A 115,343-nucleotide genomic window follows, 5' to 3' on the forward strand; every position below is an offset into this window, starting at 1 on the left:
CTCGCATCTGGCGTTGACGGCGGCCGGACTGTGGCCGCGCAGCGCCTTGCTCGGCCTGAACTGGACGACGCTGCCGGAAAGCGCAGGCAGGCAGATCGCGCTCACCATCGACGACGGCCCGGACCCTGAAGTCACGCCGCGCGTGCTGGACCTGCTCGATCGCTACGATGCCCGCGCGACCTTCTTCTGCATCGGCGAGGCGGCTCGCCGCCATCCGCATTGCGTCGAAGCCATCGTCGCTCGCGGCCATGCGGTGGAGAACCACAGTCAGCGGCATCGTCATAACTTTTCCTTGCTGGGTCCGGCCGCATTGGCGCGCGAGATCGCCGCGGCGCAACAGACGCTCACCGAGATCGGCGGCGTGCGGCCGCTGTTTTTTCGCGCTCCGGCCGGCCTGCGCAATCCGTTTCTCGAACCGGTGCTGTGCCGGCTCGGGCTGCATCTGGCGAGCTGGACCCGGCGCGGCTTCGACACCCGCACCCGCGATGCCGCCGTGGTGACGCAGCGCCTGCTGCGCGGCCTCGCGCCGCGCGACATCCTGCTCGTGCACGACGGCCATCCGGCCCGCGACGCGCGCCATCGGCCAGTGGTGCTCGACGTGCTGCCGGCCGTACTCGACGCGGCCGCTGCCGCCCAGTTGCGCTGCACCACGTTGCGCGCGGCGATTGCGCCGGAGCTCGAAAGCGAGGTTCGCGGATGACGGTGCGCGCACGCCTTTTGCTACCATGGATAGATAGACTGTGGCGCTATCGCATCGAGCGCGTCAGCCCGCGCTGCGCTAGTCCACTGAACCGTAACAGGACTGAATCGTTGTGAAACCTCTTGTGCTCACGCACTTTACCGCCACGAGCTGTATCGGCCGCGGGCTCGACGCCACGCTCGAGGCGTTGCGCGCACAACGCAGCGGCCTCGCGCCGTGCGGCTTCGAACGCGCGACGCTCGACACGTGGATCGGCGAAGTGGATGACGTCGATGCCGAGCCGGTGTGCGCCGATCTGCACGACTTCGACTGCCGCAACAACCGGCTCGCGCAACTGGGCCTCGCGCAGGATGGCTTTGCCGAGGCGGTTGCCGCGACGGCGCGGCGTCATGGTGCGCAGCGCGTCGGCGTGTTCATCGGCACCAGCACTGCGGGCATTCTCGAAACCGAAAATGCCTACCGCCGACGCGATCCGCAAAGCGGCGCCCTGCCCGCCGGTTTCCACTACGCCGGGACACATAACCCCTATTCGTCGGCGGCGTTCGTGCGCGCCTTCTTCGGGCTGCAAGGACCGGCGTTCGTGATCTCCTCGGCCTGTTCTTCGGGCGCCAAGGTGTTCGCCTCGGCGCGCCGCATGCTGGCCGCTGGATTGATCGATGCCGCCGTGGTGGGCGGCGTCGATTCGCTTTGCCTCACCACGCTGTACGGCTTCAACTCGCTCGAGCTGCTGTCTCCCGCGCCCTGCAAACCGTTCGATACCCACCGCAGCGGTATTTCCATCGGCGAGGCGGCGGCGTTCGCGCTGCTCGAACGTGCGCCGGAGGCGAACGAGGCACCCTCGCCCGATGGGGCGATCCTGCTCGTCGGCATCGGCGAATCGAGCGACGCCTACCATATGTCGTCGCCGCATCCGGAAGGACTCGGTGCGCGCCTCGCGATGGAGCAGGCGCTCGCGAGCAGCGGCATCGACGCAGACGGAATCGACTACATCAACCTGCACGGCACGGCCACGCCGAGCAACGACGCCGCGGAAAGCTGCGCGGTCCAGGCCTTGTTCGACGCCACGCCGTGCAGCTCGACCAAGGGCGCAACCGGTCATACGCTTGGAGCCGCCGGGGCGCTCGAAGCCGTGATCGCCGCGCTCAGCTTGCGCGAGCAATGGCTGCCCGCCGGCATCAACACCACCGAAGCCGATCCGGCGCTCGGACTGAATTATCAGTTGACGGGTGGCCCCGCCAGGCTACGCACCATCCTCAGCAATTCGTTCGGTTTTGGCGGCACGAATTGCAGCCTGCTGTTCGCGCGTGCCGACCGCGCACTTCACGGAGGCGCGTCCCTATGATCGCCCTGCGTGCCTTTATCGAAAGCGTCGGCTTGCTCGGGCCTGGCCTGAACAACTGGGCCGAGGCGCAAGACCTGCTCGCCGGACGTGCGCCCTATGTGGCCGCGCGCGCCGTCGTTCCCGCGCCGGCCAGTCTGCCCGCCGCCGAGCGGCGCCGCACCGGCACGGGCGTCAAACTCGCGCTCGCGGTCGGTCATGAGGCGGTGGCGGCGAGCGGCCGCGATGCCGCGTCGCTCGCCACGGTGTTCGCCGCCTCGGGCGGCGACGGTCAGAACTGCCACGTCATCTGCGAGACGCTCGCGGGCGAAGACCGTGCGCTTTCGCCGACGCGATTTCACAACTCGGTTCATAACGCGCCGGCCGGCTACTGGAGCATCGCCACGCGGGCGATGGCGCCGTCCAACGTATTGAGCGCGTATGACGGCAGCTTTGCCGCGGGTCTGCTGGAAGCGCTCTGCCAGGTGGCGGTCGACGGCGTGCCCACCCTGCTGATCGCCTTCGATACCGACTACCCCGCGCCGATGCGCGAAGTGCGGCCGATCCCCGATGCCTTCGGCGTGGCGCTGGTGCTCGCGCCGACGCAAAGCGCGCACACGCTCGCGCGCATCGACGCCCGGCTCACCGACACGCCCGCGACCGTGCTCGCCGCGTCGGAGTTCGAAGCATTGCGGCTCGGCAATCCGGCTGCCCGCGCGCTGCCGTTGCTCGACGCGCTGGCGGCACACCACACGTCGAACGTGGTGCTCGACTATCTGCAGGACGTTCAGTTGCAACTCGACATTACGATGTCCGATGCAATGTCGAACCACTCGGGCGAATCCGCATCATGACGTCCAGCTTTCCGCTCTCGCCGCCGCTCGACCATGCGTGGATCGCCGCGCATATTCCGCATAGCGGCTCGATGTGCCTGCTCGACCAGGTGGTCGAATGGGATGCCGAGCATATCCGCTGCACGGCCACCAGTCATCGGGATCCGCACAATCCGCTGCGTGCGCAGGGACGTCTCGCGGCAGTGTGCGGCATCGAGTACGCCGCGCAGGCGATGGCCGTACACGGCGCGTTGCTCGGGGCTTCCCAGGACCGGCCGCGCGCGGGTTTTCTCGCCAGCGTGCGCGATGTCGAGGCGCAAGTCGCACGGCTCGACACGCTGGGCGGCCCGTTAAACGTCGAAGCCGAGCGTCTGAGCGGCAACGACAACAACATCCTCTACCGCTTTGCCTTGCGGTGTGACGAGCGTCTGCTGCTGACCGGCCGCGCCACCGTCATGCTCGATGCGAGCGGCGCTACCCTAACGGCCGCGCGTGCCTTGAGCCCCGGCCCTCACTTTGGATCTGTGTCATGAAGAAGTTCAGGCTGTCGCTCGTCACGCTGACGCTCGCCGCGCTTACGCCGCTGGCCCATGCGGACTTCGCCGAGGGGGCTCATCAGTTCAAAACCGATGTGAAGACCGCCGGCAAGGAAACGGGACACGCGATCGGCAATGCCGGCCATGCGGTTGCGCACGGCGCGAAGACGGCCGGTCATGCGGTGGCGCATGGCGCCAGGAGCGCGGGCCATGCGATTGCGAACGGCACGCGCAATGGCTACCACGCCACCAAGCGCTGGGTGAAGGAAAAGACGTAAGCGCCCCGTGCGCCTCAGCGCATATTCCCCGTATGTCCCAGCGAATAGCGCCCCGGTTGCGGCCACACCGTCAACCCGTGCGGCTCCATGCCGACCGGAATCGAATGCACGGCGCCTGTGGTGGTATCGATGGCGTACACCACGTCGTCGAAGCGGCCCGATAGCCACAGCACCTTGCCGTCCGCGCTGACGTTGCCCATGTCGGGACTGCCGCCGCCTGGAATCGGCCAGGTGACCAGCACCTTGCGCGTCGCGAAGTCGAGCACCGAGATGCTGCCCTTGCCATGCTTCGGCCCATGCACGCGATTCGAGCCGCGGTTCGAGATGTACAGCTTCGTGCCGTCGCGGCTCGGATACAGCCCATGCGTGCCGACGCCGGTCGGAATAAAGCCGATCTTCGTGAAGCTGTCGCCGTCCACCACGAACACGCCGTCGGCCATCATGTCGGCCACATAGAACACCTTGCCGTCCGGTGAAATGCGGATGTCCTGCGGCATGCCCTTCGCTTCGAGCTGCAGATAGCCCACCACCTTGCGGTTCACCAGATCGATCTTCGCCAGCTTGCCGCCGAACTCGCAGGTGAAGAGTGCGTATTTGCCGTCGATCGAAAAGTCCGCGTGGTTGATGCCCTTGCATTCCGGCACGTCGAGGTTCGACTTGAGCGCCATCGTATGGGCGTCGCGAAAGTCGAGCCGCGCACGGGCTTCGGCGACCACGATCGCTTCCTTGCCGTCGGGCGTGAAATACATGTTGTACGGGTCGTCGACCATCACCGCCTTGCCCGGCTTGCCGGTCTTCGGATCGATCGGCGTCAGGCTGCCGTCGGGCCGGCCCTCGGCGTTATTGGCCACCCACAGCGTCTGCAGATCCCAGGACGGCACGACGTGCTGCGGGCTCAGTCCCACCGGAAAGCGGTCGACCACCTTGAGCGTGGTTGGGTCGATCACGTAGACGTCGTTCGAGCGCAGGTTCGGCACATAGACCCGTTGCAAGGCGCCCGCCACCGCCGGGCTCATATGGTTGACGCCTGCTTCGCCGTACAGGTTGCTCGCGTTGACCACCGGCGGCATGCCTGGAACGGTCGTCACGGACGAGGCCGCGCGGGCCGGGTCCGTGATGATCGATAGACCCGCCAGAATCACGCCAACAGACGATGCGAGCCGCAGCCAGCGAGCGGAACGGTAAGCCATAGCGAAGACCTCCATGAGTGGATGACGCAGACGCAAACGGCGTGAGGCAAACGGCTTGGGGACGAGCGGCTGGCGGCGAGCGAGGCCATGCCGCATCGGCTCAGCGCCCTGCCGTGTCTTTCCTGATGGCGTCGACGGTTCTCGACACGATCGCATCGATTCCTAGCTGGCCGAGTTCCGCCGTCGCCCGACGCGGATCGCCGCCGTACACACCGTCTGCCGGCCCAAGCTTAGGACCACTGCGCAAGCGCTCGACGCGCACCATTTGCGGCGCGACCGCGAGCAGCAGCGCGGTATCCGCGAGTCCGGCGTGGGTGCCGATTTCGTCATCGTGAAAGCCATGCTGGCGCAGGATTTCCGAGTACCCGTCCGAACTGGTGCCGTAGTACTCCGGCGGCACGAAGGCCCGCGCCGGCGTGCCGGCCCATGACTTGTTCAACTGGGCGACGACACGCTTGACGTCGTTCTGATAGCCGCCATGGTCGCCGAGAAACACGATGTTCCTGAAGCCGTGCACCGCGAAGCTATTGGCCGCGGAGGCCAGCAGCTTTTCGAACACATCGTCGGGGATCGTGATGGTGCCGGGAAACTTCATGTGCGACGTCGGCGGCGCGTAGCCGCCCTCGGGCACGTAGGCGATGATCGGCGCCACAAGCGCATTGCCGAGCTGCTGGGCGATGCGCTGCGACAGCACGGCGACGCGCGCGTTGTGCTTGCCGAGCGCCACGTCGGGACCGCTCTGTTCGGTGCCGCCGATGGGAATGATGATGGTGGTCTTGCCCGCCACCACTTCGTCGCGCACTTCCGTCCAGGTCAGGTTTTCGAGGAATACGGTTTTCGGCGTTTGCGCGAAAGCGCTTTGTGTGGCGATCAGCAAGACGATCGACGCAACGACCGACGTAAATGAGCGCCGCGATGAAAAACGCATGACAGGTCCCATCCCGGAAGATTGACGACGCTGTGAGTATATCCGCCGCGTCCGCGCATGGAGATGCAATTGCTGGGTCGCCGAGGCACGGCAATGAGGCGCCTCGCCACGGGTTTTCCCTGGGCAATTTGCGGCCTCAAATCTTTCTTTTAGCTTTCTTTATTCTTTCGATTGCTGTTAAATGGCGTTCATCTTTAACGCCTGGAGACCTGTTTATGTCGCACTTCATGCAAAGCGCGTTGACCCTCGGGGGGTGCATCGGCGCATTCACGTTGATCGTCGCCATGATCGAGATGTTGTCGTGACGAGCTAGCGCGGGCACCTGAGCGCGAGCATCGTTCCCGGCAGATGAACATACTGCGTCACGACCATCGTGCTCGTTAAGCCGCGCTCGCCACCTTCAGCGCGTTGCATCGCGCCACGCGCTGAAGGCCATCGCAAGGATCAAAACAAAACTTAAAGCTCAAGGCTCAAGGCTCAAAGCACCGCCTCATACCGGCGACGGATTGCGTTCCGCAAACCCTTCCTGATGCCAATACGGATACGCGGGCCGCACTGCGCTCGCGGCATCGAGCTTCGCCATCTGCTCGGGCGTGAGATTCCAGCCCACCGCGCCGAGATTCTGCCGCAACTGTTCTTCATTGCGCGCGCCGATCAGCACGGTGGACACCGTAGGACGTTGCAGCAACCAGTTCAGCGCGATCTGCGGCACGGTCTTGCCGGTTTCGGCGGCGACTTCGTCGATCGCGTCGAGCACGCGGAACAGATACTCGTCCGGCACCGGCGGCCCCATGTCGGCGGTCTTGTGCAAGCGGCTCTTCTCCGGCAACGGTTGACCGCGTTTGAGCTTGCCGGTCAGACGCCCCCAGCCGAGCGGACTCCACACCACCGCCCCCACGCCCTGATCGAGACCGAGCGGCATCAACTCCCATTCGTAGTCGCGGCCCACCAGCGAGTAATACGCCTGGTTGGCGACATAGCGCGGATAGCCGTAGCGGTCCGCCACATCCTGCGACTTCTGCAGATGCCAGCCGGAAAAATTCGACACGCCGGTATAGCGGATCTTGCCGGCGCGCACGAGGTCGTCGAGCGTCGACAGCACTTCGGCCACGGGCGTTCTGGCATCGAAACCGTGCAACTGGAACAGGTCGATATAGTCGGTTTGCAGCCGCTTCAATGCGGCATCGACCGCCTGAATCAGGTGAAAGCGCGACGAGCCCACATTATTCGGCTCGTCGTTGAAACGGAAGGTGGCCTTGGTCGAGAGGATGACCTTGTCGCGCTTGCCCTTGATGGCCTCGCCGAGTACGGCTTCCGAGGAACCGCTCGAGTAGATGTCGGCGCTGTCGAACATCGAGACGCCCGCATCGAGGCAGATATCGATCAGGCGGCGCGCTTCGGCCACATCGGTGGCGCCCCACGCCTCGAAGAATTCGCCCTTGCCGCCGAAGGTCCCCGTGCCGAAACTGAGTACCGGGACCTTGAAACCGGACGCGCCCAAATATCTGTATTCCATTGAACATCCTCCATAAGGTTGCCACTGCGCAACGGGGCTTCAGTCTACGCGCGTCTTCGGGATCCTGTCGGCAGACGGGCAAGCCTCGGCCGCGCTGTAAAAAATGCCAGGCGGCGGCCAACTTTACCTGCCGGCTGCGTCATGCGGGGTGATGGCTTCGGCATCAGCCGCGGGGCGCCGGCCAGCGTTACTCGCAGCTCACCAGCGCATGCAGTTCGTCGATATTGAACGGCTTGGCGAGAATCGCCACGCCGATATGTCTGGCGCGTTCCAGTTCGTCGGCATAGCCGGTCATGAGGACGATCTTCTGCTTCGGCCAGGAGAGGCGCACCCGTTCGGCCAGATCGACACCGCTCAGCTTGCCGGGCATCTGCACGTCGGACAGCACCAGTTCGAAGGTCTCGCCGGCGCTCAACACATCGAGCGCGCGGTCGGCGGTGGCCTCGTGATGCACCTCGCAGCCGAAAGTCTCCAGCACCGCCGCGATGCCGGCGGCGACGTCCTCGTTGTCTTCCACCAGCAGCACCATGCCCTGCGAGGCCGAGCGCGCGTCGAGCGCCGCTTCGTCGACCACGCCCGCCACCGCCCTCGGCTCGCGGTAGCGCGGCAAATACAGGCGCACGGTCGTGCCGCTGCCCGGCACGCTGTCGATCTTCGCGGTGCCGCCCGACTGCTCGCACAGGGCAAGCACCTGGGCGAGCCCAAGGCCGGTGCCCGAGCCCTGCAGCTTGGTCGTGAAAAGCGGCTCGAAGGCGCGGCGCGCCACCGCTTCGGACATGCCCTCGCCGTCATCGGAACAGGAGATCAGCACGTATTCGCCGTCCGGCAACAGCGTGTCGCTCGATACCAGCCGGGTGTTCTGGCAACGAATCACGAAGCGGCCGCCGCGCGGCATGGCATCGCGCGCGTTGACCGCGAGGTTCATGAGAGCGAATTCGAGTTCCGTGGGATCGGCCAGCACGCGCCAGCTATCCACCACGACGCTGACGCTGACCTGCACCTTGTCGCCCACGGCCGCGTCGATCAAGGTGCCCGCGCCGGGCAGCCACTTCGCCAGATCGATCGGCTCCTGCTTGAGCGGCTGTTTCCTCGCCACGCTCAACAGGCGCCGCGTCAACGCTTCCGCGGTGGCGGTGGCGCGCTCCACCGCCATGACCTCGGGCTCGACGTGATTGAAGTGCTTGTGACGCGCCAGTTGCATGTTGGCCGAGACGACCATCAGCAGATTGTTGAAGTCGTGCGCGATATTGGCGACCAGATTGCCGAGCGCGCCCATGCGCTGCAACTGACGGGTCGACGCCTCCGCGGACAGACGCATCGCCACTTCGCCCTGCCAGCGCTCCCAGGCGAGACGCTCGGTCTCGAGCTGGCGCAGCGAGAAGAACACCAGCAGCCAGACGGCGATGCACGGCAGCACCGTGATCGCGGCAATCAGCACGAAGTGGCGCCACCACTGCTGGAAAATCGCGTTGGTGGCGTACGCGCTCATCACATAGAGCGGATAGTCGCCGACCCGCCTGAAGGCCAGCAGCCGCTCCACGCCGTCGACGCTCGAGGTCATGCGGACATGGCCGAACAGTTCCTTGTCGCGCAGTGCGTTTGTGAACGGCGTATGCGCGAGCGGTTCCGTACCCGGCGGCCAGCCTGGATAGCGCACCAGCAACTGGCCGTCCTGGCGGTACAGGCCGAGCGCGAGCGACGGGTCGCCGCCCGTCAGGTCAGCGTAAAAGCGCGAGAAATAATCGCTGCGCAAGGCAATCGAGACCACGCCGAGAAAGCGGCCGTCCGCCGCCGAGCGGCCGAGCGTCGTGTTGAAGACATCGGTCTGCGAGACCGGCCCGTACATCGGCAGGGAAAAGTAAGCTTCGGGACGGATGGCTTTGGCTCTGACGAAATCGTCGCGCGTGGCGTTCGAGATGGCCGGCACCGGATAGGCCCGGCTGTTGACCAGCAGCTTGCCGTCCGCGCCGAACACCGCGATGGCGGCGACCTGCGGAAAGTCGCCGCCGATCACCCGCAGCCGCTGATGCAGCTCGGCCTCGTGGGCGCGGATGGCGGCGTCGTCATCGCCGCCGAGCAGTTCGAGGATGCGGGCGCTGATCTGCTGGTTGAGGTCCAGCACCTTGACTGCCTGTTCGTCGGTCACGCGGGCGAGGCGGTCGATCATGTCGTCCGAGTCGGCGATGCGGCGCTGATAGTCGAGGTAACCGTAGCCCACCAGGCAGGCGAGCGGAAACAGGATCGACGCGGCCAGCACCACCAGCAGGATGCGCCGCGTCGCAGCAAAGTTGCGCAACGGCAGCGGTAAGTCCACGACGGCGCGCTCCGCGTGTTGCACGTGACGATCTCCTGCCAGGGTAGATGGATTCAGTGTAGGCCGCTCCGGATCATCTGCACGCGACGTGCCTGATCGGCGCGGCGGGCCGGTTTCGGTTTCGCCTGACTGTACGACAGGCCGCGCATCTGCACAAACAGATGGCGTGAACGGCCGGTTCAATGGCGTGGCGCTGCGAGGCTAAAGCGGCTTTGGTCCGTGATTGCCCTGGGTTGGGCTGGGGTTGGGCTGGGGTTGGCCTGTCGTTCGGGGTTCCACGACCCACTCGCCAGATTGCCCGGCACTACGATCGCTATCGCACGGGGGCGCGGGGCACGCTTGCCTGAAAGCGGGCTCAGGCGGCGAGGTCGTCGACTGCGCGCTCGGGTTCCGCCGGCGTCGGATTCTGGACCTGAGCCGGCGCGGCGATCCTGCAGCACGCGTTCAGCATGTCGCGCATCGAGGTGGCGTAGCAGTCTGCGCCGATGGCCTCCTGCAGGTCTTCGCTCCACGTTTCCGGTTGCCCTTGCGGCCACAGGCCGACAATGATCGCCGCATGCGGCAGGCGCTGCCGCATGCGCTTGACGAGGTAGCGCAAATGCGAAGGAATGCCTTCGATGCGCAGATAGAACAGGCACACGATCGTCACCGACGTTGTATCGAGCGTGTCGATCGCCGTGCGCGAAACCGCTTCGTGCGGCAGCGAGCGGCCATCCAGAGCGTGCTTGCCAAGCAATTGCAGAAACACATTGGTGGCCAGTTGATCGAGCGGGCCGCGTCCGGCAATGCACAGCACGTGATGTCCCGCTCGATTGAGCGCGGCGCGTTCATAGGCGCGTTGATCGTCGGTGCGCTGCGCTGCTTCGTCCGCCGTGGGCGATACCGCGTTCACGCCAGGCGTATCCACGCCGGGCATATCCGCGCCGGGCGGCTCCACGGCGGCCCAGTTGTCCTCCGGTTTTTCAGTCGCCGGGTCATGGTCGGGGTAAGCGTCGAGCCCTTCGATCAGGTCGTTCGTGGCGGACTCGATCCGTGCGAGCTGCGTCGCGGTCACGCTGCCGCGTTGCACATCGTTGGCGGCCAGTTGCAAGCCCTTGAGCGCGACCTCGTCGTAATACGCGCATAACGAACGCTCGCGCAGCAGGATCTCGGCTTGCGCGAGCGCTTCGTCGGGGTCGCCCGCCAGCGCGCGCTGGTAGAAGTTTTCGATAGGCGTGAGCGCGGGCTGGTCGCCCAGCAGCACGTCGAGAAACTCGAGCCGCCGCACATGGCGGCCCAGCACCAGCAGGCATAGCGTGAGCGGCGTCGAAAGGATCAGGCCGATCGGCCCCCAGATCCAGCTCCAGAAGATCGCGGCCACCACCACCGAAAACGGCGAAAGCCCCGTGCTATGCCCGTAAAGCAGCGGCTCGACCACCTGCCCGACCACCAGTTCCACGCTGACGAAGAGCGCCAGCGATCCGATCGCCATCGACCATCCGGGGCTCACCGCTGCCGCCAGCGCGGTGGCGAGCAGCGCCGAAATCCAGATGCCGACATAGGGCACGAGCCGCAGCAGCGCGGCCATGATGCCCCACAGGATGGGACTCGGCACACCGACGATGTACAGGCCGATGCCGATCACCACGCCCACGCCGGCATTCACGCCAAGCTGCGAAACGAAATAGCGGCTCAGGCGCCGCGCGGCCTCGTCCATCACCGTGGTGGTGCGATGCAGGTCGCGCGAGCCGAACAGGCGAATCGCCCGGTCGCGCAGATCGTCGCGTTGCAGCAGGATGACGATGGTGACGACGAACACAATAAACGCGGTTTCGAGCGGACTGACGGCGGGCGACAGGAAGCGCCGCGCCAGTTCGAACGGCGTGGGCACCGGCTCGCGTACGATCACCGGCATGGCGTCGGGGACGCTCGCCTCGGACGATGGCGCGACCTCGCTGTGCGAGGTCGAAGGCGACGCCGCGGCCGGCGGCTGCGGCTCGATGGTCACGCGCTGCAATGCCTGGCCGGCGACGCCCATCAAGCGGTCGAGCTTGCCGACGGTGAGATTGTGCGCGGTGTCGAACTTGCGCTCGATGGTGGCCTGATAACGCGGACCGTTGGTGACGAGTTCGGTGAGCTGCGTGCCGATCACGCTGCCGAGCAGCACGATGACCGAGACCGACAACAGCACCGCGGCGAACACCGAAGCGACGTGCCCGAAGCGGATGCGCAGCAGAAAATCCGCCAGCGGCGCGACCAGAAAACTGAGCATGATCGCGAGCGTAATCGGAATCAGGACGTCGCGCGCGAAGTAAAGCGCGGCCACCGCCAGCACGCCGACCGCGAGCGTGATCAGCCCCTCGACGCCCAGCGCGGCACTTGGCGCGGCGATGCGCGTCGCGGTTCGCGTCAGGCGTGGATCGTCGAAGTCTTTCATGGAGGGCGTGAGTCCGGTTGCGTTCGATGGCCTGCGGTGGGCGTCGCCGTCCAGATCAAGGTGTAGGGCGAGGCGCCAAGGCGCGACGCCCGCCGTACAGCTAGCTCTTATGCGTGGGCGTAGGGATCACGCCGTGCTTCGACGTGTCCTCGTCCGGCGACTCCTTTTCCACCTCGGCGCGAGCCTGTTCCCAGTATTCGTCCGGCGTGCCCCGTGGATCGGTAGCCTGCTCCCACAGGTAATACGCGCGGGTGCGAATCCTTTCTTCACGGCTTACCGGTTCGAGTTCCTGATACTGCTCCTGCTGCTGGTCCATGCTGGCCTCCTGGTGGGGTGTGTGACTCGGGTTCAGCAAGCCCTGTACCTGGCGCAGGCCTCAAGCCGCCTTGTCGGCGTCGTCCGTGGTCAGTTGCTGCTCGAGCCCGTCCAGCACCCGTTGAGTGGCGCGGCTCGGGGCATCGAGTGCGAACAGCAGCAGCGAGCGGCCGGTCACCTGGTAGGACTCGCCGGCCGAATAGGCCGGTAATTCATCGCGCACCGGCATGTTGGTATCGAGCAGCAAGGTCCATTTATCGCCTTCGGGGATGTCCGGCAGCGTGAAGTTCACCAGATCGTGGTGCGCGTTGAGGACCAGCAGCAAGGTCGCATCCGAGGCCGGACGGCGGATGCCGCTCGCCTGCGCGCGGCCGTCGATCACGAGGCCGAAGCAGCGCATCGCCGCATCGTCCCATTGCTCCTGCGAGAGATCCTCGCCGGTCGGCGACAGCCAGCGCGTATCGGTCACCTCCAGTTCCGCGTTGTATTCGCCGGTCAAAAAGCGTCCGCGTCGCAACACCGGCAAGCGATGCCGCAGTGTGGTGAGGTTCTTGACGAACTCGGTGAGCGCGCGCCCTTCGTCGTCGATGGCTTCCCAGTCGAGCCAGCTGATCTCGTTGTCCTGACAATAGGCGTTGTTGTTGCCCCGCTGGGTACGGCCGAATTCGTCGCCGGCGAGGATCATCGGCGTGCCTTGCGAGAGCAGCAACGTGGCGAGCAGATTGCGCTTCTGACGCTCGCGCTGCTGGCGGATGTCCGCGTCGTCGGTCGGACCTTCGACGCCGAAATTCCACGACTTGTTGTCGGAGTGGCCGTCGTTGTTGTCCTCGCCATTGGCCTCGTTGTGCTTGTCGTTGTACGACACCAGGTCGTGGGTCGTGAAGCCGTCGTGGGCGGCGACGAAATTCACGCTCGCCCATGGACGCCGGCCGCGCCGGTCGAATTTGTCGCCGGAGCCGGTGAGGCGTTTGGCGAGATCCGGCACCATGCCCTCGTCGCCCTTCCAGAACGCCCGGGTCGTGTCGCGAAAGCGGTCGTTCCACTCGGCCCAGCCGGGCGGAAAACCGCCCACCTGATAACCGCCGGGACCGCAGTCCCACGGTTCGGCCACGAGGCGCACGCTCGAGAGCACCGGATCCTGCCGGCAACTGTCGAGGAACCCGCCGCCCTCGTCGAAGCCGTGCGTTTCGCGGCCAAGAATGGTGGCGAGATCGAAGCGGAAACCGTCGACCTTCATTTCGCTCACCCAGTAGCGCAGGCTGTCGGTCACCATCTGCAGCACGCGCGGATGCGAGAGGTTCAGCGTGTTGCCCGTGCCCGTGTCGTTGATGTAATAGCGCGGCTCGTCCGGCATCAGACGATAGTACGAAGCGTTGTCGATACCCTTGAACGACAGCGTCGGTCCGCGTTCGTTGCCCTCGGCGGTGTGGTTGTAGACCACGTCGAGAATCACTTCGAGATTGGCGTTGTGAAAGCGGTCGACCATCGCCTTGAACTCTTCCACCGATGCATTGGCCCCCGCGAAAAAACGCGGATCCGCGGCGAAGAAACCGATCGTGTTGTAGCCCCAGTAGTTCGTCAGACCTTTGTCGAGCAGGTAGCTGTCGTTGACGAACATCTGGATCGGCAGCAGTTCGACGGTGGTGACGCCCAGCCCCTTGATGTAGTCGATCACCGGCTGCTGGCCGAGACCGGCGAAGGTGCCGCGCAGGTTGTCGGGCACCTCGGGATGGCGCATGGTGAAGCCGCGCACATGGGTCTCGTAGAAAATCACCCGCTCCCATGGCAGCGCGTTGCGCTCGGGATGACTCCACGAGAAGTTCGCGTCGACCACCTTGCACTTCGGCACGAAGGGGGCGCTGTCGCGTTCGTCGAAGGACAGATCGCCGTCCTCGTGATCCAGCGTGTAGCCGAAGATTTCCGGCGCCCACTTGAGTTCGCCGATATGCGCTTTCGCATACGGGTCGAGCAGCAGCTTGTTCGGATTGAAGCGATGCCCTTCCTCGGGCGCATAAGGTCCATGGACGCGATAGCCGTAGATCGCCCCCGGCTTCAGATCCGGCACGAACACATGCCAGACCTCATCGGTATATTCGGGCAGTTCGATGCGCTCGATTTCCTCGTTGCCGGTGGCGTCGAACAGGCACAGTTCGACCTTGGTGGCATGCGCCGAAAACAGCGCGAAATTGACGCCGACGCCGTTCCACGTCGCGCCCAGCGGGAAAGGACCGCCCTCGGCGATGCGGGCGGCGTAGCGCGCGTGAGAAGCTAGGGGGGCCTCGCGTGACATGGTTTTTCCTTGGACGGTCGAATGGGTTTGCACCGGAAAGCGGTGCGAGAGGCTTGGAGAAGCAAGTTGCGGTCCCGACGCTGGACTGACGTCGACCACCCGCACACGGCGACGCGCTCCCCGCAGTGGATGCAACGTATTCCTCAGACCAGGCATACGCCCTGCTACCCCGCCTGCGATGCCATTTTCACCACGCGGCCCGCTCCGCTCTCTCACCCCATGACGATCAAAGCCTCGCTTCTCGCGGCCCTCTGCACAGCCTGCCTGACTTCAGCCTGCGTGCATCTCGGCCCCACTCATCTGAAAGCCGACCAGGTGGACTACGCGAGAGCACTGGGCGATGCGAAGAAACGCGAGATTCTCGCGGCGATCGTCGGGCTGCGCTACGGCGACGCGCCGGCCTTCCTCTCGGTGAGTTCGATCATCGCGGCCTACCAGTTCGATGCAACGGCCGGCGCGACCGGCAATCTCGGCTCCGGCAGCGAACCGAACTACGCGCTCGCGACCGGCAGCGTGTCCTATTCGAACCACCCCACCTTCACGTTCACGCCGACCACCGGCGAAGCCTTCGCCTCCGCGTATATCCGGCCGCTCGCGCCCGAACTGGTGTTGCCGCTTGCCGAAGGCGGCGTCCCGATCGACCTGTTGTTGCGCATCACCGCGCAATCGATCGGCGGCCTGCAGAACGGCAGCGCGCTCGGCGGCGACAATGCCGCCGGCGCGCCGGGTTTCTTCGAACTGCTGCAGGCGCTCAGACGCCTGCAGATGGCGGGCGAGATGAATGTGGAATCGCGTCAGGAGAACGGCAAGAGCAGCGTCTATCTGGCGATGGGCGCGGCCACCAGCGGCGTGTCGCCGCAAATCGTCGCGGATCTCGCCCGCGTGCGCCAACTGCTGAATCTCGCGCCGAATACGCGCACCTATCAGATCGTCTATGGACCGTCGTCGCAAGCGGGAGACCGGATTCCGATGGTGACCCGCTCGGTGCTCGGCATCCTGACCGATCTCGGCGCGCAGGTGCAGGTGCCGCAGGAACAGATCGACAGCGGCTCGACCAAGCCGACGGTGGGCCTGATCGGCGGCGAAACGCGGCCCACCATCATCGTGCATTCGGGTATCAAGCCGCCTGCCGATGCCTATGTGCTGATCGACTATGGCGCCGCGGCCTATTGGGTCGAGCGCAACGACTTCGATTCGAAATACGCCTTCACGGTCGTGCAAAACCTGATGGCGCTGGCTGAGGCCGATACCAGCAGCAAGGCGCCGGTCGTGACGATTCCGGCGAACTAGCGACGCACAGCCAAAGCCGCACGCAAAAAAATTCAGGCGGCCCGCAACGGCGCCGCCTGACTGTCTTCGCCGCTATCGCCCGGCGCTACTTCTTCTGCACGCGCGCAATCTGCTGCTTGGCTGCGTCGTAGACATGCTCCGGCGTAAAGCCGAACTTGCGCTTCAGTTCGCTCAACGGCGCGGACGCACCGAACGTATGCATCACCACTTTCGCGCCGAGACGCCCCACGTAGCGGTCCCAACCGAGTTCCGCGGCCTGTTCGACGCAGACCCGCGCATCTACGTCGGGCGGCAGCACGGCATCCTTGTAGGCCTCGTCCTGGGCCTCGAAGATGTCCCATGCCGGCATCGACACCACGCGTGCGGCAATGCCCTCGCTCTTCAGCTTCTCATAGACGTCCACGCAAATCGACACTTCGCTGCCGGTGGCGAGCAGCAGCACCTGCGGCGTCTTGCCGTCGGCCGCATCGGCCAGTACGTAGGCGCCTTTGCGCACCCCTGCGGCCGAGCCGTACTTGCTGCGGTCGAAGGTGGGCAGCGGCTGGCGCGTGAGCACGATGCACGACGGATGACGCGGCCTCGACAAGGCGACACGCCACGTCTCCACCACCTCGTTGGCGTCCGCGGGACGCAGCACGGTCAGCCCCGGCACGCCACGCAGCGAGGCCAGTTGTTCGATCGGCTGGTGGGTCGGGCCGTCCTCGCCGACGCCGATCGAATCGTGCGTGAACACGTAGATGGCGGGCACTTCCATGATGGCCGACAAGCGGATCGGCGGCTTCATGTAGTCGCTGAAAATCAGGAACGTCGAACCGTAGGGACGCAGATTCGACAGCGCCAGCCCATTCACCACCGCGCCCATCGCATGCTCGCGAATGCCGAAGTGCAGATTGCGGCCGCCGTAGCTCTCGTGCTCGAAACTGCCCGCGTCTTCGAACTTCAGATTGGTCTTGGTGGAGGGCGACAGATCGGCCGAGCCGCCGAGCAGCCAGGGCACGCGCTGGGCAATCGCGTTCAACACCTTGCCCGACGAGTCGCGCGAGGCGACACCCTTGGCGTCCGCCTCGAAGGTCGGCAGGTCCGCGTCCCAGCCGTCCGGCAGTTCATGCGCTTCGATCCGGGCGAACTCGCGTGCGAGGTCAGGATGCTTTTGCCGGTAGGCGTCGAGCTTCGCCAGCCAGTCGTTGCGCGCGGCTTTGCCGCGTGCGCCGATGCCGTCGGCAAAGCGTGCCATCACGCCGTCCGGGACGTAGAACTTCTTGTCTTCGGGCCAGCCGTAAAAGCGCTTGGCGGCGGCGATTTCTTCATCGCCGAGCGGCTCGCCGTGCGCCGCCGAAGTGTCCTGCTTCTTCGGCGCGCCCCAGCCGATGATGCTGTTCACCACGATCAGCGTCGGCTTGTCGGTCACGCTTTTCGCTTCGGTGAAGGCCGCTTCCAGCGCGGCGCCGTCGTTCGCATCCCTGACATGGATGGTGTGCCAATGGTAGCCGTGAAACCGCGCTTCCACATCGTCGCTATAGGCGAGGTCCGTGTGCCCTTCGATCGTCACGCGATTGCTGTCGTAGATCCACGTGAGGTTCGACAACTCCAGATGGCCGGCCAGCGAGGCCGCTTCGTGCGAGATACCTTCCATCATGTCGCCGTCGCCGCACAGCGCATAGACGCGGTAATCGAACAGCGGCGCATCCGGCTGATTGAATCGCGCCTCGTACCAGCGCGCCGCCATCGCCATGCCGACGCTGTTGCCGAGCCCCTGGCCAAGCGGCCCGGTGGTAGTTTCGACGCCGGTCGTCATGCGGTATTCGGGGTGCCCCGGGGTCTTGCTGTCGAGCTGGCGGAACTGCTTGATGTCGTCCAGCGATACGGCAGGTCCGGCGGTCGGCTTGCCGTGCTCGTCGACGGCCTTCACGCCGGCCAGATGCAGGAGCGAATACAGCAGCATCGACGCATGCCCCACCGACAGCACGAAGCGGTCGCGATTGGGCCACAGCGGCTCGTCGGGGTCGTAGCGCAGATGGTTCTGCCACAGATGATAGGCAACCGGGGCCAGCGCCATCGGCGTGCCGGGGTGGCCCGAATTCGCCTTTTGCACGGCATCCATCGAAAGCGTACGGATCGTGTCGATACACAGCTTATCGAGGGAAGGATTGTTTTGCATGGGAAGCTCCTGTTCGACGGGTGGCAGCGTTCGTCGTGACACGCCGCGATTGAACATGCTTGCGGAAACGGTTCGCGAAGGGCGGTCCGTTTGTGACCTGGTGTGACCTGGTGACCGGATATGACTGATGCGGACGGCCGGTTGCGAACGACCGGTTTGGACGATCCGTGCGGCCGACCGTCCGATCATGCGCCGTTACGCGGCAATAGCCAACTGGTTGGCGTGCAATGACTTGCCATGTGGGACGCAACAATGCCCGCGAGCCCCGGCTTTCAAAGCTTGCGGCCGGCCTGCCGAGGCGCACCGCGCCTGCATGGCGGCCCGCTCCACCTCGCTGTACACGGTGGAGTCCGGAGGTTTGCTGCAGCTTCCTCAACCCCGCATAAAACGCGCCTGCCCCGCGAGCGCCGCGGTTGCGGCAAAATCCCCCTGCGCCTTGTAAAAAAGAACACGCCATCAAGGCTCCGGCGCAGCCCGGTCCGCCGCGACAATCGCCCGGCCGTACTCCACTGCGGCGTGGCGAGCTTGGTCCGCGCTATCGTAAGGACCGATCTGCGGCGCACCCTCGAACGGAAACAGAATCCGCCGGTCGGCTTTGCGGATGACCTTTAGTCCACCTATATATCGGCCGTCGCCGGTGCTGTGGTAACTCGCGAAGATCTCGAATTCGTCATCGGCCACGTCGGCTTTGTGTCGCGCCATTCTGCTCGCTTCCCTGGGTTGAGGCTCTCTTCGCGGCGTCCGGTTGCGCCTGGCGTACGCTCGGCGGGCCGCTTCGCGCGTAGGAGCGTTTCACGAGCGGCGAGCAACCCGCGTTCCTGGGCAAGCGGAGGCTCTGCGGCAGTCTCAACCCACCGCGCCCACGACGATGCGCGCCGCTGCCGCAACCACGTCGTCGCGCGCCTTGGCATCCTGCCCGGGCTGCGTGTGATAAATGCCGAGGATGAGCGGCGGCCGCGACGGCGGCCAGATGACGGCGAGGTCGTTGGCCGTGCCGTAGTCGCCGGTGCCGGTCTTGTCGCCCATGGTCCAGCCGGCAGGCAGCGCGGCGCCGATCCGCTTCGAGCCCATCTGGTTGCCGCGCAGCCAGTCCAGTAACTGCGTGCGCTGTGCGATCGGCAAGGTATCGCCGAGCGTCAGGGTATGCAGGCTGCGCACCATCGAAGCGGGCGTTGCGGTATCGCGTGGATCGCCGGGTACCGCGTCGTTCAGCGACGTCTCCAGACGGTCGAGACGGAATACGTCATTGCCGATCAAGCGTGCATACGCCGTGACGGCATCCGTGCCGCCGAGCAGCTTGATCAGCAGATTGGCGGCCGTGTTGTCGCTGTGCTGGATCGCCGCGGCGCAGAGTTCGGCGACGGTCATGCCGTCGCCGATGTGTTCGGCGGTCACCGCCGAGTAATGCACCACGTCGCTTTGCGCGTAGTGAATGCGTTGCTGCATGAACCCGGCGGCCTGCGTGCTGCGGGCGAGGATCGCGCCGCTCAGGATCACCTTGAAGGTGCTGCAAAACGGGAAGCGCTCGTCGGCGCGGTGGCCGATCCATGTACCGTTGGCCGTATTCAGCGCCGACACGCCGAGGCGTCCGCCGGCGGTCTGTTCGAGCTTCGCGAGCTGGCCTTCGGCAGAACGCGCCTCTGACGTATCGGCAGCGCGTGCTTTGAAAGCGAGCGCGAAGGGAAGCGTCGCGGCGAACCGCAACAACGAACGGCGGTTTTCGAAAGAGGTCATCGGTCTCATCTCGTCGTGAGGAACGGCTGAAGGGCCTGAAGGGCCGGACGACTGAACGCAGGCGTCCCGGGGAGACGCGACTATCGTCCCTTTGCGAGCCCATGACAAACGAGGATAATTTGGCTCAGGGTAAAGAAAATCTATTGGCTAACCTCCTATGCGTCCTCATCTCCCCCTCAATGCCTTGCGTGCCTTCGAGTCGTCGGCGCGTCATCTGAGCTTTACGCGCGCGGCGCTCGAACTGAGCGTGACGCAGGCCGCCGTCAGCCAGCAGGTTCGCATGCTCGAAGAGCGGCTGGGCACCGCCCTCTTCAAGCGGCTGCCGCGCGGCCTCGGCATTACCGACGAAGGCCGCGCGCTGCTGCCCGTCCTCAGCGACGCATTCGGGCGCATCGAAAACGTCCTCAAGCAATTCGAAGGCGGCCATTTTCATGAGGTGCTGACGGTCGGCGTCGTCGGGACGTTTGCGGTCGGCTGGCTGATGCCGCGCCTCAAATCGTTCCGCGAGGCGCATCCGTTCGTCGAACTGCGGCTCTTGACCCATAACAATCTGGTGGATCCGGCCGCGGAAGGGCTGGACTTCGCCATTCGTTTCGGCGAGGGCACCTGGCCCGCCACCCACAACGAATTGTTGCTCGATGCGCCGCTCTCGGTGCTGTGCGCGCCGGAGATCGCCAGGCAACTCGCCGGGCCCGCGGATCTCGCAAGGCAGACCTTATTGCGCTCGTATCGCGCCGACGAATGGAACCTCTGGCTCGCCGCCGCCGGACTCGAACCGTGGACCGTCAATGGCCCGGTGTTCGACTCGTCGCGCCTGATGGTGGAAGCCGCCGTGCAAGGCGCCGGCGTGGCGCTGGCGCCGCCGCGCATGTTCGTGCGAGAACTGCAGGCCGGCATGCTGGTGTGCCCATTCGACAGCCAGGTAAGCACGGGCAGTTACTGGCTCACGCGGCTGAAATCGCGGCAGATGGCGCCGGCCATGGCGCTGTTCCGCAACTGGATTCTCGCGGAAGCGGGCGGCATGCCGCTTGCTGCGGAAGAGCGATCCGCGGGAGTCCGGGCGTTCACCTGAACCACGCCCGCGCCGGTCCTCATACTCATGTCCGAATCCGGCCAGACCCCGGGCGGTTCTTCCTCTAGAGTCCAGGCATCCCCTCGACCTGAAGAAGTGTCCACCGCCCGCCATGAACTTTCTCGAACTCGTTCTGCTCGCCGCCATCTGGGGCGCATCGTTTCTCTTCATGCGGATTGCAGCGCCTGAATTCGGTCCGATTCCGCTGATGGCGCTGCGGGTCGGCATCGCCATGCTGGTGATGCTGCCGGTGCTGCGTTCGCCTGCCGCGCGGCAGCAGTTGCGCACGCATCGATGGCCGCTGTTCGTCGTCGGCGTGACGAATTCGGCCGTGCCCTTCTGTTTGCTGGCTTATGCCGCGCTCTCGGTGAACGCCGGGATGGACTCGGTCCTCAATGCAACCACACCGTTGTGGGCCGCGCTGATTGCCGCAGCCGGTTTTCAGGTCGCGCTCGGCCGCCAGCAGATATTCGGTCTGCTAACCGGTTTTGCTGGCGTGGTGGTGCTGGTGTGGGATTCGCTGGGCGCGGGTTCGGCGGGCGTGCCGCTCGCGATCGCGGCCGCCCTGCTCGCGGCGCTCTTTTACGGCTTCGCCGTCAACTACTCGAAACGCCGTCTGGCCGGCGTGAAGCCGCAGGTCGTTGCGTTCGGCAGCCAGTGTTTCGCCGCGTTGGTGTTGTGGCCGCTCGCGGCGACCTGCTGGCCGCGCCACGCTATCGGTGCGTCGATATGGGCCTGTGTCGTCGCGCTCGGGGTGCTCTGCACCGCAGTCGCTTATCTGCTGTTCTTCAGGTTGATCGAGCGCGCCGGTTCCACCTATGCCGCGTCCGTGACGTTTCTGATTCCGGTTTTCGGCGTGGTGTGGGGCGCGGCCTTGCTTGGCGAAACGGTCACGCCGTCGATGCTCGCCGGTTGTCTGATCGTGTTGGTGGGCACCGTGATCGCGAGCGGCAGATTCAGTGGAATGAGGATACGCGGCGCGTGAAGCGGGCACGCTCTTTCGCACTCCGCACAAACGGCTAACGGCAAGCCAATCGAACAGGCATCGTGACGAGGCGGCACCCTCGCGCCACGCCCCTCGCCGTATCGCCTAAAATCACGCCATCGCCATCCCATCACCGGCCACCTTGAACGCGGCCGTCAGTTCGCTCAACTGCTGCGCCTGGTCCGCCAGCGAACTCGCGGTCGCCGCACTCTCTTCGACCAGCGCCGCGTTGTGCTGCGTGACCTCGTCCATCTGCGTCACGGCAAGGCTCACCTGCTTGATGCCTTCGCTCTGCTCCTGCGAGGCGGCCGCAATCTCGCCGACGATCCGCGCCACCCGCGCAATCGCCGCTTCGACCTCCTGCATCGTGCCGCCCGTCTCGTTGACGAGCCCCGCGCCGTTCTCGACGCGCGAGGTCGATTCCACGATCAGCGCGCCGATTTCCTTGGCCGCGGCCGCGGACCGCTGCGCGAGGCTGCGCACTTCGCCCGCCACCACCGCGAAGCCACGGCCCTCTTCCCCGGCGCGGGCCGCTTCGACCGCCGCGTTCAAGGCGAGGATGTTGGTCTGGAATGCGATCGCTTCGATGGCCGTGATGATGCCGGTCATCTTCGACGAGCCCGCGTGAATCGCCCGCATCGTCTCGACCATGCTGCCGACCGAATCGCGTCCACGCGCCGCCATCTCCGAAGCGCGCAAGGCCAGTTCGCTCGCATGACGGGCGTTTTCCGCGTTCAGTTGCACGGTGGCGGTGAGTTGCTCCATCGCCGACGCGGTTTCTTCCAGCGAGGCGGCCTGCTCTTCCGTGCGTTGCGACAGATCGAGATTGCCGGCGGCGATCTGCTGGGTCGACGAAGCGATCGAATGCGAGCCGGCCCGCACCGTCGTCACCGTGGCGCCGAGTTTCGCCTGCATGGCGGCGAGGCCGCGCAACAGGGTCGCCATTTCGTCGTTGGAACGGATCGGCACGTGGGTGGTGAGTTCGCCTCGCGCGATGGCGTCGAACTGGCGCAGCGCGTCGTGCAACGGCGACATGATGGCGCGGCGCAAGGTGCGCCAACTGATGAAGGCCACCGTCAGGCCCACTGCAAGGCTGGCGAGGCACGCCGCCAGCAGCGTATGAAAGCGCGCGGCCGAGCGCTCGTTCGCTTCCTCGGCCTGCTGGTTCAGATACTGTTCGAGCGCGCCCTGGCTCGTGTTCATCGCGGTGTAGAGGCCGATCAGATGATTGGCGCGCGTCTCGTCCATCCAGCTCGTGTCGCCGCTGCGGATCGCGCCGATCAGCTTGTCGATGGCGTCGCGCCGCACGGCGGTGCGCTTCGCATCGAGATCGTCGGTGAGCTGTTGCAGTGGCGGCGTCTTCGGCAGATCGCGGAAGGTGTTCCACCACTTGTCCGAATCGGCGAGCAGCGTGCTCGCGCGGTCGAGTTGCGCGTTCAGTTGCGGCGAATGCGGGTTGCTCATCGCCCAGTCGAGCCCGAAGCGGGCCCGCGACATCGCCGTGCCCGACTTGCCGAGCGCCACCACCGAAGCGAAATGCACCGCATACGCGTCGCGCTGCGCGGCGTTGCTTTGCGCCATACCGACGATGCCGAGCACACCCGTGCCGATCAGCAGCGCGCCCAGAAACGCGATGGTGATCGCGATCCGCAGGTTGATGGTCAGATGCTTGGTCATCATGGTCGGTGGTCTTCCCCGGCTCTGGACGCGCGGCCTCCGCGTACGTCCAGGCGGCATCGTCGCCGCTTGTTTTGGTCGTTTTGTTCCTTATATGGAACAATGTATCGTATTTGGAAAGTATAACGACTCGCCGGGCGCTGCAAAAACAATTTTGAGAATGTGTGGCGTGCGTTTGACGGCGCCGCAAGCGTCAGAACGCGCTGCGATACGCATACAGCCCCGGCAAGCCGCCCGTCATGACGAACAGCACGCGTTGGCCGGTGCGATACACGCCGGTTTCGAGGGCGTGCAAGAGGCCGGCAAACGCCTTACCGCCGTACACGGGGTCGAGCAGGAGGCCTTCGGTCGAAGCCAGCAGACGGACTGCGTGAAGCATGCCGTCGGTGGGGATGCCATAGCCTTCGCCGAGGTGGCCGCCGTCGACGACGACCGCTTCACTGGCGATGCTGAGCGCCGGGTCGATCAGCCGGACGGTCTGATTGGCCTTGTCGAGCGTCGCGGCACGCGCGGCCCCGGCCTCGCCGTAGACCCCGTACCCGACGATCGGGGGCGTGGCCCGGCCGAGCGCGGCCATCCCCGCGACCAGTCCCGCATGCATGCCGCCGCTGCCGTTCGGTCCGACGATGGCGTCGAACGACACGTCCAACGCGTCCGCTTGCGCGACGATCTCCGCGGCGCAATTCGCATAGCCGAGACAGCCCACCGGACTCGATCCGCCTAACGGGCAGACATACACATTGCGGCCTTGCGCGCGCAACTCAGCGGCGCGTGCTTCGGCGAACGCCAATGCATTGGCGCTGCCCGGCAGATCGTGCACATGGGCGCCGAACAGGCTATCGAGCAGGATGTTGCCGTTCTCCAGGTAATCGGCGTCATGCCGCGGCACGAGGCGCGTCAACACCAGTTCGCACTGCAGGCCGGCGCGCGCCGCGGCGGCGGCCGTCAGCCGCGCGTGATTCGACTGACGTGCGCCCACGGTGATGATCGTATCGGCGCCGCGCGCCAGCGCCTCGCCGACCAGGAATTCGAGCTTGCGCAGCTTGTTGCCGCCACCGCCGAGGCCGTTCAGGTCGTCGCGTTTGACGAACACATCGGCGCCGCCGAGCTGTTTCGAGAGACGCGCGAGATGCTGGATGGGCGTGGGTCCTTCGAGCAGGGAGAAGCGGGGAAAGCGGTCAAGCTGAAGAGTGGGAGCGGTCGACATCGTGGGGATCCGTGTGGAAAAAACGTGGCGCAAAACATCATAGTCGAGACTCCCGCCATACGCGCAGGCGGGCGGCGAGCCGGCCATTTTTGCCGCGGCGGTGAAACCCTGCCCGCGTCGGTCTGTCGAACTGGCCGTTCGGCATGGCAGGCGCCCGGAGAGGCGCTCAAGCCGTTTGCGAATCGTAAGCACACGCCTGTCGAAACAACCACGGGCGTGCATGGATAACATTCACCGCTACGGGAGCTGGAATCGCCATGGGCCAAATCATTGAGAAACGCTATTTTCTGGGCACGGTGCGGGTCGTCTGTCTGACTCTGCTCGTCGCTGCACTGGCGGTGATCGCCATCGACGTCGCCGAAATCTCGGTCGACGCGCGCAGCGCCCCGGTGTCGCTCGATCCCGGCGTCGCCGCCACCGACGTACTCGCCCGCATTCCCGGCGCCGAAAACGCCAACGACCTCCTGTCGAGCCAGCCCGACTCCGGTGTGCAGGTGCCCAACGCCGCCGGCTTCGTGATTCCGCCAGCGTTGCAGGCCGCCTTGCTGAGCGACGATGCCAGCCAGCCGGTCCTCAACAGTTGGCTCGGCAATGTGCCGGTGGCCGCCCGCCAGGGGTTTCTCGACGAACTGTCGACGGTGGTGGCGCGCGCCACGCAGCATGCCGCGTCATGGGAATGGGATAACCGCCAGCGTTATGTGGCCGCCGCGATGACCGAATACGCGCGCCTGAAGCTCAACCGTATCGGCGCAGCGCAAAACGAAGAAGCGAGTCTCGCCGGGCGCGACCAGCGTTATCTGATCTCTGCGGCCGCGCTGGTGGCGTTGATCGGCGTCCTGACGTTGCTGTTGATCCTGCTGGCCATCGAGCGCAATACCCGGCCGCGGGTGGCAACCGCCGGCACATGATGCGCGGCCACTACGCGCACTTCAGCTACGACGCGCATTCTTCGCGCCTTATGCACCTTGCGCGCCTGGTGCACCGTGCGCGCCACTAACCCTACTCCCCGATCCACGACCCGCGCAGGTCGCTATCGTGCAAGAGCTGCAGCAGCGTGCCCGCCGGCCGGCTGAGCCGTTTTGCGGCCAGCGCGATGAACTCCACATCCGGCAAGGTGGGCAGGCTGGCATTGTTGACGGGCGGCGCCAGCCCGCGCGCGGTCAGATAGTGCGGTCGCACGGTGATGCCGAGACCGCCGCGCGCCGCCGCAATGCAGCCCGAGTGGCTGCTGCTCGTGCACACCACCTGCCAGCTAAAGCCCGCCTCGGCGAGCGCATCGAGCACCACTGCGCGCGTCACGCTGGGCTCGGCCACGAGGATCAGCGGCAGCGGCTGGCTCATGTCCACCAGCGTGCCGGTACGGGCCAGCCACTCCAGCCGCCCGGTGAATAGCGGCACGCCGCGCCGGTCGCCCAGCCGCCGCTTGCCGACCAGCAGGTCGATCGAACCCGCGTCCAGCAGCTCATAGAGCCTGCCCGTCATGCCGATGGTGATTTCCAGCTCCACATCCGGATGCGCGTTGCGAAACGCCGCGAGCACGGTGGGCAGCGGACCGAGCGCAATGTCGTCCGAGGATCCGAGGCGCACGCGGCCCTTCAGGCGCGGCGCGCGAAACTGCGATTCCGCCCGCGAGAGGGCCTGCAGGATCACGCTGGCATGCGCGAGCATGGCCTCGCCGTCAGGCGTCATGGCCAGCGAATGGGTGTCGCGCACCAACAGCCGCCGGCCGATTTCCTGTTCCAGACGGCGAATGTGCTCGCTCACGCTGGACTGCGTGAGGCCGAGTTGCCGCCCCGCTTCCGTGAAGCTGTGACAGGCGGCCACGGCGGCGAAAGTCTTGAGCCAGATGGGATTGAGCATGCGGCATTGTTATCGGCAATAGCGATAACAGTCAATGTCCTTAGTGGGGTTCCCGATTGATGCATATGTCAATATCATGGCGACATACCCCACTATTGCGTCGCATCGGCCCTCATTGCCGGGGGCGCGCCGCTCGCCCAAAAGTTCACATGAGTAAGGATTCAAGCCAGACTGCGTTGCTCTGGATCGTCGCTGCCGGCTTTTTCATGCAGTCGCTCGACACCACGATCGTCAACACCGCGCTGCCCTCCATCGCCCACAGCCTGCACGAAAAGCCGCTGGCCATGCAGCCGGTGATCGTCGCCTACACGCTGACCATGGCGATGCTGACGCCCGCCTCCGGCTGGCTCGCCGACCGCTTCGGCACGCGCCGGGTCTATTTCGCCGCCATCCTGATCTTCGTGCTCGGCTCGCTCTGCTGCTCGAGCGCCCATACGCTGGGACAACTGGTGATGGCGCGGGTGCTGCAAGGCGTCGGCGGTTCGATGCTGTTGCCGATTGGACGCCTTGCCGTGTTACGCAGCGTGACTGGCGAGCAATATGTGTCGGCGCTCGCGTTCATTTCGGTCGCGGGCCAGGTGGGGCCGATTGTCGGACCGACGCTCGGCGGCTGGTTCGTCGAGGCCATTTCCTGGCATTGGATTTTCCTGATCAACGTGCCCATCGGGGCAGTCGGCCTGTTCGCGGTGAATCGCTATCTGCCGCGCAGTACGTCATCCGCCGCGCCGCCCTTCGATTTCGCCGGCTGCGCCCTGCTCTCGCTGTGCATGATCGCGTTCTCGCTGGCGGTGGAAACGCCGGTGCAAACGCACCGCGCCGCCTGGGCCACCGGTCTGTTCGTGCTCGGTCTGGTTGCCGCGCTCGCCTATGTGCCGTATGCGAAGCGCCGCGCCAATCCGCTGTTCAAGCTCAAACTGTTTAGCGAACCTAACTTCAGCGTCGGCCTGATCGGCAATCTGGTGTGCCGCATCGGTTCGAGTGCGGTGCCCTTCCTGCTGCCGCTTCTGATGCAACTGGAACTCGGCTATACGCCGCTGCATTCCGGCATGATGATGCTGCCCGCCGCACTGGCCGGCACCGTCGCCAAGCGCTGGATCGCGCCGCTCATCCGGCGTTACGGTTACGACACTTTCCTGCTGGTGAATACCGTGATCGTCGGCTCGGCGATCGTTGCGTTCGCACTGATCTCGCGCGGCACGCCGCTCGTCGTCGAAATCGCGGTGCTGGCCGTGTTCGGCGCGGCCAACTCGATGCAGTTCGCGGCGATGAACAGCGTCACGCTGAAGGGCCTCTCGCACGAAGACGCGGGCAGCGGCAATAGCCTGTTTTCGATGGTGCAGATGCTGGCGATGGGGCTCGGCGTATCGATCGGCGGCGGGCTGGTGAACCTGTTCTCCGCGCAGCTCGGCTCGCCCGCCATGGGCTTCCGCTTGAGCTTCGTGTGCGTCGGAGTGATCACGCTGGTGTCGGCGCTGGTGTTCCGGCGGCTCGAAGACGCAGCCGTTGTGCCCGCAACGGTCGGTCGCGCGGCGCCCAGCGCGGGGCGTTGATCTAGCCGGCCGCCGCGTTCGCTCCCGAACGCGTGCGCTCGACGGTGCGCGTTCCCGGCATGCGCGCGAGGATCTGAACGGTCGCGAACGCGAGTATCAATCCGCCGAAGACATCCACCAGATAGTGCCCGCCTTGCGTCGGCGTGGAGATCACCATCGCCACGTCGAGCGCCGCAATGATCGGGAACAGGACACGGACGCGCCTCACCGAGTACACGAAAAACACGCCCAGTGCGGTGTGAAACGACGGGAACGAAACGAGTCCCTGAATCTTCGTCAGATCGAACTGCCGCAGTGTGCCGTTACGCAGCCGCTCGAAGTCCGACACGGTCGCCAGCAGCTTCGGATCCGCGACGTTGAAGTGCACATAGGCGCTCGTCGCCGGGAACGGCGTGGACACCAGCAACAGCAGGATGCTCGACAGGATCAGCAGCATGACGAAGTCCGCGAGCGCCTCGTCGCGGCCAAGCAGGCCCAGGATTGCCGGAATGCCGATCAACTGCCAGCCGCCGCTGTCATAAGCGAACGACAGCACGCGCTGCACAGCGGCGTGCTCGCGGGTCCAACGATAAACGCCGAGCCAGTCGAAGCCGAGCGCCTGATCGAAACGGATCAGGCTTGCGTCGATCACCGGCGCATTGACGGTGACGCACAGATAAGACAGGACGCCCGCCACCGCCATAAAGCACAGCAACAACACCAGCCACACCAGCATGCGCGCCGCCTCGGGGTAGCGAAACTTTTGCGTCGCGAGGCGGTAGCGCGGGATCTTCGCGAAGCCGGCGAGACCTGCGGCGACGCCTAGCAGCATGCCGATGGTTTTCGCCGCTGTGACGAGACTGCTCTCCTGCACCGAATAGCCGCCCACGTGGAGCCAGACGAGGTCGATCGCGAGCAGCACGCTCAGCATCGCCGAGCACAGCGCATAGCGCTTCCAGAGCAATGCCGGGGAGCGTGCGCTGCGCTCGTCAGGGACAAGAGGTTTCGACAGGGTCTCGAGCATCTCTATCGTTTTACGTTGGAATCGCGATATTGTTTTCGTTCGAAGCCGGCCGTTGCCGCGCGGTTGGCTCACGGCAGCGCGCTGCGCTTGACGGCGAGCTGACCGCGAGCGGCTTGTGCCAGGGCAAGCATACTTTACAACGGCAAGCGGGTGGGAAGCTTGAGACGAGGCCGACGCGCCGCATGACACGCGGTGTGTGGCGAGCGAGCGCCAGTGCTATTGCTGGTGAAAGCGAATGACCGGATGCCGGCGCGATGCCGGCATCCGCCGGTCGATCAACGAATATGATCGCCGAACAGCCCCAGCAGGCCAATGATGATCAGATAAAGCGCCACGATGTAGTTAAGCAGGCGCGGCACGACGAGGATCAGAATGCCGGCGATCAGCGCCGCGAGCGGGCCCACGTTCGTCACGATATGCATGTTTTGTTCTCCAGGATCGAAAGCGGAAAAGGCCGCGCGGCGGCGGGCCGGCGAACCGGCTCGTCCCGCCGCAGATGCAGCGCATCCGTTCGCGCAGCGGCGAACGTTGCCTCTGTGTCAGCAATCCGCGTGCCTGCTCCCTGGTGCCGGCGCAATCGTGCCGCACCCAGACTCAATCCGGCAGACGAACGCCCGAAAGCCGCTCGCAGGCGTCGAGCAAACGTTCCTGCACCGACGCGTCATGCACGACCGGATGCGGCTCGCGCGGCTTCATGTGATAGAAATACTCGCCGCTCACTTTCGCCGCGGGTTCGTCGCTCACGGCGAGCCACACCTGGGTTTTCGGTGCGGCGTCCAGATCGTCGGGCGCTTCGGCTCCGCCCATCTTGGTGGCCACCCAGCCTGGTTCGAGCGCAGTCGACAGCACCTGCGGCCAGCGGCGCGCCACCGCGAATGCGAGCAGGGCGTCGTGCAGCTTCGAATCCGAGTAGGCCTGGGTGCCTTGCCACGGGCGCTTCTCCCAGGTGAGGTCCTGCAGCGTGGCGTCGCCCTGCCGGTGCAGCCCGGAACTCAGATAAACCAGCCGCTGGGGCTTGTCGATCAACGCGGTGAGGAGGTATGGCGCGAGCGTATTGACGGCGAACACATGCGCCAAGCCGTCGACGGTTGCGATGCGGCGCGGCTCGCGGTAGCCCACCGCTGCGTTGTGAATGACGGCGTCGAAGCGGCCGAATCGGTTGACCTGATCGGCAAGCGCGACCGTTTGCGCGATGCTCGACAGATCGCCGTGCAGCGCCTCCTTTGCGCCCGGCGCGGCTTTTAGCGCAGCCTGCGCGCGGGTTTCGTTGCGGCCGTGCAGCACGACTTCGTGTCCGGCGTCGATCAGCAAACGGGCTGCCATCTGGCCGAGGCCGTCCGCGGAGCCGGTAATGAAAATGCGTGACATGATGCCTTCCTTGACGAATCGAACGGATGAAGAGGAATTCTGCGCCTGCGTTGAACCGAACCGTGAGGCGCAACGACGTCCAGCTTAGCGGCCGGCGCACCGTTGAGCGAGAGCCGGCGGATCATCTCGGCCATGACAGCCTGTCATGAACCAGGTATTGCAAATGCCGCTGCGGCAAGGCATTTCGCGTTAGCATCACCCCCACCCCATCCATGACACAGGAGCATGACCATGCCATTCGACGAACGCATACTGAACGGCATGGGCGTCCTCACGGCGATCGTCGACAGCGGCAGTTTCGCCGCCGCGGGCAATGCGCTCGACATGTCGCAGTCCGGCGTGAGCCGCTCGATCGCTCGCCTCGAAGCGCGGCTCGGCATCCGTCTGTTCGATCGCACGACGCGCTCGGTCACGCTCACCGACGAAGGCCGGCGTTTCTACGAACAGATCGTGCCGCTGCTGGGCGGACTCGAGGAAGCGGCGGCCTCGGCGGCACACGGCGCCACAGCGGTCCGCGGGCGGCTGCGCGTGACCATCGATCCGTTCTTCTCGCGCCTCGTGCTTGGACCGCGCCTCGGCGCCTTCATGGACCTGCATCCCGATCTGCAACTCGAACTGGTGACGCGCGACGCGCTCGGCGATATGGTCGCCGACGGCTTCGATCTGGCAATCCGTTTCGGCGAGCCGCGCGCCTCCACGCTGATCGCACGCAAGTTGCTCGACACCCGCATCCTGACTGTCGCCGCGCCGTCGTATCTGAAGAAATACGGGCATCCGGTCGCGCCTGCCGACCTCGAAAGCGGCCGCCACGTCTGCATCAAGTTTCGCGACCCGGAAACGGGTTCGCCCTTTACCTGGGAGTTTCACCGCGGACGCAAACGCGTGGTGATCACGCCGCCGGGCCGGCTGACCGTCAACGACGTCGGCACCCTGCACAGCGCCTGCACGGCGGGTCAAGGGATCGCGCAGATTCTCGGCCTCGGCGCCGAGGCGCTGCTCGCCCAGGGCAAGGTCAAGGAACTGTTCCCCGACTGGGGCGACGAGCGCTATCCGCTGTACGCGCTGTACCCGTCACGGCATCACCCGCCCGCCAAGGTGCGGGCGTTCTTCGAATTCATCGTGTCGCTGACCGGAGCCACTGCATAAGCGCCGCCCATCTGCTAACCTGACCGTTCCACGACTACAGCGTCCCAAGGCGCGACTCTCATGCCTAATCGGCTTTATGCGCGGCTTTATGCGCCGCTTCATACCCGGCTTGTTGCACGGCCCGGCGCGCGGCGTACTCCACAGCCCGCCGCGCTCAGGCTCACCACCCGTGCGGCACTGGCCGCGCTGCTTTCGCTGCCTTGCCTCGCCTTCGCGCAAGTGCAGGCCGTCACGAATCAGCCCGTCAACCTGATGGCCGGACCCGGCGACGACTATCCCGTGGTCACCGGTCTCGCGCCCAATCAGCCGGTCGAGGTGATGGGCTGCGTCAGCGGCTACGAATGGTGCGACGTCGCGCTCGACGACCTGCGCGGCTGGGTCTACGGCGGCGCACTCACCTATGCGTACGAAGGCAACTACGTGCCGCTGCTCAGTTACGGCGCGGTGATCGGCTTGCCGGTCGTCGTGTTCTCGATCGACTCCTACTGGGACAACTATTATCACGGCAGGCCGTGGTACGGCGACCGCGACCGCTGGCGCCACGGCGGGCCGCCGGGCTATCCGGGCGGGCATCCCAATCAGCCTCCGCCGTACCAGGGGCATCCGTATGGCGCGCCGGGCCAGCCGCACCCGAACCAGGGCGCGCCCTATCCGCCGCCAATGCAAGGGCAAGGACAGCCGGTCTATCGCCCCAACGCCGGACCGGTGCCTGTGCCGCACGGCGGACCCGCGCCGCAACAGGCGCCGCAACAGGCGCCGCAGCAGCAATACGGCGGCCGACCGCCGGCCCAGCCGCAGCCGCGTCCGCAACCTCAGCCCCAGGCCCAGCCACAGGGGCGCGGGCAGCCCAATGAGGGACGCCGGGAACCGCCGCAGTCGCAGTAACGTCGCAGCGCGATGCCCAACGCTGCCCCCCAACGATCTCATGGCACGGAGCCCACCTTGACCGACGAACTCAATCCCTCCCAAACGCCCGCCCCGGCCGACCTCGATCCTGACCTGCAGGCCGTCGCGCAAGAAGTGTTCGATCTCGCGCGGCGCGGCGATGCAGCCACACTGGCGGCAGTCATCAAAAAAGGCGTGCCGCCCAACCTGCGCAATGAGAAAGGCGACAGCCTGCTGATGCTGGCGAGCTATCACGGCCATGCCGAGGCCGTGCGCACGCTCGCCGAGCTCGGCGCCGATGCGAACCTGCGCAACGACAACGGCCAGAGCCCGATTGCCGGCGCGGCGTTCAAGGGCTTCAAGGAAGTGGTCGAAACACTGCTGGCTGCGGGCGCGGATGTCGAAGGGGCCTCGCCCGATGGCCGTACCGCGTTGATGATTGCCGCGATGTTCAACCGTACGGAGATTGTCGACCTGCTGATCGCCCATGGCGCCAATCCGCAGGCGCGCGACGCGTCAGGCGTCACGCCGCTCGATGCCGCCAACCGCATGGGCGCGCCCGATACGCCGGCGCAACTCGCCAAGGCGCGTTCCTGATTCAGGGGTCCAGGGCTGTATCCAGACCCGGGGCGAAGACCGGCTCGTGGTCCCGCTCCGCTGCCGCCGGGTCCGGCGCACGATCCGCCAGATGCGCGGCCCACGCCCGCAGCGTATCGCCGAAGCCGCCCCGCGCCCGGCTCGCGCGCCGCGCACTCGTCGTGACGCGCGGCGCCGCGCTCCATGCGATCTGCGCGCCGGTCGCCAGCAACTGCTCCACCAACGCGACATCCTCGCTGCAGGCAAGCGGCGCGAAGCCGCCGGCGCGCCGATAAGCCTCAGCCGACACGCCAAGATTCGCACCGTGCACATGCCGGTGACCGTCCGCGTCCCGATACGTGCGCCGGAAATAGTCGCGCAGGTCTGGCGAATGCGCCGTCCAGTCGTCGACGCAGATCGAGCCGCACACCGCATCCGCCCCGAGCGACAACTGCGCCGCGAGCCAGCCGGGCGAGACGCGGCTGTCGGCATCGGTAAACGCCAGCCAGCGGGCGCCGGCATCGAGCAAGCGCTGCGCACCGGCGGCACGCGCGACGCCGACATTTCGCGCCTGCAACGCGAGGGTTTCGACACCGCCGTGCCGGGCGATTTCGGCGGTGCGGTCCGTGCAGTCGTCGAGGACCACGACCGTGCGGACCGCCTCGCCCACCAGCGCCGGATCGCATGCGGCTGCGCGGATTGCCGCGAGACAATGGGCGAGCAGCGCCTCTTCATTGTGTGCGGGGATGACGACGCCGATCATGCGAGCCCCTCTTGCTCCGCCACCGAGCGCGAATCATGCGACCACACGTCGAGCAGCACGTCCGGCTCTTCGTGACACACGAGCCGCGTGAGTCCGCAGCGTGCGTCGAGCAAGGCATGCACGCTAGCCGCCGATTGCGGCGCGGCATCGAATGGCCGCCGCCAGTGACAGGCCAGCAAGGTGCCATCGGGCGTGAGCGAGGTTTTGATACGTTCGGCCAGTTGTTCCAGTTCGGCTGTGGCGAGGTAATAGGCGAGTTCGCTGATCACGATCAGGTCGAAGGCGCCGTCGGGCCAGTCGTGCGGCACGCTGCGGCGTTCGACGCGCACCTGGGGCAGTGCCGCCACGCGTTCCGTGGCGAGGTGCACTGCTGTTTCGTTCAGATCGGCCGCGAGCAGGCTGTCGCAGCGTTCGGCAAGCTGCGCCGAAAGCTCGCCGTTGCCGCAACCCGGCTCGAAGGCGCGCCGGTAGCGCTCGCGCGGCAACAAGGCCAGCGTCAGCAGGCGCTTGCGACGCTCGTACCAGCGGTTGCGAAAGCCCCACGGGTCGTCGCAGGCTTCGTAGAGTGCGTCGAAGTAGCTGTCGGAAGCAATCATGTCGGACTCCTTGTTATCCAGCTTGCGGTCTATCGCTGTATGGCTGAGGACGCACCCTGCACGTCCGGCACGTCTTGCATGCCGCTCGCAGCTATGCGACCCGTCTTAAAGCGCCCACGGATCGCCGCCGTCGCCGCGCTGTTCCAGCGAGCGTTCGCCGAGCGCGGCGAGGTCGCGCTCCGCGTGGCTTTGTCTGAGGAACACCGGCAGGTCGGCCATCGCCCGCGCAAACCGTTCGTTGCGGCACAGCGGCGCCGCGCCGAGCGCCCGGCCCGCGTGGTCCATCACCGTAGTGGCCGCCGCTTCCACCACGAGCCGCGCGCGCAAGGCTGCGCTCATGAGTTCGTCGGCGGGATGCGCGTCGATCTGCGCCGCCGTGGCGCGCAGCACCGCCGCCGCTCCTGCCAGCGCGACCTCGACCGCACCCATATGCGCAAGACGATGCGCGTCCGGGCGAGCGGCCACCGCCCCGGCCATCATGCCGGCGACGCCCGCCGCCGCGCCGTACCAGCACGCGGCAATGCCCGCGCCGCCCTGCCAGAAGCCGGCCCGTCGCACGTAGCCGTGCGGTGCGCCGAGCTGACGCGCCGGCGTCTCGTTGAACGTGACGTCGCCGCTCGCCGTGGCGCGCATGCCGACCGCGTGCCAGTGGCAAGTGGAGATCGAGATGGAGGGTTGATCCAGGGCGAGCGCGGCCAGCACCGGTTGGTCGCCGAGCCACGCCGTCACCAGCGCGTGGCTCACGGCATGCGCGCCGGAGCACCACGCTTTGGTGCCCGTCAGCCGCAGTTGACCGTCCGCGAGCGGCGTGGCCAGCACGCGTGCGCCAGGGGCTTCGGCAGCCCAGACGCCCCAGCGGCTGCCGGCAGGCAGCGCGGGCACGCCCAGTTCAGCGAGGATCGCGAGCGCATCCGTATGGCCTTCGAACAGCTTGACGAGACCGAGATCGCGGGCGGCTACCGACGCCAGCGCGCGCCATCGTGCGAGCGTTTCGCCGCTGCCCGGCAAAGGCACGCGATCGTATCCTGCGTCGACCATCTGCCCCAGCATCGCGCCGAGCGCGGCGGGATCCGACGTATCGAAGGACGCGCGCGCCAGGAATGCTTCGAGCACATGCAGTGGATTTTTTACAGAGTCCTGATGATTTTCGGCGATGACGTCATCGTCAGGCGTGGCGTCATGGGTACGTCGCCTTGCCTCGTGATCGGCTGCACGAATACGGGTATCGAGCATCTGGCCTCCCTTGACCGCTTCGACTGGACTGCGCGGCCGTTGGGGAACCGCAGCGCTTGCCGGGTCTCCGCAAGCGACGTGCCCCGCCCTGCATTCCACTCACCCAACGCGGCGCGAGCGAAGCTCGCATAATGGAGAACTACGTTTGCCGGACGTTCTTTCCCCCACCGGGCGACGCCGCATGAAGGAGATTCGAGCTCGATGAAACACGTCCTTTCCAATGACGAGGCATTGCAACGCGCGGTCATGGCCGAGTTAAGCGCGGCTGGCATGCCGGCGGGCCGCGTCGGCGCTACCGCGCAGGCCGGTATCGTGACGCTGCTGGGCCACGTGCAGCACGCCGACGAGAAGCATCGCGCCGAGGCTGCCACGTTGCGGCTCAAGGAAGTCAAAGCGGTGGTCGTGGCGGTGGAGATTCGCGCCGCGGGCACGGCCAGGCTGCGCGATGACGAGATCGCCGCGCAAGCGCTGACGCGCCTTGCCTGGGACGCGTGGGTGCCGCAGGACGCGCTCAAGGTCAAGGTGGAACACGGGTGGATCACGCTGGTCGGTCAGCTTGACCGGGGCGAGCAGAAGGCGGCCGCGCTAGAGGATGTCAGCCGTCTGTTCGGCGTGGCGGGCGTATCCGACCACACCACCCTCAAGGCCGGCGGCGCTGCCCAAGGGCGACACGGCAAGCGCGTCTGAGCACCGTCGCGCCCCGGTGTGGGGATACGCCACAGCACGGGCACGCAGGTCCTAGCCCGCCGCTTGCCCCATCAACGTCCGGCAATGGCGCGCAATCTGCCGCTCTTCTTCGGTGTGCAGCACGCGCACCTTGCCGGCGGGATCGTCGGCCTTCAGCCCCATGAACTCGAGACCCGCGCAGACACGCCGCCGCACTTCGGCGCTGTGTTCGCCAATGCCTCCCGCAAACACCAGCAGATCGATGCCGCCCAGCAGGGCTGCATAGGCGCCCACATATTTACGCACCGCCGTCGCAAACGCGTCGATCGCCAGTTCGGCATCCTGATCGCCTGCCGCGCTGCGTTTCTCGAGCGCCTGCATGTCGCCCTCGCCCGCAGTAAAGCCGGCAAGGCCGCTCTCGCGATTCAGCAACGTTTCGAGCCGCTCCGCGCTGGGCTGCTCGGTACGCATCAGGTACAGCAGCACGCCGGGGTCGAGATCGCCGCTGCGGGTGGCCATGGGTAGGCCGCCGGTCGGCGTGAGCCCCATCGAGGTATCGATGGAACGTCCATCGCGCAGCGCACACACGCTCGAGCCATTGCCCAGATGCGCAAACACGGCGCGGGCGGGCACCTCCTTGCCGAGACGCCGCACCAATGATTCGTACGACAAACCATGAAAACCATAGCGAATCACACCGGACTCCGCATAGCGGCGCGGCAACGCAAGCTGCGTAGCGACCGGCGGCATCGTGCGATGGAAGGCCGTATCGAAACAGACGTAATGCCGGGCGTCGCCGAAAATCTGCGTGGCCTGATCGATCAGCGCCAGCGCCGGGGGAATATGCAGCGGCGCAAAATGCACCGCGTCGCGCAGATGCTGCATGACCTCGGGCGTGAGAAGCTGATGCTCGCGCAGATGTGGCCCGCCATGCACCACCCGATGCCCGACCGCGGCCGGCCGGGTATGGCCGCGCTCCGCCAGCACGCCGGCGAGCTTCTGCAAGGCGTCGGTTTGCGACTCCAGCACATGGTCCGCCTGAAGCAGAACGGTGCCGTCCGCAGCCTGAATCTTCAGACTACCGTCCGGCCGGCCAATGCCCTCGGCGCTGCCTTTCAGCAAAAGCGATTCGTCATCCTGAACGGCTTCGTCCGCTTCGTGAGAAGCCGCTACGCCGCCGCCCGCCGCAGCGGCATGGCCCGCCTTGAAGAGGCCGAACTTGAGCGACGACGAGCCGCTGTTCAGCACGAGGATCGTCGCCGGATTCGTCTGCGTCTGCGTCATCGCCCTACCCCGTCCAGGTCCAGTTGCGGATCTCTTCCCTGTCGATCCCCTCGGCATGCGCATACGCGACATGCTCGATGATCTGGTCGCGCAGCCACTCCTTGGCGTGGTCGCCGACGCCGCGCAGGCCCGGCACGCGGTCGATCGCGTCGATAGCCAGCGAAAAGCGATCCACCTGGTTGATGATGGCCAGTTCGAGCGGCGTGTTGATATTGCCCTTCTCGTGATAGCCGTGCACGTGCAGGTTGTCGTGATTGGCGCGGCGGTAGGTGAGCTTGTGCACCAGCGACGAGTACGAGTGGAAGTTGAAGATGACCGGCTTGTCGCGCGTGAACAGCGAATCGAAATCGCGGTCCGACAGGCCGTGCGGATGCTCGGTATCGGGCATCAACCGGAACAGGTCGACCACGTTGACGAAGCGGATCTTCAGGCTGGGAAACTTCTCCCGCAGAATCTGCACCGCCGCCAGCGATTCCATGGTCGGGATGTCGCCCGCGCAGGCCATCACCACGTCCGGCTCGGCGCCCTGATCGGTGGAGGCCCAGTCCCAGATGCCGATGCCCTTCGTGCAATGCGTGACCGCCGCGGCCATGTCGAGGTACTGCAAATGCGGCTGCTTGTCGGCGACGATCACGTTGACGTAATCGCGCGAACGCAGGCAATGGTCGGCCACGCTCAAGAGGCAATTGGCGTCGGGCGGCAGATAGATGCGCACCACGTTCGGGCTTTTGTTGGTGACGACGTCGAGAAAGCCCGGGTCCTGGTGCGTAAAGCCGTTGTGATCCTGACGCCAGACCAGCGACGTAATCAGCAGGTTGATGGACGGCACCGGTTGCCGCCATCTCAACTCGAGCTTCGCCTTTTCCAGCCATTTGGCGTGCTGGTTGAACATCGAGTCGATTACGTGCACGAATGCTTCATAGGTGGCGAATAGCCCATGCCGTCCCGTCAGCACGTAGCCCTCGAACCATCCTTCGAGCGTGTGCTCGCTGAGCATTTCCATGACGCGGCCGTCCACCGACAGCTCGCCGCCGTCCTCGTCGCTGGGCTCGAAGTCGGCCAGCCAGGTTTTCTCCGAAGCCTCGTAGATCGCCGTCAGCCGGTTGCTGGCCGTCTCGTCCGGCCCGAACACGCGAAAGTCGCTCATATTGCGCCGCATGACTTCGCAGAGAAACTTGCCGAGCACATCCGTGGGCGACACATAGGTCGAACCGGGCGCGCCGGCGTCGACACCGTACTCGCGAAACTCGGGCATATCGAGCGCCTTGCACAGCAGCCCGCCGTTCGCATGCGGATTGGCGCTGATGCGGCGCGAGCCGCTGGGCGCGAGTTCGCGCAGCTCGGCCACCAGCCGGCCGTGTTCGTCGAACAGGTCTTCCGGACGATAGCGCCGCAGCCAGCCTTCGAGCACTTTCAGGTTTTTCTCGTTGGTGGCGGGATCGGGAATCGGCACCTGGTGCGCACGCCACGAACCCTCCACGCGGTGTCCGTCCACTTCCTTCGGACCGGTCCAGCCCTTGGGCGAGCGCAGCACGATCATCGGCCAGCGCGGCCGTTCGGCACGGCCGCTTGCGCGCGCCTGCTGCTGGATGGCGCGGATTTCGCCGATGCAGTGTTCGAGCGTGGCGGCCATCTTCTGATGCATCGCTTCCGGTTCGTCGCCTTCGACGAAATACGGTTTGTGTCCGTAGCCCGTCAGCAACGCTTCCAGTTCCTCATGCGGAATACGCGCGAGGATGGTCGGATTGGCGATCTTGTAGCCGTTCAGATGCAGCACTGGCAACACGGCGCCGTCGCGGATCGGATTGAGGAATTTGTTCGAATGCCATGAAGTGGCGAGCGGTCCTGTTTCCGCCTCGCCGTCGCCCACCATCACGGTGACGATCAGGTCCGGGTTGTCGAACGCTGCGCCGTAGCCGTGCGAGAGGCTGTAGCCGAGTTCGCCGCCTTCGTGAATCGAACCGGGCGTCTCGGGCGTGCAATGCGAGCCGATCCCGCCAGGAAACGAAAACTGGCGGAAAAAGCGCCGCATGCCGGCTTCGTCTTCGCTGCGGTCCGGATAGATCTCCGAGTAATGGCCTTCAAGATAGCTGCTCGCCAGCGTGGCCGGCGCGCCATGGCCAGGACCGGCGATATACACGACGTTCAGGTCGAGTTTGCGGATCAGGCGGTTCAGGTGAACCAGCAGGAAGCTCTGACCGGGATCCGAGCCCCAGTGCCCGAGCAGGCGCCGTTTGATGTGTTCCGGCTTGAGCGGTTCGCGCAAAAGCGGATTGTCGCGCAGGTAGATCATGCCGGCCGCGAGGTAATTGCACGCGTTCCAGTAGCGGTCCATCTTGCGCAACGTTTCGGCATCCAGCACCGGGTTCTGGGTGTTGATCTCGGCCATCGGGTCACTCCATGGTATGGACTGCCTGTTCACGTGGGGTGTGCATCAGAGCATTCCACTGTCCGTCCGGGGTGTGACAAGCGTGCGACGGCAAGGTTCGCAGCGGGCGAGACTTAGGCGGAAAACACCGCGAGATCCATGCTGGCCAGATCGCCGATATGCTCGATCGTGATGTCGGCCGGCGGATAGGCGACGAGATTGGCCGTGTCCAGCGCGTAATGCCCCTGGCGTGGAAAGACGGTAATCAGCCGCTCTTTCCAGCTCTGTTTCATCGCGGCGAGGATCCGCAGCTTGTCGTCGATCATCACGTAGCGGCGAGCCGGATAGCGTTGCACGACTTCGTCCAGCATCTGCTCCTTGTGGATGTAGATCAGCACGCGCCCTTCCACGGCGTCCCAGAGTCCCGACTGCTTGATCTTGCGGGGCTGGAACACCACGTCGCCGTCGGACAGGATCACCGTCGGGCCAAGCGTGCGCAGCCGCGCGAGCGCCGCCAGCGCGTTGGGGTACAGGCGGCTCGGGAACGGATAGTCGATCAGGAACGACGACATCAGCATCAGCCGGGTGTCGCACTGACGCTCCAGCCGGTAGCGTTGCAAGGCTCCGAGGTAGTCGGCGTAACCCAGTTCGCTACGCAGCGTTTCGAAGATTTCCCAGTACCGGTCGCTGCTCGCCCCGAACTCTTCGTTCAGATGGGCGCGCAGATCCGCGACCACGGCATCGTTGTTCAGCAACGTGTTGTCGACATCGAGCAGGAATACGACTTCTTCAGGCGCGCTCATACGGTAAGTTCCTCCACAGGCAAGAGTGATGAGTACGTCCGCCGTGCGCGGTTCGCGCCGTCGGGCGGCCATACCGTGGGCTTGGGCGAAGCGGTTTAGCCGGTATTGATCATACGCGCGCTGAGACGCAGGTGTCGCTGAAGTCGACGGCGGCGGCGCCGGACTGGTGGCGTCTCGTGGAACTGCCTGATTCGTCGCTTGCCCGTCAAGTGTTCAGTTATCCGAACTTAGCTGATCCCGAGCGATGCCGTTGCGAATCCGCTTGATGGTGAACGATATGCGGTGGAGTCGACGCCATGACGGCGTTCGACGCGCGGCGACAAAAAGATGCGCGCTCCCGGGACCTGCATGGGCGCGCGCAATTCACTTGCTACACGGCGGCATCAATCGGACCGGGGAATCCATGGTTTGACGCCTCCGCCACTTCAGGTTACCCGCATCGGCAGCAGACTGAAAGCGATAAAACGACGTCAACTCCATTTCATTGCCATCCACGGAAATGAAAGCCGCAATTGTTCGGAATAAATTAAATGGTGGCGGTCCGATTAAGCGGTATTTAATACCTGATGTCGGCAGCGGACTCTATTTTGTCGTACGGGCGGCACGGCTGCGAACCTCGGCCGACCCGCTGCATCAGGCAAAAAAAAGCCCGCTCTGATGCACGGGCCCAAACGTTCGGTGGAGAACGTTCCAGAAAGCGGCTTAAATTTAACCTGAAAAAAATCAATGACCAAGCACAATTGCTTTCCTGCATTCGGCTTACCAAATAATCAATTCGTCCCTTTATGCAATGAGTGAGTCAGGGGACAAACGGCTTAGCTGACATCCGGGGTCCGGCGTCGACCCGCACGCCCGAATCGCGCAGCACATTCAGGCTGTGCCCGGCGCCTAACGCGTAGACGACGGCGCCCAGATGGTCATGACGCATCATTGAGTCGCCCAGGTCTTATTGCAGGATGCTATTCGAACTCAAATCAGCGTCTTGTCGAATATTTACCGAGTCATTTTCGTTTCATTGACATTTCGCAGCGTGCGAATCCGGCGGGACAAGCCGGTCTCCGTATTCGTCCGCATTGCGAACGCACGCGGCGTCGTGCGAAATTGCCGCCAACGCAACGGGCCACATGCCCGGCGGTCAACCTTCCAGAATGTCTAAAACAAGAGGCGTACATGTCCACTCAGAAGGCGGCTGAAATCGCTGCCCGGTTTGACCGGTTGCCCCCCTCACGCACCGTCTGGATCATGGTGATCCTGATCTCGCTGGGCGGCGTGTTCGAGTTCTACGACCTGTTCTTCACCGGCTACGTCGCACCCGGCATGGTCGAATCGGGGCTGTTCAAGCCCGAGTCGCTGGGCTTTTTTGCAGCGCTGCAGCCGCTCGCGGTGGCCGGCTTCGGTACCTTTGTGTTTGCCACCTTCGCGGGCCTGTGGATCGGCACGGTGGCGTTCGGCTTCGTGGCGGACCGCTTCGGGCGGCGCGTCGTGTTCACGTGGTCGCTGATCTGGTACATGGTCTGCACGATCATCATGGCCTTCCAGACCTCGGGCTTCGCGCTCGATATCTGGCGCCTTGTCGCGGGCATCGGTATCGGCGTCGAGCTGGTCACCATCGACACCTATATCTCCGAGCTGATCCCGAGCGGCGAGCGTGGCCGTGCGTATGCGGTCAACCAGTTCATCACCTTCTCGGTGGTGCCGGTCGTCGCGTTCCTTGCCTACGCGTTAAAGGGCACCCAGCCGCTCGGTCTCGAATACTGGCGGGTGGTGATCCTGATCGGCTCGGTGGGCGCGGTGATCGTCTGGATCCTGCGCCGCAAGATTCCGGAGAGCCCGCGCTGGCTCGCGCGGCACGGCCGCATCGAGGAAGCCGAGCGCATCGTCGCCGATATCGAACGCCGGGTCGCCGCCGAGAAAGGCGTGGTCTTGCCGGCCCCGCAGCCGGTCTCGCCCGAACAGGCGGGCACCGGTTCGTACAAGGAGATTTTCGGGCCGCGCTACCGGACCCGCACGATCATCCTGTCGATCTTCAACATGGCTCAGGTGATCGGCTTCTACGGCTTCGCCGCCTGGGTGCCGACGCTCCTGATCCATCGTGGCATCCACGTGACGGCGAGCCTCGGGTATGCCTTCGTGATTGCCATTGCCAATCCGTTCGGGCCGCTGCTGGGCGTGTGGTTCGCCGACAAGCTGGAGCGCAAGACGCAGATTTGCGGCGGACTGATTACGATGGCCGTGGTCATCGCGGTGTTCTCCCAGGCGTCCGCGCCGTGGTTGCTGATCGTGCTGGGGGTGCTGTTCACACTGGCCGCGAACATCATGTCCTATGCCTATCACGGCTACCAGGCCGAGCTGTTTCCGACCCGGGTGCGGGCCCGGGCAATCGGCTTTGTCTATTCGTGGAGCCGGATCTCCGCCGCGTTTGCGGGACTGGCGATCGGCATTCTGTTGCATGGCTACGGCGTGCCGGGGGTGGCGGCGTTCATCGGGGTGTCGATGCTGGTCGGCATTAGCATGATCCTGCTCGGACCGTCGACACGCGGACTGTCGCTCGAAACCATCAGCCATTGATCCAGACGCCGGCGCCTGAACGGGGCAGCGGTTTGTCGCTGCAGCCCCTCGGGCGAATGGCGATCCACGCGCGCAAAAAAAGAAAGGCCCGGCGACGGGCCGGGCCTGCAAAGGTTACCCCGCTGCAAAGGCAAGGGGCAACTGGACGTGGCAAACAGGGTACTGCGAGGGTACTGCGGACTGCGGGTACTGAGGATGCCGTTGGGCGCTGCGTCCAGCGCCCGGCGGATAGCGTTCAATGTATCCGCTCCGTCTTAAAGGGACCTTAAGCTCGCGCGCCGTATTGCCTGACATCCTGCCGCCCTTGCCCTTGCCGATCAACCTGCGGCAAGCGACGATGCGATGCATAATCCCTGCGAGGCCACCACCACAACCAACGGACGCGCGGCGATGACGGAACGTGAAAGCGGAGCAGCAAACGCGGTGCCCCGGAGCGAGACCGCGGCGAGCACAGGGCACGCGTCGAGCGGGTCCAGGCCGTCCCCGGCATCGCGCCGAACCTTGTGGGTCATCGTCCTGACGCTGCCGGTTACGATCGTGGCACTCGCCATCGCGCTGGAGCTTTTCGGCCTGTTGTTGCGGCTCGGTTGACGTCTTGCAACGGTGATCGTCAGATCACGGTTCGCGTAACAGCGGAGCGCGCCGCTGCGGGGATGCGCGCGCTAGTCGCCGAAGCCCAGTTCGGCGTCGATCTGCTGGCCGAGCGCCAGCACCGCGCCGAAGCCGGACGACACGATCGCGTTCTGGCCGAAGGTCAGCGCGCCATCGAGCCGCGCATTGCCACGGTAGGTGCTCATCGTATCGAGCGGTTCGTTCGGCCAGTGCGGATCGGGCGCGCCGCTTGCCTGGTCGATGGTGGGAATCGGACAGCGCGCGCACGGCTTGACGAGGTGCAACTGCGCCGTTTCGTCGCCCACCCAGATGGTGAGACTTTCCACATAGTCTTCGTCGTACGCCTCGAGACCGGTGAACACCAGGTTGGGCCGGAAACGGTTCATCGGAATCGGCGGCGCGCCTTTGGCCGTCAGCCGCCGGTTCAGATCGGCCAGCGAGGCCTCGCCGGCCACCAGCAAGGGGAACCCGTCCGCGAACTGGGTGATCGCCGCGAGATCGCCCGTCCACACCGGATCGACCACGCGCCGCACCGCCGGGTCGAAGCGCACCAGCCGCGCCGGCACGCCGAGGAACGCGGAAAACCAGGCCTCGGTCTGCGGACCGGTGTCGAAGGCCGACATGGTGTCGCGCCACACCCGCGTCTCGATCAGCGCGGGCCGCTCGAGCGCCGTCACGGCGAGCGGCGTGCGCAGCTCAGGCATGCCGGGCGCGGTGACGATCAGTTCGCCCTGGCCCAGCGCGACGCGGATGAGCGCGAGGCGCGCATGGCTGCGCTGCGTCAACATGAGCCCGCTCGGGTCGACCACCATCCAGTTACGGTCGTATTCCAGACCGGTGTCAAGCAACCGCGCTTCGTGCAATGCGATGCCCGCGCACGATTTGATCGGATAGACGTAAAGACTGCTGACAGCTGGCATGGTGGGAAGATTCTTTTAAACGCGTAGAGACCGATTGTAGTGCGAGTTGCCGGCTGCGCTGGGCGTGGTCAATATCAACGCTTCGCCGCGCGGCCGGTCATGCGACCCAGCACGTCGACGCGCTGGATCAACTGATGGTAGATCACCGCGAGCACGTGCCCGGCGATCAATGCATACGTGAGCCAGGCGAGCAGTCCATGCACGCGCCCGCCGAGATGGCCGAGCGCCTTGTCCAGCGGCACCACCGAGGGCACCTGGAACAGCCAGAACCAGTTGACCGGATGACCGCCCGCGTAGGAGTTGATATAGCCGCTGATCGGCATGGCGAACAGGATCAGATACAGCAGGCCGTGGCCGATGTGCGCGAGCGTCTGCTCGAAGGCCGGGATGGCGGCGGGCAGAGGCGGCGCGGTGCCCGACAGTCGCGTAACCACGCGGATCAGCGTCAGCAGCAATACCGTCAGGCCAATCGACTTGTGCAGGTTGAACCAGTTTTCCTGCATGGGATCGTGACGGTCGAGCCCGGTCATGTACCAGGCGAGCGGAATCACGACGAACATGCACAGCGCGGTCAGCCAGTGCAGCACCCGCAGCGTGAGGCTGTAGGTCAGGCGGACCGACGGCATGGCGGCGCCCGCGGCGGAAGACGTTGGCGAGGGACGGGACATGGTGAGAGCCTTTCGATCGAACACGGATGAGAAAAAGCGTGACATGGAAATAAGGCCCGTGAGCAAGCGGCCCGCGTACGGTGCGTTACGCGCCATTACCGGCACGGCGGCACGATTCCTCCATGCTACGCCTGTGCGACCGGCATGCGATCGGCATGCAACCCGCGTGCCATCGCGGCGCCACCAGGATGCCATCGCGAAGCCATTCCACCGCCATTGAGGCGCCATCGAAGCGGCGAACAGCGTCGTTCGGGACACTGCTGCAGAGCGGGCGTTTATTTCGGCGGTTACGTCCCCAGGCGCTTGGACGTAAAATTCCGGAGCGCTGCACTGCCGCGAAGCCACCGGCTCTCGTCGGAACGTCCAACTGATGGCCCTCAGATGGGCGGGCAGCAATACCGACCGACCACAACGCCTGAAAGAATCCGTACCCTAATCCAAACAGGACATTCATTATGCTGACGAAATCCGTTTTGACCGTTGCCGAGACGACGCAGATTCTCGACGCTGCGCGCGCCGAGGCCGAAAAGAACCAATGGGCCGTGACAATCGCCGTGACCGACGACGGCGGCCATCTGTTGAGCCTGCTGCGTCTCGACGGCTGCGCGCCGGTCGGCGCCTACATCGCCACCGAGAAGGCCCGCACCGCGGCACTCGGCCGGCGCGAATCGAAGGTCTACGAAGACATGATCAACGGCGGCCGCACGGCCTTCCTGAGCGCCCCGCTCCAGGGCACGCTCGAAGGCGGGGTGCCGGTGATCGTCGGCGGCCAGGTGGTCGGCGCGGTGGGTGTGTCCGGCGTCAAGGCGGATCAGGATGCCCAAATCGCCAAGGCGGGTGCCACCGCCCTGAACGGTTAAGTCAAGCAAGAAGCCAGGCAGCATGCAGGAACAGGCCGGTGGCCCCACACCGGCCCAGCCCAATCAGATGGAGCAGTCCATGACTCAGATGACCAAGCGAAGCGGACTGCAGGTAGCCGCGAATCTCGACCAGTTTGTCGAACAGGAAGCCCTGCCGGGTACCGGCGTAGACAGCGCCGCCTTCTGGGCGGGGTTCGACGCGCTGGTGCACGACCTCGCCCCGAAGAACCGCGCCCTGCTGGCCGAGCGCGACCGCCTGCAAACCGAGCTCGATCAGTGGCACCGCGCCCATCCGGGCCCGGTGCGCGACCTGCCCGCTTACCGCAGCTTCCTCGAAAGCATCGGCTATCTCATGCCGGTGCCCGCCCGCGTCAAGGCCACGACCGACCACGTGGACCGCGAGATCGCCGAGCAGGCCGGCCCGCAGCTCGTCGTGCCGCTGTCGAACCAGCGCTATGCCCTGAACGCCGCCAATGCGCGCTGGGGCAGCCTGTACGACGCGCTGTACGGCACCGATGCGATTCCCGAGACCGATGGCGCGGAGAAGCAACGCGGCTTCAATCCGCTGCGCGGCGCGCGCGTGATTGCCCGTGCCCGTGCTTTCCTCGACGAAGCCGCGCCGCTCGCCAGCGGCTCGCATGTCGACGCCACGCGCTACAGCGTCGAAGGCGGCGAGCTGGTGGTGAAGCTGAAGAACGGCGCGACCGCGCTGAAGACAGCGGCGCAATTCATCGGCTATCAGGGCGAACCTGACGCGCCCTCGGCCGTGCTGCTGAAGCACAACGGCCTGCACTTCGAAATCCAGATCGACGCCGACGATTCGATCGGCAAGACCGACGCCGCGCACGTCAAGGACGTGCTGATGGAAGCGGCGGTGAGCACGATCATCGACTGCGAAGACTCGGTCGCGGCCGTCGATGCGGACGACAAGGTCCAGCTTTACCGCAACTGGCTCGGCCTGATGACCGGCGATCTGACCGAAGAGGTCACGAAGAACGGCAAGACCTTCACGCGCCGGCTGAATGCAGATCGCGTGTATACCGCCGCGAACGGCACCGCGCCGGTCGTGCTGCATGGCCGCTCGCTGCTGTTCATCCGCAACGTCGGTCATCTGATGACCAATCCGGCGGTGCTGACGAAGGATGGCGAGGAGATTCCGGAAGGCATTCTCGACGCGGTGATCACCACGTTGTGCGCGCTGCACGACCGCAAGCATCATCTGAATTCGCGCACCGGCTCGGTCTATATCGTGAAGCCGAAGATGCACGGCCCGGCGGAAGTCGCGTTTGCGAGCGAACTGTTCGCGCGCGTCGAAGACCTGCTCGGCCTCGAGCGCAACACCATCAAGATGGGCATCATGGACGAGGAGCGCCGCACCAGCGTCAACCTCGCCGCGTGTATCGCCGAAGCGTCGGAGCGGGTTGCGTTCATCAATACCGGCTTCCTCGACCGCACCGGCGACGAGATGCACACCGCGATGCAGGCGGGTCCGATGCTGCGCAAGGGCGACATGAAGTCGACCGCGTGGATCGGCGCTTACGAGCGCAGCAACGTGCTGGAAGGTCTCGCGGCGGGCTTGCGTGGCCGCGCGCAGATCGGCAAGGGCATGTGGGCCATGCCGGATCTGATGCACGCCATGCTGGAGCAGAAGATCGCTCATCCGAAGGCCGGCGCCAATACGGCATGGGTGCCCTCGCCGACCGCGGCGACGCTGCACGCGCTGCACTATCACCAGGTGGACGTGCAGGCCGTGCAGCAGGAACTGGAAAAGATCGATCTGGCCAGCGTGCGCAGTGAATTGCTGGACGGTCTGCTGACCATTCCCGTGGTCGAAGCCGCCAAGTGGAACGACGACGAAATCCGCCAGGAAGTCGAGAACAACGCGCAAGGCATTCTCGGTTATGTGGTGCGTTGGGTCGATCAGGGCGTCGGTTGCTCGAAGGTGCCGGATATTCACAACGTCGGCCTGATGGAAGACCGCGCGACGCTGCGCATTTCCAGCCAGCACATCGCGAACTGGCTGTATCACGGCGTGGTGACGCGCGAACTGGTCGAAGAAACCTTTAAGCGCATGGCCAAGGTGGTCGACGAGCAGAACGCGGGAGATCCGCACTACCAGCCGATGTCCCCGGGCTTCGACACGATCGCGTTCAAGGCGGCGCAGGCGCTCGTGTTCGAAGGACGCGAGCAGCCGAGCGGCTATACGGAACCGTTGCTGCACAAGTTCCGGCTTGAGGTGAAGGCTTCCGCCTGATACGGAATCCCGACCGTCTGAAGGAACGACTCGCGGGCGGCACGTGGCCCGCGAGTCGAGTCCATCGGACGGAAGCAGCAAATCCCTGTTTCGCTTTTCCGTCCGCAGACCGTCAGTGCCAGTCAGTCAATAGTCAGCCGGATTTCATCTGAAGCCGGCTATCGGCGGCCAGCCGTTGGTCCACATATCCGACTACCGCGTCGCGGGTATTTTCCAGGTGGCTACGGGTCTGCGCATAGACCGCTTCGATATCGCGCGCTTCGTAGGCGCGCAGCAGCGCCGCATGCTCGCGGTTGTTGGACGCCATGAGATCCTGATCGACGTGCATCGAAAGACTCACGTACGGGCGGGCCGCATGCGAAAGCGACTCCACGATGTCGAACAATCGCGTATGCACCTGGCTCTTCACGAGATGTTCGTGGAACGTTTCGTTCAGCAGCGACCACTGTTCCGGAGAAGCGGTCGCCACCATCGCCGCGTGACTGCCTTTGGCGGCGTTGAGATCGTCGGTCGTGGTATGCGGGCATGCGCGTTGCGCCAGCATCGGCTCGAGCATCACGCGCAGTTCATAGATACCGGTCACGTCAACCAGCGTTAGACCTCGCGTCTCGACACCCTTGTTCGGGTCAATCGAGACGAGCCCTTCAGCCCGCAAGTCTCGAAACGCCTCTCGTACCGGCGTCGTGCTGACATGAAGACGCTTCGCCACTTCCTCCTGACGCAGGTGCGTGTTGGCCGGATACAGGCCTTGCAGGATTTCCGCCCTGAGCGTGCTCAGCACATATTGCTGAGCGGTCCGATAGAGTCTGGTCAACGCCTACCTCAATGCGGCCTCGATCCATGCCGCTGTTTGCAGGGTCCGCAGATCGCCGTCATGTCGACCGACCACCTGGAAGCCTAACGGCAGTCCGTCTTGCGATTGACCCGACGGCACCGTGACAGCAGGCACACCGAGAAAACTCCACGGCGCGCAGAAAGTGGCGTCCCCGGTGTCGGCCAGCCCCTCGGGCGCCTGCCCCACCGCCGGTACGGTCACGAGCGCATCGCAGCCGTCGATGAAGCCGTCGAATTCGCCGCGCAGCCGAGCTTGCAACGCCAACGCCGCGTCGTACTTCGCGGGCGCAAGCGCCGCGCCCGCCGCCGTCAGCACCGACATGTGCCGGCTGATCCTGTCGGGGTGCTCCGCCGCTACAGGTCCGATGGCGCGCGCCGCTTCGACCTGCAGGATAGTTTGCAACGCGTCGAGGATAGACGGCATGTCGTCGAACGGATCGAGTTCCACGAGCGTCGCGCCGGCGGCCGCGAGGCGCATGAGCGTCGCGTCGAAATTGGCCTTCTGTTCGCCTGTCACACGGTCCCAGAAAGGCGTGCGAACCACGCCCAGCTTTTGCGGACACCGCACCGGAAAGTACGCGCCCCATGCATCGAGATCCGCGATCGCCTCGGGCTTCGCGTCGACGAACAACGCATGACAGAGTGCCGCGCCCTCCACGGTCTGGGCAAAGAAGCCGACATGATCGAGAGAAGGCGCCAGCGGATTCACGCCGGCCGAAGGTATCCTGCCATGCGTGGGCTTATAGCCGACCACGCCGCAGAACGCCGCGGGCCGGATCACGGAACCCACCGTCTGGGTGCCGACCGCCAGCGGCAGGATGCCGGCCCCGACCGCCGCCGCCGACCCGCTCGAAGAACCGCCAGGGGTATGAAGCCGGTTCCACGGATTGACGGTCGGCCCCGGTTCACGCCATGCAAACTCGGTCGTCACGGTCTTGCCGAACACGACGCCGCCGAAGTGCCGTATCCGTTCGACGATCCACGCGTCTTCAGCGGGCCTGAAGCCCGCGTAAATGGGCGAACCATAGGTCGTGGGCATGTCGTGCGTCGCGATCAGATCCTTGACGCCGATCGGCAAACCCGCCAGCGGCCGGCTCACCGCGTCCCGGGTCTCAAAGGTGTCGGGCCGGTAGACGAAGGCCTTTAACCAAGGCTCGCAGTCTTGCGCCCGTGTCTGGGCGGCTTCGAGCCGCGCACGGCAGATCGTCTCATCGCCACGGCTCGCGATCAGGTCGGCCACGAGTGAAGCGGTTGTCTCGCTCATTTCGCGCTGGCCTTGGCAAAGGAATCGTCTACCGCGCTGTTGTACGTCACGCTGCCCGGCTTGATATTGCCGACATACTCCTGAAGGTCCAGCGCATTGCGAAACGCCTGCTCGGAAATATCGGGCGTCGTGGCGTAGATCTTCTGGTCGATCAAACGGCCCACCGCGGTCTCGACGATTTTCCTGTCGAGGGTGGGAAACTCCGCGACGGCCACGGCCTTGGCGGTATCCGGCGACTGCTGGATCAGCGCTTCGGCCTGCGCGACGGACTTCACGAACGCCGCGACCATCGCGGGCCGCGACTTGATGGTCGACGCCAGCGTATCCATCGTCGAGAAGGCGTAGCCGCCGGGATAGCTCTTGGGAAACGCATAGAGAATCTTGTAGCCGGATGCGATGCCCTGGTCGGCTTGCGGCTCATAAAGCGCGGCGGCCACTGCACGGCCTGCGGCGACCGGCGCCAGCTCGGTGCCGATCTGCACCGTATTCAGATTCACGCCGGCAATATTCTCCTGCTTGATCAAGCGCTGCAGCAGATACGTGCTGGTAGACGGGGGCAGCGCCGCCGACACGGTCTTGCCCGCCAGATCGGCCTGGCTCTTGAGCCCGGAATCGGGCGGCGTCACGATCCACACCGGCACGCCTGAGACGACGTTCGCCACGTTGACGAGCGTGGCGCCCTTCAGATTGGCCAGCACGGCGGTCATCGGATCCTGCAGCGAAAAATCGGCGTGTCCGCCGATCACCGCGGCAACGCCCTGCGCACCGCTGCCCGCTGTCACCTTCTGCACGTCGAGACCGTTTTGCGCGAACAGGCCTTTATCGATTGCAACATAGAGCGGCAGATACTGGATCGACTGGAACGCCTGGTAGACGACCACCTTCTCCGGCGCCGCCCACGCAGACTGGGTCGCTGTGGTCGCGAGCAGGATGCCGGCCGCGCAGGCCTGCACGAACCGGCTGGCGAGAAACCTGTGGCGCGACGCCTGGCCTTGCAGGGAGGTGAGCGGCTGATTCATCGTTTGGTTTTCCATGAAATGATCCGGCTTTCCGCGAGTTGAACGATTCCGGTCAGCAGTGTCGCCATCAACGTCAGAATCATGATGCCGAGCCAGACCGTATTGAGGTCGAAGAGCGAGCCGGCAACGAACACTTCGTGACCCAGCCCGGATTGGGAGGCGATATATTCACCCACGACGGCGCCGATCAACGCGAAGCCGATGTTGACGCGCAGCGTGGAGAAGATCCATGGCAGCGCGCCCGGTACGATCAGCTTGCGAAAGATCATGCCGGGCTTGGCCTTGAACGAAAGAAACAGATTCAACAGGTCGCGGTCGACCTCCTTCGCCGCCGCGCAGGACGAGATCATCGCCACTGCAAAAGTGGAAATGCCGGCGAGCCAGACTTTCGACGTCATGTCCGAACCGAACCAGATGACGATCAGCGGGCCGAGCGCAATCTTGGGAATACTGTTCAGTATCACCGCGAACCCTTCGGTCACGCCGGCTACACGCGGCACGAACCAGAGCAGCAGACCGAGTCCGATCCCCAGTCCGCTGCCGATCACGAGGCCGAGCACGGTCTCGTACAAGGTCGTCAACGTATCCGTCACCAGGTTGCCCTGCGTCAGCCCTACGGCCGCAGCCTTGTAGATGCCCAACGGCGAGCCGAACAACTGGCCGTTGATCCACGCGCGTCCGGCCGCCACCTGCCAGAGAACGACCAGCGCCACCGTGATCAGGGTAACGACCGCACCCGTCGCCGCCCTGCCTTGCAAACGCCGCACGCGTGCACTCCGCTGCGGCGAGACTGCCGGGAAAACCGCGTCGCTCATGTCGAGGCTCCGGCATGGTGGATGCTATTGCTGCGCAGACCGTCCCAGATCCGTTTATGCAAGGTACGGAATTCCGGCGCCTCGCGCGCCGATACGGCATTGCGGGGACCTTGCGTGGAAAGCCTGACCTCCACCCTGTCTTCGATGCGGGCCGGGCGGCCGCCGAGCAGCATCACGCAATCGCTCATCGCGATCGCCTCTTCGATATCGTGCGTGACCAGTACGACACTCGTCCCGGTACTTTCACGCAACAGCATCACGTCGTCCTCGAGCGCGAGGCGCGTCTCGTAGTCGAGTGCCGAGAACGGTTCGTCGAGCAGCACCAGCGTGGGATCGACGAGCAACGTACGCGTCAGTGCAACCCGCTGCCGCATGCCGCCGGACAACGCATGCGGATAGGCGTCGATTACCGGCGCGAGGCCATAGCGTGCCAGCATGTCGCGGGCGCGCTCGACATCGGCGCGCGTCACCTTCCTGTAAAGCTCGATGCCTAGCAACGCGTTGTGCAGCACCGAGCGCCACGGCATCAGCAGGTCTTTCTGCAGCATGTAGGCGATGCGGCCCGCTGCGCCGTCGCTGCGGCGGCCTACTTCGATGCGGCCGGCCTGCGGACTGAGCAAGCCCGAGATCAGGTTGAACAGCGTGCTTTTGCCCGCGCCGCTGCGACCGACGATGGACACGATCTCCCCTGCGCCGACGCTGAAATTCAGCCCGGCGAAGAGGGTCGTTCGCACACCGTCGTCGGTCTCGAAGCCATGGTTCAGCCCCGCAACCGTCAAGCGCGCGCCCGGCTTGAGATCGTCTGCCGAAGCGTTCCGTTCGACTCCCTGCGGCATCACTGTGTTCGATGTGTTCATTGGCATACCCAGGAAATGGCACAGTGCCGCCAATGCATTGTGCACAATGCACAGTGAGCGAAAAAAAAACGCTTCACAACTCGCCATAAAAAATCCGCAGGCCCTCCCGAGCGCGCCTCCCTTTACATAACGCGCAGCGCCGCGCGCGAAGCGAACCCGGCTCGGGCCCCGGCCTCAAGCTGTGACGTTTGCTCACAAAGTCAATATTTTTCGTCCATTGTCGTCCACACGGCCAGAGCGCTTAATCGACTGCGAGAGCATTCCGTAACGCGTAAATCTGGGGGAACCATGGACATTGGCGCGCTCAAACCCGCGATTTCCGATCGGTTGATGAAACGGATCGCCTGGCGGCTCGCCCCACTCATGATCGTGATGTACATCGCGAACCAGCTTGATCGCGCCAACATCGGCTATGCCGCGCTGACCATGAACGCCGAGCTCCACATGACGGCGGCGCAATACGGTTTCGCGGCAAGCCTGTTTTTTCTTGGCTACATCCTGTTCGAAGTCCCGAGCAACCTGTGCATGCATCGGTTCGGCGCGCGGCGCTGGATGGCGCGCATCCTGTTGAGCTGGGGTCTGCTGTCTTCGCTGACCAGCTTCGTTCCCGACTCCCGCTGGCTCTATATCGCCCGCTTCTGTCTTGGCGCGTTCGAGGCGGGGCTGTTTCCGGGCATGGTGTACTACCTCACGCTGTGGATGCCCGCGCGCAATCGCGTCTGGATGATGTCGCTGTTCGTGACGGCTATCCCTCTTACCGGCGTGCTAGGCGCACCCGTTTCTACATGGCTGATGGCGCATGCGAATGTATTCGGGGTGACCGGCTGGCGCGCGATGATCCTGCTGGAGGGCGTGCCCGCGCTCGTCCTCGGCGTGGTCGCCTGGTTCTGGATGGCGGACAGCCCTTCCCGCGCGCGCTGGTTGTCTACGACGGAAAAGGCTGAAATCGCCGCCGCACTCGCGGTCGAACAGGCTCAGGCAGCGGCCGTCACCTCACCGGCCAGCGCATGGCGAGCGCTTGGCAATCCGAAGGTCTGGGCGCTCGGTACCGTCTATTTCGGCACCAATGCCGGCATCATCGGTTTGCTCTATTTCCTGCCGCAAGTGGTCAAGACGTTTGAACATACTTTTGGCGTGACTTACAGCCTCACGGATATCGGGCTCATCACGGCGGTTCCATTCGGCGTTGCCGTCATCGCGACGCTGATCTGGGGCCGTCTGGTCAGCCGCCACAACGTCGGCGCCTGGCACGTGGCGGGCCCGCTGCTGGTGTGCGCGGCCGCGCTTTCGGTCGCCCTGCTGCTGAAGTCCCCCTACCAGTCGATCGTCGCGCTCTCGATCGGCGCCTCAGCGTGCTTTTGCAGCATCACGACCTTCTGGCAGTTGCCGAGCCGCATCCTCACCGATCGTGCCGCAGCGGCCGGCATCGCGTTGATCACGAGTATCGGGGTGTCGTCGGGATTTTTGCTGCCTTATTTTATTGGCTGGGTGAAGGATGCAACCGGCACCTTCGTGCTCGCGTTTATCGGCATTGCAGCGACGATGGTGCTCGCGTCGATCGTGGTCTTCCTGCTCGAGACCCGTTGGCGCGCGGTCGGCCAGCCTCGACTCGCCAGCGAATGAGCGCCGCCAGCGCCGCCTCGTACGAAGGGCTATGATCGACGCATCCATTGCCATTTCCTTTCGCCAGCCAGGATTATCGATGCGCCGCGGTGTCCCCAGTCTCAGCGCCCTGCAGGCTTTCGAAGCAGCGGCGCGACATGAAAGTTTTTCGAAAGCCGCTGTCGAACTGTCGCAGACGCATGGCGCCGTCTGCAAGAAGGTCAACGAACTCGAGGCGCATCTGGGCATCACGCTGTTCGAGCGGGTGCGCCAGCGGCTGGTACTGTCTGCGGCGGGTGCGGAGTACGCGCGGCGGATTCGCGTCCATCTCGACCAGATTCGCCGCGATACGCTCGAACTGGTCCGCCAGCAAAGCGAAGTCAAAATCCAGTTGGCCGTCGGTGTGACGTTCGCCTCGCAATGGCTGATTCCGCGCCTGCACGACTTCTACGAGCTCAATCCGGATCTGCAGTTGCACATCATGGGCCGCGACCAGCCCACCTTCTTCGACAATTCCAGCTTCGACGCCGCGATCTATTTTGCGCAGAGCCTGTGGCCCGCGATGCCGGGACAGCCGCTCGTCAACGACGACAGGATTCTGGCGGTCTGTGCACCCGCGTTGATCGGTCGGCGCGATAGCTTGAGCGCGGAAGGAATCAGCGCGCTGCCGTGGATCCACACCCGCGATCTTCCGCGCGCGTGGCTTGCCTGGTCCGAGACGGCCTGTTCGAAGGTCATCGAACCCAGCACGTCGAACCAGCACTACGACATGTTCATCATGGCCATCAACGCGGCGATTTCCGGACTGGGTGTGGCCCTGCTTCCGCGCATCCTGATCGAACGGGAGTTGCAGAGCGGCGCGCTGATTCAGGTGCACCCTCACTCGATTCCGAATCCGGAGACCGTCTACTACTCGTTTCCGGAGCAAAAACGCGACTGGGAGCCGCTTCAACGCTTCGATCGATGGCTGAGCGCAGCCGTTCGCGACTATCGCGACGGCTGCCGCCGCGACCACACGGCAGCCGTCGAAGCGACGCTTGCGCCGAACTGAGCACCCGGTTTCAGGCGAGTTCGCGCAGATCGGGGCTGTCGCGCAGGAGTTGTTGATAAAGCCCCTGGAAGTTCAGCCACGCGACATAGTCCGAGCCGAGTTGTGCGCGCGTCGTCCTCGCTGCCTCATCGGATAACGGCTCGATCGGGCCGGCCGCTTCGGCCAGTAGCTGCACCTGGCAGCAACGCTCCATGGCGATGAAGCGGTATGCCGCGGCGTCGACCGATGAACCGACCGTCAGCAGGCCATGATTGAGCAACACGGCGGCGCGTTTTGTGCCCATGGTCTCGGCAATCCGGCGGCCCTCTTCTGTGGCGAGCACGACGACGTCGCCGCGAAACAGCACGTGATCGTCATAGAAGAGACAAGCCTCCTGATTGAGTGGCGCCAGCAACCTCGGGCGCGCCGAGAAGGCGCGGCCGAAGGTCGTATGCGTATGCGCCGCGGCAACGACATCGGGATTCGCGCCGTGGATCCCGCAATGAATCGCTGCCGCCGCGGCGTTGACCGGCGCGCTCCCATGATAGATGTTGGCATCCTCGTCGATGCACACGAGATCGTCGGGGTGAATCGAGGAAAAATGCTGTGCGTACGGATTGACCCAGAACCGGTCGTGAAACTCCGGATCACGCACCGTGATATGTCCTGCTATGCCCTCGGCAAGCCCGAAGCGCGCGAAGAGGCGAAACGCCGCAGCGAGTTTGAGTTTGCGATGCTGGCGTTCTGCGTCGAAGCTTGCGAATACCGGCGGCACCGGCAAACGTCCGCCGATCGGTTTGGGAATCTGCAACTCGCGGACTTCCGCATGGCCCATGACACGCTCCTTCGTGCTGATCGAGCCTTGATTTTCTTCCGTGCCGGGGACACGGTCCATCGACGATTTCTCACAGGATTGCTTCTTGCGCTCACAGCGAATGACGTAGGCCCTTTTACGCACAACTGTTTTGCGTAACGGGTCGCTTTCGCAAAGGTTCGTCAACCGCCTGTGCCGTACCGGTACACTAAAGGCTCAGGCAGATCGACTCACGCAAAAAATGGACTATTTTTCGGCGGTACACGCTTTCGTTCGTGCAGCGGAACTGCAGAGCTTCAGCAAAGCGGCACGCGAGATGACCGTGAAGACTTCAACCATCTCGCGATATGTGAGCGACCTAGAAAAAGATCTGGGCATCGCCCTCTTCAATCGCTCGACACGCGGTCTCGTGCTGACCGAGGGCGGCCGGGTATTTCGCGAGCGCGCGATCCTGGCGCTCGAGGCACTCGATGACGCCCGCCAGGCCACCTCGTCGCTCAATAGCTCGCCGCAGGGCCTGCTGCGCGTGACCCTGCCATCCGCCTTCGGACGCCGGCACGTGGTGCCGCACCTTCCCGCCTTCATGACCCGGTACCCGGACATCGACCTCGACCTCGTGCTGACCGACGAGACCGTGAACATGATCGATGCCGGGATTGACGCGGCCATTCGTATCGGGGTCTTGTCCGATTCTTCCTTGATGGCTAAACGTCTTGCCCCGCATCGACGGATCGTCTGCGGCAGCCCGAATTATTTCGACCGCAACGGCATGCCCTCCGTGCCGGCCGATCTCGAAGCTCATGAGTCGTTGCGCCTGTCGCTGCTGCCCGGCGACAAATGGCTTTTCACCCGTGCGGGAAAGACCAAAGCGGCCCTGGAACAGACACCCGTCGAATTGAAAGGCCGCTTGCGCGCCAACGACTCCGAGGCGGTGCTCGACCTCGCGCTGGCGGGATGCGGCATCGCGCTCCTGCCCACCTGGCTCGCGGGCACCGCGCTACGCGAGGGACGCCTGCTCCACGCCCTCCCCGAATGGGAGGCGCGCACCGGCAAGGCCGAACCGGCCATCTGGGCGGTCTATCCGCCGAAGAAGATCGTGTCGTCGAAGGTACGCTCGTTTGTCGACTTCTTTGCGGAGGTGATCGGCGAGCCACCGTACTGGGACGACGGCATCTCAAAGCACGCATGAGAGCCGGCACGGCACTCCCTTTTGCGCAAAGCTGATTTCGATACCCGGCACTTCTGCTGTCAGTGACCCGCACCTATAGTCAGACCAGCTTTCGAACGCATGCCACATCTCACGATGCAACCTGCGCGAAGCGTCCCTCACTTTCAGGAGCAGACCATGCTGACCAGAACGACCTCCCCGGCGGTTGACGACACCCCCGCCGCTACCCATGACGCCCAATACTTCGAGTACACGTCGTCCGCCAATCCGATCGGCGCGAAGCTGATCTCGCGCGTGCCGTTCCGCAATTTCCCGCCTTCGCTGTACGCAGAGGGACCCACTCGCGTCGTACCGCTCGATCTCTCCGCGGAACTGGGTTGCCCAGGCCCCGCGACCGGTCCCGGCCTGAGCGCCAATTTTCTGCGCATCGCCGCAGGCGACGCATTGACGCTCGCGCCGAACGCGACCTCGCAGGTTTGCTACGTTGTCAGCGGGAGCGGCAGCGTGACCCAGGGCACGAGCCGCTTCCCGTTCGCGCAGGGCGACTTCTTCACGCTGCCGGGCGGCGCCGACGCGGTGCTGTCCGCCGACGCAACGGCCACGCTCTACTACGTCAACGACGCACCGCTGCTCACCTATCTGGGCACGACCGGCGTGCGGGCGCGCTTTGCGCCGACGCTCTATCCGGCGGCTGAGGCGCAGGCGGAATTGCGCAAGGTCGCGGACGACGCCAACGCGGGGCGCCGCAACCGCATCAGCGTGCTGATGGGCAACGCCAACTTCCCGCAAACGCGCACCGTCACGCATGTGCTGTGGGCCATGTTCGGCATCGTGCCGCCTCACTCCATGCAAAAGCCGCACCGCCACCAGTCGATCGCACTCGACTTCATCGCCGGCTGCGCCTCCGGCGTCTATACGCTGGTCGGCACCGAACTGGACGAGAACGGCAATATCGTGCATCCGACGCGCGTGGATTGGGAAGCCGGCATGGCGTTCGTGACCCCTCCCGGATACTGGCACGCGCATTTCAACGAATCGAACCAGAACGCTTATGTGATTCCGATTCAGGATGCCGGCTTGCAGACCTGGCTGCGCACGCTCGACATCCGCTTCGCTCATTAAGGCCGAAGCAATCGCCTGCACCTGCCCCACATGTGGGCCATAAACGCGATGTTTCATCTAACCGCCAGCCGGCGGCCATTTTCGCGCCACTCCACCTTTGTATGATTGACATAACGGATGCCGAACTCCAAAGCGGCATCCGCCTCCCCTTGATCCATGCCGCAGCGGAGAATCAGATTCATGACCACAGAGTCCCAGACACCGGACACCAGCGAAGAAGATCCCGCGTCGTCACCCGAACGTCCGACGCGGCGTTCGTTCCTGACCCGCGTAGGTGCTGCCGGCGTCGCCATCGGCACCGGGCAGCTTCATTCGGTCGCACTCGCGGATACCGATGTCGCGCCCCAGGAAGCGCCGGCTGCGTCGAACGCATCAGCCGATCGTGCCACCATGCAGATCCGCTTGAATATCAACGGCACGAACTACGACCTCGATATCGATCCACGCACCACCCTCCTCGACTGCCTGCGCGAGCATGTGCACCTGACCGGCACCAAGAAGGGTTGCGATCACGGCCAGTGCGGCGCGTGTACGGTCCATGTCGACGGCAGGCGGGTGAACTCCTGCCTGAGCCTTGCCGCCACCCACGAGGGTGAGGCGATCACGACCATTGAAGGGATCGGCAAGCCGGGCGCGCTGCATCCGATGCAGGCAGCCTTCGTCGAACACGACGGCTTCCAGTGCGGGTACTGCACGTCAGGCCAGATCATGTCGGCCGTCGCCCTCCTCCACGAGCCCTACGGTCACAGCGACGACGACGTCAAGGAAGCCATGAGCGGGAATATCTGCCGCTGTGGCGCCTATTCGAACATCGTCTCCGCGATCCAGCAAATTCGTCGCAAAGTCTAAGCGGAGCCTACGCATGGAACCCTTTCAGCTCAAGCGCGCCTCCAACGTCGGACAAGCGATCGACTTCGCGCAGACCGCCGCTCACGGTGAAGCCAACGGCGCGTCGATCCGCTTCCTCGCGGGTGGGACGACACTCCTCGATCTGATGAAGCTCGACGTCGAGCGCCCCACCCAGGTGATCGACATCCATTGCCTGCCGCTCGATCAGGTCGAGACCAGCAGCGACGGCGGCGTCACAATAGGCGCCACCGTACGCAATGCCGATCTCGCCAATCATCCGCTGATCAAGCGCCACTATCCGGTGCTGTCGCAGGCGTTGCTATCCGGCGCATCGGCCCAGTTGCGCAACATGGCGACCACCGGCGGCAATCTCCTGCAGCGTACCCGTTGTGTCTACTTTCGCGACCCCGTCATGCCGTGCAACAAGCGCGAACCCGGCACGGGCTGTTCCGCGATCGACGGCTATAACCGCAACCTGGCTATCCTGGGGACCAGCGAGCACTGCATTGCGACCAACCCTTCGGACATGAGCGTCGCGATGACGGCACTCGAAGCCACGATCCACGTCGAAAGCGCGCAGGGCCAGCGAGACATCGCCATTGACGATTTCTTCCTGCTGCCGGGAAGCACGCCTCACCGCGAAACCACGCTCAATCCCGGCGAGCTCATTACCCATGTGACGCTCCCCGCGCCGGTGCCCGGCAATCGCAGTGTCTATCTCAAGCTACGCGACCGCGCGTCGTATGAATTCGCGCTGGCCTCGGCTGCCGTCGTCATGAGGGTCTCGTCGGGCAGGATCGATCACATCCGGGTCGCACTGGGCGGCGTCGGCGTCAAACCGTGGCGCTCGAAAGAGGCCGAGGCCCAGTTGCTCGGCCGGACCCCGGACGCCGCCGCGTTCCGGGCCGCAGCCGAAGCGGCGCTGCAGTCGGCGCGGGTCCAGAGTCAAAACGGCTTTAAGGTTGAACTCGCGCGGCGCTGCATCCAGCACGCACTCACACAAGCCACACAGACTGCCTGACGCAACGGTCGTGACGCGGAGAGAATATGCAATTAGCCAGCAACAAAACGCAGCCGATGATCGGCGGCGACTTCACTCGAATTGACGGACCGCTCAAAGTCAGCGGCACGGCAACCTACACCTCGGATTTCAACCTGCCGGGGATGCTTTACGCGGTGCCGGTTTGCGCCACGATCGCCAAGGGGCGCATCACCCGTCTGGACACAGCGGCGGCCGCAGGCATGCCGGGAGTCCGGGCGGTCTTCACACGCGAGAACATCGGCAAGTTCTATCGCGTCGGTTTTGCCGTCGACACCCGGATCGACGAAAAGCGCCCGCCGTTCGACGACGACAATATTTACTACTACGGCCAGTACATCGGTGTCGTCGTGGCCGATACCTTCGAACAGGCAAGCGCGGCGGTGCGAGCGGTAAAGGTAGCGTATGCATCGAGCCGTCCCGACGTCCGCAGCGAGATGTCGGCAGAGCAGACCCCGAGCGTCGACACGCAACGCGGCGACGCGGATAGCGCGTTCGCGGCCACGCCTGATGCGCAGAAGCTGGACCAGACCTACACGACGCCCATCGAAACGCACAATCCGATCGAATTGCATGCGACGGTGGCCGCGTTCGACGGCACGAACTACACCTTCTACGAAACCTCGCAATCGATCGTCAACCAGCGCCTCGTGATGGCGCAGATGCTCGGCGTGTCGCAAGACCAGGTGCGTGTGATCATGAAATACCTGGGGTCTGGATTCGGCGGCAAGCTGTTTCCGTGGTCCCACTCGTTACTCGCCGGCGCCGCGGCCCGCAACCTGATGCGGCCCGTCAAACTGGTGGTGACCCGCGAGATGATGTTTCACAACGTCGGCCACCGCACCAGCACGCAGCAACGCATGCGCCTGTCGGCAACGCCCGACGGGCGTTTCACCTCGCTCCAGCAGGACTACGTCTACCAGACCGCACGCAAGGAAACGCGTAAGGAGAACTGTGGCGAGACAACCGGCTATCTGTACAGCTCGCCTAACCTGCGTGCGACGGCGGCGTACGCACGCCGGGATGTCGCGCCCAGTACATCGATGCGCGGGCCCGGCGCCGTTCCCGGACTGTTCGCGATCGAGTCGGCGGTCGACGAACTCGCCATCCAGCTCAACATGGATCCGGTCCGCTTACGCCTGATCAACGAGCCCGCGATCGACGAAGGCCTGAACGTGCCGTTTTCTTCGCGGCACCTTAAGGAGTGCCTCACACTCGGCGCCGAACAATTCGGCTGGCCGCAACGCACGCCGGAAGTTGGCTCCATGCGTCGCGACGGCCTGGTGGTGGGCTGGGGCGTAGCGGCGGGGTCGTGGGCCGCGCGACGCCTCGCGACGGAAATCATCGTCGAACTTCATGCCGATGCAACCGCGCGCGTGTCGACCGCGACCCAGGACATCGGCACCGGAACGTATACGATCCTGGCGCAGATGGTGGCTAACCTGACGGGCATCCCGCTCGAGCGGATCGCCGTGGTGATCGGCGACACCCGCTTGCCGCCTGGACCGCTGTCCGGCGGCTCCATGGTTACCGCGTCGCTGGTTCCGGCGGTGACCCAGGCGGCGCAGACGGCGATCCAGCAGCTTCTGGTCGCCGCGGCCCAGGCGGACAATTCGCCGTTCAACGGCCAGCCGGTCACCGAACTCGCGTTCGAGCGCGGCATGGTCTACCGGAAAGGAACCTCGCCTGGCGCAGGCGTACCGTTCGAGCGGATTCTCGCGCCCGCAAAGATCAATATGGTCGTAGGAAAAGGCCACTCCGGCGCGAGCCAGGACGATGCCGACGCGGCGAAAGTATCGATTCACTCGTACTGCGCGCATTTCATCGAAGTCACCTGGCAGCCGGCGACAGCCAGGTTGCGAGTCAGCCGCGTGGTGAGTGTGATCGACGGCGGTCAGATCATCAACGCGCGCACGGCCCGCAACCAGATCGAAGGGGCTGTTGTGATGGGCGTCGGCATGGCGCTGTTCGAAGAAACGCACTACGACACGCGCACCGGTGCACCGATCAACCGCAACCTCGCCGACTATGTGATGACCACGCATGCCGATGCGCCGAAGATCGACGTGACGTTCCTCGACTATCCGGATCTCGCGTTGAATCCGCTCGGCGCGCGTGGGGTCGGGGAAATCGGCATGGCCGGGATTGCGCCTGCCATTACAGCCGCCGTATATCACGCAACCGGGGTGCGGGTACGCAATCTTCCGGTTCGTATCGAGGACCTGCTGGCTTCCCAGGTATCCGCGTAGTCCCCGGAGCGAGCCGTTTGCGGCGCGCTCGTTCTGCTAGCGGGACATGACGGGTGGCGCGTGGCACACTATCCACGTCACCCGTGAGGGGGTCGATCATGGAACGCATTTTCCTCAACCGTGCCGCAGCGGGCCGTGCGCTCGCGCGGCATCTGCGCCGCTATGCGCAGCGTGACGACGTGATCGTGCTCGCGCTGCCGCGCGGTGGCGTGCCGGTCGGTTTTGAAGTGGCCGCGGCGCTGCACGCGCCGCTCGATGTGTTGCTGGTGCGCAAGCTCGGCGTGCCGTGGCAGGCGGAACTGGCGATGGGTGCGATCGCCTCCGGCGGCGCGCTGTACGTCGATCGAAGGCTCATGCACGAGGCCGACGTCACCGAGGCGCAATTCCAGCACGCACTTGCCGACGCGCAGGGCGAACTGGCACGGCGCGACACGCTCTACCGGGAGCAACGGCCCGCGGTATCGGTGGAAGGACGGATCGCCATCGTGGTGGACGACGGCATGGCGACCGGCGCCACCCTGCTCGCGGCGCTGCGCGCGTTGCGCAGCCGCGCGCCGGCGCGGATCGTCGTCGCACTCCCAGTGGCGCCGGCGGATGGCGAACAGCGGCTCGGCGCTGCCGCCGACGAGTTCGTCTGCGCGCTGACGCCACGGGTATTTTTCAGCGTCGGTCAGTTCTACCAGGATTTCGACGAAACCACCGACGACGACGTCCGTGCCCTCCTCGCTGCCTCTTTCAGGCCGCCGCAGCCGTGAGATGCAGCGGCAGGTAGCTCTGCAAATACTCCTCGAACTCGGCCTTCACTTCCGGATGGCGCAGCGCGAACTCGACGGTCGCCTTCAGATAGCCGAGCTTGCTGCCGCAATCGAAGCGCGTGCCGAAGTAGCGATAGGCCAGCACCTGTTCCTCCGAGAGCAGCGACTGCACCGCGTCGGTCAACTGCAGTTCGCCGCCGGCACCCGGCTTCAGCGCACGGATGTGCTTGAAGATGGTCGGCATCAGCACATAGCGGCCCACCACGCCGAGATTCGACGGCGCCTTGTCCGGCGCCGGTTTTTCGATGATGCCGGACAGCTTGATCACATCCTCTTCCCACTCGCGGCCGTCCACCACGCCATAGGAGCGGCTGTCCTCGCGCGCGATGGTTTCCACGCCGATCACCGAGCTGTGATAGTGGTTGAACACGTCCACCAGTTGTTTCATCACCGGCTGCGTGCTGTGCAGCAGGTCGTCCGCGAGAATCACGGCGAACGGGCTGTCGCCCACCAGTTTCTCCGCGCACAGCACCGCATGGCCGAGGCCGAGCGCGGTCGCCTGACGCACGTAGAAACAGTCGACATTGGCCGGCTTGATGCCGCGCACCAGTTCCAGCAGTTGCTCCTTGCCGCGCGCTTCGAGTTCCGCCTCGATCTCGTACGACTTGTCGAAGTGGTCTTCAATGGCCCGCTTGCTGCGGCCGGTGACGAAGATCATCTCGGTGATGCCGGCCGCAATCGCCTCTTCCACGGCGTACTGGATCAGCGGCTTGTCGACGATGGGCAGCATTTCCTTCGGGCTTGCCTTGGTGGCCGGCAGGAACCGCGTCCCGAGACCTGCTACCGGAAACACGGCTTTGGTGACTTTCAGCATGGTATGCATTCCCACATCGGTTGATGAATGTGTGCGGTTCGCCAGAGCGGCGCCGAATGAATTTCGTTGAAGGTATCGTCGAAATCTAATTCACGTTTCGACAAAATTAAAGTTATTCGTCTGAAAAATAATCTATGAAGTCGTTGATTAACATTACACGGCGACATAGGAAACAATTACGAGCGAAGCGCGCCGGTTGCCGTAACTTTTACGGGCCGGCTAACGCATGGCAGAAGCGTCGCCGGAGACTCAGGCGGCGCCTTCCTCGTTTTCGTCGATCGGCGGCAGCTTGCCTCGTGTCATCCGGAAGCGGCCGATGGGTTCGTTGCGGAGCGCCTCACGGTAAGCCGATGCGGCGACAAGGATCAGGAGCACGGCGATGCCGGCGAGTACATGCAGGTTCATGACTCCACCTCTGGTCTGAAAAATCAGGCTCTTAAATTATCACGAAAAAATCGGCAAATAATTCCCCTGAAAACTCATTTCGCATTTCATTACAAATAGAAACATGTTTGATTTTTTCATCTGCTGAAATTCCATTTTTTATCGATTTTTTTGATCCGGCGCTGTTCTAGGATGTGCCTGCGGCGGTGGGCGCGTATTGGCGTTCGCCCGCTGTCAGCCCACTCACCCGTCTGGAAAAGGACCGCGCATGAGCGATTCAGCATTCGATGCCACCGGCGCATCTCTGCCCTTTTCGGCTCGCCCGCAGCGCGACGCGCGCGTGGACAGCGCCGGCAAGGAACACGTCATCGATGCGATGCGCGGCTTTGCCGCGCTGCTGGTCGCCTATTTTCACTGCCGCCAGGTCGCCTGGGTCGGCATGGAGAGTTTTCATCACACCGTGGGCCACGCGCTGAGTTTCAGTTCGATCATGGCTTATCTGACCATGCCGATCGCGTGGGGCTCGGCGGGCGTGCCGATCTTCTTCGTGATCAGCGGCTATTGCATTCATCGCGGCGGGGCGCTTCGTCTCGCCCAAAACCCGAACTACACGCTCGACACGGTCAATTTCTGGGCACGCCGCTTTGCACGCATCTATCCGGTCCTGCTCGCGGCGCTGCTGCTGACGTTCGCGCTCGACTGGGTCAGCTTCCAGTTGCCGCCCGTCAATCACAAGCTGCGTGAGATCGGCCTGCATGCGTTTCTGGTCAATCTGTTCTCGCTGCAAGGCGTGGCGGGCAAGACGTATGGCTCGAACGGCGCGCTATGGACGCTGTCGCTCGAAGTGCAGTTCTATGCGATCTACCCGTTGCTGTTCGCGCTGCGCCGCCGGCTGGGGATGACGCCGCTGCTCGCGCTTGTGGCGCTCGTCAATATCGTGTCGGCCTACGTGCTGGAGCGTCACGATCTGCAGTTCTTTACGTCGTACTGGTTTGCGTGGACGCTCGGCGCGTGGATCGCCGATGTGAGGGCGCGGAAGGCCGCCGACAAGGACGCGCGGCGTGCGTCGAACGGGCTGTATGCGGTCGCGGCGGTGCTGGTGGCGCTCGGTTGTGTGGCGTTCCGGTTCGGCCAGTACGGCGCGTTCCAGTTGTGGGCGCTGGGGTTTGCTTTCTACCTATATCGGGCGCTCGACCGGCGTTCGGTCGAGACACCGCTGGCGCGCGTGCTGTCGCGCTTCGGCGACTTCAGTTTCTCGCTCTATCTGATCCATCTGCCGATCTTCGTGCTGCTGTCGTCGCTGCTGTATCGCTCGGCGCTGCAACTGTCGATCTGGCCGTCGTTTGGCTTCATGCTGGTGGCGGTGCCGGTTGCTTATGTGTTCTATCGGCTGGTTGAATTGCCGGCGATGAAGTGGTCGGCGAGTCTTAAGCCTAAAAGCAAGGCCAGGGTGGCTGCGGCGCGGGCGTGAGATTCGTGGCTGCCGCCGCGTGCGTCGGTTCACGCACGTAGCGGCACAGTGGGTCGTTTTCGCGTGGCGGTGGCAGTGACGGCGGTTCGCACTGCCTACCGCGCCTTCTTGCCCCCCACCACGCCCTTCAGAATGCGCTCGACACCCGACACATAGGCGGCGGTCCCGAACCGCGCTATCGCCGTCTGATACCCGTTTCTGACGAGCCGCTCGCGCAGCGCCGTATTGCTGCGCAACTCGGCCAGCACATCGGCCAGACCATGCGCGTCACCCGGCTCGCACAGCACGCCGTTCACGCCGTCCTCGACGATTTCCAGCACGCCGCCGGCCCGCGCCGCCACCACGGGCCGCTGCGCCAGCATCCCTTCGACGATCACGCGGCCGAACGGCTCCGGTGTAATGGACGTATGCGCGACCGCGTCGACCGCACACATGCAGGCGGCAATATCGTGCTGGAAGCCGAGAAAATGCACCCGGTCACCCAGGCCATGGTTCGCGACAAACGCCCGCAATTCCACTTCGTAAGGGTCTTCGCCGAACAGCGGCGCCCCCACCAGCACGGCATGCATATGCGGATTGAGGACCATCGCCTCGAGCAGCACGTGCTGCCCCTTCCAGCGCGCGAGCCGGCTGAACGAGCCGACCAGATACGCGTCCTGCGGCAGCTTCAGACGCGCACGCAGCGTCGCGACCGGCACGTTGCGCAAGGCGTCGAACGGGGCCGCTGCGATACCGTTAAAAACGACGTCGATCTGCTTTTCGTCGAAACCGGTCAGATCGGCAAACGCGCGCGCCGATGCAGCCGAATTGGCGATCACGTGTGCAAGACCGAGTTTGGCGCACCACTTGATGATCCGCAGTTGCTTGCGGCCGAAGTGCTCGGCGCTCACGATATCGCGCAGATGCCACACCACCGGGCGCCGCGCCAGCCGTCCCGCGAGCGCGCCGATCACCATGGCGCGCTGCGTGTTCGCGTAGATCACGTCGGTATGGCGCGCGCGAGCGGCCGTGGCGCGCACCAGCGCGGCGACGCCCTTGAGCGCCTGGCCGAGCGGCGGCGTGCCACCCTGTTTGCGGACTTCGCGCAGCGCGCCGGAATCGAGGACGCGCACGTTCACGCCGGCCGTATCGAGCGCCGTGCGAAACGGTCCATCGTCGAACAGCACGACTTCGATGCGGGCCCGCAGCGCCTTCACGATCTCGAGCAGCGACAGCTCGGCGCCGCCCAGCACGCCGCTCTGATCGATCGCCAGCACGCGTGGCGCCTGAGCGGCGCCGCTGACGGCGGGTGTCGCCACATAAGGTTCATAGACCGGCAGCGACGCGCCCTGCAAGGCCGGTACGGCCGAGCGCACGTGCGCAAAGAAACGCTCGCGGAAATGCGCAGCCGAAAAACGCTCCGCGTTGGCGCGGCAATCGGCGGCGACAAAGCGGCTCGCATGGGTGTCGAATTCCTCGACGGCCGCGATGATCGATTCGGCGCGCTGTTCTTCGAAGAACATCCCGGTAGGCCGTGAGCTGGACAGATCGCGCACCGTTTCAAGCGCGCCGCCCTTGCCGTAGGCGATCACCGGCGTGCCGCACGCCTGGGCCTCGACCACCGAAATGCCGAAGTCCTCCTCGGCGGCAAACACGAACGCCTTGGCCCGCTGCATCTTGTCCTGCAGCACCTTGAACGGCTGATAGCCCATGATCTCGACATTGGGCGCCGCCTTGGCGCGAATCTTCTGCATGTCGGGACCGTCGCCGATCACGACGAGCCGTCGCTGCGGCATGCGCGCAAACGCTTCGACGATCAGGTCGATCTTCTTGTACGGCACCATCCGCGATGCGGTCAGATAAAAATCTTCCTTCTGTTCGTGGAGTACGAAGGCATCGACGTCCACCGGCGGAAAGATCACGTGCGCGTCACGCTGATACACCTTCCTGATGCGCCGCGCGATGAATTGCGAGTTGGCGACGAAGGTGTCCACCGAATTCGACGTGCGGATATCCCAGTTGCGGATGTAATGAAGAATCAGCCGCGCCAGCGCGGATTTCGGCCCATTGGTCAGTTTGGACTGCTGCAGATACTGATGCTGCAGGTCCCACGCGTAACGGATCGGCGAATGCACGTAGCTGATATGCACCTGGTCGGGACCGGTCAGCACGCCCTTGGCGACCGCGTGGCTGCTCGAGATCACCACGTCGTAGGCCGAGACGTCGAGCTGCTCGATCGCAATGGGCATCAAGGGCAAATAGGCGCGGTACTTGGTGCGGGCCTTCGGCAGCTTCTGGATGAACGACGTCGTCACCGGCTTGCCGCGCAGGAAACTACGGTCGTCGAGAAAATCCACCACGCTGAACAGGTCCGCATCCGGAAAGCAGGCCACGATCTGTTCAAGCACGCGCTCGGCGCCCGCATAGGTGACGAGCCAGTCGTGCACGATCGCCACGCGCACGTTCTTGTCCACGCGCGGCGCGCGCCGCGGCGGCGCCTGGGGTGCGGGCGGTGTGGTGAGTTCGGCCAGCGCGCTGCGCTGGCTGGGCCGCAACACGGCTTCATCAAGGACATCCTGGTTCATGCGCTCTTCCTCGGATTCAGTCGCAACAGCAGCGAACGCGCAAGATCGCGCAAAGCGGGGGTCATCGTGATCGACCATGCAACATTGGCGGCCACGACCACCGCGCCGGCTGCAATGGCCAATGACAGACTGGGCAGGAAGCTGGCCAGCCACAGGCTGAGCAGCAGAAAGGCGAGATGCGCGAGCATGTCGAGCGCAATCGGCCGGGCGCGAATCGACGACAGCCACAGCAGCACGCCATAGTCGAACAAGGCGCGGCCGGCCACGGCCACCGCCGCCCCGGTCAGCCCGTAGTAGTGAATGCCGAACCACAGCGCAGCGGCGAAGAGCGGCAATTCGAATACGCCCACCCGCGCCGCGACCGCTGGATTGACCTGCGACTGAATCATGATGCGGGTGACGTTGGCCTGCCCGACCAGCCACACCGATACGATCAGGATGCGGCCCACCGGCGCGGCGATCGTGGCGATCTCGTTGCCGACCCACAGATGCAGGAACGGCCCCAGCACGAACATCGCCACCAGGGCGACCGGCGTGAAGGCGCCGTTGAGAAATTCGAGCGACTGCTGCGTGATCAGATCCGCATGATCGCGGCCGACCGCGGACAGGCGCGGAAACAAGGTACGCACGAGCGCCGTGGGCACAATGTTCAAGCGCGTCACGAGATTCTGCGGCACGGTATAGAAGGTCACGAAACGCGCGCCGAGGCCGGTGCCGAGAAAGACCTTGTCGAGCGAGTCGGCCACCATGGTCGTGATGCTGGCAATCAGCATCCAGCCGCCGAAGTTGAACAGTCCCTTGGCCACACCGAGTTGCGGCGGCAGCATGCGGCGCAGGTTAAGCACCTTGAGCGCCGAGCGTCCCAGCAGCGCCGCAGCCAGCAGGCGCGCCACCACGGCCGCCGCGAGCACGTTCTGCAGGCTCGGCCCCAGCAGCCACGCGGCGCCTAACGGCAGCAACTGGAAGATGAAGGTGCCGATGGTCTGATTGGTGTTGTAGACGCCGAAGCGCTCCGCCCCGTTGATCGCGCCGGCGAACACCCACGAGACGTTGGCAATCGGAATCGCAATGGCGAGCCACGGCAGCGCCATATAGACCTCGTGTTGCAGCTCCGGTGACACCTTGGTGAAATAGGCGGTGTAAAGAAATGCGCCAAAATAAATAATCAGGCCGCCGATGATGCCCGTCACCAGGTTAAGCCAGGTCGCGCTCCAGAACACGCGGGCGCTTTCATCCGCGTCGTTCGAGGCCAGCGCCTTCGAGATGTGGTTCTGCGCGGCCATGCTCATGCCCAGATCGAGAATCGAGAAGTAGCCGATCAAGGTCCACACGAGAGCAATCACGCCGTAACGCTCGACGCCCAGTAGCCGGATATACGACGGCACCGTGACGAGCGAAACGAAGGTCGGCAGCACGAGACCGAAGAAATTGATCGCTACGTTCTTGAGAATGCCTTTGTCCATCGGATGCCTTTTGATTCAGAGGGTCGGCTTGGCGCGCATGGCAACGCACCGCGCCACACCGAGGAGCCTGCTACGAGTAAAGCACGTAAAAAATGCGCGCCACCTGCCATAAATCGACAGAAAAATAATTCGCAGCACGATGGATGCGGTGGCATCTCAGGTCGGGTTTCCGCCCGGGTTTCCGGTCCGCTCTCAGGCCGGTTTCCAGCGGTACATCATGACCTTGCCGCGCGCGTCTTCCTCCACGAACACCAGGTATTCGCCATCGCTGCGCCGGTAGGCGCTCACGCCGTTCGGCACGTCGACCCAGCCCGATGCCTTGCCCACCTCCGGCCCCGGCCGGATCACGCCGACTTCCTTGCCGCTGTCCTTGTCGAGGACGTGAATCGTGCCAACCGGCTCGACGGCGAATACGTATTGCCCTTCGACGGTCAGGCCGATGATCGTTTCGATCGGTTTGGCCTGGGTGTCCCACGGCAGGTTGATGACGTAACGCTGCACGGGCTTGCCGCTCGACCAGTTGTCGTAGCGCACCAGCACCCTTCCGACTTCTTTCCAGAAGCCGGCCTGGACCGCGGCATCGGCCGTGTAACCGGTCACGTAGAGCGAGTCGGTCTCGGGCACGTAGATCGCGCGGCGTAGTTCCGTGAAGGGCTGCGGCACGGGATACGTGGTCATGTCCGAGTACGAGTAGACCGGATTGCCCTTCGCATCGAGACCGCCGAAATGCAGCCGATGGATGCCCTTGATATCGCTCGTACGCCAGATGTCGCCGTGGGTGTCGACCCACCAGCCCCAGCCGCCCGCGAGCCGTGTGCCGCTGGTGTTAGGCGTGAAGTCGTCGCTGGCGAATTTGCCGTCGCCGTTCATGTCGCGCCACATCCAGTCGCCGCCGGGCGGCGCGTTCGGCACGTTGGCAACCGGCCGTTCGCGGCCCGCAATGAAGCCCGACGGAATCGCGGTTTCGCCGTCGTGCGCGCTATCGAAGCGGTAGATCTTCAGATGGTCCGCGTACATGTCCGTCAGGTAGAGGAAGGTGTGCCCCTTCAACTGACGGGCAATGGGCAGCCCCGGCCACTGGTCGGTGTGAAACACGGGGTCGTCCGGATACCTGAAGCGATTCGACAGGAATCCTACGTATTTCCAGTCCTCTCCCGGCGGCTTCGTGAGATCGAGCTGGAAGCGCTTGTTGCCGGTGTAGACGCTGTCTGGGCGCGCCGGATCGATCCACGCGCCGTCGACGAACAGCAGCCCTTGCACCTGCCAGAGTTGCTTGCCATCGGGCGCATAGCTTTCCAGCGTGGCGCCGAGCCCCGCGCCGAGCGGCGCGTAGCGCGGACCGATGCCGTTGGTGGCGACGTAGACGTTGCCGTGCGCATCGACGCCGACGCCGGTTAGTCCGTTGAAGCGCTGCGGCCCCGGCCGGCCCGCGACGCCCGAGAAGATGCCGCCGCGCTCGCCGAGCGTGCCCGAAGCCACGTAGCGATCGCCGCTCTTGCTGAAGAACAGCACTTGTTGACGCGGACCGTTGTCGGCGATCAGCACGCGGCCGTGGGCGTCGAGCGCGATGTCGACCGGCACCGCGTCCGGCGGCAGCGGCAGCGTGTCGGCGAGCAACTGGCCGCTCGCGGAGTAATGCGCGACGCGCGGCGTGCTGTCGGTGAGCGTGCCCGTCAATACCCACAGCGAGCCGTCGGGCGCCAGCGCGATACGTCCCGGCTCGTGCACGCTCCACGCCGTTTTTTTCTGCATCGATTCGGCGTCGTAGACCTCAATGCGGTTTTGCGTGGTGTTGGACGCGTATAGCGTGGTGTCATTAGCGGCCAGCCCGTCGATGTCGGCGCGGGCGCCGGCGGCCACTTCGTTCGTCATCAGAAAGCCGGCGGCCAGTTGCGCGTGCGGGTCGACCGCCCCATTGGCCGCGCTCGAGGCGGGCTGAAACAGCGCGCTGAGTTTCGGATCTTCGATCTTGCGCCGAGAAATGCCGAACCACTGCTTGCCCTTTTGCGGCCAGATGCCCTGCCCGACCAGATGGCCCTTCTCATTGCCAACCGATACGGCCATGAACACATAGCGGCGATTGATCGCGATCGCATTGCCGCCGCCTGTGCCCCAGCCGTGCGTGCCGCCGGCAAAGCCGAGCATCTTGCCATTCTGATACGTGCTGGCTTCGGCGCCGCTTTCGTCCCATGGTGCGTTGGTGTAGACCTTGCCGTCAGGGGCGACGGCGATCGCGGTGATATTGATCTGCGTCCATGTGCCGTCGCCGAAACCGAAGGTGTTACCGATCCATGAGGTCTTCGCGTTCAGCACCGTTTCGGCCGAGGCAGCGAGCGCTGTAAGGCATAGCAGCGCAGCGAGCAGTTTCGCGAAGATGAGACGGACCAAGGTGTTCCTCCAGTCAAGGCCGTGCGGCGGCGAGCGGCGCGCACGAGCGGGCGTTGTCCCATGAAATGATGGCCGGGACGGCACATGGGGCGCGTAAAGCGCAACGGCGGCGCACGCATCCGGCGCCTGTTACCGGTTCACATTACGCGGGAAATCCGTCGCGACGAAATTCGAAAATAATTCAAAAATATTCATTCATTAATGCGGGAATAAATATTCGATTTAAAAAATATTGCCTTGGAGTCGCGCCGCTGCAACGGTCCGGAGGCAGCCTGCCGTTGAGATCTCTTATGACCGGCTACAGCACGTGTGGCGCGCCACGAATATGTCGCCGCGATGACTTCAGCAGTTAATTTTCCCGCCGCGTTCACGCCGCAATCTATTTCTTCATTTCATTCCCGTTTTTTCATCAATTTCTTTTCCCTAGAATGAATTCCACTTCCGTTGGGCCCGCCATGAGGAGCTGGCGCGATGCACGACGGAATGCCCATGCCGCAGCGCGTTCGCTTGCCGGCCCACCCGATGCCCACCATGGACGGTTCATGACAGCCAGTGCCTTGCCTGCCCCGCCTTCTCACTCACGCCGCATCGTGCAGCTCGACGGCTTGCGCGCGATTGCCGTGCTGGCGGTGTTTGCGCAGCACGCGCTGAAGGCGCCGCTGTGGATGGGCGTCGATCTGTTCTTCGTCCTGAGCGGTTTTCTGATCACCGGCATCCTGCTGGAGCGCAAGGCGCGTCAACAATCGTATTTCGGCTATTTCTATGCACGCCGGGCGCGCCGTATCCTGCCGCCGTATTTGCTGCTGATGGCGGTGTCGTCGGTGCTGTTTGGCTTCGGCTGGGCGAAGCATTGGGAGTGGTATGCGTTCTTCGCCACCAACATCGGCGATGCGCTCGGCCAGAGCGGCCATGACAGCCTGAACGTGCTGTGGTCGCTGGCCGTCGAGGAGCAGTTCTACATTGTCTGGCCGTTTGTGATCCTGCTGCTGCCCGAACGCGTGCTTGCTTGGGTCGCCGCCGCGCTGATTCTCGTCGTGCCCGTGCTGCGCGCCGTCGCGACGCCGTGGTTCGATTCGTTCTGGCCCATCTACTACCTGACGCCGTTCCGTATGGATCTGCTGTCGGCCGGTGCATTGCTTGCCGTGGCCGTGCGGCGCAATCCCAATGCGTTGCAACCGTTCCGGCCGCTTGCGCTCGCGGGCTGCGTCGCCGCGCTGGCCGTGCTGGCATGGCTGCATCTTCACTATCCGCGCTTTCGCGCCGAAAACACGCCGCTCTCGAATGCGGCGCTGTATAGCGTTTCGTTGGTGCTGTGCACATCGCTCGTGGTCATCGCCTTGCAGAGCCAGGGCATCGTCAAGCGGCTGTTGTGCAATCCGGTGCTGGTTTATATCGGCACGATCAGCTACACGATTTATCTGATTCACCTGAGCGTCCTCTACACGTTGTGGCCGCTGCATATGAACCGCTTTGTGACGGCCGCCCTTGCGCTGGCCATCACGCTTGCGTATGCGAGCCTCACGTGGTTTGCATTCGAGCGGCGCCTGATTCATGGGCCGGCAGCGAGTTCGGGACGCTCTACGACGTCGTTGAACGGTGCGTCGTCCCAAGCACCGCAGCCGCGCGCATGAGCCTCCGCGTGCTTACGCCATTGACCCGCGGGTTGCGCGGCGCGGCCGGCGTCCTGCTGATCGCTACGGTCTGCGGCCGCGCGAATGCGGATGCGCCGGCGGCTCCCGGCGGCCAGGCGCTGCGTGCCGGACCGACCGCGCAGGTGGTGATCGAAGCCTATGGCGACTCGACCACGCTCGGCATTTCCTGCAGCGAGGGTCATTGCAGCCCGCGTCCGCAGAACGCGGTGACGTATCTGCAAGACGCCTTGCGCACGACGTATGGCGAACGCGTCAGCGTGATCAATTTCGGCGTGGGCGGCACCATGGCCTACCAGTTGCGCGACGGTACCGATCGCGGCCGCAGCGTGCCGTGGACGCAGCGGCTCGCGGCCTCTGACGCACAGATTGTGACGATTAACTACGGCATCAACGAAGTGATGCACAACCAGACGCCGGAGCAGTTCTACGAAGCGGAAACAGCATTGGTGAAGGCCGCGCTCGCGCTCGGCAAGGAACCGGTGTTGCAGACCTCGAACCCGATGCCCGATGGTCGTCTCAATGCCCGGCTCGCAGCGATGGTAGCGATGACGCGCCGGGTGGCCGCCGAACAGCATGTGCCACTCGTCGATCAGTACGCCTACATTAGCGGCCTGCCGGACTGGCAAGCCATGATGTCCGACGGCGCGCATCCGAGACCCGAGCTGTACCGCCTGAAAGCCGGCCAGGACCTGCGTGTGGTCGATCCGCTGGTGCGGCGGCTGCTGGCGGGTTCGTCGTAGCAACGCGCTCTCCCCTTACCTCCTGACTTTTTCCTTACCGTTACCCAAGGCGACCTATGAGCAACCAACGCAAAGCGATCATCACCGGCGTGTCCGGCCAGGACGGCGCGTATCTGGCGAAACTGCTGCTCGACAAGGGCTATCAGGTGACCGGCACGTATCGGCGCACCAGCTCCGTCAATTTCTGGCGCATGAACGAGCTCGGGATTGCCGGGCATCCGAGTCTGCGCCTCGTCGAACATGACCTGACCGATTTCGGCTCGACGCTGCGTTTGCTCGACGGCGCGCAGGCCGATGAGCTTTATAACCTTGCGGCGCAGAGTTTTGTGGGCGTGTCGTTTGATCAGCCGGTGACGACGGCTGAGGTGACTGGGATTGGTGCGTTGAATCTGCTTGAGGGGATTCGGATTTTGAGTCCCAAGACGCGGTATTACCAGGCTTCGACGTCTGAGATGTTCGGGAAGGTGCAGGCGGTGCCGCAGCGGGAGGATACGCCGTTTTATCCTCGTAGTCCTTATGGTGTGGCCAAGCTGTTTGCTCATTGGACTACGATTAACTATCGCGAGTCGTATGGGATCTTTGCCAGCAGCGGGATTCTGTTCAATCATGAGTCGCCGTTGCGGGGGCGTGAGTTTGTTACGCGGAAGATTACCGATACGGTAGCCAAGATCAAGCTTGGGAAGCAGGATGCGCTTGAGCTCGGGAATCTGGATGCCAAAAGGGATTGGGGGTTTGCGCTCGAATATGTTGAAGGGATGTGGCGCATGCTGCAGGTCGATGAGCCGGATACGTTTGTGCTCGCTACCAATCGTACTGAGACTGTTAGGGATTTTGTGCGGATGGCGTTTGCCGGTGCCGGGTTTCAGCTTGAATGGTCCGGGAAGGAGCAGCGGGAGATTGGGATTGATGTTGCTACCGGGAAGACGCTCGTTCGTGTGAATCCTAAGTTTTATCGGCCCGCTGAAGTGGATCTTCTCATTGGCTGCGCCGATAAGGCTAAGGAGAAGCTTGGGTGGGTGCCGGAAACCCGCCTCGAACAGCTCTGCAAGATGATGGTCGCCGCGGATCTTTCGCGGAATCAGGAGCATGAGACGTTTTGATTTGGTTTTTTTGGGGGCGGCGGCGGCGTGGTGGTTCTTGGTCGTGGTTCTTGTGGTGTTGGCCTCTCCTTGCTGTCTTAGTGGTCTATTTGCGTTGCCCCTGTGCGGGGCGGCACCTACTTTCTTTGCCGCCGCAAAGAAAGTAGGCAAAGAAAGCGGGCTTGCCACCGCTAGCCCGTAGTGAGCCCTCTCTGTTCGGTATCCTTAGTGGTCCGAGACGAGACCTGCCCTCGCATTTTCCCCCGTTCGTGACACAGCACTCATCCACCCCACTCCGCACGGAGTGCGTCGCGGATGGGTCTGCCTGGCGGGTCTACGCTCACGCTCAAGTCATAGCCGGAACCGCGCTGCAAGATGTCGTTGTATCGCGTAGCCGCATAGCAAGATGCCGACCGCCGCGGATTGTCTGCGCGCTCCGCAGAACGGCTCACGGCCGCTCGGTACTCGCAGCGAAAGTGTCACTAATCTGTATAAACTTCCGAATTAGCCGGTTTGGTTGATCGTCCCAAAATGAAAGTGGTTTAGATTGTTCCTGCCGTCACTTTTGACGGCACGGGTTTAGCAGCCCGTCGCTGTGTATGGCCGCATTGCCCGTGAAAGTGGGTAGTGCCCAGCCACGCGTGTCCTCTCACTGGGCGGGCCGTGGTGAGGGAGCCGCAAGGCTCGCCGGTCAATGGTCTCACAGCCCGGTCTGCTAACCTCGCTACGTGCCCGCTCACCCCGTCTATTAGCGAGTGTCGGGCGATTCAGGAACACACCGGAAATCGCACCATGACCCAATCGGCCGAAAACAAACACCTCATCCCCCGCAAACCCGTCAGCGCAGTCCACCATGAGCGTGTCGCCCGATCCGCCCTTGAATTCTGCGAGGAACAAATACGGAACCTTCAGCGGATTGTCGCGCTGTCAGCAACCATGCAGAGGCAACCGGCCATCACCTCCGACGAGCGGAAAAACCAGCAAACAATGCTGTGCCTGCTGACCGATACCGCTGAGACGTATCTGATGCAGGCAGAAGGTTCGCGCGAAATGTTTCGCATCATCTCTCACGATGCGTGCGGAATTCCGGACGCAACAATCAGCGCGAAATCGGCGGCGCGCCTTCTCTCGCCGACAGGCAAAGCGAATACTGATTCGCGTGCGTCTCGCGGTACACGTAAAGCCGCGAGAGATACCGCGACATCGTCGAAGCGGGTTAAGACGGCAACAACCGATGCACATGTCATAGCCGTGCAGCATTGACGGCAAATAGCCGCGACTCACTGGAACGAAGTCTCGCAAGCGGGTCAACCATGCTTGCAGACGATCGCGTCAGCTGCGACGCCTTTCCTTACGTCGCGGGTAAATGATCTCTCATACAAAGCAGCGGCGTCTGCTACCCCCTTCGTTTCTGACGGTCTAGCCTTTCATTACGAACGGCTTTGCGCATGTCCGCGTGTGTCGTCGTTTGTTTGAAAGACCCAACACGACAGAAACAAGGGCAATAAACAGATGAACAAAATGAGACCGAAAGCCGGAGGGGATCGTTTTCAAGCAACGTCATAGGGCATATCTCCTGCACGTCATGTACACCGACGTAACAAAAAACCCCCGCCGCTTCGCACAATGTCCATTGCCACCAACAAAACCGATATCGACACGCTCAAGTCAATAGCAGATAGCCACTTCGCCGCGAGACGCATCAACGAAGCCGCAGTCCGCTACGTGGAAATTCTTGCTGTAAGTCCGCAAGATGTGCACGCGCTACACCATATGGCGCTCGCCCATTTTCATATGGACGATTTGGACCAGGCGTGGGCATTCTCGGAAAGGGCATTGCAAATTGCGCCGGCGCGCGCCGATTTGCTGGAGTGCGCCGGGCTGCTGGCTGCCGTCAGGCGTAGATATGACGTAGCCGAATCGCTCTACTGTCAGGCAATGACATTGACGGGAGGCACCGCCAGTCTCCACAGAAACCTTGGCGACTGCCTGTGGCAGTTGGGTCGTCTTCGTGACGCAATAGCTCAATACGAAAAGTCGTTGCTGTTAGACCCAGAATTGCACCACGCCAATCGCGCGCTCGCGATGATCAACGCAGAGCTAGGTGACAGTGACGCAGCCCTCGAATACTGGCTGCGCGCATGGACGCTTCATCCCGCGGCGCCAAGGGATGACCTCGACAAGATAGTTTCCATTTTAAAAACTGGCCGCACCGGTTCACTCGACAATACCGTTCGACAGATCACGACACACGGGGCCGACAATGCTGCGGCTCTCAAGGCAGTCGCCTATGTGCTGAACACGAGCCAACACTTTGAAGGTGCACTCGAAGCAGCCCGGCAGGGTCTGGTCATCGAACCGCACAACGCCGTCCTGTCTCACAACGCCGCATGGGCGCTTAGACAACTAGGGAGAGTCGCGGAATGCCTGCCATACAGCGAGGAGGCTGCGCGGGTATTGGTCCATGAGCCGAAATTACAGTACTACTTCGCGGATGCACTCCTGTGTCTCGGCGAATTTGAAAAAGGCTGGAAACTAAACCGGTGGTTTTACGAGGTGCCGGAACACAAGGCAAATCTTCTGTGGCCGGGCTTTCCAGCGTGGCATGGCGAACCCGTTTCAGGGCGCCAGTTCCTTCTCGTAGGAGAACAGGGGCTTGGCGATCAGATACAGTTCCTGCGGTTCGCCGACTGGCTTTACAAGCAGGGAGCAACCGTGGACGTTCTGGTAAATGAAGAGATCGTAGAACTCGCAAGCAGTATGGACAGCGTCAGGAACGCGTTTGCTGCCATCCCTGCCGGACCTTACGACTTTTGGGCCCATATGTTCAGGGTACCGGAGCACATGAAACTCGAGATCTCTATGCTGCCGGTTTCAATGCCCTATCTCGCGGCGGCGCCTGAGAAACTCGATAAATGGCGACATCGTATTGCAGTCGCCCCGTGCGAACTCCCTGGCTCGATAAACAGGCGCGTTGGCATTGTTTGGGCAGGCAATCCTCTTCATCCGCTTGACCGTTTCCGGTCGATCCGGATCGATGCGTTAGAAAGTCTTTTTAGTCTTCCTCGCGTGACCTGGTATTCGGTGCAGAAAGGCAAGCACGAACGAGACATCGAGGCCCTTCAGCGCGAGTTCGATGTGCGCGCGCTCGGACAAGACATTGGAAGTTATGCCGATACCCTCGCAATACTCCATTCGTTCGACCTGTTAATTACGGTCGATTCATCGCTGGCCCATCTTGCCGGCGCAGCGGGTTTGCCTGTGTGGACGCTCATCCCCGCCTACACCGACTGGCGCTGGCTGACCGAAAGAACAGACAGCCCTTGGTATCCGTCGATGCGTCTGTTTCGTCAGCGCCAGCCAGGCGATTGGGGACCGGTCATCGACGAAGTGCGAGACGCATTGCAGGAATGGTGCGCACAATCCGCTCCCGCTGAGGATCGCTGGGCAGTCTGAATGGCCGATAAGTTGGTATCGGCCAGACGCTCACCTCCCCCTCAATGAACCTCCCCCGCCGCAATCGCCTCCCCATACACCGCCGCCACCCGCTTCGCGATCACCGAGTTATCGAAGTTTGCCCTCGCATAAGCGCGGCACGCATCGGCATCCGGCAGCTTCAACGAGCCAGTCAACGCAGCCCCCAATCCTTCCGCGATCGCCGCCGCACCCGTCGCCGGCAACACCAGATTGGGCGACAACCCCGCCACCGCTTCCGGCAAGCCGCCGACCGGCGTCACCAGCACCGGCGTACCGGACGCCAGCGATTCCACGGTAATCAACCCAAACCCCTCCAGCGCCACCGTCGGCACCACACTGATCGTCGCCGCGCGATACAACGCAGCCAGATGCTGATCGGGCACAAAACCAAGCAGCTTCACGTTATCGTCGAGCCCCGCCTCGTTGATGCGCGTCTGCAGTTCCTCCTGCAACCGCCCCTTGCCCGCAATCAGCAACAACACATCCGGCACACGCTTCTTGAGCACCTGCACCGCATCGATCAGATCCTCCAGCCCCATACGCCGCACCAACCGCCGCACCGCCAGCACAATCGGCCGGCCCTGCGGCAATTGCAGCTTCAGACGCGCCTCAGCCGGCGTGATCGGCAAGTTGAACTGGTCCACGTTCACACAACCCGGCACCACCCGAACCCGCTCCGGCGAGATGCCATAGCGCGACGTGAGGATCTTGCCGAACGCATCGGACAGCACGATCAAGCGCGACGAGCGCGCATACACCGACTGCTCCAGATAACGCTTCGCGCGCTGGCCGAACGAATCGGCGCCTTCAACATGGCTTTCGTCCGCCCACGGTCCCTGAAAATGCGAGACCTGCGGAATGCCGCGCGTCACGTCGAGGCCCGGAAACGTATAGAGCGCGAAATGCGAGGAAATCACGTCGGGCCGTTGCCGCGTGATCTCGCGGCGCAGCGCACGGCGGGCTGCCATCAGGCGCAGCGGCAACGACTGCGCCGCCGGGCCGAAGCCCTGGATCGCGCCGCCCGTATCCTCCGCGACACGCGGCGAACCCGCGACCACGCCGCGCACCGCCACCCCCGCGCCGGGCAATGCACCCACCAGCGAGTAGTACATGCGATCGAGTCCGCCCGCACGCTCCGGGAACCAGTGCATGCCGATTTGCAACGATTTGATCGAGTCCGTGTTCATGACGGTATCCCTTGGGTAGCGTGAAACTGCATATGGCGTTGTGATGGGGCGATCGGGTTCATTCGGCCCCCTTGTGGCCGGCCAGCACGTTTGCCGCGAGCGACTGCGGCTGCGCTTGAGGCTCGGCATCGACCGCAGCGCCGATGCGCTGGCGGCCCTCCTGTTGTCCCGCCAGTTGCCGGTACAGCGCGATGTACTGCGCCGCCATGCGGGCCCAGCCGAAGCCGGTCGCAAGTTCGTTGGCGGCGACGCCCATGGCGCGGCGTGTGTCGCCGGATTCGGCGAGCCATGCAATCGCGCCGGCGAGCGCTTTGGGATCGTCGGGATCGTCGAGCACGATGCCGCATTCGGGCGTGATGATTTCCGCGCCGCCCGCCGTGCGCGCGGTCACCACCGGCAAACCGGCCGCCATCGCTTCGAGCAGCGACAGGCTCATCGCTTCGTAGCGCGACGGAAACACAAAGGCATCGACCGAGTGCATCAGCACCGGCATCTCCTTCACCAGCCCGAGGAAGTGCACCCGATCGGCGATGCCGAGCGCACGCGCCTGCTCCGGATAAGGACTGCCAGGCAGATACCCGGCCACCGCGATATGCACGTGATCCGGCAAATGCCGCAACGCCTCCAGCACCGTGCCGAGGTTCTTGCGCGGCGTGCGCAGGTCGCCCACGAACAGCAGCAGGAACGCCTCGGCCGGCAGATTGAATTTCGCGCGATCGCCCTGCGCCGCCGCGAAGCCCTGCGTATCGACGCCGTTATAGATCACGTCGACACGATTGCGCGGCGTGAGGCCGATCGCGCGAATCTCGTCGGCCACCTTCTGCGAGACTGCGGTAATGACCCGCGAGCGGCGATACGCCCAGCGCTCGAGCGATGCATTCACGCGCGTATAGACGAACTGATACGCCGACCACACGCCCTTGGTCAGCCCAAACGGATAGTACTTGCTGCCGAACCAGCCGCTATGCACGAAGTGCGCGGTGTTCACGTCGGCGGGCATCCACGTGATGAAGCCGTTGACGTGCAGCACGTCGTACTCGCGGCGATGAGTGCGCAGCCAGAGCGCGCTCTTCAGTGCGAACACCTGCTGGCGCAGCAGATTGGTCGGCCACCAGCGGCCAATTTTCATCGGCACCCAGCGCACCTTTGGATGCGCGAGCAGTTCGGGGGCCACGTGCGAGGCGACGAGTGTCACGGCAATATTCTCGTCGAGGGCCGCGCGCGCGATCTCGTGGTTGACGCGCCCCTGGCCGTCGTTATGGCGCACCACATGCGTGACTATGGCGACTCTCAATCAGGTGCCTCCGTGCAGAATAAGCTCGCGGCGGCGCTGCTGCTTTTGCCAGTGCGCCGCGGAGAGGATCGAAAAAAGACTCATGAACAGCAGCAGTCCGCCTGTGCCGACCAGCGAATTAGTGAACACCAGCATCGCGAAGATCGCGAGCCCAAGACTTAGCGATGCGGAGACGAATTTGTCGTCGCGCATCTTGAACGAGGCCAGCACCGCCCGCACCAGCAGCCAGAGGATGCCGGACAGATACAGCAGCGTGCCGGGCCAGCCGAGCACGAACGGGATGTTCATCACGCCGCTATCGAAATTGCCGTACTGGCCGAGCTGGCCGCCGTCGTTCGACAGTTTCGTGGAGGTGCCGGTCGCGCCCATGCCTTCGCCGGAGACGTCGGTAAACGCGGTCTTCGCGAAGGTCGCGTAGAACTCGTTACGCGCCGCGTAACTCTGGTCGTCCTTGAGATTGACGATACTGTCCAGACGCGTCTGCAGACGCTCGGCCACCGGACCCACCGCCAGCAACGGCACGCACAGGCCGGCCAGCAGCATCGCGCTGGCGACAATGCGCAGCCGCACGCGGTTGTTCGATTTGACCAGCTGGATCAGCAACGCGACGACCCAGCCGCCCCACGTCGAACGCACGAGGCTCAGGCCGAAGGCGAAGAAGCCCAGCGCGGCGGCAATCCAGCGCACGCGATGATTCGCGGCCATCACATAGACCATCGCGCCCATCATCGCGAATGCAAACGGGCCCGACGAGTTCATCGTGCTGAATACACGCACGCCCATCGGCACCGGGTCGCCCTGCGAGTTCATCTGCGAGCCGAGCATCCACAGCGCGTCCCACGGCGGCATGATGGCGAACTGCACGAGGCCATACGCACCCATCACCAGCATGCCCCAGATGAAGGTGTTGACGATCGTGTCGCGATACGCCGGATAGTCGCGCGTATTCGCCATGATGTGAAAGCCGATCAGAATCGGATAGAGCCAGTTGGCAAGGTCGTAGGTGGCGGCAAGCGGCCCGCTCGAGACAACCCCGACCATGAACGCATAGGCGAGTCCCGCCAGGATCAGCAGCACCGGCAGGCCGCGCCGTTGTCCGAGTACCGGGTAGTAGCGAATCAGCGAGAGGCCGCTGATCATCGTGACGGCCAGCGGCGCAATCTGGATCAGGCTGGTCGGCGTGAAAGCGCCCTTCGACCAGTCGGCGAGGCGGCGCACTTCGGGGCTCAGGAACCACAGCCACCACATGAACCCCACATAGCGCGCCGGGCTCTTGAAGTACAGCCACAGCCCCGTCAGCGTGGCGAGCACCGGAAAGGCCAGCGTGAGCACCGTGCCCTGATGCGCGCCGATCAGCAGCGCCGTGACGAGCCACAGCAAGGCGGGCGGCCCCCATTCCATCGGGTCGCGCTTGAGGCGGCGGACGGCGCCGCTCGCGGCGGCGTGCGCGATCGTCGACATCGGTTAGAGACCTCCGCGCGACTGGCTATGCACACTCACCGGCGTGCGCCGCTCTTCCACCGCACGACCCTGCGGCGCGGCACGGCGGCGCAGCAGTTCGTCGGTGATGCGCACGTGCTGCAGCGCGAACTGGCGCGTGGTCAGATCGCGCGACAGCAGTTGTTCCGTGGCGGCCTGCGCCTGGCGCAAACCTTCTGCGGGCGATGCGGCCAGCCGGTTGGCGGCCTCGCGCAGCGCCTCGGCGTCGAACGGCGGCACATAAGCGGCGGCCCGGTACGAGAAATAATCGGTGAGCGTGCCCACGTTGGTCACCACCATCGGCTTGCCGAGCGCGGCGGTCTCGAGCATCACCGTGATGCCGGAGGCGTGCGAGTTGGGCCGCAACGGCACCAGCACGACGTCAGCCCAGTCGTATAGCTCGCGGGCTTTCTTCAGCCCGGCAGCGGGCGCGATCTCGACATTTTCCGCGCGCAGCTTCGCAGGGATCCGGCGGCGCGTCGCAAGCCGGACGCTATAGCGGGCGTCGTTGCCGAAGGCCTGGATGAGCGTCTCCCAGTCGCGATCGCGGTCGTTGCCGATCGCGGCAATCCGCAGCGGCGTATGCGGCTGCCAGTCGTCAGGCATCCTGACCGGAAAGTCGATTGTGTTCAGGCCGTAGAACACGTGCGTGGCCTTGCGTCCGAGGTAACGCTCGCACAGTTCGGCATTCTCGCTTGCCAGCGTGGTCAGGACGTCGGCGCGCGCAATCAGCTTGCGATACAGCCAGCGCCGCAGCATGCCGTAGCTCGGCCATTTGTCGAGCAGCCAGACGCTTTGCGCGAGCAGCAGCGGCGGCGCCGTGCGTCGGCCGTTCAGCAGCAGCACCAGCGCGACCGACAGATACTCGTGTTCCGTGTGCGTCCAGATCACGTCCGAGCGCAGGATCTCGTCGCGATTGCGCAGCGTATGGATCAGGTCGAAGCCGAGCACCGTCTTCAGCGCCCGGCGCAACAGACGCACAGGGGCGCTTTCGCGCGCATCCTGCGAATAGGTCAGCGCGTAGTCCTCGGACTCGGCATGGTGATAGCCGTACAGGCAGCCGATATTATCGCCCTGGCGATAGAAACGGGGATCGGCGCCGTAAAACAGATGAACGTGGACTTTCGTACTCATTCAGGCACTCCGGTCTGCGGGTTGACGCGGTTTGAGAAGGCATCGGCGCCCGAGGGTCGATGCAGGGTCGCGCATGGTGTTCACAAGGCAAGTTCGCATTACGACGTTGCCGCGCGGCGCGCTTCATGCGCGCCTGTGCGCACCGCACGCCAGCGCGAGAGCCGCGCGCGGCCCTGCTTCGAGGTCAGCGCCAGCGCCGCATGCACAAAGCCCGGATAGACGCGTGTGCCGACCAGCGCGTACCACCACCAGGCGGCTTCGCGCCGCAGCGGCGGCAACTGGTCGCGCAGGATCAGATGCAGGTTGTAGGCAGCGTTGCGCACCGCCGCCAGCGTCTGCGCATCGCGACGGTCGTCGTCGAAGCGCTCTGCGGGGTAATGATCGACCGCTACGCGCGGGTCGTAGACGAGCTTCCAGCCGGCGTTCTTCACGCTCATGCTGAAGGCCATGTCGTTATGCACCTGGGCGCCTGCGCCGCGCAGCCGCGCGTCGAAGCGGATCCGGCGCACCGCATCGCGCCGGTAGCTCATGTTGGCGCCCTTGAGCAGATCGACCTCGCGTGCGCCGCCCACGCCGAGGTGGTGATTGCCGACGATCTTGCCGGATGGGCGCACCTTGCCCACCAACGGCCGTTCGCCGTCCAGCACGCGGCCCTTCTCGTGCACCCAGTCGCGCCCGCCGAGGGCGCCCAGACGGGCGTCGCTCTCGAACGCGGCGGCAATCCGCTGAACCCAGTCGGGGTGCGGCGCGGCATCGTCGTCGGTGATGGCGATCACGTCGCCGTTGGCGGCATCGAGACCGCGATTGAGCGCGGCCACTTGCCCCGGCGCTTCGACCAGCGCCACCGAAAGCGGCAACGCACCGACCACGGCCGGGTCGCGCAGGCAGACGTGCGTCGCGGTATCGTCGGGACGCGCCACGACCACGACTTCGTCCGGCGCGCGCACTTGCGCCTGCAAGGCGGCAAGGCAGCGCGCCAGATCGCCCGGGCGGCGAAAGGTGGGAACCAGTACCGTTACTTTCATCGCGTCATGCTCCTTGTTGAGGATTCCTCACGCACTCAGATATTCCTGCACCGCCGCATAGCTGCGGTCGTAACCGCCGCGCGCGCGCTGCGGCATGGCGTTGAAGATGCCGCCCTGCACGTGTACGCCGGCCGCTTTCAGGCGCTTCAGCGAATCGGCGATTTCGCCCTCGCTATGCACGCCCGAACGGATCACGAAGAAGGTCGAGCCGGCGTAGCCGCCGATAATCGACGCATCGGTCACGGCCAGCACCGGCGGCGTGTCGATCAGGATCACGTCGTAGCGCTTGGCAAGACCGTCGAGGTACTGCTGCAAACGCGGCGACATCAGCAGCTCGGACGGATTCGGCGGGCGCCGGCCGCAGGCGATGAAGCTCAGGCCGTCGACGGTCGTACTGCGAATCGCCTCTTCCAGCGAGATCTGGCCGCTCAGCAGCTCGGACAGGCCGTTGTCCTGCGCGCCGCCCACGTAGCGTTCAAGCGCACCGCGCCGCATGTCGCCGTCGATCATCAGCACGCGCTTGCCGGAATGCGCCAGCAGCACCGCGAGGTTGACGGTCAGGAAACTCTTGCCCACGCCGGGCATCGGGCCCGTGAGCATGACGATGCGGTTGCGCGCGTCCATCATCGTGAACTGCATCGAGGTGCGCAGACTGCGCAGGCTTTCGATGCAGACGTCCTTCGGTTTTGCGTCGGCCAGCACCGAGCGCAAGCGGTTGCCGCCGCGCTCGAACGAGTTCTCGAGCACTGCCTGCTCGGCGGAGAGCGGCACCAGTCCATAGATCGGCAGATGGAACATGCGCTCGACGCGTTCCGGGTCGTCGATGCCCTTCAGCATGTTGCGACGCAGGAACACGAAGCCGGTGCCCGCAATCAGGCCGAGAATCACCGCGGCCGAGAGGATCAGCACCTTCTTGGGCTTGACGGGCGTGCCCGGACGCAGTGCCTCGTCGACGATATGCACATTGCCGCCCGTGCCGACCCGCTGCACCGAGAGTTCCTGCACGCGGTTCAGCAGCAGCACGTAGATGTCTTCGGCCACCTTGGCGTCGCGCTGCAACTGCACGGCCTTGACTTCCGTGGCCGGCAGATCGCGGAAGCGGTCGCTGTACTTGTCGCGCTGCGCTTCGAGTTCGGCCATCTGTTCGCGCGAGGCCTTGATCAGCGGATGCTCGTCGCCGTAACGCTCCTCAAGCGAGGCGATCTGCAGGCGCAGGCCGGAGATCTGCTGCTCGTACTGGACGCTGCCCTCCAGATAAACCTTCGCTTCATCGCTCGCGTTGATCGAGCCGGACTGGCGCTGATACGCGGTGAGCGCGGCTTCCGCACGTTCGAGGTCGCCTTTCAGACGCGGCTCCTCGCTCTTGAGGAATTCGAGCATCTTGTTCGCATCGGTCTGCTTGGCGGCCACGTGCTGGCGCAGATACGACTCGGCGAGCGCATTGGCGACCAGCGCGGCGTGCGCCGGGTCCTTGTCTTCGAGCGAGATTTCGATCACACCGGTCTGCTTGCCCTGCTCCTCGACCTTGATCGCCGACTGGAACGCGGTGATCGCATCGAGGTCGTTGGCGCGCATCACGGTGAACTGCGTGCCGGGACGGGCCACCAGCTTGTTGACGAGAATCGTCACGCCGCCGCCCTGCTCGGTCTGGCCCGTTACGCCGCGCAACAGCAGGGTGCCGTCGGGCGCACGCAGTTCGTACTGCGTATCGGACAGCGCGGTCAGCACCATCTTCTTGCCTTCGAGCGCCGGCACGACTTCGACCGTGTCGACATCGGCGAGCTCGCCGCCCCACGCATAGCTCGTGAGACCGAACCACGGGCGGCCCGGCACACCAGGCGTGGCGAGACGCGCGGCGAGACTGCCGAGCAGCGGAATCGTCTTCGGCTCGACCGAGAAGTTCAGCTTGCACTGCTGAACCACCGGCCCGACGACGCCGCGACTCTTGATGATCTCAATCTCGGCGTCGGTGGGCAGCGAGGTCTGGCCGCTGGAAATCACCGCGCCCGTCTGCGTCTGCGTGAGGGCCTGCGAGGTGTTGTCGGATTCCTCTACCCGCACGTACGCATCGGCCGAATACACCGGCTTGGCGACGAAGCAGTAGAGCGCGGCCATCGCGACGATCGTTACCGCGATGGCGATCAGCCACCAGATGTCGTCGAGAATCACCTGCAACAGTTGACCGAGGACAACGTCCTCTTCTTCGGTCCTGGCCGGCATGGCCATATGAGGATTTACTTGAGTGCTCACAATTCGATCCCGGTTGGGTCGCCTCGGGTCCTGCGCCGCGCAATGTTTCGCACAGCCCAGGACCGTCGGCGGGTCAGGCGCCTAGTTGGTCATTTCCTTGATGTAGAACACCGACTGGATGGCCGGTAACACCTGCTGGATAATGCGGTTGAAGGTGGTCGAAAGTGCCGTGCCGACGTAGACCACATCCAGCGGCTGCAACTGGAACTGGGACGACAGCATGATGGCGTTCGGCTGCGTCATGTCGAGGCGATACACTTCCGGCGTGGTCGGGTGGTCCTTCATGCCGCGCAGCACGTAGATCTGGCGCGGATTCGCGTCGGTATCGAGAATCCCGGTGGCTTGCGTCAGCGCATCGGCAATCGTCAGTTTTCCTCTCAACATCGAGACCGTCTGCGGGGTCTTCACCTCGCCCATCACGAACACGCGGCTATCGACCCGGTCCGGCACGTTGATGATGTCGCCGGCCTGCAGCATTACGTTCTGGCGCGTATCGCCGCGGTCGAGCAGACTGTTGGCGTCGAGCACATACAGCTGGTTGTTGCGGGTCAGACGCACACGCTGGATGTCCGCAACGTTGGTGCTGCCGCCCGAGCGCGTGATCGCATCGAGCAGCGTGAGCGGCACGTCGCTGATGGCGAGCGGCCCGGGCGACTTCACTTCGCCCGTCACCTGCACCTTCTGGCTGCGGAACGACAGCACCCGCACATCCACCTGCGGATTGCGGATGTACGGCACGAGACGCGTCGCCAGTTCGTTGCGGATATCGCCCACTGTCTTGCCGGCCGCCTGCATGCGTCCGACGAACGGGAAGAAGATCGTGCCGTCGGGTGCGACCGTCTGGCCGTACGGGTCGGCCTGACCCGGCAGAGCCGTGGTGTACGGCTGCTGCACGGCGCCCGCGAGCGTCTGCGTGGTGTTGTCGCCGGTGGACAGCGTGCTGCCGTTCGGCGTCGTCAGTTCGGGGTGGTCCCACACGGTGATGCCGAGAATGTCCTGCGGCGCCACGTGGTAGATGTACTGCGACGGATCGCTGTACTTGCCGGGCGGCAGCGGCGTCTGCTGCGACGCGGCTTGTTGCGCCTGGGTCATGACGAGATCGGAGTCGATCAGATGGACCGGATAGGTTTCTGCCGGCTTGCTCTGCGAATCCTCTTTCAGACTGGAGGTGTCGAGATAATTACCGGGCGCGGTAGCACAGGCCGACAGAAAAGCCGTCAGCAAAAGAGCAACAGTAAGATTTCGTTTCAGCATATTTTGTTCAGCCATCCGATGACCAGGTGTTCGATGAGTCCAAGGCTCTCGCGATACTCGGTTTCCGCGCCGCCATGCGGGTCTGCCACATCGGAGTCCTCCCACTGGCCAAGCGGATAGACCTTGCCGCGCGAACACGGATCGAGCGCTTCGACGTCCTTCACCTGGCGGTATTCGGTCACCAGCACCAGATCGGCGTCGCGCACGATCTGGCGGTTCAGGCGCCGTGCATGGTGGATGCCGGAGGCAACGCCGCGCTCGGCGAGCAGGCGCCGCATGACCGGGTCCATGCCATAGCCGTCGACGGCGCGAATGCCCGCCGAATGAAACCTGATCGCACGCCGTGCATAGCCCTCGCCCCCTAGCGCGAGGCGCTGCCGTGCCTTGAACAGCATCTCGGCGGCCGGCGAACGGCAGACGTTGGCGTGACAGACAATCAGTACGTTGGCGAACATAGGCGGACTCCTTCGCTTGAACTCAACGCGCGGCGGCGCCGGCCGCGCTCGTGGCATGGCTCGCAGCAGCGTGTGCCGCAGTGCGTCCTGGCGTCTCGCGCTGCGCATGCTGGCGGCCGATCGCGTGATACTCGATGCCGAGCTCCTGCAACGCCTCCGGTTCATACAGGTTGCGGCCGTCGAAAATCAGCGGCGTCTTCAGGTGCTGTTTGAGGCTGTCGAAATCAGGACTCTTGAAGACTTTCCATTCCGTCAGGATCACCAGCGCGTCGGCGCCGCGCGCCACATCCATTTCCTCGCTCTCGAACGTGAGGCGGGCGTGTTGTTGCGGCACGTGTTGCAGATCGAGCGCGAAGACCCGCTTCGCTTCGTCGACCGCGACCGGGTCGTAGGCCTTCACGCGCGCGCCGCGCTTGAGCAGTTCCGCAATCAGCGGACGGCTCGGCGCTTCGCGCATGTCGTCGGTATTGGGCTTGAACGCGAGGCCCCACACGCCGAACGTGCGACCGGCCAGATCGTCCCCGAGACGCGCGACGATCTTGTGGGCGAGAATCTTCTTCTGCGTTTCGTTGACGGCCTCGACGGCCTCGAGGATGCGCAGGCCCGCGCGATGCTCGACCGCCGTGTTGATCAGCGCCTGCACGTCCTTCGGGAAGCACGAGCCGCCGTAACCGCAACCCGCGTACAGGAAGTCGTAGCCGATGCGCGGGTCCGAGCCGATGCCGCGGCGCACCGCTTCGATATCCGCGCCCACGCGATCGGCCAGGTTCGCCAGTTCGTTCATGAACGAGATGCGCGTCGCGAGCATCGCGTTGGCGGCGTACTTGGTGAACTCGGCCGAGCGCACGTCCATATACAGCGTGCGTTCGCGGTTGCGGTTGAACGGCGCGTAGACGCGCTTCATCAGTTCGCGAGCCTTTTCGCCGGGCACGTCCTCGTCGCAGCCGAGTACGATGCGATCGGGCCGCGTGAAGTCTTCGACCGCGGCGCCCTCTTTGAGGAACTCCGGATTCGACACCACCGAGAACATATGCTGCGCACCGCGTGCGGCCAGCTCCTCGGCAATCGCATTGCGCACCCGCACGGCGGTGCCGACCGGCACGGTCGACTTGTCGACGATCACCTTGAAACCCGTCATATGGCGGCCAATGTTGCGCGCGGCGGCCAGCACGTATTGCAGATCGGCCGAGCCGTCTTCGTCGGACGGCGTGCCCACCGCGATGAACTGGATATCGCCGTGCGCTACGGCGGCGGCGACGTCGGTCGAAAACGTCAGGCGCCCGGCCTTGCGGTTGCGCGCGATGATCTCCTGCAGGCCCGGCTCGTGGATCGGCACGCCGCCGCTGTTGAGCACGTCGATCTTGCGCTGATCGAGGTCGAGACAGAACACGTCGTTGCCGATGTCGGCAAGACAGGCGCCTGTCACGAGGCCCACATAGCCGCTACCAATGATCGTCACGTTCATGAATTACACCTCGGAGATTTGAATGGATCTGAAACAGGGCGCCCGCATCGTCGTGTCTGCTCGCGCCCGCTTAGGCCTGCTGATTTCCTGCGTCGCCTGCCGCGCCGCTCAATAAGCGTTGCTGCCGACAAAACCCTTCCAGAACGTCAGTACAACGATCTTGATGTCGAGCCAGAAGGTCCAGTTCTGCATGTAGTACAGGTCGAGCTTCACGCGCCCCATCATCTTTTCGATGCGGTCGGTCTCGCCCCGGTAGCCGTTGATCTGTGCCCAGCCGGTAATGCCCGGCTTGATGCGGTAACGGTGCATGTAGCCCTTCACCAGGTCCTTGTAGATGTCGTCGTGTTCGAGCGCGTGCGGGCGCGGCCCCACCACGGACATTTCCCCCCGCAGCACGTTGATGAACTGCGGCAGTTCGTCGAGGCTGGTGCGGCGCAGGAACGCGCCCACCGCCGTAATGCGCGGATCGCGGCGGGTCGCCTGGGTCACCTTGCCGGCGACCTCCGCGTGCACCTTCATCGAGCGGAACTTGTAGATCTCGAACTGGTTGCCGTCGATGCCCTTGCGCTTCTGGCGGAAGAACACCGGTCCCGGCGACGACAGCTTGACCATCACCGCGATCACCAGCATCAGCGGGGCGAGCGCCGTGAGCGCGCCGAAAGCAAACAGGCGATCGAACACGCGCTTGGGCAGCACGCGCAGATCGGTGATCGGCGAGGCCGCGAGGTTGATGGCAGGCACGCCGAGCAGATCGACCATCGGCTGGCTGAACAGCGTCAGGCTGCGCACGTCCGGAATGAAGCGGATGTTCACGAAGTCGTTGCGCAGCTCCATCACGAAGCGATGGATGGTCTTCTCCTTCGAGATCGGCAGCGCGAGCCACAGTTCGCGAATCGCCCGGTCGCGCACGAGCTGGATCATGGCGGCGAAGTCGCGCTCGACCGGCACACCCTCCACCGCCTGCGCCGCATCGGGATCCTGGTAGGGATCGACCGGGCCGTCCTCGTCGTACACCACCAGCGGGCTAAAACCGGCTTCGGGGCGGCTGCGCATCTGTTCGATCAGAAACTTGCCGTACGGCGCGCCGCCGACGATCGCCACCGCCTTGTGATTGAAACCCTCGCGGCGCAGTCCCTTGAGCACCGAGTACACCAGCGCCTTCGTCACGATCAGCAGCACGATGGTCGCGGCCGCCCAGTAGAGCAGCCAGAGGCGCGACAGCATGTCCGAGCGGTGCAGGCTGAAGCTGATCAGCACGCCGGTGGTCTCCACCATCACCCAGGCGCCCGAGACGCGGCACAGCAGGTCGACGAGCGGCTTGCCGCGCCACGACTGATAGATACCCAGCGCCGGAAAGAACACCACCACCAGCAGGCAGTCGAACGCCAGCGAGACGCTCTGCACGTCGTCCAGCCAGACCCATTGCCCGTTGTGCACGGCCGCTGCGATCAGCGCGCCCAGTGCGACCATGGCGATGTCGATGATTCTCGATAGAACGCTCAGCATGCGCTGCACCTCAGATCGTCAGTCAAGTTCCATCCGTGAAGTAAGCGGGCCTGCGCACCGCGGGAAAGGCATCGGCACCCGACATTCGCCTCGCGCCGCTCGCGTAATGGCCAATGACAAAGAATCGGTGCCTGGGCTTATCGAGCCCATTCGAAAAAGTGCGTATCCGAATGAGTGAATACCCGTACAGGACTAGATAAGGCGGTATTAAAAATCGCACTGCAAGATCGCAAAATATCTCAAAATGTATCGGTCAAAAGTGCCTGGTTTTTCTTCGATTTTTTCGGCAATTGTTGCCGTAAAAGATCGTGTTTGAGGTGAGCCGAGCCTTCGCGCTGGCGCCATGCACGGCGTTTTCCTCCAAACCTTGCATCTCATGGGATCTGCCCGTGCCGCCCCTTTTTTCAGCACGCCGCGGCGTGTCGAAAACGATCACCATTTTTTTGACATTATTTTTTTATTTTTCCGGTGTCCTGCAATAAAACCGAAATTATCCAGAGATTTCTTATGCCTTATTTCGATTAATTTTTCAGCAGCTCCGATTAACGATCTTTTATTGGTTATTTACGCCGTGATAAAACTCGACGCACTCACCCAGCCCCGAGGAGTACATCACCATGACAGCATCGGTTACGGCGTCCGTCGCCGACACCCGGCCAGACGCCGCCGCATCCCTGAAGGTCAAGCTGAAGGTTCATCCCGTCATCCTGGCGGGCGGCTCCGGCACGCGTTTGTGGCCGATGTCGCGCGAGCAGTATCCCAAGCAGCTGATCGGCCTGCTGGGCGCGGATTCGCTGCTGCAGTCCACCACTCGCCGCCTCGACGCGCTCGATGCCGGCCACCCGCTCGCCGATCAACTGATCGTGGTCGCGAACGAAGAACACCGCTTCACCACCGCCGAGCAATTGCGCACCAGCGGCAAGGCGAGCCGTCTGATCCTCGAACCCACGGGGCGCGATACGGCGCCGGCGCTGACGGTCGCGGCGCTGTCGATTGCCGCGCAGGACGACGACGGCATCATGGTGGTGATGCCCGCCGACCATGCGGTCACCGATCCCGACGCGTTCCATGCCGCGGTCGCCGCCGGCGTGCAGCACGCGTACGCCGGTCATATCGTCACCATGGGGATCGTCCCGACGCATGCGGAGACCGGTTACGGCTATATCCGTCTCGGCGCCCCGCTCGGCCGCGCCGGCACGGTGGATGCGCACCGCCTCGACCGCTTCGTCGAAAAGCCGCACCTCGAGCTTGCCCAGCGTTATGTCGAATCTAAGGAGTACTGGTGGAATAGCGGCATCTTCATCATGCGTGCTTCGACGTGGCTTGCCGCGATCGGGCATTTTCAGCCGGCGATTCTCGCGGCCTGCGAAGCGGCCTACGCCGGCGGCAAGGCGGACGGCGATTTCTTCCGGTTGCAGCGCGACGCGTTCAGTGCCTCGCCGTCGAATTCGATCGACTATGCGGTGATGGAGCAACTCGGCAGCGCTCCTTCGGTCGCCTCGGGCGTGGTCGTGCCGTTGCGGGCGGGTTGGTCGGATGTGGGGTCGTGGGATGCGATCTGGCAGATCTCGTCCAAGGACGAGGCCGGCAATGTGGCCCGCGGCGACGTGATGTTCGAAGGCTCGGCCTCGACCTTCGCGCATTCCGAAGGACGCCTGATTGCCTGCGTCGGCACCCAGGATCTGGTCATCGTGGAAACCGCCGATGCCGTGCTGGTGGCCGACAAGTCGCGCGTGCAGGATGTGAAGAAGATCGTCGGGCGGATTCGCGCCGCCGGCGGCGCCCAGGCGGCGAACCATCGCAAGGTGCACCGCCCCTGGGGCCATTACGATTCCGTGGATAGCGGCGAACGCTTTCAGGTCAAGCGCATCGTCGTCAATCCTGGGGCACGGCTGTCATTGCAGATGCATCATCACCGCGCCGAACACTGGATCGTCGTACGCGGCACGGCGCTCGTCACGCGCGGTGAAGAGCGCTTCATCGTCTCCGAAAACGAGTCCGCCTATATTCCGCTGGGCACGACTCACCGCCTCGAGAATCCCGGCAAGATGCCGCTGGAAATGATCGAGGTGCAGTCAGGTTCCTATCTCGGCGAAGACGACATCGTGCGCTTCGACGACACGTACGGCCGGCAATGAAGACGGCAACGGGCCCTGCGGTGTTTCACTCGCTGGCGATGCGGATCCTGCGGCGGTTGCTCCTACCGGCCGCGGGTTGCTCTTTGGCTCATCCTGCGTGGGAAATGAGCTCGGAAGCCGTCGGGAATCGTTCGGCTGTACTGTCCGTCGTTGTGTCGCCCGGATAGCGGCGCAGCGGGGCTCGCAACGCGCTGACCGGGCCATGTAGCGGACCGGTCAGCGGGCCGTTGATCGGCTTCGCCACGTGACCGCTCGCTGGTGCGTGCGCTTGTGCATGCATTTGGCCGCTCATCTGGCCGTTCATCTGCGCACTACCCGGCCCATCTACATGCACGCCCGCTGAACTGACGGTCGGCGTATTCGGCATGGTCCGCACACCCGGCAAAGGCCGCGCGTAATTACCCGGCAGCGGCGCGCCGGGCGCAGCGCTCAAGGTGCGGCACTGCCGGTCGATCCATTGATGCGCCCATTCCAGCGCATACTCCTGCGCTTCGTCAGGGTCCGCGAAACGCGGGCCGACAAGACCCGAGCGCTCGACGCGACGACCGTCCTGTTCAATCTCCGCCCATGCGCGATACATGGCGTTCGGCACGCGCTCGGCCGCCACGTAGATCACGTAGCCGCGCCGGTCGACAACCTGCGTGCCGCGCGCCGCGACGCTCATGGGCAGCGGACTGCGCGGATGGTCAGGGCACGGCGTCTCCCCGCCCAGCTCGACCGCCCGGCTGACCTGCGGCTCGGCATGCGACGTCTCGTGCGGCAACGCGCCGGACAACTGCCGGGTCATGTCGGCGAGCGGATCGAGCGAGCGCCAGCCGTTGCTGACACCGGCAGGCGTCTGCCACGACTCGGGGCTCTTCCAGCTCACCCCGCGCAACGTGTCTTCGCGCACGCTGACGACTTCCGGTTGCGCAGCGGGTTTCGCCGCCACCGGTTGCGACGCCTGCGGCACATACACGAAGCTGCGGCCCGTCTGCGATAACAGCCGGATCATCTCGGCGAGCGTGCCGTTCAACTGCCATTCCTCAAAACGGCGCCGGCAGGTCGGACCCGACGGATAGCGGCCCGGCAGTTTCGACCAGGGCTCACCGGTTGTCAGTATCCACAGGACAGCATTCGCCACGACGCGTGGCTCGGCGCGCGGCCGGCCGCGTCGATTCAGACGGACCGCCGGCTCATCGGAAACGAGCGCCGCGAGCAGCGCCCATTCGTCATTGCTTAGCTCATCGAAAAACATGCGGTTCTCCACACAGCCTGGCCAGGCTGCGGCTTTGGGCCGCTCACGAATTCAGCGTTCACGATTCGTGTAGGACCCGCGGTTGCACAAATATGTATTTACGTTCGGGCTTATTCGCGTCTGCCGCACTGTGATAGTGCGAACCTTCCCCACCGCGAAGCACAAAACGTGGTCTCACTCGTGCATTGGAGAATTTGTGCAGGAAGCATACCACCACCAGGGTTTGCATGAATATGACAATGACAAGTGTTACGGATGGAAACAAACTTCTGCTTTGGCGGTGTTGAATTTCTAATAGCCGCGGCAGAAATTCCGGCAGTGGCAACAGCACAACCGGCTATCGCGCAGACCCTTGTGGTGGAATAGCCGTCGAATGGCGACGTAAAGACGGCTGAAAATTTTTACGCTTTTTTAATTGCCGGCGCGGCCGGGACATGCTCAGCAGATGGCTCTGCCGCGCCGCCCTTCCACGCCGCGATGCGCCCGTTCGCCTGGGCCTGAGCGCATACGAAGGCGAACGAAACCGCCCCTCGTCAACGCACCGGATTCGACGCGTGCTCGCCCACCACCGTCATCCACGGACGCACGCGCCATTGCGTCACAAGCCCTTCACGTACGTATGGATCGGCGTGTGCAAACGCTTCGGCCGCAGCGGGCGAAGCGCCTTCGAACAGCAACACGGCGGTATCGGCCGGCTCGACCAGCGCCCCGCCAAGTTGCAATTCGCCGCGCTCAGCAGCGGCCCATGCCAGCTTCAGATGCGCGTCGCGCCACGCGGCGCGGCGTTCGAGATAGTCCGCGGCCAGATCATAGATCAACAGATAGTGCATGGTTATGCCTCGCTAATTACGGATCAAAAAAATTAAATAGAGTCAATAGAGTCAATATTGCGGCATTACATTATTTACGGAATTTTCTGCCGGATTCTTATTGGCGCCGATCGAATGGTTGAGATATCAATGTCGCTGAGGTATGAGTCTCTACGAGGCCGGATAAGCGTCGCGAATGGCTTCTCGATATCGCTCCATTCAATATGGATTCCATACTATTTGCGCGCGCTACTCTTACCGGATCTTTCACCCGCGGCGCATTCGCGGCGCGTCGCCCCGCACTGGCAGGCGGCCGTCTGCCAGGGGAAAACCTGCCCCTGACGCCTGTCAACCGGCCAACAACGTCATCCGTTTTACCTGACAGTTTTGCCATAATAACGACGGCGATGGGCAAACGGATGCCTGTGACGCCCGGTTGTACAACTACCAACAACAGTTTCACCACCGATGGAGTGTCCCATGAAGATCCAATCCGCTCTCGCTGCCCTCGTCCTCGGCGCCGTTCTGGCCTCGCCCGCTTTGGCCCAGAACAGCCAGCAGTCGAAGATGACCGTCTGTAACCAGCAGGCCGGCGACAAGAAAGGCGACGATCGCAAGGCTTTCATGAAATCGTGCCTGTCGTCGAAACCCGCCGCCGCACCGATGTCCCAGCAGGACAAGATGAAGGCCTGCAACACGCAAGCCGCCGGCAAGAAAGGCGACGATCGCAAGGCCTTCATGTCGACGTGCCTGAGCAACAAGAGCTAAGCGCAAGCCGGACCGGGCGTCGCGGCCACGGTCGCGACGTTCTACACCGTTCGCCGGAGCCCGGCATTTTCTTCTATGATGGCTGCGGAGACGGCCCATCTATAAAACACTATGCCCCATTGGGCCGCCATCTTGTCGTTGATGCCACAGAGCATTGAACGGAGGCAAGAATGGTATGGAGACACAAAAACCGCTGGTTCAGGCGGTGGCTGGTTGTCATCGTCTTTTGGGCGGTGCCGGTCGCGATCGTCGCGGTGCGCGAAATCCAGGAAGAGATGGCCTATAACGCCGTCGACCTCGAACGCTCGCTGACCAGCTGGGATCTCACCGACGCCCAACGCGCCGCTGGCGCCGCCGCCCGCTGCCATGGCGAGCCCGACGAGGCGCGCGCGGCAGGCTGCCCGGCGGCCGTGCTGGCCGCCAACGCGCCCCGCCAGCAGGAGGCCCGCGACGAATACACCGTCCGCCGCACCACCCTCGCCGCCTACCTGTGGCATGCGTTCGTCGGTTACTGGGTCGTGCCGGCCGTCACGCTGTTTCTGATCGGCATGGTGATCGGCGGGATTCGCCGCGCGCTGCGCCGGCCGCCGTCCGTCAAAAGCACGCCCAATCATTGAATGGCAGCGCGCTAGCGCCCGGGCCTCGGACCGCACCCGTACGACGTTGCGAAGTGACCACGTGGCCTCGGCGCGGCGTCCGTGCAACACATTCGCACAATTCTTTCATATTTATTTCAAACGCTCTGTGCGGGCGTGAAATCGGTAAAAAGGAGCGCGACGGCGTCCGCCTGAAGCGTGCCGCATGGCTGCTGGGGCAAACGCGCCAGTGACGAAAAAACCCCTGCGTTTCAAGCAGATCGAGCGCCTCAACGGCCGCATTGCGATCGGTCAATGTTACCCGACGGATTTTGCGGATTTGCCGCAAACGCCCGCCCCACAAGGCTTCTCGCGATGCGAGGGTTTGCACCCTTTAAGCTTGCGTGTGATATAACTAATCAGGCAACCCGGCAACACACACAAGGTTGCGCCCAGGAACCGTGATGGAGAAAAACGATGCAAAGACGAAACTTCATGCTGAAGACTACCGCTGCGCTAGCTTTCGGAGGCCTTGCACTCGCTGGATGTACCACGTCGTCGGGTACGCCCGATAACGCATCGACCAACATGTCGAAGCGCCAGTCAATCGACTCCAGTGTCGACGGCACCATGTCGCGCCTCTTCCAGACGGTGCCCGGCTCGCGTGAGCTCGTGTCGAAGGCGCGTGGCGTACTGGTATTCCCGTCTGTGCTGCAGGCGGGCTTCATTGTCGGCGGCCAGTATGGCGAGGGTTCGCTGCGGGTCGGCGGCGGCACGGTCGGCTACTACAGCACCGTGTCGGGCTCGTTCGGCCTGCAGGCCGGTGCGCAGTCGAAGGCCATCATCTTCCTGTTCATGACACAGGACGCGCTCGACAAATTCCGCAATACCGACGGCTGGTCCGCGGGCGGCGACGCTTCGGTCGCCCTCGTGAAGATGGGCGCGAACGGCGCCATCGACACCACCACCGCTACCGCGCCGGTCGAAGTGTTCGTGCTGACGAACGCCGGCCTGATGGGCGACATTTCGATCAACGGCACCAAGGTATCGCGCCTGAGTATCTAGGCGCACGGCCGCGGGACGGGACGCAAGGTCCCACCAGACAAAAACGGCGATGCTGCAGGCATCGCCGTTTTTTTGTGCTGCGCGGACGTTGGGCTCAGCGCGGCGCCGAGGTATCGATCACCTTGAAGCGCGAGCGCTTCTGCGCGCGAATCACCGACTGATACGCGTCGACATACTGCTGCGCCATCCGGTGCGAGGTAAAGCGCGCCTCGAAGCAAGCCCGTACGCCGGCACGCGGCACCTTGTGCAGACGGTTGACCGCCGCCACGGCGCCGATCTCGTCTTCGACGATGAAGCCCGTCACGCCGTCGTCCAGCACTTCGGGCACCGCGCCGCGATTGAAGGCGATCACCGGCGTGCCGCACGCCATGGCCTCGATCATCACGAGGCCGAACGGCTCCGGCCAGTCGATCGGAAACAGCAGCGCATGCGCGCCCGAGAGAAACGCGGCCTTTTGGTCGTCGGCGATCTCGCCGATGTAATCGACATACGGCAGATCCAGCAGCGGCTTGATATCGCGTTCGAAGTACTCGCGGTCGGCCGAGTCGACCTTCGCCGCGATGCGGATGGGCAGCCCGCAGCGGCCGGCAATGCGAATCGCCGTGTCCACGCGCTTTTCCGGCGAGATGCGGCCGAGAAACGCCAGGTACTTCTGCTCCACCGGCTGCGGCGTATAGAGCATCTCGGGCAGCCCGTGATACACGGTGGTCAGCCACTTGGCCTGCGGCAAGGGCTGGCGCTGCGAATTCGAAATCGAGATCACCGGCGCGGTATTGAAGGTGTCGAACACGGGCTGCTGCTCCGGCAAATCGAGCCGGCCGTGCAGGGTCGTGACGAATGGGGTGTCCTGGCGCTTGAACACCGAGAACGAGTAGTAGTCCATGTGGAAATGGAGCACGTCGAACGAGTCCGCCTGACGGCGCACCAGCTCCATCAGCAGCATATGCGGCGCGATACGGTCGCGGATGCCGGGGTCGAGCCGCAGCGCGCGCGGCCATACGGCTTCGAGCTTCGCGCTGGTGACCGAGTCGCCGCTGGCAAACAGCGTCACATCGTGACCGAGGTCGACCAGCGCCTCGGTGATGTACGACACGACGCGCTCCGTCCCGCCATACAGCTTGGGCGGCACCGATTCCGTCAAGGGGGCGATCTGAGCAATTCTCATCGTGTGTCTCCGTGGCCTGCTTATTATGTCCTGACTGCGAATTATTGCCGATTAAGCCCCAAAAAGCCGCAAGCCTTTCAATTCCTTTGCGCTGTTACAGTCGGGAAACATCCCGGCAGGGACCGCTGTCAGCGCGCCGGCCACTTCCAGGGCGGTAAATCGAGGTCGTCCGCGCCGGCAATCCGCGTGGCGCCCAGCTCCTTTTCGAGCACGATCGAATGACTGCCGTCCTCGCGCTCCAGCGCCGCAATCAGACGCGCCGCGTGCGACACCACCACCACCTGCGAGTGCCGGGCGGCGCGCGCGATCAGCCGCGCCAGCGCCGCCAGCAGATCGGGGTGCAGGCTCGTTTCCGGTTCGTTCAGCACCAGCAAGGCGGGCGGACGCGGCGTCAGGAGCGCGGCCACCAGCAGCAGATAGCGCAAGGTGCCGTCGGACAACTCCGCACCCTTCAGCGGGCGCAGCAGGCCGTGCTGATGCATCGTCACTTCGAAGCGGCCTTCGAGGCTCGCAACCGATATGCTCGAGCCGGGAAACGCGTCGTCGATGGCCGCATCGAGCGCGCCGGCATCGCCGATCTCGCGGATGGTCTGCAGCGCGGCGGCGAGATCGGCGCCGTCGTCGCTCAGCACCGGCGTATGCGTGCCGATTTGCGGCAGCCGCACGGGCGACTCGCTATCGGTGCGGAAATGGTCGTAGAAGCGCCACGAGCGGATCTGTTCGCGCACCGCGATCATTTCCGGCGCGGTACGCGGGTCGGAGAACTCCGTCATCATGCTGTCGAACGTCGCGACCGGCTGCGGAATGGTCTGCCAGTCGCCGCTGTCGTCGCGCGTCCGGATCGACGCGCCCTGGCGGTCCACCAGCAGCGCCGACGGCCGCAGCAGCGGACCGCTCCAGATGCATTCGCGCTTGATGACCGGGTCGAGCGCGAACGCCGTCGTCGACGCCTTGATGGTCGGCAGACCGAGGTCGATTGCATAGCTGAACTGATCGCCGGCGAAGCCGAGCCGCAGATTGACCGGCTCGCTGCGGCGCGTGCCCTGCACCGGCAGATCGCCCGTCAGCATGCCGCGCGAGAAACGCTCGGGACCGGCCCAGAGCGTCGACGGCAAACCGCCTTCGCGCGCCAGCGAGCCGATCACGCCGCCGCGCGCCGTCTGCGCCAGCAGCCGCAAGGCGCGATACACGCTGGATTTGCCGCTGCCGTTCGGCCCGGTGACGATATTCAGCGCCCCGAGCGGTACGATCACTTCGCGCAACGAACGATAGTTGGCAATGGCGAGTGCGTTCAACACATTCGAACCCGCCTGCATCAGGCCGACCGCCCGGCGTGATCCGCGCCATGCAGCGGCACGCTGCGCAAGTCGCGCAGGAACGAGTCGCGCCACACGCCGAGATCGTTCTCGCGCAGCGCGGCCATGTTGATCTCGTGACGGCGCTGGCGCGCCTCGAGCGGCATCGACAGCGCGCGCTGCAAGGCCTCGCACATGCCCACCGCATCATGCGGATTCACCAGCAGCGCGCCGCTCAGTTCGGCCGCCGCGCCCGCGAAAATGGACAGCACGAGCACGCCCGGATCGTCGGGGTTCTGCGCGGCCACATACTCCTTGGCGACGAGGTTCATGCCGTCGTGCAGCGGCGTGACAAAGCCGATCTGCGACTCGCGAAACAGCGACATCAGTTTCCAGCGGTCGTAACGCTGATTCAGATAACGGATCGGCGTGTAGTCGAGGCCCGAATAACGGCCGTTGATGCGCCCGGCTTCGTATTCGAGGTCCTGGCGGATCTGCTGGTAGGTGGCGACGTCCGAACGGGTGGGCGGCGCAATCTGCACCAGCGTGACATTGCCGCGCCACTCGGGCGAGCGCTCCAGCAGTTGCTCGAAGGCGCGAAAGCGTTCGACGAGCCCCTTCGAATAATCGAGCCGGTCGACGCTCATGATCAGCTTGCGGCCTTCGAGGCTCTGCTTGAGGTCCAGCACGTGCTGGCGGCTCTCATACCGCTGCGCCTGCTCGGCGATCTCGTCGGGGAACACGCCGATCCGGTACACACCGGTGCGCAGCTTGCGCCCGAAGGCTTCCGCGTGGCCGTCCTTGTTCACGCTGCCGCGCGCATGACGCACCAGGTAATCGTGGAACGCGAGCTCGTCGGTGGCGGTCTGGAAGCCGAGCAGGTCGTAGCAGCACAGCGACTTCACCAGCTCTTCATGCGGCGGAATATTGAGCAGGATCTGCGGCGCCGGAAACGGGATATGCAGGAAAAAGCCGATGCGGTTGGTGATGCCTTCGGAGCGCAGCGCCTCGGCGAACGGGATCAGGTGATAGTCGTGCACCCAGATGATGTCGTCGGGCTCGAGCAGCTTGATCAGGCGGTGCGCGAGCCAGGCATTGACGCGCCGGTAGCCCGCGTATTCCTCGCGCTCGTAACGGGCGAGGTCATTGCGATAGTGAAAGACCGGCCACAGCGTCGCGTTCGAAAAGCCGCGATAGTACTGATCGTAGTCCTTGCGCGTGAGCCCGACGGTGGCGAACGTCACCGCGCCGTCCTGTTCGAGCGTGGGGCCGGCGTTGGCGACGGTCTCGCTGACCACGTCGCCGCTCCAGCCGAACCACACGCCGCCCGCGTCCTTCAAGGCGCCGAATACGCCCACGGCGAGCCCGCCGGCCGAGCCTTTGGTTTCCGTCGGCGTTGCGACGCGATTCGACACGACGATCAGTCGGCCCATGTCTGGTGTCCTCCTCGGTTCGGCGGGCGGGCGCGCAGGCGCCGCCCAGGTTCGCTAGTCAGGTCGGAATGACACTTCGACCCGTCTCGAGGAGGATCAGTTGCAAGCCCGGTGCTCAGGCCAGGTATTCGCGGCCGGGACCCGCTTCGATCCAGCGGGTCTTACTCGCCGCTCTTGCAGGGAAAGGCCTTGCCGAGCCCCAATGAAATGGCCGTGCTGGCGTTGTAGCCGGCCACGTTCGGATTCTCCGCAATGTACTTGCGCACCGCATCGGTCAACTGTTGCGAGCGGGCGTCCTGCGGCAGGCAGAAGTACTGGCCGACTCGCGGGCCGGTGGTGCCGCCGATCGCGTCGATCGTGTTGAACACGCCGTCGGCCGCGCCTTCGATATACGCGGCACAGGCGCTTCGTGAGGCCACATCCGTTTTCTCGCACAGCTTGTTGAGGTCGCCTCCCGTAAACGCGGCTGCCGTTAGCGGTACGGCAAGCGCGCTGGCGCAAATCAAAGCCCGCAGCATGGTGATCCTTCCAGGGTAATGATCGAGCGGTCTGATGCCGCATAGAAACGGCGCGCCCCAAAGCGCGCCGTAACCGTTATTCTGCACTGTTTTTACGGCATGCGAAGCATGCCGGCTGCCTTACTTCGGCTGCGTCTGCTGCATGCGCGCCGTCAGGCCTTCGACGACGTCCGGTTCCTTGTACTGCTTGGCGAAGTCCAGCGCGTTCATGCCGATCTGGTTTTTCACGTTCAGATCCGCGCCGTTGTCGAGCAGCAGCTTCACGGTCGAGATATGGCCGCCGCGCGCCGCCATCATCAGCGGCGTGGTGCCGTTCGGCGAACCGGCGTCGACATAGGCCGAGTGGTCGAGCAGCAGCTTGACGATGTCGTCATGGCCGTTGGCGGCCGCGTAGTGCAGCGGCGCCCAGCCCTTCTTGTTGACCTCGGCGTCCTTCGAGATCAGCAGTTGCACCATCTCCATGTCGCCGTTCAGCGCGGCCAGCATCATGGCGTTTTCGCCGGCCTTGTCCGTGATCTCGATGTTGGTCTTCGGATTGGCGACCAGCGCGGCGGCGACCTTGTCCGACTTTTCGCGGGCGGCGAGCACCAGCAGCGGCATGCCCTGGTCGTCGGTCATGTTCGGGTCCATGCCGTGCGAAAGCTGCTTGTTGACTTCGTTGACGTCGTCGAACTTGACGGCCTTGATCATGGTGTCAGCCGGCGCAGCCTGCACCGGCAGCGCGGCGAATGCCGCGCAGGCGAAACCGCCGGCCAGCGCGAGCCGGGCCACCCGGACGGCGCCGCGCCGCAATGGCGACAGGCCCCGCGTGCGGTTGGCGGCGGACGACGTGGCGATCTGGGCGTGGGTCTGAGTCGAGTAGTTGTTCATAGATGGCTTTAAGAAACGTCTCTATCCTGTTGATAATATTCAATTTCAGGATTCAAGTGCCGGCCGGCGCAGGAATCCTGAAGAGCCGGAAGAAATTGTCCGTCGTGGCGGCGGCCAGCGCCGCATCCGGCATCTCGCGTTGTTGTGCGATGAAGCGTCCGACATAACTTACGTACGCAGGTTCATTCGGCTTGCCGCGATAAGGCACGGGGGCGAGGTACGGCGAGTCGGTTTCGATCAGCAGCCGCTCGAGCGGCACGCGCCGCGCCACGTCCTGCACGTCGGTCGCGCTCTTGAATGTGACGATGCCGGAGAGCGAGATATAGAAGTTCTGCGCCAGCGCCTGTTCCGCGATTGCCCACGGCTCGGTAAAGCAGTGCATCACGCCGCCCGGCTCGCCCGCGCGCTCCTCGGCCATGATCCGCAGCGTGTCTTGCGCCGACGAGCGGGTATGGACGATCAGCGGCTTGCCCGTGGCATGCGCGGCACGGATATGGGTGCGAAAGCGCTCGCGCTGCCATTCCATGTCGGCGATCGTGCGGCCTTCGAGGCGGTAGTAATCGAGCCCCGTCTCGCCGATGGCGACCACTTTCGGGTGTTCGGCCAGTTCGACCAGTTGGGCGACGCTCGGCTCCTGGGCATCCTCGTGATCCGGATGTACGCCGACCGAGGCGTAGACGTTCTCATACGCCTCGGCGACCGCCAGCACGGACGGCAGGCTCTCGAGGTCGACGGACACGCACAGCGCATGCGTGACCGAGTGGCTGCGCATGTTCTCGATGACCTGCGGCAGGCGGTCGGCGAGTCCTTCGAAGTTGATGTGGCAGTGCGAGTCGACAAACATGGTGGTGTCCTGCGATGAATCCGGTGGTGGTACCAAGGCCTATGAAGCGGGATCGGGGACCGCCCGCTTCGGGCAAACAGGTCAGGCAGACGGCTCGAGCCGGCGCCCGAGAATCAGCAGGTCGCGCTCGACGCCGTCCAGCACCGCGACGCGCGGCAGCGCGCCCCAGTCGCCGAAGCCGAAGCTGCGGAACAGCCGCAGGCTCGCTTCATTGTGGCCGAAAATGAAGCCCAGCACGGTGTCGATGCCGAGTCCCGGCGCGGCTTCCAGCGACGCCGCCAGCAACTGTTTGCCGAGCCCTTTGCCGCGTGCCGCTTCGTCCAGATAGATGCTGACCTCGGCGGTATGCGAGTACGCGGGGCGGCCGTAGAAGTCCGAAAAGCTCAGCCAGGCGATCACCCGGCCTTCCCCTTCGACCACCCACAGCGGACGCTTGGCCGGTCCGTGGGCGTGAAACCAGGCGAGCCGGCTTTCGATGCTCACCGGCTCCAGATCCGCCGTGACCTGGCGCGACGGCACGGTCGAATTGTAGATGGCGACGATGGCGGGCAGATCGTCGAGCGTGGCATCGCGGTAGGAAAGGCTCATGGTGATGGCGAACTTGTCAGGGGTCAGTCGGGTTGAAGCGGGTTCCAGCGGGTATCGATCGGGTCGGGGGTCGATCGGGTATCCATCGCGCAGCGGACCGGCGGCAAAGTGGCCCGCGCTTCGTTCGGGCCAGCCCGCGACCGGGCGAACAGCGCGCGGCGCCCTCACTCAGCAGGCTTAAGCAAACAGGTCGCGGTAGCCGATAAACAGCTCCTCGAAGACTAGCCGGGCGTTAAGTGGATGGTTTTCCACCGCGCGCTGGCGCGTCACCGTCTTGGTGAAACGGGCGAACGCGGTGGCGTCGGCCTGCGCGGCGCAGCGCGTGAGCGCCGTTGCGGCCTGCGGAAAATAGCGCGGCGCGCCGGCGGTGCGTTGCGCGAGCAGGTCGTACAGCCAGCGCTGCAGCCAGCCGAGCACGAGCGGCACCGGCAGCTTCTGCAGCGCCTCGGCGCAGGCGAAGGCATCGCACTGCGGGCCGGCGGCGAGTTGCTTGAGGGTCCAGTCGCGCAGCGTGCGGTTTTCGTCGCTGGCGAGCGCCAGCGCGGTGAGCGGCGCGCCGCCCGCTTCGGCCAGCAGCGCCGGCGCATCCGCCACACCCTGGGCGGCCAGCCACGGCGTGGCCACCTCCGCTGCGGGCGCCGTCATCGGCCACTGGCGGCAACGGCTGATGATGGTGGGCAACAGCCGGTCGATGCGCGCCGAGACCATCAGGAACACCACGCCCGCGGGCGGCTCCTCCAGCGTCTTCAGGAGCGCGTTGGCGGCCGCGACGTTGAGCGCCTCGGCCGGCGCCAGCACGACCACCCGGGCGCCGCCGCGATGCGAACCCACGCCGGTGAAATCCAGCAGCGAGCGCACCTGTTCGATCTTGATTTCCTTGCTCGGCGCGCGAGTCTTTTTGCTGTCGTCGGCGTCGGCCTTGTCGGCTTTTTCGTCCGCAGCGGCGTTGGTGAGGCCCGCTTCGGCAGCCAGCGCCTCCGGCACCACGATCCGGTAGTCCGGATGGTTGCCCTGCACGAACCAGTGACAGGCGGCGCAGGCGCCGCACGGCTCGCCGTTGGGAAGCTGCGCCTCGCACAGCAGGCCTTGCGCCAGATGCTGCGCGAAGCGCAGCTTGCCGATCCCCGCCTGCCCATGGAGCAACAACGCATGCGGCCAGTGCCCGCGCAGTTGTTGCAGGCGGTTCCAGTCATCGGCTTGCCACGGATAAATCATCGTTTCTCTTTGAATTCAATCGGTTGACAGCGCTTGTTCGAGTCCGACGCGAGCTGGCAACTCGTTATAATTGGCGTTTATATTTATTTAAAATCAAAGCGTTGAGATCAACTCTTCGAGTCTTTTCTGAATGTGCGGAATGCTCTGCGAAGAGTCAATGATAGCGAACCGGTACGGCGCTTCTTCCGCGCGGCGCAAATACTCGGCACGGGTGCGGGTAAAAAACGCATCCGATTCGCTCTCGAAGCGATCCGGCTCGCGCGCCGAACTGCGCCGCTCGCTGGCGGTATCCGGCGCCACGTCGAACAGCAGCGTCAGGTCCGGCTGGAAGCCGCCCTGCACCCAGCGCTCGAGCGCTTCGAGCTTGTCGCGCGGCAGGCCGCGGCCGCCGCCCTGATAGGCGAAAGTCGCGTCGCTGAAGCGGTCCGACAGCACCCAGTCGCCGCGCGCCAGCGCCGGCTCGATCACCTGGGCCAGGTGCTCGCGGCGCGCCGCGAACATCAGCAGGGCCTCGGTTTCGAGGTCCATCTTCTGGTGCAGCAGGATCTCGCGCAGCGACTCGCCGAGCGCGGTGCCACCCGGCTCGCGCGTCATGACGACCGACCGGCCGCCCGCCGCGATGTGCTGTTCGAGGCGCTCGCGAAACCACGCGAGATGGGTGGTCTTGCCCGCACCGTCAATGCCTTCGAACGTGATGAATTTGCCCCGCGCCATCATTGCCCTCGAATATATTTGTCGACGGCCTTGTTGTGATCGCCGAGTGTGTCAGAAAAAATGCTGCTGCCGTCGCCGCGCGACACGAAGTACAGCGCGGTGGTTTGCGCCGGGTTCAGCGCCGCCTGCAGCGACGCGACCCCAGGCAGCGAGATGGGAGTGGGCGGCAGGCCCATCCGCGTATAGGTATTGTAAGGAGTGTCGGTCAGCAGATCGCGCTTGTGCAGATGGCCCGTATAGCTGTCGCCCATGCCGTAGATCACCGTCGGATCGGTCTGCAGCGGCATGCCCACGCGCAGCCGGTTGGCGAACACCGCCGCGACCATCGGCCGGTCCGAGGCCTTGCCGGTTTCCTTTTCGATGATCGACGCCATGGTCAGTGCATCATAAGGCGTTTTGTACGGCAGCCCTGGCGCTCGTGCCATCCACGCTTCGTCGAGGCGCTCGCGCATCAGGTGATAGGCGCGGCGGTAGACGTCGAGGTCGCTGGTGTTCTTGTCGAACAGATACGTGTCGGGGAAAAACAACCCTTCGCCGTTGCTGAGCGTCGCTTCCGGTGCGCCGATCGCGGAGAGCAACTGGGCGTCGGTCATGCCGGCCGTGTCGTGCGTGAGCGCCGGATTGGTGTCCAGCTCGGCGCGCATGCGCTTGAAAGTCCAGCCTTCGATGATCGTCGCGACGTATTCGTTGACGTCGCCGCGGGCGATCTTCTGCAGGACTTCATACGGCGTCACGCCGCTCTTGAACTCGTAGTTGCCCGATTTGAGCTCGCTTTGCAGCCCGAGCAGGCGCGTCATGACGACGAACAGCTCCGGTTCGACCGGCACGCCGCCGCGGTTCAGCTGCAGCGTGACGCTGCGCAGGCTGCTGTGCGGTTTGACGGTGACGTCGAGTTGCGGGGGTGTCAGGCTGATGGGGGTGTTGGCCCAATGGTATCCGCCGGCAATGGCGGCTGCGGCCAGCGCAACGACGATCGTGCCGGCAACGAGACATTTCTTCAGAAGGGACATGCGAAACATGGCTGGGGTGGACCCCATATAATACTTGCTTGCCCTAGCTAAAGTCACAATTGACTGCTCTCTGAATCCATGAACGCACCGCTCGCTTCTGCTCCCGGCACCGCTTCCGCCGCCTCGCCGGTCACGCTCGCCCCGCTGCCGCGCCCCGCGCGCGAGGAATTCGAGGCGGTGACGGCACACGGCGCCTATATGCCGCTCACGCAATTCGGCGTCATCGATGCGACCGGCGACGATGCGGCGAGCTTCCTGCACGGCCAGTTGACCAACGACACCCAGCATCTGGAAGCGGCCAACGTCCGTCTGGCCGGCTACTGCTCGGCCAAGGGCCGCCTGCTGGCATCGTTTCTGAGCTGGCGCAGCGGCGAGACGATCCGTCTGCTGGTGTCGAAAGACGTCCAGGCCGCGGTGCAAAAACGTCTGTCGATGTTCGTGCTGCGTGCCAAGGCGAAGCTCACGGACGCCAGCGGCGAACTCGCCGTGGTGGGTCTCGCGGGCGACGTGCGCAAGGCGCTCTCGGGCGTGTTCGACGCCGTGCCGGACGGCGTGCACGTCAAGGTGGACGGCCCGGCGGGTGCGCTGATCCGCGTGCCGGACGCGCTCGGGCGCCTGCGTTATCTGTGGGTCGGACCGAAGGCCGAGGTCGAAGCGCGCCTGCCGGTACTAGAGGGCAAGCTCACGCGCGCCTCGGCGGCCGTGTGGGACTGGCTCGATATCCGCGCCGGCGAGCCGCGCATCACCCAGCCGGTGGTCGAGCAGTTCGTGCCGCAGATGGTCAACTTCGACGTACTCGGCGGCGTGAATTTCCGCAAGGGATGCTATCCGGGCCAGGAAGTGGTCGCGCGCAGCCAGTATCGCGGCACGATCAAGCGGCGCACGGCGCTCGCGAACGTCGCCGGCGAGCTGGAGTCGGTTTTGGCGGGTGCGGAGGTGTTCCATTCGGACGATCCGGGGCAGCCGTGCGGCATGGTCGTCAATGCCGCCTCGGCGCCGGATGGCGGCGTGGATGTGCTGGTGGAGGTCAAGCTGGCGGCGCTGGAAACCGGTACGGTGCATCTGGGCTCGGCCGAGGGGCCGGCGCTGACGTTCCTGCCGCTGCCGTACGCGCTGCCCGCCGAGGTTTGAGGCGGCCTCGCGCGATTGCCGCGCACCCTCACCCCACTGCGGGAGACCTCCCCCGATGTGCCTGATCGTCTTCGACTGGCGGCCCGCTGCGATCGACGGGCCGCTCTTTACGCTTGCCGCCAACCGCGACGAGTTCTTTCGCCGTACCGCCGAGCCGATGCACTGGTGGTCCGAGGCGCCGGGTTTGCTGGCCGGACGCGATCTGCTGGGCGGCGGCACATGGCTCGGCATGACGCGCGACGGCCGCTTCGCGGCGCTGACCAACTACCGGGCGCCGCACGAAATGCGTCCCGATGCGCCCACGCGCGGCACGCTGGTGAGCAACTGGCTGCTGGGCGAACCGTCCGCCGGGCTCGCGCCGCTCGATTACCTGCAGCAAGTCGCGCAGGACGGCGAAATCTATAACGGCTTTAACCTGCTGGTCGGCGACTGGTCGCGGCGTGAACTCGGCTGGTATTGCAACCGGTCGGCGACGGGTCCTGCCTTGCTCGCAGCCGGCACGCATGGCATCTCCAATGCCGTACTCGACACACCCTGGCCCAAGCTCGTGCGCAAGCGCGCGGAACTAGGCGGGCTGCTGGCCGCGGATCCGCTGGTGCCGCTCGAACGGCTCATCGATCTGATGCGCGATCCGCAACTCGCCCGCGACGACGAGTTGCCGTCGACCGGCATTCCGCTCGAACGCGAGCGGGTGTTGTCGGCGGCATTCATCGAGTCGCCGGAATACGGCACGCGCGGCACGACGGCGTTGAGGGTGGTGGCGAACTGCACGCATGGCGAGCATCTCAGCGCCGCCGTCGCCGAACGCAGCGACGACAACGGCTCGCATCGTGTGGTCCGGCCGGGGGACTTCGAGCGCAGTTTCGCGTTCAACATCGAGCGCTGAGACGGGCTTGCATCTTCGATTCAGGCTTCGGGCTTCGACGTTCAGTCCGACTCCGGATCGACCCCAAACGCCAGACGCAGCGCCCCCGCCGCATCCGCATGAGCCTGCGCCACCTCCGGCACGAAGCCGCCCATCTTGAAGAACTCGTGGATCATGCCGGCGTACCGCTTGAGCGTGACTTCGTTACCCGCCGCGCGCAGCTTCTCTGCGTACGCAGCGCCCTCGTCGCTCAGCGGATCGTATTCCGCCGTCGCAATCCAGGCGGGCGCGAGGCCGCCGAACACCGGTGCGCCGCGCGTGCCGTCGAGCGGCGCAAAACGCCAGTCGTCGCGATCGCCCGCGTCGCGAACGTACTGCTCGAAAAACCATTGGATGGTGTCGCTCGAAAGCAGATAGCCCTCAGCGAGCCGAGCATGAGAGTCGGTCTGTTGATGCCCTGACGTGCCCGGATAGATCAGCAGTTGCAAAGCCAGTTGCGGCAGACCGGCATCGCGTGCCAGTACCGCGCAGACCGTGGCGAGCGTACCGCCCGCGCTGTCGCCGCCGACGGCGATTCGCCCCGAGTCGACGCCATACAGCGCGGCATTGGCGTGCAGCCAGTGCAACGCATCGAACGCATCGTTCACGGCAGTGGGAAATTTATGTTCCGGCGCAAGCCGATAATCGACCGACAGCACCATGCAGCGCGCGTCGCGCGCGAACATCCGGCACAGGGCGTCATGCGTGTCGACGCTGCCGACCGTAAAGCCGCCGCCATGGTAGTACACGAGCGCCGGCGCGGGCTCAGCCCAGCTCGGCTCCGCTGGCTGATAGAGCCGTGCGCGGATCGTCGCCGCGTCGCGCGTCGGCACCGCGAGATCCTCGACGGAGAACATCGGCGCACCGGCAATCTCCAGAATCGGCGCGCTCTTCTCGTAAGAAGCACGCGCCTCCTGCGCGGTGAGCGTGTGGTACGGCGGGCGCTTCGCGCGCGCGATCATGTCGAGTATCAACTCGATCTGCGGATTCAGCGGCATCGTGCGTCGGGCGGCGCGGGCGCGCCATGGGTGGAGTGAGCGCCGTATGATGCCATGAAGCCGCAGCGCCCCCTTACCCTTCACTCGCCCTTCACTCGCCCTTGACCTCCGGCTTGAGCGAGAGCGGATCGGTCGGATTGCGCTGCTGTTCGATGTCCTCGTGGCGCAGATGCACGGTCGGCAGGATCGCCGGGTGCGTGATGATGTAGAAGCGCCCTGCTTCGATCGCCTCGAACGTGAGCTCCGCGACATCCTTCGCGCTGAGCTTGCCCGACTGCACGGCCCGCTGCAGTTGCTTGCCCGCGGCGAGTTGCGAGCGGGTCGGCGCCGCGTCGTTACGCAAGGTCTCGGGACGGGCGCGTTCGGCGTTGGCGATGCCGGTCGGCACGAAGGCCGGACACAGCAGCGAACACCCCACCTGTCCGCCCGCGTTCTGCAGATCGTGATAGAGCGTCTCCGTCAACGAGACGACCGCGTGTTTGGAGGCGTTGTAGATGCCCATCGCGGGCGGCGACAACAACCCCGCCACCGAAGCCGTATTGACGATATGCGCCGGCTCGTTCTGCCGCAGCATGATCGGCGTGAACACGCGCACGCCGTGCGCGACGCCCATCACGTTGACGCCGAACACCCACGCCCAGTCGTTCGCCGTGCCTTCCCACAGGAAGCCGCCGGCGCCCACGCCCGCGTTGTTGAACAGCAGATGAATCTTGCCGAACGCGTCGAGCGCCGCCAGCGCCAGCGCTTCGACCTGGGTGGCGTCGGCGACGTCGGTCGGCACGCCGATCGCATCGGCGCCGGCCACACGCAAGGCCTCGACGGTTTGCGCAAGCGCGGCGCCATCGACGTCGGCCAGCACCAGCTTCATGCCGAGCGCCGCGCCCTGTTCCGCAAACGCGCGCCCAAAGCCGCTCGCCGCGCCGGTGATGACCGCCACTTTGCCTTCGAACTCGAACATCAGGTGTCTCCGCTAGTGTCCTGAACGCGCAACGTCAGATCAGCCTGACCAGTTGCTTGCCGAAGTTCTTGCCTTTGAGCAGGCCGATAAACGCCTCGGGCGCCCGTTCGAGCCCCTGCGCGATGCTCTCGCGATAATGCAGTTTCTTTTGCGCGACGAGCGTGCCGAGTTGCGTGAGCGCTTCGGGCCACACGTCCGGATGCTCGCTGACGATAAAGCCTTGCACCAGCAAGCGCTGCGTGAGCAACAACGCCGGACGCTTGAGCGGCAGAGGTTCGCCGTCGTAGTTGGCAATCATCCCGCACAGCGCGATGCGGCCGAACGCGTTCATCCGCGCGAGCGTTGCGTCGAGCACCTCGCCGCCGACATTCTCGAAGTAGCCATCGACACCCTCCGGCGTCGCCGCCTTGAGGTCCTGATACAGATTGCCGGCCTTGTAGTCGACGCAGGCGTCGAAGCCGAGGCTCTCGACCACATAGCGGCACTTGTCCTCGCCGCCGGCGATGCCGACCGCCCGTGCCCCCGCCAGCTTCGCCAGTTGCCCGACGACGCTGCCGACCGCCCCGCTCGCCGCGCTGACCACCACCGTCTCGCCGGCTTTGGGCGCGATGATGCGGTTCAGCCCGTACCACGCGGTGACGCCCGGCATGCCCACCGAGCCGAGATAGGCGGAGAGCGGCACATGGGTGTCGTCGACCTTGCGCACGCCAGTGCCGTCGGAGGTGCCGTATTCCTGCCAGCCGAACATCGCGACCACCTTGTCGCCCGCGGCGAACTTCGGATGCTTCGACTCCACCACTTCGCCCACGGTGCCGCCGATCATCACTTCGTCGAGCGGCTGCGGCGCTGCATAGGACTTGCTGTCGTTCATGCGACCGCGCATGTACGGATCGAGCGACAGATAGTGATTGCGCACGCGAAACTGCCCTTCCGCAAGCGGCGCCAGCGGCGTTTCGACGAGCCTGAAGTTGTCCGTTGTGGCCGCGCCTTCCGGACGCGAGGCAAGCACGAGTTGACGGTTGATCTGGGTCATGACGATCGTCTCCATAATTTTAGGTAAGGCCGGCCACCGGTCGACGTGCCGCGCGGGACGTGCGCATAAGCACGTCCCGGCGCCGCCATCAACCGTCGCTGGGACCGGGTTTCGCGGACGGGTCGCTGCGCAGACGCTGATGCGTCACGTCGCGGCCCACGGCAAGACGCCGCATGTACTTGAAAGTGCCGAGCGCCTTGGCGACGAAATGGCCTTCGCTATCGCGGATCTCGCCTTCGCAATAGGCCATCGTAGTCGAACGATGCAGGACGCGCGCAGAAGCGCGCAACTCGCCGCGCCCCGGCTGCATGAAGTTGACCTTCATTTCCACCGTGACGACGCCGACGCCGTCGCCCGCCAGACTGCGCGCGGCCATGGCCAGCGCGACGTCGGCGAGCGTCATGGTCACGCCGCCATGGGCGACCGCCCACGTGTTCATATGGTCCGGCGCGAGCGGCAGAACGACTTCGCTGACACCGTCCGCGGCGGACACCAGTTGCACGCCGAGGAGATCGACAAAGGGACTTTCGAGCACGGCCAATGCGTTGGGGGCAACGCCGGGCGCAGCGGGAGCCGCGGCGGAATGGCCGGACTCCGGGTGGCCGGCCTCTTTCTGCGAATCAGTCATTGCTGCGTGTCAGACGACGTAGTCGACACATTCGCGCGTTTCACGCACCGCGCCGACGAAATCCTTGAGCGCCAGATGCGTGGGATGAACCTGGTAGGCGTCGAGCGCGGCCTTGTCGGTGAAGTCGGACAGCAGCACCACGTCATAGG

100 protein-coding genes (2 of these 100 cut by a window edge) are annotated in these 115,343 nt (G+C 64.5%); 37 read left to right on the forward strand and 63 right to left on the reverse strand.

The genetic code is table 11. The annotated features are described in order from the left end of the window. From P3T42_RS01935 to P3T42_RS01955, 5 genes are all read left to right on the forward strand, one after another. Nucleotides 1–700: the 3' portion of a polysaccharide deacetylase family protein gene (locus P3T42_RS01935; protein ID WP_074298960.1), read on the forward strand. Its footprint begins 182 nt before the window's first position; the window shows 700 of its 882 coding nt (coding positions 183–882); the start codon falls outside the window, past its left edge; it ends in the stop codon at nt 698–700. Nucleotides 701–812: 112 nt separating this feature from the next. Then, nucleotides 813–2,042 (forward strand): beta-ketoacyl-[acyl-carrier-protein] synthase family protein, encoded by a 1,230-nt coding sequence (locus tag P3T42_RS01940; protein ID WP_429305019.1) that lies wholly within the window; start codon nt 813–815, stop codon nt 2,040–2,042. Beyond that, nucleotides 2,039–2,872, forward strand: coding sequence for a beta-ketoacyl synthase chain length factor (locus P3T42_RS01945; protein WP_429305020.1), 834 nt, complete (start codon nt 2,039–2,041; stop codon nt 2,870–2,872). Before P3T42_RS01940 ends, P3T42_RS01945 begins: the two co-directional genes overlap by 4 nt. Then, nucleotides 2,869–3,384, forward strand: coding sequence for a hotdog family protein (locus P3T42_RS01950; RefSeq protein WP_074298954.1), 516 nt, complete (start codon nt 2,869–2,871; stop codon nt 3,382–3,384). Before P3T42_RS01945 ends, P3T42_RS01950 begins: the two co-directional genes overlap by 4 nt. Continuing rightward, nucleotides 3,381–3,665, forward strand: a complete 285-nt coding sequence (locus P3T42_RS01955) for a hypothetical protein (RefSeq protein ID WP_074298951.1) — start codon at nt 3,381–3,383, stop codon at nt 3,663–3,665. Before P3T42_RS01950 ends, P3T42_RS01955 begins: the two co-directional genes overlap by 4 nt. Before the next feature lie 14 nt (nt 3,666–3,679). On the opposite strand, the gene P3T42_RS01960 is transcribed toward P3T42_RS01955, so the two are convergent. The 7 genes from P3T42_RS01960 to glgX all read right to left on the reverse strand — a co-directional run bounded on the left by P3T42_RS01960 (nt 3,680) and on the right by glgX (nt 14,634). Then, nucleotides 3,680–4,855, reverse strand: a complete 1,176-nt coding sequence (locus tag P3T42_RS01960; protein ID WP_429305021.1) for a hypothetical protein — start codon at nt 4,853–4,855, stop codon at nt 3,680–3,682. Between the two features lie 100 nt (nt 4,856–4,955). Continuing rightward, the gene (locus tag P3T42_RS01965; RefSeq protein WP_429305022.1) at nt 4,956–5,783 is read right to left on the reverse strand and encodes a creatininase family protein; all 828 of its coding nucleotides are present in this window, start codon (nt 5,781–5,783) and stop codon (nt 4,956–4,958) included. 490 nt (nt 5,784–6,273) lie between these two features. Then, on the reverse strand, nt 6,274–7,299 hold the full coding sequence (locus tag P3T42_RS01970; protein WP_429305023.1) for an aldo/keto reductase: 1,026 nt from the start codon (nt 7,297–7,299) through the stop codon (nt 6,274–6,276). Nucleotides 7,300–7,486: 187 nt separating this feature from the next. Continuing rightward, a complete protein-coding gene (locus tag P3T42_RS01975) occupies nt 7,487–9,637 on the reverse strand; it encodes an ATP-binding protein (RefSeq protein ID WP_429305024.1) in 2,151 nt (716 codons plus the stop codon). A gap of 331 nt (nt 9,638–9,968) precedes the next feature. Further along, nucleotides 9,969–12,029, reverse strand: coding sequence for an AI-2E family transporter (locus P3T42_RS01980; RefSeq protein ID WP_429305025.1), 2,061 nt, complete (start codon nt 12,027–12,029; stop codon nt 9,969–9,971). 100 nt (nt 12,030–12,129) lie between these two features. Continuing rightward, entirely contained in the window at nt 12,130–12,345 is a 216-nt protein-coding gene (locus P3T42_RS01985) for a DUF2934 domain-containing protein (protein ID WP_074298940.1), read from the reverse strand. Between the two features lie 60 nt (nt 12,346–12,405). Continuing rightward, nucleotides 12,406–14,634: a glycogen debranching protein GlgX gene (glgX, locus tag P3T42_RS01990; protein WP_429305026.1), complete on the reverse strand. Its 2,229-nt coding sequence runs from the start codon at nt 14,632–14,634 to the stop codon at nt 12,406–12,408. Nucleotides 14,635–14,853: 219 nt separating this feature from the next. On the opposite strand from glgX, the gene P3T42_RS01995 reads away from it, so the two are divergent. Further along, a complete protein-coding gene (locus tag P3T42_RS01995; RefSeq protein WP_429305027.1) occupies nt 14,854–15,924 on the forward strand; it encodes a hypothetical protein in 1,071 nt (356 codons plus the stop codon). Between the two features lie 85 nt (nt 15,925–16,009). Here the strand turns inward: P3T42_RS01995 and tkt are convergent, their stop codons facing one another. The 3 genes from tkt to bla form a co-directional block, all read right to left on the reverse strand. Next, nucleotides 16,010–18,082 (reverse strand): transketolase, encoded by a 2,073-nt coding sequence (gene tkt / locus P3T42_RS02000; protein ID WP_429305028.1) that lies wholly within the window; start codon nt 18,080–18,082, stop codon nt 16,010–16,012. Nucleotides 18,083–18,538: 456 nt separating this feature from the next. After that, complete coding sequence (locus tag P3T42_RS02005; RefSeq protein ID WP_429305029.1) at nt 18,539–18,784, reverse strand: DUF6723 family protein; 246 nt, start codon at nt 18,782–18,784, stop codon at nt 18,539–18,541. A gap of 144 nt (nt 18,785–18,928) precedes the next feature. Beyond that, nucleotides 18,929–19,816 (reverse strand): class A beta-lactamase, encoded by an 888-nt coding sequence (gene bla / locus P3T42_RS02010; RefSeq protein WP_429305030.1) that lies wholly within the window; start codon nt 19,814–19,816, stop codon nt 18,929–18,931. Nucleotides 19,817–19,973: 157 nt separating this feature from the next. Between bla and P3T42_RS02015 the strand changes: the two genes are divergently transcribed. Both P3T42_RS02015 and P3T42_RS02020 read left to right on the forward strand, forming a co-directional pair. After that, nucleotides 19,974–20,888, forward strand: coding sequence for a LysR substrate-binding domain-containing protein (locus P3T42_RS02015; protein WP_429305031.1), 915 nt, complete (start codon nt 19,974–19,976; stop codon nt 20,886–20,888). 112 nt (nt 20,889–21,000) lie between these two features. Next, the gene (locus P3T42_RS02020; protein WP_429305032.1) at nt 21,001–21,873 is read left to right on the forward strand and encodes a DMT family transporter; all 873 of its coding nucleotides are present in this window, start codon (nt 21,001–21,003) and stop codon (nt 21,871–21,873) included. Nucleotides 21,874–21,984: 111 nt separating this feature from the next. Here P3T42_RS02020 and P3T42_RS02025 read toward each other — a convergent pair whose 3' ends face one another. Together P3T42_RS02025 and P3T42_RS02030 are read right to left on the reverse strand one after the other, a co-directional pair. Then, nucleotides 21,985–23,550 (reverse strand): methyl-accepting chemotaxis protein, encoded by a 1,566-nt coding sequence (locus P3T42_RS02025; RefSeq protein ID WP_429305252.1) that lies wholly within the window; start codon nt 23,548–23,550, stop codon nt 21,985–21,987. Nucleotides 23,551–23,743: 193 nt separating this feature from the next. After that, nucleotides 23,744–24,757, reverse strand: coding sequence for a D-cysteine desulfhydrase family protein (locus P3T42_RS02030; RefSeq protein WP_429305033.1), 1,014 nt, complete (start codon nt 24,755–24,757; stop codon nt 23,744–23,746). Between the two features lie 257 nt (nt 24,758–25,014). Here P3T42_RS02030 and P3T42_RS02035 point away from each other — a divergent pair, with 257 nt between their 5' ends. Further along, entirely contained in the window at nt 25,015–25,665 is a 651-nt protein-coding gene (locus tag P3T42_RS02035; RefSeq protein WP_429305034.1) for a hypothetical protein, read from the forward strand. Nucleotides 25,666–25,756: 91 nt separating this feature from the next. On the opposite strand, the gene P3T42_RS02040 is transcribed toward P3T42_RS02035, so the two are convergent. Then, nucleotides 25,757–26,617: a LysR family transcriptional regulator gene (locus tag P3T42_RS02040; protein ID WP_074298923.1), complete on the reverse strand. Its 861-nt coding sequence runs from the start codon at nt 26,615–26,617 to the stop codon at nt 25,757–25,759. Nucleotides 26,618–26,682: 65 nt separating this feature from the next. Here P3T42_RS02040 and mdtD point away from each other — a divergent pair, with 65 nt between their 5' ends. Next, nucleotides 26,683–28,167 (forward strand): multidrug transporter subunit MdtD, encoded by a 1,485-nt coding sequence (gene mdtD / locus P3T42_RS02045; protein WP_429305035.1) that lies wholly within the window; start codon nt 26,683–26,685, stop codon nt 28,165–28,167. 1 nt (nt 28,168) lies between these two features. Here mdtD and P3T42_RS02050 read toward each other — a convergent pair whose 3' ends face one another. From P3T42_RS02050 to P3T42_RS02060, 3 genes are all read right to left on the reverse strand, one after another. Further along, nucleotides 28,169–29,170, reverse strand: a complete 1,002-nt coding sequence (locus P3T42_RS02050) for a phosphatase PAP2 family protein (protein ID WP_429305036.1) — start codon at nt 29,168–29,170, stop codon at nt 28,169–28,171. Between the two features lie 275 nt (nt 29,171–29,445). Continuing rightward, nucleotides 29,446–29,592 (reverse strand): DUF3096 domain-containing protein, encoded by a 147-nt coding sequence (locus P3T42_RS02055; RefSeq protein WP_074264617.1) that lies wholly within the window; start codon nt 29,590–29,592, stop codon nt 29,446–29,448. Nucleotides 29,593–29,764: 172 nt separating this feature from the next. Next, entirely contained in the window at nt 29,765–30,538 is a 774-nt protein-coding gene (locus P3T42_RS02060; protein WP_429305037.1) for an SDR family NAD(P)-dependent oxidoreductase, read from the reverse strand. Nucleotides 30,539–30,769: 231 nt separating this feature from the next. Between P3T42_RS02060 and P3T42_RS02065 the strand changes: the two genes are divergently transcribed. Genes P3T42_RS02065 through P3T42_RS02075 form a run of 3 tightly spaced genes read left to right on the forward strand, consistent with a single transcriptional unit; the run spans nt 30,770 to nt 33,166 of the window. Then, on the forward strand, nt 30,770–31,684 hold the full coding sequence (locus P3T42_RS02065; RefSeq protein ID WP_429305038.1) for a LysR family transcriptional regulator: 915 nt from the start codon (nt 30,770–30,772) through the stop codon (nt 31,682–31,684). Between the two features lie 60 nt (nt 31,685–31,744). Further along, nucleotides 31,745–32,569 (forward strand): SH3 domain-containing protein, encoded by an 825-nt coding sequence (locus P3T42_RS02070; RefSeq protein WP_429305039.1) that lies wholly within the window; start codon nt 31,745–31,747, stop codon nt 32,567–32,569. Between the two features lie 57 nt (nt 32,570–32,626). Beyond that, a complete protein-coding gene (locus P3T42_RS02075) occupies nt 32,627–33,166 on the forward strand; it encodes an ankyrin repeat domain-containing protein (protein ID WP_074298913.1) in 540 nt (179 codons plus the stop codon). Between the two features lies 1 nt (nt 33,167). Here P3T42_RS02075 and P3T42_RS02080 read toward each other — a convergent pair whose 3' ends face one another. From P3T42_RS02080 to P3T42_RS02090, 3 genes are all read right to left on the reverse strand, one after another. Further along, nucleotides 33,168–33,908 (reverse strand): glycosyltransferase, encoded by a 741-nt coding sequence (locus P3T42_RS02080; RefSeq protein WP_429305040.1) that lies wholly within the window; start codon nt 33,906–33,908, stop codon nt 33,168–33,170. Then, complete coding sequence (locus P3T42_RS02085; RefSeq protein ID WP_429305041.1) at nt 33,905–34,504, reverse strand: class I SAM-dependent methyltransferase; 600 nt, start codon at nt 34,502–34,504, stop codon at nt 33,905–33,907. Before P3T42_RS02085 ends, P3T42_RS02080 begins: the two co-directional genes overlap by 4 nt. A 105-nt stretch (nt 34,505–34,609) precedes the next feature. Then, nucleotides 34,610–35,737 (reverse strand): acyl-CoA dehydrogenase, encoded by a 1,128-nt coding sequence (locus P3T42_RS02090; protein ID WP_429305042.1) that lies wholly within the window; start codon nt 35,735–35,737, stop codon nt 34,610–34,612. 201 nt (nt 35,738–35,938) lie between these two features. Here P3T42_RS02090 and P3T42_RS02095 point away from each other — a divergent pair, with 201 nt between their 5' ends. Next, nucleotides 35,939–36,424 (forward strand): BON domain-containing protein, encoded by a 486-nt coding sequence (locus P3T42_RS02095; protein WP_429305043.1) that lies wholly within the window; start codon nt 35,939–35,941, stop codon nt 36,422–36,424. Nucleotides 36,425–36,475: 51 nt separating this feature from the next. Here the strand turns inward: P3T42_RS02095 and P3T42_RS02100 are convergent, their stop codons facing one another. The 3 genes from P3T42_RS02100 to P3T42_RS02110 form a co-directional block, all read right to left on the reverse strand. Further along, entirely contained in the window at nt 36,476–37,687 is a 1,212-nt protein-coding gene (locus tag P3T42_RS02100; protein ID WP_429305044.1) for an acetate/propionate family kinase, read from the reverse strand. Between the two features lie 4 nt (nt 37,688–37,691). Beyond that, the gene (locus P3T42_RS02105) at nt 37,692–40,076 is read right to left on the reverse strand and encodes a phosphoketolase family protein (RefSeq protein WP_074298903.1); all 2,385 of its coding nucleotides are present in this window, start codon (nt 40,074–40,076) and stop codon (nt 37,692–37,694) included. A gap of 113 nt (nt 40,077–40,189) precedes the next feature. Beyond that, entirely contained in the window at nt 40,190–40,858 is a 669-nt protein-coding gene (locus tag P3T42_RS02110; protein ID WP_429305045.1) for an HAD family hydrolase, read from the reverse strand. A gap of 1,170 nt (nt 40,859–42,028) precedes the next feature. Between P3T42_RS02110 and P3T42_RS02115 the strand changes: the two genes are divergently transcribed. Then, a complete protein-coding gene (locus tag P3T42_RS02115) occupies nt 42,029–43,426 on the forward strand; it encodes an MFS transporter (protein WP_429305046.1) in 1,398 nt (465 codons plus the stop codon). A 662-nt stretch (nt 43,427–44,088) separates the two neighbouring features. On the opposite strand, the gene P3T42_RS02120 is transcribed toward P3T42_RS02115, so the two are convergent. Together P3T42_RS02120 and P3T42_RS02125 are read right to left on the reverse strand one after the other, a co-directional pair. Continuing rightward, complete coding sequence (locus P3T42_RS02120) at nt 44,089–44,958, reverse strand: MOSC domain-containing protein (protein ID WP_429305047.1); 870 nt, start codon at nt 44,956–44,958, stop codon at nt 44,089–44,091. Between the two features lie 74 nt (nt 44,959–45,032). Continuing rightward, nucleotides 45,033–45,626 carry a cytochrome b gene (locus P3T42_RS02125; RefSeq protein ID WP_429305048.1) on the reverse strand — a complete coding sequence of 198 codons (594 nt, stop codon included), beginning with the start codon at nt 45,624–45,626 and terminating at the stop codon, nt 45,033–45,035. A 455-nt stretch (nt 45,627–46,081) separates the two neighbouring features. Here P3T42_RS02125 and P3T42_RS02130 point away from each other — a divergent pair, with 455 nt between their 5' ends. Further along, a complete protein-coding gene (locus tag P3T42_RS02130) occupies nt 46,082–46,486 on the forward strand; it encodes a heme-binding protein (RefSeq protein WP_074298893.1) in 405 nt (134 codons plus the stop codon). A 79-nt stretch (nt 46,487–46,565) separates the two neighbouring features. After that, nucleotides 46,566–48,740 carry a malate synthase G gene (locus P3T42_RS02135; protein ID WP_429305049.1) on the forward strand — a complete coding sequence of 725 codons (2,175 nt, stop codon included), beginning with the start codon at nt 46,566–46,568 and terminating at the stop codon, nt 48,738–48,740. Between the two features lie 133 nt (nt 48,741–48,873). Here P3T42_RS02135 and P3T42_RS02140 read toward each other — a convergent pair whose 3' ends face one another. The 5 genes from P3T42_RS02140 to P3T42_RS02160 are packed head-to-tail and all read right to left on the reverse strand — an operon-like array spanning nt 48,874 to nt 53,529. Continuing rightward, nucleotides 48,874–49,554, reverse strand: a complete 681-nt coding sequence (locus tag P3T42_RS02140; RefSeq protein WP_074298888.1) for a GntR family transcriptional regulator — start codon at nt 49,552–49,554, stop codon at nt 48,874–48,876. Nucleotides 49,555–49,557: 3 nt separating this feature from the next. Further along, entirely contained in the window at nt 49,558–50,838 is a 1,281-nt protein-coding gene (locus P3T42_RS02145; protein WP_429305050.1) for an amidase, read from the reverse strand. Further along, nucleotides 50,835–51,872, reverse strand: coding sequence for an ABC transporter substrate-binding protein (locus P3T42_RS02150; protein ID WP_429305051.1), 1,038 nt, complete (start codon nt 51,870–51,872; stop codon nt 50,835–50,837). Before P3T42_RS02150 ends, P3T42_RS02145 begins: the two co-directional genes overlap by 4 nt. Then, nucleotides 51,854–52,672 (reverse strand): ABC transporter permease, encoded by an 819-nt coding sequence (locus P3T42_RS02155; RefSeq protein WP_429305052.1) that lies wholly within the window; start codon nt 52,670–52,672, stop codon nt 51,854–51,856. The genes P3T42_RS02150 and P3T42_RS02155 overlap by 19 nt, the downstream gene beginning before the upstream one ends. Next, complete coding sequence (locus tag P3T42_RS02160; RefSeq protein WP_429305053.1) at nt 52,669–53,529, reverse strand: ABC transporter ATP-binding protein; 861 nt, start codon at nt 53,527–53,529, stop codon at nt 52,669–52,671. Before P3T42_RS02160 ends, P3T42_RS02155 begins: the two co-directional genes overlap by 4 nt. A gap of 330 nt (nt 53,530–53,859) precedes the next feature. Here P3T42_RS02160 and P3T42_RS02165 point away from each other — a divergent pair, with 330 nt between their 5' ends. Then, a complete protein-coding gene (locus P3T42_RS02165; RefSeq protein ID WP_429305054.1) occupies nt 53,860–55,152 on the forward strand; it encodes an MFS transporter in 1,293 nt (430 codons plus the stop codon). A 79-nt stretch (nt 55,153–55,231) separates the two neighbouring features. After that, entirely contained in the window at nt 55,232–56,182 is a 951-nt protein-coding gene (locus P3T42_RS02170; RefSeq protein ID WP_429305055.1) for a LysR substrate-binding domain-containing protein, read from the forward strand. A gap of 10 nt (nt 56,183–56,192) precedes the next feature. Here P3T42_RS02170 and P3T42_RS02175 read toward each other — a convergent pair whose 3' ends face one another. Then, a complete protein-coding gene (locus tag P3T42_RS02175) occupies nt 56,193–57,056 on the reverse strand; it encodes a class II aldolase/adducin family protein (protein WP_253190171.1) in 864 nt (287 codons plus the stop codon). Between the two features lie 160 nt (nt 57,057–57,216). Here P3T42_RS02175 and P3T42_RS02180 point away from each other — a divergent pair, with 160 nt between their 5' ends. Together P3T42_RS02180 and P3T42_RS02185 are read left to right on the forward strand one after the other, a co-directional pair. Next, the gene (locus P3T42_RS02180) at nt 57,217–58,164 is read left to right on the forward strand and encodes a LysR family transcriptional regulator (RefSeq protein WP_074298879.1); all 948 of its coding nucleotides are present in this window, start codon (nt 57,217–57,219) and stop codon (nt 58,162–58,164) included. Nucleotides 58,165–58,320: 156 nt separating this feature from the next. Then, nucleotides 58,321–59,265: a cupin gene (locus tag P3T42_RS02185; RefSeq protein WP_429305056.1), complete on the forward strand. Its 945-nt coding sequence runs from the start codon at nt 58,321–58,323 to the stop codon at nt 59,263–59,265. Nucleotides 59,266–59,318: 53 nt separating this feature from the next. Here the strand turns inward: P3T42_RS02185 and P3T42_RS02190 are convergent, their stop codons facing one another. Then, nucleotides 59,319–59,447 carry a hypothetical protein gene (locus P3T42_RS02190; protein WP_429305057.1) on the reverse strand — a complete coding sequence of 43 codons (129 nt, stop codon included), beginning with the start codon at nt 59,445–59,447 and terminating at the stop codon, nt 59,319–59,321. Between P3T42_RS02190 and P3T42_RS02195 the strand changes: the two genes are divergently transcribed. The 4 genes from P3T42_RS02195 (at nt 59,446) to P3T42_RS02210 (ending at nt 64,157) form a co-directional block, all read left to right on the forward strand. Then, the gene (locus P3T42_RS02195) at nt 59,446–60,114 is read left to right on the forward strand and encodes a (2Fe-2S)-binding protein (protein WP_429305058.1); all 669 of its coding nucleotides are present in this window, start codon (nt 59,446–59,448) and stop codon (nt 60,112–60,114) included. The two genes, P3T42_RS02190 and P3T42_RS02195, sit on opposite strands and share 2 nt — an antisense overlap. A gap of 13 nt (nt 60,115–60,127) precedes the next feature. Continuing rightward, a complete protein-coding gene (locus P3T42_RS02200) occupies nt 60,128–61,135 on the forward strand; it encodes an FAD binding domain-containing protein (protein ID WP_429305059.1) in 1,008 nt (335 codons plus the stop codon). Nucleotides 61,136–61,161: 26 nt separating this feature from the next. After that, entirely contained in the window at nt 61,162–63,402 is a 2,241-nt protein-coding gene (locus P3T42_RS02205) for a xanthine dehydrogenase family protein molybdopterin-binding subunit (RefSeq protein WP_429305060.1), read from the forward strand. A gap of 98 nt (nt 63,403–63,500) precedes the next feature. Then, entirely contained in the window at nt 63,501–64,157 is a 657-nt protein-coding gene (locus tag P3T42_RS02210; RefSeq protein ID WP_429305061.1) for a phosphoribosyltransferase, read from the forward strand. Here the strand turns inward: P3T42_RS02210 and galU are convergent. Continuing rightward, nucleotides 64,138–65,031, reverse strand: a complete 894-nt coding sequence (gene galU / locus P3T42_RS02215) for a UTP--glucose-1-phosphate uridylyltransferase GalU (RefSeq protein WP_074301606.1) — start codon at nt 65,029–65,031, stop codon at nt 64,138–64,140. The genes P3T42_RS02210 and galU overlap by 20 nt on opposite strands. 249 nt (nt 65,032–65,280) lie before the next feature. Continuing rightward, a complete protein-coding gene (locus tag P3T42_RS02220) occupies nt 65,281–65,436 on the reverse strand; it encodes a hypothetical protein (RefSeq protein WP_171991691.1) in 156 nt (51 codons plus the stop codon). Nucleotides 65,437–65,683: 247 nt separating this feature from the next. On the opposite strand from P3T42_RS02220, the gene P3T42_RS02225 reads away from it, so the two are divergent. After that, nucleotides 65,684–66,886 (forward strand): acyltransferase family protein, encoded by a 1,203-nt coding sequence (locus tag P3T42_RS02225; RefSeq protein ID WP_429305062.1) that lies wholly within the window; start codon nt 65,684–65,686, stop codon nt 66,884–66,886. Between the two features lie 95 nt (nt 66,887–66,981). Here the strand turns inward: P3T42_RS02225 and P3T42_RS02230 are convergent, their stop codons facing one another. The 3 genes from P3T42_RS02230 to P3T42_RS02240 form a co-directional block, all read right to left on the reverse strand. Next, nucleotides 66,982–69,450 (reverse strand): glycosyltransferase family 4 protein, encoded by a 2,469-nt coding sequence (locus P3T42_RS02230; RefSeq protein ID WP_429305063.1) that lies wholly within the window; start codon nt 69,448–69,450, stop codon nt 66,982–66,984. Next, a complete protein-coding gene (locus P3T42_RS02235; RefSeq protein WP_429305064.1) occupies nt 69,447–70,913 on the reverse strand; it encodes an oligosaccharide flippase family protein in 1,467 nt (488 codons plus the stop codon). The genes P3T42_RS02230 and P3T42_RS02235 overlap by 4 nt, the downstream gene beginning before the upstream one ends. 192 nt (nt 70,914–71,105) lie before the next feature. Then, complete coding sequence (locus P3T42_RS02240; protein WP_429305065.1) at nt 71,106–73,301, reverse strand: hypothetical protein; 2,196 nt, start codon at nt 73,299–73,301, stop codon at nt 71,106–71,108. Between the two features lie 542 nt (nt 73,302–73,843). Between P3T42_RS02240 and P3T42_RS02245 the strand changes: the two genes are divergently transcribed. From P3T42_RS02245 to P3T42_RS02265, 5 genes are all read left to right on the forward strand, one after another. Then, nucleotides 73,844–74,932, forward strand: coding sequence for an acyltransferase family protein (locus P3T42_RS02245; protein WP_429305066.1), 1,089 nt, complete (start codon nt 73,844–73,846; stop codon nt 74,930–74,932). An 8-nt stretch (nt 74,933–74,940) separates the two neighbouring features. Next, a complete protein-coding gene (locus P3T42_RS02250; protein ID WP_429305067.1) occupies nt 74,941–75,693 on the forward strand; it encodes an SGNH/GDSL hydrolase family protein in 753 nt (250 codons plus the stop codon). 56 nt (nt 75,694–75,749) lie between these two features. Further along, nucleotides 75,750–76,793, forward strand: coding sequence for a GDP-mannose 4,6-dehydratase (gene gmd, locus P3T42_RS02255; protein ID WP_074298853.1), 1,044 nt, complete (start codon nt 75,750–75,752; stop codon nt 76,791–76,793). A gap of 771 nt (nt 76,794–77,564) precedes the next feature. Continuing rightward, the gene (locus tag P3T42_RS02260; protein ID WP_429305068.1) at nt 77,565–78,035 is read left to right on the forward strand and encodes a hypothetical protein; all 471 of its coding nucleotides are present in this window, start codon (nt 77,565–77,567) and stop codon (nt 78,033–78,035) included. Between the two features lie 363 nt (nt 78,036–78,398). Continuing rightward, nucleotides 78,399–80,228, forward strand: coding sequence for a tetratricopeptide repeat protein (locus tag P3T42_RS02265; RefSeq protein WP_429305069.1), 1,830 nt, complete (start codon nt 78,399–78,401; stop codon nt 80,226–80,228). A gap of 41 nt (nt 80,229–80,269) precedes the next feature. On the opposite strand, the gene P3T42_RS02270 is transcribed toward P3T42_RS02265, so the two are convergent. The 10 genes from P3T42_RS02270 to P3T42_RS02315 form a co-directional block, all read right to left on the reverse strand. Beyond that, nucleotides 80,270–81,436, reverse strand: coding sequence for a glycosyltransferase family 4 protein (locus P3T42_RS02270; RefSeq protein WP_429305070.1), 1,167 nt, complete (start codon nt 81,434–81,436; stop codon nt 80,270–80,272). A 58-nt stretch (nt 81,437–81,494) separates the two neighbouring features. Next, entirely contained in the window at nt 81,495–82,730 is a 1,236-nt protein-coding gene (locus P3T42_RS02275) for a glycosyltransferase family 4 protein (protein ID WP_074298845.1), read from the reverse strand. Continuing rightward, nucleotides 82,731–84,191 (reverse strand): glucose-6-phosphate isomerase, encoded by a 1,461-nt coding sequence (locus tag P3T42_RS02280; protein WP_074298843.1) that lies wholly within the window; start codon nt 84,189–84,191, stop codon nt 82,731–82,733. A gap of 3 nt (nt 84,192–84,194) precedes the next feature. Continuing rightward, nucleotides 84,195–85,343: a glycosyltransferase family 4 protein gene (locus P3T42_RS02285; RefSeq protein WP_429305071.1), complete on the reverse strand. Its 1,149-nt coding sequence runs from the start codon at nt 85,341–85,343 to the stop codon at nt 84,195–84,197. Between the two features lie 98 nt (nt 85,344–85,441). Continuing rightward, entirely contained in the window at nt 85,442–86,368 is a 927-nt protein-coding gene (locus P3T42_RS02290; RefSeq protein WP_429305072.1) for a glycosyltransferase family 2 protein, read from the reverse strand. A 27-nt stretch (nt 86,369–86,395) separates the two neighbouring features. Next, on the reverse strand, nt 86,396–88,594 hold the full coding sequence (locus P3T42_RS02295) for a polysaccharide biosynthesis tyrosine autokinase (protein WP_074298837.1): 2,199 nt from the start codon (nt 88,592–88,594) through the stop codon (nt 86,396–86,398). A 105-nt stretch (nt 88,595–88,699) separates the two neighbouring features. Next, complete coding sequence (locus tag P3T42_RS02300) at nt 88,700–89,872, reverse strand: polysaccharide biosynthesis/export family protein (RefSeq protein ID WP_074298835.1); 1,173 nt, start codon at nt 89,870–89,872, stop codon at nt 88,700–88,702. Then, nucleotides 89,866–90,327 carry an exopolysaccharide biosynthesis protein gene (locus tag P3T42_RS02305; RefSeq protein WP_074298833.1) on the reverse strand — a complete coding sequence of 154 codons (462 nt, stop codon included), beginning with the start codon at nt 90,325–90,327 and terminating at the stop codon, nt 89,866–89,868. The genes P3T42_RS02300 and P3T42_RS02305 overlap by 7 nt, the downstream gene beginning before the upstream one ends. A gap of 22 nt (nt 90,328–90,349) precedes the next feature. Continuing rightward, nucleotides 90,350–91,792, reverse strand: a complete 1,443-nt coding sequence (locus tag P3T42_RS02310) for a UDP-glucose dehydrogenase family protein (RefSeq protein ID WP_429305073.1) — start codon at nt 91,790–91,792, stop codon at nt 90,350–90,352. Nucleotides 91,793–91,900: 108 nt separating this feature from the next. Continuing rightward, nucleotides 91,901–93,298 carry an undecaprenyl-phosphate glucose phosphotransferase gene (locus P3T42_RS02315; RefSeq protein WP_074298830.1) on the reverse strand — a complete coding sequence of 466 codons (1,398 nt, stop codon included), beginning with the start codon at nt 93,296–93,298 and terminating at the stop codon, nt 91,901–91,903. A gap of 617 nt (nt 93,299–93,915) precedes the next feature. On the opposite strand from P3T42_RS02315, the gene P3T42_RS02320 reads away from it, so the two are divergent. Next, nucleotides 93,916–95,436 (forward strand): mannose-1-phosphate guanylyltransferase/mannose-6-phosphate isomerase, encoded by a 1,521-nt coding sequence (locus P3T42_RS02320; RefSeq protein WP_074298828.1) that lies wholly within the window; start codon nt 93,916–93,918, stop codon nt 95,434–95,436. Nucleotides 95,437–95,524: 88 nt separating this feature from the next. Here the strand turns inward: P3T42_RS02320 and P3T42_RS02325 are convergent, their stop codons facing one another. Both P3T42_RS02325 and P3T42_RS02330 read right to left on the reverse strand, forming a co-directional pair. Further along, on the reverse strand, nt 95,525–96,673 hold the full coding sequence (locus P3T42_RS02325; protein WP_429305074.1) for a DUF6566 family protein: 1,149 nt from the start codon (nt 96,671–96,673) through the stop codon (nt 95,525–95,527). Between the two features lie 533 nt (nt 96,674–97,206). After that, nucleotides 97,207–97,503 carry a YciI-like protein gene (locus P3T42_RS02330; protein WP_074298824.1) on the reverse strand — a complete coding sequence of 99 codons (297 nt, stop codon included), beginning with the start codon at nt 97,501–97,503 and terminating at the stop codon, nt 97,207–97,209. Nucleotides 97,504–97,962: 459 nt separating this feature from the next. On the opposite strand from P3T42_RS02330, the gene P3T42_RS02335 reads away from it, so the two are divergent. From P3T42_RS02335 to P3T42_RS02345, 3 genes are all read left to right on the forward strand, one after another. Further along, nucleotides 97,963–98,250, forward strand: a complete 288-nt coding sequence (locus P3T42_RS02335) for a PsiF family protein (protein WP_074298822.1) — start codon at nt 97,963–97,965, stop codon at nt 98,248–98,250. Between the two features lie 170 nt (nt 98,251–98,420). Next, nucleotides 98,421–98,867 carry a hypothetical protein gene (locus P3T42_RS02340; protein ID WP_074298820.1) on the forward strand — a complete coding sequence of 149 codons (447 nt, stop codon included), beginning with the start codon at nt 98,421–98,423 and terminating at the stop codon, nt 98,865–98,867. A 435-nt stretch (nt 98,868–99,302) separates the two neighbouring features. Further along, a complete protein-coding gene (locus tag P3T42_RS02345) occupies nt 99,303–99,890 on the forward strand; it encodes a BPSL1445 family SYLF domain-containing lipoprotein (RefSeq protein ID WP_074298818.1) in 588 nt (195 codons plus the stop codon). Nucleotides 99,891–99,984: 94 nt separating this feature from the next. On the opposite strand, the gene P3T42_RS02350 is transcribed toward P3T42_RS02345, so the two are convergent. From P3T42_RS02350 to mltG, 10 genes are all read right to left on the reverse strand, one after another. Then, nucleotides 99,985–101,055 carry a glycosyltransferase family 4 protein gene (locus P3T42_RS02350; RefSeq protein WP_074298816.1) on the reverse strand — a complete coding sequence of 357 codons (1,071 nt, stop codon included), beginning with the start codon at nt 101,053–101,055 and terminating at the stop codon, nt 99,985–99,987. A gap of 128 nt (nt 101,056–101,183) precedes the next feature. Further along, on the reverse strand, nt 101,184–102,353 hold the full coding sequence (locus P3T42_RS02355; RefSeq protein WP_429305075.1) for an AAA family ATPase: 1,170 nt from the start codon (nt 102,351–102,353) through the stop codon (nt 101,184–101,186). 17 nt (nt 102,354–102,370) lie between these two features. Further along, nucleotides 102,371–103,783, reverse strand: a complete 1,413-nt coding sequence (otsA, locus tag P3T42_RS02360) for an alpha,alpha-trehalose-phosphate synthase (UDP-forming) (protein WP_429305076.1) — start codon at nt 103,781–103,783, stop codon at nt 102,371–102,373. 161 nt (nt 103,784–103,944) lie between these two features. Then, entirely contained in the window at nt 103,945–104,301 is a 357-nt protein-coding gene (locus P3T42_RS02365) for a Rap1a/Tai family immunity protein (RefSeq protein WP_074298812.1), read from the reverse strand. Nucleotides 104,302–104,421: 120 nt separating this feature from the next. Beyond that, nucleotides 104,422–105,171, reverse strand: a complete 750-nt coding sequence (locus tag P3T42_RS02370) for an ankyrin repeat domain-containing protein (RefSeq protein ID WP_429305077.1) — start codon at nt 105,169–105,171, stop codon at nt 104,422–104,424. A 52-nt stretch (nt 105,172–105,223) separates the two neighbouring features. After that, on the reverse strand, nt 105,224–106,015 hold the full coding sequence (locus P3T42_RS02375; RefSeq protein ID WP_429305078.1) for a TatD family hydrolase: 792 nt from the start codon (nt 106,013–106,015) through the stop codon (nt 105,224–105,226). Nucleotides 106,016–106,096: 81 nt separating this feature from the next. Then, on the reverse strand, nt 106,097–106,603 hold the full coding sequence (locus P3T42_RS02380) for an N-acetyltransferase family protein (RefSeq protein ID WP_429305079.1): 507 nt from the start codon (nt 106,601–106,603) through the stop codon (nt 106,097–106,099). Nucleotides 106,604–106,780: 177 nt separating this feature from the next. Next, on the reverse strand, nt 106,781–107,818 hold the full coding sequence (locus tag P3T42_RS02385; protein ID WP_074298803.1) for a DNA polymerase III subunit delta': 1,038 nt from the start codon (nt 107,816–107,818) through the stop codon (nt 106,781–106,783). A gap of 93 nt (nt 107,819–107,911) precedes the next feature. After that, complete coding sequence (gene tmk, locus P3T42_RS02390; protein ID WP_074298801.1) at nt 107,912–108,532, reverse strand: dTMP kinase; 621 nt, start codon at nt 108,530–108,532, stop codon at nt 107,912–107,914. Then, the gene (mltG, locus tag P3T42_RS02395; RefSeq protein ID WP_429305080.1) at nt 108,532–109,542 is read right to left on the reverse strand and encodes an endolytic transglycosylase MltG; all 1,011 of its coding nucleotides are present in this window, start codon (nt 109,540–109,542) and stop codon (nt 108,532–108,534) included. The genes tmk and mltG overlap by 1 nt, the downstream gene beginning before the upstream one ends. 78 nt (nt 109,543–109,620) lie before the next feature. Here mltG and P3T42_RS02400 point away from each other — a divergent pair, with 78 nt between their 5' ends. Beyond that, on the forward strand, nt 109,621–110,673 hold the full coding sequence (locus P3T42_RS02400) for a YgfZ/GcvT domain-containing protein (protein WP_429305081.1): 1,053 nt from the start codon (nt 109,621–109,623) through the stop codon (nt 110,671–110,673). A 55-nt stretch (nt 110,674–110,728) separates the two neighbouring features. Beyond that, entirely contained in the window at nt 110,729–111,559 is an 831-nt protein-coding gene (locus P3T42_RS02405; RefSeq protein ID WP_429305082.1) for an NRDE family protein, read from the forward strand. 41 nt (nt 111,560–111,600) lie between these two features. Here P3T42_RS02405 and P3T42_RS02410 read toward each other — a convergent pair whose 3' ends face one another. The 5 genes from P3T42_RS02410 to P3T42_RS02430 form a co-directional block, all read right to left on the reverse strand. Continuing rightward, complete coding sequence (locus P3T42_RS02410) at nt 111,601–112,575, reverse strand: alpha/beta hydrolase (protein ID WP_074298796.1); 975 nt, start codon at nt 112,573–112,575, stop codon at nt 111,601–111,603. Nucleotides 112,576–112,666: 91 nt separating this feature from the next. Beyond that, on the reverse strand, nt 112,667–113,533 hold the full coding sequence (locus P3T42_RS02415) for an SDR family oxidoreductase (protein WP_074298793.1): 867 nt from the start codon (nt 113,531–113,533) through the stop codon (nt 112,667–112,669). Nucleotides 113,534–113,567: 34 nt separating this feature from the next. After that, complete coding sequence (locus P3T42_RS02420; protein ID WP_074298791.1) at nt 113,568–114,566, reverse strand: NADP-dependent oxidoreductase; 999 nt, start codon at nt 114,564–114,566, stop codon at nt 113,568–113,570. Between the two features lie 88 nt (nt 114,567–114,654). Further along, a complete protein-coding gene (locus P3T42_RS02425) occupies nt 114,655–115,101 on the reverse strand; it encodes a PaaI family thioesterase (protein WP_074301602.1) in 447 nt (148 codons plus the stop codon). A gap of 102 nt (nt 115,102–115,203) precedes the next feature. Beyond that, on the reverse strand, nt 115,204–115,343 hold the 3' portion of the coding sequence (locus tag P3T42_RS02430; RefSeq protein ID WP_429305083.1) for a Dabb family protein. 163 nt of this gene lie beyond the right edge of the window; 140 of the gene's 303 nt are visible here — the last part of the coding sequence; its start codon lies beyond the right edge, outside the window; it ends in the stop codon at nt 115,204–115,206.

The organism is Paraburkholderia sp. GAS38 (assembly GCF_050434965.1).
GTDB lineage: Bacteria > Pseudomonadota > Gammaproteobacteria > Burkholderiales > Burkholderiaceae > Paraburkholderia > Paraburkholderia phenazinium_A.

Bases quoted from the DNA above. Each gene is read 5' to 3' on its own strand.
- P3T42_RS01965 (WP_429305022.1), bottom strand. From the start codon at position 5,783: ATGCGTTTTTCATCGCGGCGCTCATTTACGTCGGTCGTTGCGTCGATC.
- P3T42_RS02420 (WP_074298791.1), bottom strand. From the start codon at position 114,566: ATGACCCAGATCAACCGTCAACTCGTGCTTGCCTCGCGTCCGGAAGGC.
- P3T42_RS02210 (WP_429305061.1), top strand. From the start codon at position 63,501: ATGGAACGCATTTTCCTCAACCGTGCCGCAGCGGGCCGTGCGCTCGCG.
- P3T42_RS01980 (WP_429305025.1), bottom strand. From the start codon at position 12,029: ATGAAAGACTTCGACGATCCACGCCTGACGCGAACCGCGACGCGCATC.
- P3T42_RS02405 (WP_429305082.1), top strand. From the start codon at position 110,729: ATGTGCCTGATCGTCTTCGACTGGCGGCCCGCTGCGATCGACGGGCCG.
- bla (WP_429305030.1), bottom strand. From the start codon at position 19,816: ATGACCTCTTTCGAAAACCGCCGTTCGTTGTTGCGGTTCGCCGCGACG.
- P3T42_RS02200 (WP_429305059.1), top strand. From the start codon at position 60,128: ATGGAACCCTTTCAGCTCAAGCGCGCCTCCAACGTCGGACAAGCGATC.
- P3T42_RS02135 (WP_429305049.1), top strand. From the start codon at position 46,566: ATGACTCAGATGACCAAGCGAAGCGGACTGCAGGTAGCCGCGAATCTC.
- P3T42_RS02310 (WP_429305073.1), bottom strand. From the start codon at position 91,792: ATGAACGTGACGATCATTGGTAGCGGCTATGTGGGCCTCGTGACAGGC.
- tmk (WP_074298801.1), bottom strand. From the start codon at position 108,532: ATGGCGCGGGGCAAATTCATCACGTTCGAAGGCATTGACGGTGCGGGC.
- P3T42_RS02055 (WP_074264617.1), bottom strand. From the start codon at position 29,592: ATGCATATCGTGACGAACGTGGGCCCGCTCGCGGCGCTGATCGCCGGC.
- P3T42_RS02235 (WP_429305064.1), bottom strand. From the start codon at position 70,913: ATGGACAAAGGCATTCTCAAGAACGTAGCGATCAATTTCTTCGGTCTC.
- P3T42_RS02040 (WP_074298923.1), bottom strand. From the start codon at position 26,617: ATGCTCAATCCCATCTGGCTCAAGACTTTCGCCGCCGTGGCCGCCTGT.
- P3T42_RS01960 (WP_429305021.1), bottom strand. From the start codon at position 4,855: ATGGCTTACCGTTCCGCTCGCTGGCTGCGGCTCGCATCGTCTGTTGGC.
- P3T42_RS02145 (WP_429305050.1), bottom strand. From the start codon at position 50,838: ATGAGCGAGACAACCGCTTCACTCGTGGCCGACCTGATCGCGAGCCGT.
- P3T42_RS02150 (WP_429305051.1), bottom strand. From the start codon at position 51,872: ATGGAAAACCAAACGATGAATCAGCCGCTCACCTCCCTGCAAGGCCAG.
- P3T42_RS02245 (WP_429305066.1), top strand. From the start codon at position 73,844: ATGACAGCCAGTGCCTTGCCTGCCCCGCCTTCTCACTCACGCCGCATC.
- P3T42_RS02165 (WP_429305054.1), top strand. From the start codon at position 53,860: ATGAAACGGATCGCCTGGCGGCTCGCCCCACTCATGATCGTGATGTAC.
- P3T42_RS02115 (WP_429305046.1), top strand. From the start codon at position 42,029: ATGTCCACTCAGAAGGCGGCTGAAATCGCTGCCCGGTTTGACCGGTTG.
- P3T42_RS02270 (WP_429305070.1), bottom strand. From the start codon at position 81,436: ATGAACACGGACTCGATCAAATCGTTGCAAATCGGCATGCACTGGTTC.
- P3T42_RS01955 (WP_074298951.1), top strand. From the start codon at position 3,381: ATGAAGAAGTTCAGGCTGTCGCTCGTCACGCTGACGCTCGCCGCGCTT.
- P3T42_RS02175 (WP_253190171.1), bottom strand. From the start codon at position 57,056: ATGGACCGTGTCCCCGGCACGGAAGAAAATCAAGGCTCGATCAGCACG.
- P3T42_RS02265 (WP_429305069.1), top strand. From the start codon at position 78,399: ATGTCCATTGCCACCAACAAAACCGATATCGACACGCTCAAGTCAATA.
- P3T42_RS02155 (WP_429305052.1), bottom strand. From the start codon at position 52,672: ATGAGCGACGCGGTTTTCCCGGCAGTCTCGCCGCAGCGGAGTGCACGC.
- P3T42_RS02340 (WP_074298820.1), top strand. From the start codon at position 98,421: ATGGTATGGAGACACAAAAACCGCTGGTTCAGGCGGTGGCTGGTTGTC.
- P3T42_RS01985 (WP_074298940.1), bottom strand. From the start codon at position 12,345: ATGGACCAGCAGCAGGAGCAGTATCAGGAACTCGAACCGGTAAGCCGT.
- P3T42_RS01995 (WP_429305027.1), top strand. From the start codon at position 14,854: ATGACGATCAAAGCCTCGCTTCTCGCGGCCCTCTGCACAGCCTGCCTG.
- P3T42_RS02330 (WP_074298824.1), bottom strand. From the start codon at position 97,503: ATGCACTATCTGTTGATCTATGATCTGGCCGCGGACTATCTCGAACGC.
- galU (WP_074301606.1), bottom strand. From the start codon at position 65,031: ATGCTGAAAGTCACCAAAGCCGTGTTTCCGGTAGCAGGTCTCGGGACG.
- P3T42_RS02095 (WP_429305043.1), top strand. From the start codon at position 35,939: ATGAAACACGTCCTTTCCAATGACGAGGCATTGCAACGCGCGGTCATG.
- P3T42_RS02220 (WP_171991691.1), bottom strand. From the start codon at position 65,436: ATGAACCTGCATGTACTCGCCGGCATCGCCGTGCTCCTGATCCTTGTC.
- P3T42_RS02085 (WP_429305041.1), bottom strand. From the start codon at position 34,504: ATGATTGCTTCCGACAGCTACTTCGACGCACTCTACGAAGCCTGCGAC.
- P3T42_RS02080 (WP_429305040.1), bottom strand. From the start codon at position 33,908: ATGATCGGCGTCGTCATCCCCGCACACAATGAAGAGGCGCTGCTCGCC.
- P3T42_RS02305 (WP_074298833.1), bottom strand. From the start codon at position 90,327: ATGTTCGCCAACGTACTGATTGTCTGTCACGCCAACGTCTGCCGTTCG.
- P3T42_RS02110 (WP_429305045.1), bottom strand. From the start codon at position 40,858: ATGAGCGCGCCTGAAGAAGTCGTATTCCTGCTCGATGTCGACAACACG.
- P3T42_RS01950 (WP_074298954.1), top strand. From the start codon at position 2,869: ATGACGTCCAGCTTTCCGCTCTCGCCGCCGCTCGACCATGCGTGGATC.
- P3T42_RS02020 (WP_429305032.1), top strand. From the start codon at position 21,001: ATGAACTTTCTCGAACTCGTTCTGCTCGCCGCCATCTGGGGCGCATCG.
- P3T42_RS02260 (WP_429305068.1), top strand. From the start codon at position 77,565: ATGACCCAATCGGCCGAAAACAAACACCTCATCCCCCGCAAACCCGTC.
- P3T42_RS02160 (WP_429305053.1), bottom strand. From the start codon at position 53,529: ATGAACACATCGAACACAGTGATGCCGCAGGGAGTCGAACGGAACGCT.
- P3T42_RS02050 (WP_429305036.1), bottom strand. From the start codon at position 29,170: ATGCTCGAGACCCTGTCGAAACCTCTTGTCCCTGACGAGCGCAGCGCA.
- P3T42_RS02350 (WP_074298816.1), bottom strand. From the start codon at position 101,055: ATGAGAATTGCTCAGATCGCCCCCTTGACGGAATCGGTGCCGCCCAAG.
- P3T42_RS02345 (WP_074298818.1), top strand. From the start codon at position 99,303: ATGCAAAGACGAAACTTCATGCTGAAGACTACCGCTGCGCTAGCTTTC.
- P3T42_RS02280 (WP_074298843.1), bottom strand. From the start codon at position 84,191: ATGTCGACGATCGCGCACGCCGCCGCGAGCGGCGCCGTCCGCCGCCTC.
- otsA (WP_429305076.1), bottom strand. From the start codon at position 103,783: ATGGGCCGACTGATCGTCGTGTCGAATCGCGTCGCAACGCCGACGGAA.
- P3T42_RS02415 (WP_074298793.1), bottom strand. From the start codon at position 113,533: ATGTTCGAGTTCGAAGGCAAAGTGGCGGTCATCACCGGCGCGGCGAGC.
- P3T42_RS02035 (WP_429305034.1), top strand. From the start codon at position 25,015: ATGGGCCAAATCATTGAGAAACGCTATTTTCTGGGCACGGTGCGGGTC.
- P3T42_RS02070 (WP_429305039.1), top strand. From the start codon at position 31,745: ATGCCTAATCGGCTTTATGCGCGGCTTTATGCGCCGCTTCATACCCGG.
- P3T42_RS02380 (WP_429305079.1), bottom strand. From the start codon at position 106,603: ATGAGCCTTTCCTACCGCGATGCCACGCTCGACGATCTGCCCGCCATC.
- P3T42_RS02285 (WP_429305071.1), bottom strand. From the start codon at position 85,343: ATGAGTACGAAAGTCCACGTTCATCTGTTTTACGGCGCCGATCCCCGT.
- P3T42_RS02030 (WP_429305033.1), bottom strand. From the start codon at position 24,757: ATGTCGACCGCTCCCACTCTTCAGCTTGACCGCTTTCCCCGCTTCTCC.
- P3T42_RS02400 (WP_429305081.1), top strand. From the start codon at position 109,621: ATGAACGCACCGCTCGCTTCTGCTCCCGGCACCGCTTCCGCCGCCTCG.
- P3T42_RS02375 (WP_429305078.1), bottom strand. From the start codon at position 106,015: ATGTTTGTCGACTCGCACTGCCACATCAACTTCGAAGGACTCGCCGAC.
- mltG (WP_429305080.1), bottom strand. From the start codon at position 109,542: ATGTCCCTTCTGAAGAAATGTCTCGTTGCCGGCACGATCGTCGTTGCG.
- P3T42_RS02365 (WP_074298812.1), bottom strand. From the start codon at position 104,301: ATGCTGCGGGCTTTGATTTGCGCCAGCGCGCTTGCCGTACCGCTAACG.
- P3T42_RS02090 (WP_429305042.1), bottom strand. From the start codon at position 35,737: ATGCTCGATACCCGTATTCGTGCAGCCGATCACGAGGCAAGGCGACGT.
- P3T42_RS02125 (WP_429305048.1), bottom strand. From the start codon at position 45,626: ATGTCCCGTCCCTCGCCAACGTCTTCCGCCGCGGGCGCCGCCATGCCG.
- P3T42_RS02370 (WP_429305077.1), bottom strand. From the start codon at position 105,171: ATGAACAACTACTCGACTCAGACCCACGCCCAGATCGCCACGTCGTCC.
- P3T42_RS02385 (WP_074298803.1), bottom strand. From the start codon at position 107,818: ATGATTTATCCGTGGCAAGCCGATGACTGGAACCGCCTGCAACAACTG.
- P3T42_RS02410 (WP_074298796.1), bottom strand. From the start codon at position 112,575: ATGCCGCTGAATCCGCAGATCGAGTTGATACTCGACATGATCGCGCGC.
- P3T42_RS02105 (WP_074298903.1), bottom strand. From the start codon at position 40,076: ATGGCCGAGATCAACACCCAGAACCCGGTGCTGGATGCCGAAACGTTG.
- gmd (WP_074298853.1), top strand. From the start codon at position 75,750: ATGAGCAACCAACGCAAAGCGATCATCACCGGCGTGTCCGGCCAGGAC.
- P3T42_RS02320 (WP_074298828.1), top strand. From the start codon at position 93,916: ATGACAGCATCGGTTACGGCGTCCGTCGCCGACACCCGGCCAGACGCC.
- mdtD (WP_429305035.1), top strand. From the start codon at position 26,683: ATGTCAATATCATGGCGACATACCCCACTATTGCGTCGCATCGGCCCT.
- P3T42_RS02060 (WP_429305037.1), bottom strand. From the start codon at position 30,538: ATGTCACGCATTTTCATTACCGGCTCCGCGGACGGCCTCGGCCAGATG.
- P3T42_RS02290 (WP_429305072.1), bottom strand. From the start codon at position 86,368: ATGAAAGTAACGGTACTGGTTCCCACCTTTCGCCGCCCGGGCGATCTG.
- P3T42_RS02230 (WP_429305063.1), bottom strand. From the start codon at position 69,450: ATGAACCAGGATGTCCTTGATGAAGCCGTGTTGCGGCCCAGCCAGCGC.
- P3T42_RS02195 (WP_429305058.1), top strand. From the start codon at position 59,446: ATGACCACAGAGTCCCAGACACCGGACACCAGCGAAGAAGATCCCGCG.
- P3T42_RS02065 (WP_429305038.1), top strand. From the start codon at position 30,770: ATGCCATTCGACGAACGCATACTGAACGGCATGGGCGTCCTCACGGCG.
- P3T42_RS02295 (WP_074298837.1), bottom strand. From the start codon at position 88,594: ATGGCCATGCCGGCCAGGACCGAAGAAGAGGACGTTGTCCTCGGTCAA.
- P3T42_RS02300 (WP_074298835.1), bottom strand. From the start codon at position 89,872: ATGCTGAAACGAAATCTTACTGTTGCTCTTTTGCTGACGGCTTTTCTG.
- P3T42_RS02005 (WP_429305029.1), bottom strand. From the start codon at position 18,784: ATGGCGCGACACAAAGCCGACGTGGCCGATGACGAATTCGAGATCTTC.
- P3T42_RS02015 (WP_429305031.1), top strand. From the start codon at position 19,974: ATGCGTCCTCATCTCCCCCTCAATGCCTTGCGTGCCTTCGAGTCGTCG.
- P3T42_RS02335 (WP_074298822.1), top strand. From the start codon at position 97,963: ATGAAGATCCAATCCGCTCTCGCTGCCCTCGTCCTCGGCGCCGTTCTG.
- P3T42_RS02185 (WP_429305056.1), top strand. From the start codon at position 58,321: ATGCTGACCAGAACGACCTCCCCGGCGGTTGACGACACCCCCGCCGCT.
- P3T42_RS02180 (WP_074298879.1), top strand. From the start codon at position 57,217: ATGGACTATTTTTCGGCGGTACACGCTTTCGTTCGTGCAGCGGAACTG.
- tkt (WP_429305028.1), bottom strand. From the start codon at position 18,082: ATGCAAAACAATCCTTCCCTCGATAAGCTGTGTATCGACACGATCCGT.
- glgX (WP_429305026.1), bottom strand. From the start codon at position 14,634: ATGTCACGCGAGGCCCCCCTAGCTTCTCACGCGCGCTACGCCGCCCGC.
- P3T42_RS02225 (WP_429305062.1), top strand. From the start codon at position 65,684: ATGAGCGATTCAGCATTCGATGCCACCGGCGCATCTCTGCCCTTTTCG.
- P3T42_RS02205 (WP_429305060.1), top strand. From the start codon at position 61,162: ATGCAATTAGCCAGCAACAAAACGCAGCCGATGATCGGCGGCGACTTC.
- P3T42_RS02025 (WP_429305252.1), bottom strand. From the start codon at position 23,550: ATGACCAAGCATCTGACCATCAACCTGCGGATCGCGATCACCATCGCG.
- P3T42_RS02100 (WP_429305044.1), bottom strand. From the start codon at position 37,687: ATGACGCAGACGCAGACGAATCCGGCGACGATCCTCGTGCTGAACAGC.
- P3T42_RS02315 (WP_074298830.1), bottom strand. From the start codon at position 93,298: ATGCTGAGCGTTCTATCGAGAATCATCGACATCGCCATGGTCGCACTG.
- P3T42_RS01945 (WP_429305020.1), top strand. From the start codon at position 2,039: ATGATCGCCCTGCGTGCCTTTATCGAAAGCGTCGGCTTGCTCGGGCCT.
- P3T42_RS02170 (WP_429305055.1), top strand. From the start codon at position 55,232: ATGCGCCGCGGTGTCCCCAGTCTCAGCGCCCTGCAGGCTTTCGAAGCA.
- P3T42_RS02325 (WP_429305074.1), bottom strand. From the start codon at position 96,673: ATGTTTTTCGATGAGCTAAGCAATGACGAATGGGCGCTGCTCGCGGCG.
- P3T42_RS02190 (WP_429305057.1), bottom strand. From the start codon at position 59,447: ATGAATCTGATTCTCCGCTGCGGCATGGATCAAGGGGAGGCGGATGCC.
- P3T42_RS02130 (WP_074298893.1), top strand. From the start codon at position 46,082: ATGCTGACGAAATCCGTTTTGACCGTTGCCGAGACGACGCAGATTCTC.
- P3T42_RS02120 (WP_429305047.1), bottom strand. From the start codon at position 44,958: ATGCCAGCTGTCAGCAGTCTTTACGTCTATCCGATCAAATCGTGCGCG.
- P3T42_RS01970 (WP_429305023.1), bottom strand. From the start codon at position 7,299: ATGGAATACAGATATTTGGGCGCGTCCGGTTTCAAGGTCCCGGTACTC.